This is a genomic window from Candidatus Skiveiella danica, assembly GCF_022705245.1.
Taxonomy (GTDB): domain Bacteria; phylum Pseudomonadota; class Gammaproteobacteria; order Burkholderiales; family Burkholderiaceae_C; genus Skiveiella; species Skiveiella danica.
Genome location: NZ_JAKJEW010000017.1, coordinates 1 through 94,191, shown reverse-complemented (window position 1 = coordinate 94,191; position 94,191 = coordinate 1). Strand labels below are relative to the sequence as shown.

Annotated in this window: 77 protein-coding genes and 4 pseudogenes; 34 read left to right on the top strand and 47 right to left on the bottom strand. The window is 66.0% G+C overall.

Annotation, left to right across the window (positions count from 1 at the left end; all coding sequences use genetic code 11):
* The 3 genes from ACMUOY_RS11415 to ACMUOY_RS11405 all read left to right on the top strand — a co-directional run.
* Window positions 1-580, top strand: a 580-nt coding sequence (locus ACMUOY_RS11415) for a fumarylacetoacetate hydrolase family protein (RefSeq protein WP_413892842.1), incomplete at its 5' end; no start/stop codon positions are given.
* Window positions 581-690: 110 nt separating this feature from the next.
* A complete protein-coding gene (locus ACMUOY_RS11410) occupies window positions 691-1,314 on the top strand; it encodes a c-type cytochrome (protein WP_413892841.1) in 624 nt (207 codons plus the stop codon).
* A gap of 55 nt (window positions 1,315-1,369) precedes the next feature.
* A complete protein-coding gene (locus ACMUOY_RS11405) occupies window positions 1,370-2,077 on the top strand; it encodes a nucleotide-binding protein (RefSeq protein ID WP_413892840.1) in 708 nt (235 codons plus the stop codon).
* 16 nt (window positions 2,078-2,093) lie between these two features.
* Here the strand turns inward: ACMUOY_RS11405 and ACMUOY_RS11400 are convergent, their stop codons facing one another.
* From ACMUOY_RS11400 to ACMUOY_RS11390, 3 genes are read right to left on the bottom strand one after another with little or no spacing between them, the layout of a single operon-like run.
* The gene (locus ACMUOY_RS11400; protein ID WP_413892839.1) at window positions 2,094-2,627 is read right to left on the bottom strand and encodes a VOC family protein; all 534 of its coding nucleotides are present in this window, start codon (window positions 2,625-2,627) and stop codon (window positions 2,094-2,096) included.
* A gap of 44 nt (window positions 2,628-2,671) precedes the next feature.
* Window positions 2,672-2,896: a DUF2783 domain-containing protein gene (locus ACMUOY_RS11395; RefSeq protein WP_413892838.1), complete on the bottom strand. Its 225-nt coding sequence runs from the start codon at window positions 2,894-2,896 to the stop codon at window positions 2,672-2,674.
* A gap of 17 nt (window positions 2,897-2,913) precedes the next feature.
* Window positions 2,914-4,575 (bottom strand): FAD-dependent oxidoreductase, encoded by a 1,662-nt coding sequence (locus tag ACMUOY_RS11390; RefSeq protein ID WP_413892837.1) that lies wholly within the window; start codon window positions 4,573-4,575, stop codon window positions 2,914-2,916.
* 205 nt (window positions 4,576-4,780) lie between these two features.
* Here ACMUOY_RS11390 and ACMUOY_RS11385 point away from each other — a divergent pair, with 205 nt between their 5' ends.
* The 5 genes from ACMUOY_RS11385 to ACMUOY_RS11365 all read left to right on the top strand — a co-directional run bounded on the left by ACMUOY_RS11385 (window position 4,781) and on the right by ACMUOY_RS11365 (window position 10,699).
* Entirely contained in the window at window positions 4,781-5,734 is a 954-nt protein-coding gene (locus ACMUOY_RS11385; RefSeq protein WP_413892836.1) for a prenyltransferase, read from the top strand.
* A 168-nt stretch (window positions 5,735-5,902) separates the two neighbouring features.
* On the top strand, window positions 5,903-6,886 hold the full coding sequence (locus ACMUOY_RS11380) for an HlyD family secretion protein (RefSeq protein WP_413892835.1): 984 nt from the start codon (window positions 5,903-5,905) through the stop codon (window positions 6,884-6,886).
* Window positions 6,887-6,890: 4 nt separating this feature from the next.
* On the top strand, window positions 6,891-7,820 hold the full coding sequence (locus ACMUOY_RS11375; RefSeq protein ID WP_413892834.1) for an ABC transporter ATP-binding protein: 930 nt from the start codon (window positions 6,891-6,893) through the stop codon (window positions 7,818-7,820).
* Window positions 7,821-7,824: 4 nt separating this feature from the next.
* Window positions 7,825-8,946 (top strand): ABC transporter permease, encoded by a 1,122-nt coding sequence (locus tag ACMUOY_RS11370; protein WP_413892833.1) that lies wholly within the window; start codon window positions 7,825-7,827, stop codon window positions 8,944-8,946.
* A 178-nt stretch (window positions 8,947-9,124) separates the two neighbouring features.
* A complete protein-coding gene (locus tag ACMUOY_RS11365; protein ID WP_413892832.1) occupies window positions 9,125-10,699 on the top strand; it encodes a class I adenylate-forming enzyme family protein in 1,575 nt (524 codons plus the stop codon).
* A 206-nt stretch (window positions 10,700-10,905) separates the two neighbouring features.
* On the opposite strand, the gene ACMUOY_RS11360 is transcribed toward ACMUOY_RS11365, so the two are convergent.
* Window positions 10,906-11,466 carry a YSC84-related protein gene (locus tag ACMUOY_RS11360; RefSeq protein WP_413892831.1) on the bottom strand — a complete coding sequence of 187 codons (561 nt, stop codon included), beginning with the start codon at window positions 11,464-11,466 and terminating at the stop codon, window positions 10,906-10,908.
* A gap of 317 nt (window positions 11,467-11,783) precedes the next feature.
* Between ACMUOY_RS11360 and ACMUOY_RS11355 the strand changes: the two genes are divergently transcribed.
* Window positions 11,784-13,058, top strand: a complete 1,275-nt coding sequence (locus tag ACMUOY_RS11355; protein WP_413892847.1) for a dicarboxylate/amino acid:cation symporter — start codon at window positions 11,784-11,786, stop codon at window positions 13,056-13,058.
* Window positions 13,055-13,969 (top strand): amino acid ABC transporter substrate-binding protein, encoded by a 915-nt coding sequence (locus ACMUOY_RS11350; RefSeq protein ID WP_413892830.1) that lies wholly within the window; start codon window positions 13,055-13,057, stop codon window positions 13,967-13,969. The genes ACMUOY_RS11355 and ACMUOY_RS11350 overlap by 4 nt, the downstream gene beginning before the upstream one ends.
* A gap of 36 nt (window positions 13,970-14,005) precedes the next feature.
* Here ACMUOY_RS11350 and ACMUOY_RS11345 read toward each other — a convergent pair whose 3' ends face one another.
* Together ACMUOY_RS11345 and ACMUOY_RS11340 are read right to left on the bottom strand one after the other, a co-directional pair.
* Entirely contained in the window at window positions 14,006-14,965 is a 960-nt protein-coding gene (locus ACMUOY_RS11345; RefSeq protein WP_413892829.1) for a cation diffusion facilitator family transporter, read from the bottom strand.
* Window positions 14,966-15,046: 81 nt separating this feature from the next.
* A complete protein-coding gene (locus ACMUOY_RS11340) occupies window positions 15,047-15,211 on the bottom strand; it encodes a hypothetical protein (RefSeq protein WP_413892828.1) in 165 nt (54 codons plus the stop codon).
* Window positions 15,212-15,376: 165 nt separating this feature from the next.
* On the opposite strand from ACMUOY_RS11340, the gene ACMUOY_RS11335 reads away from it, so the two are divergent.
* The 4 genes from ACMUOY_RS11335 to ACMUOY_RS11320 all read left to right on the top strand — a co-directional run bounded on the left by ACMUOY_RS11335 (window position 15,377) and on the right by ACMUOY_RS11320 (window position 20,042).
* Window positions 15,377-15,922: a hypothetical protein gene (locus tag ACMUOY_RS11335; RefSeq protein WP_413892827.1), complete on the top strand. Its 546-nt coding sequence runs from the start codon at window positions 15,377-15,379 to the stop codon at window positions 15,920-15,922.
* Between the two features lie 15 nt (window positions 15,923-15,937).
* Window positions 15,938-16,387, top strand: coding sequence for an acyl-CoA thioesterase (locus ACMUOY_RS11330; RefSeq protein ID WP_413892826.1), 450 nt, complete (start codon window positions 15,938-15,940; stop codon window positions 16,385-16,387).
* A gap of 216 nt (window positions 16,388-16,603) precedes the next feature.
* Window positions 16,604-18,082: a DUF3336 domain-containing protein gene (locus ACMUOY_RS11325; protein ID WP_413892825.1), complete on the top strand. Its 1,479-nt coding sequence runs from the start codon at window positions 16,604-16,606 to the stop codon at window positions 18,080-18,082.
* A gap of 85 nt (window positions 18,083-18,167) precedes the next feature.
* Window positions 18,168-20,042 carry a GNAT family N-acetyltransferase gene (locus ACMUOY_RS11320; RefSeq protein ID WP_413892824.1) on the top strand — a complete coding sequence of 625 codons (1,875 nt, stop codon included), beginning with the start codon at window positions 18,168-18,170 and terminating at the stop codon, window positions 20,040-20,042.
* A gap of 9 nt (window positions 20,043-20,051) precedes the next feature.
* Here ACMUOY_RS11320 and ACMUOY_RS11315 read toward each other — a convergent pair whose 3' ends face one another.
* The 6 genes from ACMUOY_RS11315 to ACMUOY_RS11290 all read right to left on the bottom strand — a co-directional run bounded on the left by ACMUOY_RS11315 (window position 20,052) and on the right by ACMUOY_RS11290 (window position 28,699).
* A complete protein-coding gene (locus ACMUOY_RS11315) occupies window positions 20,052-21,098 on the bottom strand; it encodes an isocitrate/isopropylmalate dehydrogenase family protein (protein ID WP_413892823.1) in 1,047 nt (348 codons plus the stop codon).
* Between the two features lie 93 nt (window positions 21,099-21,191).
* Entirely contained in the window at window positions 21,192-22,283 is a 1,092-nt protein-coding gene (locus ACMUOY_RS11310) for a hypothetical protein (RefSeq protein ID WP_413892846.1), read from the bottom strand.
* Between the two features lie 79 nt (window positions 22,284-22,362).
* On the bottom strand, window positions 22,363-23,427 hold the full coding sequence (locus tag ACMUOY_RS11305) for an alpha/beta hydrolase (protein WP_413892822.1): 1,065 nt from the start codon (window positions 23,425-23,427) through the stop codon (window positions 22,363-22,365).
* 159 nt (window positions 23,428-23,586) lie between these two features.
* Window positions 23,587-25,662 carry a glycosyltransferase family 39 protein gene (locus tag ACMUOY_RS11300; protein WP_413892821.1) on the bottom strand — a complete coding sequence of 692 codons (2,076 nt, stop codon included), beginning with the start codon at window positions 25,660-25,662 and terminating at the stop codon, window positions 23,587-23,589.
* Window positions 25,659-26,837: an SDR family NAD(P)-dependent oxidoreductase gene (locus ACMUOY_RS11295; RefSeq protein ID WP_413892820.1), complete on the bottom strand. Its 1,179-nt coding sequence runs from the start codon at window positions 26,835-26,837 to the stop codon at window positions 25,659-25,661. The genes ACMUOY_RS11300 and ACMUOY_RS11295 overlap by 4 nt, the downstream gene beginning before the upstream one ends.
* A 56-nt stretch (window positions 26,838-26,893) precedes the next feature.
* The gene (locus ACMUOY_RS11290) at window positions 26,894-28,699 is read right to left on the bottom strand and encodes a long-chain-acyl-CoA synthetase (protein WP_413892819.1); all 1,806 of its coding nucleotides are present in this window, start codon (window positions 28,697-28,699) and stop codon (window positions 26,894-26,896) included.
* Window positions 28,700-29,147: 448 nt separating this feature from the next.
* On the opposite strand from ACMUOY_RS11290, the gene ACMUOY_RS11285 reads away from it, so the two are divergent.
* Window positions 29,148-29,870 (top strand): pseudouridine synthase, encoded by a 723-nt coding sequence (locus tag ACMUOY_RS11285; protein ID WP_413892818.1) that lies wholly within the window; start codon window positions 29,148-29,150, stop codon window positions 29,868-29,870.
* Between the two features lie 15 nt (window positions 29,871-29,885).
* Here ACMUOY_RS11285 and ACMUOY_RS11280 read toward each other — a convergent pair whose 3' ends face one another.
* Window positions 29,886-30,128 carry a hypothetical protein gene (locus tag ACMUOY_RS11280; RefSeq protein WP_413892817.1) on the bottom strand — a complete coding sequence of 81 codons (243 nt, stop codon included), beginning with the start codon at window positions 30,126-30,128 and terminating at the stop codon, window positions 29,886-29,888.
* A 259-nt stretch (window positions 30,129-30,387) separates the two neighbouring features.
* On the bottom strand, window positions 30,388-31,347 hold the full coding sequence (locus tag ACMUOY_RS11275) for a LysR family transcriptional regulator (RefSeq protein ID WP_413892816.1): 960 nt from the start codon (window positions 31,345-31,347) through the stop codon (window positions 30,388-30,390).
* A 128-nt stretch (window positions 31,348-31,475) separates the two neighbouring features.
* Between ACMUOY_RS11275 and ACMUOY_RS11270 the strand changes: the two genes are divergently transcribed.
* Window positions 31,476-32,831 (top strand): aspartate aminotransferase family protein, encoded by a 1,356-nt coding sequence (locus ACMUOY_RS11270; RefSeq protein WP_413892815.1) that lies wholly within the window; start codon window positions 31,476-31,478, stop codon window positions 32,829-32,831.
* Window positions 32,832-32,929: 98 nt separating this feature from the next.
* On the opposite strand, the gene ACMUOY_RS11265 is transcribed toward ACMUOY_RS11270, so the two are convergent.
* On the bottom strand, window positions 32,930-34,402 hold the full coding sequence (locus ACMUOY_RS11265) for an RNB domain-containing ribonuclease (RefSeq protein ID WP_413892814.1): 1,473 nt from the start codon (window positions 34,400-34,402) through the stop codon (window positions 32,930-32,932).
* Between the two features lie 126 nt (window positions 34,403-34,528).
* Between ACMUOY_RS11265 and ACMUOY_RS11260 the strand changes: the two genes are divergently transcribed.
* The gene (locus ACMUOY_RS11260) at window positions 34,529-35,239 is read left to right on the top strand and encodes a rubrerythrin family protein (protein ID WP_413892813.1); all 711 of its coding nucleotides are present in this window, start codon (window positions 34,529-34,531) and stop codon (window positions 35,237-35,239) included.
* A 78-nt stretch (window positions 35,240-35,317) separates the two neighbouring features.
* Here the strand turns inward: ACMUOY_RS11260 and ACMUOY_RS11255 are convergent, their stop codons facing one another.
* From ACMUOY_RS11255 to ACMUOY_RS11240, 4 genes are all read right to left on the bottom strand, one after another.
* Complete coding sequence (locus tag ACMUOY_RS11255) at window positions 35,318-35,890, bottom strand: histidine phosphatase family protein (RefSeq protein WP_413892812.1); 573 nt, start codon at window positions 35,888-35,890, stop codon at window positions 35,318-35,320.
* Window positions 35,891-36,064: 174 nt separating this feature from the next.
* Entirely contained in the window at window positions 36,065-37,606 is a 1,542-nt protein-coding gene (locus tag ACMUOY_RS11250; protein ID WP_413892811.1) for a WS/DGAT/MGAT family O-acyltransferase, read from the bottom strand.
* Window positions 37,607-37,640: 34 nt separating this feature from the next.
* Entirely contained in the window at window positions 37,641-39,251 is a 1,611-nt protein-coding gene (locus tag ACMUOY_RS11245) for a GMC family oxidoreductase (protein ID WP_413892810.1), read from the bottom strand.
* 177 nt (window positions 39,252-39,428) lie between these two features.
* Window positions 39,429-40,106, bottom strand: coding sequence for a TetR/AcrR family transcriptional regulator (locus ACMUOY_RS11240; protein ID WP_413892809.1), 678 nt, complete (start codon window positions 40,104-40,106; stop codon window positions 39,429-39,431).
* A gap of 195 nt (window positions 40,107-40,301) precedes the next feature.
* Between ACMUOY_RS11240 and ACMUOY_RS11235 the strand changes: the two genes are divergently transcribed.
* Window positions 40,302-41,768 carry an arylsulfatase B gene (locus tag ACMUOY_RS11235; protein ID WP_413892808.1) on the top strand — a complete coding sequence of 489 codons (1,467 nt, stop codon included), beginning with the start codon at window positions 40,302-40,304 and terminating at the stop codon, window positions 41,766-41,768.
* A 102-nt stretch (window positions 41,769-41,870) separates the two neighbouring features.
* Window positions 41,871-42,260, top strand: coding sequence for a hypothetical protein (locus tag ACMUOY_RS11230; protein WP_413892807.1), 390 nt, complete (start codon window positions 41,871-41,873; stop codon window positions 42,258-42,260).
* Between the two features lie 25 nt (window positions 42,261-42,285).
* Here the strand turns inward: ACMUOY_RS11230 and ACMUOY_RS11225 are convergent, their stop codons facing one another.
* From ACMUOY_RS11225 to ACMUOY_RS11195, 7 genes are all read right to left on the bottom strand, one after another.
* On the bottom strand, window positions 42,286-42,558 hold the full coding sequence (locus ACMUOY_RS11225) for a KTSC domain-containing protein (protein WP_413892806.1): 273 nt from the start codon (window positions 42,556-42,558) through the stop codon (window positions 42,286-42,288).
* A 65-nt stretch (window positions 42,559-42,623) separates the two neighbouring features.
* Entirely contained in the window at window positions 42,624-44,825 is a 2,202-nt protein-coding gene (locus ACMUOY_RS11220; protein ID WP_413892805.1) for a TRAP transporter permease, read from the bottom strand.
* Between the two features lie 83 nt (window positions 44,826-44,908).
* Complete coding sequence (locus ACMUOY_RS11215) at window positions 44,909-45,862, bottom strand: TAXI family TRAP transporter solute-binding subunit (RefSeq protein WP_413892804.1); 954 nt, start codon at window positions 45,860-45,862, stop codon at window positions 44,909-44,911.
* Window positions 45,863-45,981: 119 nt separating this feature from the next.
* Window positions 45,982-46,863: a D-amino acid aminotransferase gene (locus ACMUOY_RS11210; protein WP_413892803.1), complete on the bottom strand. Its 882-nt coding sequence runs from the start codon at window positions 46,861-46,863 to the stop codon at window positions 45,982-45,984.
* A gap of 46 nt (window positions 46,864-46,909) precedes the next feature.
* Window positions 46,910-47,221 (bottom strand): hypothetical protein, encoded by a 312-nt coding sequence (locus ACMUOY_RS11205; protein ID WP_413892802.1) that lies wholly within the window; start codon window positions 47,219-47,221, stop codon window positions 46,910-46,912.
* A 98-nt stretch (window positions 47,222-47,319) separates the two neighbouring features.
* Window positions 47,320-49,683, bottom strand: a complete 2,364-nt coding sequence (locus ACMUOY_RS11200) for an ATP-dependent DNA helicase (RefSeq protein WP_413892845.1) — start codon at window positions 49,681-49,683, stop codon at window positions 47,320-47,322.
* A 40-nt stretch (window positions 49,684-49,723) separates the two neighbouring features.
* Window positions 49,724-50,470, bottom strand: coding sequence for a hypothetical protein (locus tag ACMUOY_RS11195; RefSeq protein WP_413892801.1), 747 nt, complete (start codon window positions 50,468-50,470; stop codon window positions 49,724-49,726).
* A gap of 291 nt (window positions 50,471-50,761) precedes the next feature.
* On the opposite strand from ACMUOY_RS11195, the gene ACMUOY_RS11190 reads away from it, so the two are divergent.
* Together ACMUOY_RS11190 and ACMUOY_RS11185 are read left to right on the top strand one after the other, a co-directional pair.
* Window positions 50,762-51,811, top strand: coding sequence for a hypothetical protein (locus ACMUOY_RS11190; RefSeq protein WP_413892800.1), 1,050 nt, complete (start codon window positions 50,762-50,764; stop codon window positions 51,809-51,811).
* A gap of 64 nt (window positions 51,812-51,875) precedes the next feature.
* On the top strand, window positions 51,876-53,231 hold the full coding sequence (locus ACMUOY_RS11185; protein WP_413892799.1) for an alpha/beta hydrolase family protein: 1,356 nt from the start codon (window positions 51,876-51,878) through the stop codon (window positions 53,229-53,231).
* Between the two features lie 44 nt (window positions 53,232-53,275).
* Here ACMUOY_RS11185 and ACMUOY_RS11180 read toward each other — a convergent pair whose 3' ends face one another.
* The 5 genes from ACMUOY_RS11180 to ACMUOY_RS11160 form a co-directional block, all read right to left on the bottom strand.
* Window positions 53,276-54,562 carry a hypothetical protein gene (locus tag ACMUOY_RS11180; protein ID WP_413892798.1) on the bottom strand — a complete coding sequence of 429 codons (1,287 nt, stop codon included), beginning with the start codon at window positions 54,560-54,562 and terminating at the stop codon, window positions 53,276-53,278.
* A gap of 17 nt (window positions 54,563-54,579) precedes the next feature.
* Window positions 54,580-55,323: a hypothetical protein gene (locus ACMUOY_RS11175; protein WP_413892797.1), complete on the bottom strand. Its 744-nt coding sequence runs from the start codon at window positions 55,321-55,323 to the stop codon at window positions 54,580-54,582.
* A gap of 37 nt (window positions 55,324-55,360) precedes the next feature.
* On the bottom strand, window positions 55,361-55,933 hold the full coding sequence (locus ACMUOY_RS11170) for a hypothetical protein (RefSeq protein WP_413892796.1): 573 nt from the start codon (window positions 55,931-55,933) through the stop codon (window positions 55,361-55,363).
* The gene (locus tag ACMUOY_RS11165; protein ID WP_413892795.1) at window positions 55,930-56,220 is read right to left on the bottom strand and encodes a J domain-containing protein; all 291 of its coding nucleotides are present in this window, start codon (window positions 56,218-56,220) and stop codon (window positions 55,930-55,932) included. Before ACMUOY_RS11165 ends, ACMUOY_RS11170 begins: the two co-directional genes overlap by 4 nt.
* 61 nt (window positions 56,221-56,281) lie before the next feature.
* The gene (locus ACMUOY_RS11160) at window positions 56,282-56,929 is read right to left on the bottom strand and encodes a DedA family protein (RefSeq protein ID WP_413892794.1); all 648 of its coding nucleotides are present in this window, start codon (window positions 56,927-56,929) and stop codon (window positions 56,282-56,284) included.
* Window positions 56,930-56,963: 34 nt separating this feature from the next.
* Here ACMUOY_RS11160 and mutL point away from each other — a divergent pair, with 34 nt between their 5' ends.
* Window positions 56,964-58,841 carry a DNA mismatch repair endonuclease MutL gene (mutL, locus tag ACMUOY_RS11155; protein ID WP_413892793.1) on the top strand — a complete coding sequence of 626 codons (1,878 nt, stop codon included), beginning with the start codon at window positions 56,964-56,966 and terminating at the stop codon, window positions 58,839-58,841.
* Between the two features lie 32 nt (window positions 58,842-58,873).
* Here mutL and trhA read toward each other — a convergent pair whose 3' ends face one another.
* The gene (gene trhA, locus ACMUOY_RS11150; protein WP_413892792.1) at window positions 58,874-59,539 is read right to left on the bottom strand and encodes a PAQR family membrane homeostasis protein TrhA; all 666 of its coding nucleotides are present in this window, start codon (window positions 59,537-59,539) and stop codon (window positions 58,874-58,876) included.
* 111 nt (window positions 59,540-59,650) lie between these two features.
* Between trhA and ACMUOY_RS11145 the strand changes: the two are divergent.
* From ACMUOY_RS11145 to ACMUOY_RS11130, 4 genes and pseudogenes are all read left to right on the top strand, one after another.
* Window positions 59,651-59,842 (top strand): annotated as a pseudogene (locus ACMUOY_RS11145) (Bcr/CflA family drug resistance efflux transporter); the annotation flags it as partial.
* A 240-nt stretch (window positions 59,843-60,082) separates the two neighbouring features.
* On the top strand, window positions 60,083-60,553 hold the full coding sequence (locus ACMUOY_RS11140) for an SRPBCC domain-containing protein (RefSeq protein ID WP_413892791.1): 471 nt from the start codon (window positions 60,083-60,085) through the stop codon (window positions 60,551-60,553).
* A gap of 14 nt (window positions 60,554-60,567) precedes the next feature.
* Complete coding sequence (locus tag ACMUOY_RS11135; RefSeq protein ID WP_413892790.1) at window positions 60,568-61,029, top strand: methyltransferase family protein; 462 nt, start codon at window positions 60,568-60,570, stop codon at window positions 61,027-61,029.
* Window positions 61,030-61,227: 198 nt separating this feature from the next.
* A complete protein-coding gene (locus tag ACMUOY_RS11130) occupies window positions 61,228-61,995 on the top strand; it encodes an NAD(P)-dependent oxidoreductase (protein ID WP_413892789.1) in 768 nt (255 codons plus the stop codon).
* Between the two features lie 11 nt (window positions 61,996-62,006).
* Here the strand turns inward: ACMUOY_RS11130 and ACMUOY_RS11125 are convergent, their stop codons facing one another.
* From ACMUOY_RS11125 to ACMUOY_RS11105, 5 genes are all read right to left on the bottom strand, one after another.
* Entirely contained in the window at window positions 62,007-64,316 is a 2,310-nt protein-coding gene (locus tag ACMUOY_RS11125; RefSeq protein WP_413892788.1) for a cytochrome P450/oxidoreductase, read from the bottom strand.
* 75 nt (window positions 64,317-64,391) lie between these two features.
* A complete protein-coding gene (gene rlmD / locus ACMUOY_RS11120) occupies window positions 64,392-65,870 on the bottom strand; it encodes a 23S rRNA (uracil(1939)-C(5))-methyltransferase RlmD (RefSeq protein ID WP_413892787.1) in 1,479 nt (492 codons plus the stop codon).
* 53 nt (window positions 65,871-65,923) lie between these two features.
* The gene (locus tag ACMUOY_RS11115; RefSeq protein WP_413892786.1) at window positions 65,924-66,883 is read right to left on the bottom strand and encodes an alpha-E domain-containing protein; all 960 of its coding nucleotides are present in this window, start codon (window positions 66,881-66,883) and stop codon (window positions 65,924-65,926) included.
* A 9-nt stretch (window positions 66,884-66,892) separates the two neighbouring features.
* On the bottom strand, window positions 66,893-68,389 hold the full coding sequence (locus ACMUOY_RS11110) for a circularly permuted type 2 ATP-grasp protein (protein ID WP_413892785.1): 1,497 nt from the start codon (window positions 68,387-68,389) through the stop codon (window positions 66,893-66,895).
* A gap of 133 nt (window positions 68,390-68,522) precedes the next feature.
* Entirely contained in the window at window positions 68,523-71,018 is a 2,496-nt protein-coding gene (locus ACMUOY_RS11105) for a DNA internalization-related competence protein ComEC/Rec2 (protein ID WP_413892784.1), read from the bottom strand.
* Between the two features lie 132 nt (window positions 71,019-71,150).
* On the opposite strand from ACMUOY_RS11105, the gene ACMUOY_RS11100 reads away from it, so the two are divergent.
* The 5 genes from ACMUOY_RS11100 (at window position 71,151) to ACMUOY_RS11080 (ending at window position 79,467) form a co-directional block, all read left to right on the top strand.
* Window positions 71,151-74,693, top strand: a complete 3,543-nt coding sequence (locus ACMUOY_RS11100) for a DUF2126 domain-containing protein (protein WP_413892783.1) — start codon at window positions 71,151-71,153, stop codon at window positions 74,691-74,693.
* Between the two features lie 253 nt (window positions 74,694-74,946).
* Complete coding sequence (locus ACMUOY_RS11095; protein WP_413892844.1) at window positions 74,947-77,502, top strand: circularly permuted type 2 ATP-grasp protein; 2,556 nt, start codon at window positions 74,947-74,949, stop codon at window positions 77,500-77,502.
* Window positions 77,502-78,560 (top strand): transglutaminase family protein, encoded by a 1,059-nt coding sequence (locus ACMUOY_RS11090; RefSeq protein ID WP_413892782.1) that lies wholly within the window; start codon window positions 77,502-77,504, stop codon window positions 78,558-78,560. Before ACMUOY_RS11095 ends, ACMUOY_RS11090 begins: the two co-directional genes overlap by 1 nt.
* Window positions 78,529-78,996: a RidA family protein gene (locus tag ACMUOY_RS11085; RefSeq protein ID WP_413892781.1), complete on the top strand. Its 468-nt coding sequence runs from the start codon at window positions 78,529-78,531 to the stop codon at window positions 78,994-78,996. Before ACMUOY_RS11090 ends, ACMUOY_RS11085 begins: the two co-directional genes overlap by 32 nt.
* A gap of 93 nt (window positions 78,997-79,089) precedes the next feature.
* On the top strand, window positions 79,090-79,467 hold the full coding sequence (locus ACMUOY_RS11080; protein ID WP_413892780.1) for a GNAT family N-acetyltransferase: 378 nt from the start codon (window positions 79,090-79,092) through the stop codon (window positions 79,465-79,467).
* A gap of 26 nt (window positions 79,468-79,493) precedes the next feature.
* On the opposite strand, the gene ACMUOY_RS11075 is transcribed toward ACMUOY_RS11080, so the two are convergent.
* The 5 genes and pseudogenes from ACMUOY_RS11075 to ACMUOY_RS11055 form a co-directional block, all read right to left on the bottom strand.
* Window positions 79,494-79,985, bottom strand: coding sequence for an FUSC family protein (locus ACMUOY_RS11075; protein ID WP_413892779.1), 492 nt, complete (start codon window positions 79,983-79,985; stop codon window positions 79,494-79,496).
* A gap of 97 nt (window positions 79,986-80,082) precedes the next feature.
* Window positions 80,083-82,470 carry a DNA topoisomerase IV subunit A gene (parC, locus tag ACMUOY_RS11070; RefSeq protein ID WP_413892778.1) on the bottom strand — a complete coding sequence of 796 codons (2,388 nt, stop codon included), beginning with the start codon at window positions 82,468-82,470 and terminating at the stop codon, window positions 80,083-80,085.
* Window positions 82,470-83,255, bottom strand: a complete 786-nt coding sequence (locus ACMUOY_RS11065) for a lytic transglycosylase domain-containing protein (protein ID WP_413892777.1) — start codon at window positions 83,253-83,255, stop codon at window positions 82,470-82,472. The genes parC and ACMUOY_RS11065 overlap by 1 nt, the downstream gene beginning before the upstream one ends.
* A gap of 86 nt (window positions 83,256-83,341) precedes the next feature.
* Window positions 83,342-85,324, bottom strand: a complete 1,983-nt coding sequence (locus tag ACMUOY_RS11060) for a DNA topoisomerase IV subunit B (protein WP_413892776.1) — start codon at window positions 85,322-85,324, stop codon at window positions 83,342-83,344.
* A 162-nt stretch (window positions 85,325-85,486) separates the two neighbouring features.
* Window positions 85,487-86,215 (bottom strand): annotated as a pseudogene (locus tag ACMUOY_RS11055) (IS5 family transposase); the annotation flags it as partial.
* A 158-nt stretch (window positions 86,216-86,373) separates the two neighbouring features.
* Between ACMUOY_RS11055 and ACMUOY_RS11050 the strand changes: the two are divergent.
* A pseudogene (locus tag ACMUOY_RS11050) lies at window positions 86,374-87,113 on the top strand (transposase); the annotation flags it as partial.
* A gap of 147 nt (window positions 87,114-87,260) precedes the next feature.
* On the opposite strand, the gene ACMUOY_RS11045 reads toward ACMUOY_RS11050, so the two are convergent.
* A complete protein-coding gene (locus ACMUOY_RS11045) occupies window positions 87,261-87,812 on the bottom strand; it encodes a lytic transglycosylase domain-containing protein (RefSeq protein ID WP_413892775.1) in 552 nt (183 codons plus the stop codon).
* Window positions 87,813-88,507: 695 nt separating this feature from the next.
* Here ACMUOY_RS11045 and ACMUOY_RS11040 point away from each other — a divergent pair.
* Window positions 88,508-88,726 carry a hypothetical protein gene (locus ACMUOY_RS11040; protein WP_413892774.1) on the top strand — a complete coding sequence of 73 codons (219 nt, stop codon included), beginning with the start codon at window positions 88,508-88,510 and terminating at the stop codon, window positions 88,724-88,726.
* An 889-nt stretch (window positions 88,727-89,615) separates the two neighbouring features.
* Here the strand turns inward: ACMUOY_RS11040 and ACMUOY_RS11035 are convergent.
* The 4 genes from ACMUOY_RS11035 to ACMUOY_RS11020 form a co-directional block, all read right to left on the bottom strand.
* Entirely contained in the window at window positions 89,616-90,158 is a 543-nt protein-coding gene (locus ACMUOY_RS11035) for a 2-hydroxychromene-2-carboxylate isomerase (protein WP_413892843.1), read from the bottom strand.
* The gene (locus ACMUOY_RS11030; protein ID WP_413892773.1) at window positions 90,148-90,804 is read right to left on the bottom strand and encodes an integrase arm-type DNA-binding domain-containing protein; all 657 of its coding nucleotides are present in this window, start codon (window positions 90,802-90,804) and stop codon (window positions 90,148-90,150) included. The genes ACMUOY_RS11035 and ACMUOY_RS11030 overlap by 11 nt, the downstream gene beginning before the upstream one ends.
* Before the next feature lie 370 nt (window positions 90,805-91,174).
* The gene (locus ACMUOY_RS11025) at window positions 91,175-92,137 is read right to left on the bottom strand and encodes an RES family NAD+ phosphorylase (RefSeq protein WP_413892772.1); all 963 of its coding nucleotides are present in this window, start codon (window positions 92,135-92,137) and stop codon (window positions 91,175-91,177) included.
* Between the two features lie 14 nt (window positions 92,138-92,151).
* Entirely contained in the window at window positions 92,152-92,577 is a 426-nt protein-coding gene (locus tag ACMUOY_RS11020; RefSeq protein WP_413892771.1) for a hypothetical protein, read from the bottom strand.
* A 696-nt stretch (window positions 92,578-93,273) separates the two neighbouring features.
* On the opposite strand from ACMUOY_RS11020, the pseudogene ACMUOY_RS11015 reads away from it, so the two are divergent.
* Window positions 93,274-94,116, top strand: a pseudogene (locus ACMUOY_RS11015) (recombinase family protein); the annotation flags it as partial.
* Window positions 94,117-94,191: the final 75 nt, after the last annotated feature.

The window sequence follows — 94,191 nt, the reverse complement described above, 5'->3', positions numbered from 1 at the left end:
GATCCCGGCCGAGCCCATTGTTTTCATGAAAGCAACCAGCTGCATCCAGGGACCGGACGATCCCGTCATGCTGCCCAAGGGCTCGAAAAAGTCGGACTGGGAAGTCGAGCTGGGGGTGGTGATCGGCGCACAGGCCCGCCATGTGCCGCAAAAGGATGGGCTGTCGCATGTGGCCGGCTACTGCGTGGTCAACGACGTCAGCGAACGAGCCTTCCAGATCGAGCGCGGCGGCACCTGGGACAAGGGAAAAGGCTGCGACACGTTTGGCCCCATCGGCCCCTGGCTGGTGACGCGGGATGAGATCGCGAATCCGCAACGGCTGGATCTCTGGCTGGACCTCAACGGCCGCCGCATGCAGACCGGCAACACCCGCACCATGATCTTCAGCGTCGCCAAGGTCGTCAGCTACGTCAGCCAGTTCATGACCCTGATGCCGGGCGACGTGATCACCACCGGCACCCCGCCGGGAGTGGGCATGGGCATGAAGCCACCCCTGTTCCTGAAAAAAGGGGATGTCCTGACGCTGGGTGTGCAAGGGCTCGGAACGCAACGGCAGCTGGTGGTGCCGTTCATGCTCTGAAGCCCGATCGAACAACGCGACGATCGGTCGCCTGCACGGAATAAAATATCCCTTTCCTCAATCGGGTTATGGCCATGGCAAACAAAGTCTCCGCCCTTCTGCTTACCGCCGTGTCTTCACTGTTTGCGACAGCACCGGCGCATGCGCAATCGGCCAAAACGACCGGCGACGTCGACCTGAGTGCCAGACTTCAGGCTGCCCAAAGCGACCCGAAACTCAACGAATCCCTCTTCAAGACTGGCCGCAAGGTGGCCGCCTTCTGCGCCAACTGCCATGGTGAAGGCGGAAACAGCCCCAAGGCCGACACGCCCAACCTGGCCGGACAGAACCCGGCCTACCTGCTGGAACAGCTGCGCCAGTTTGCGGACGGGCGCCGTCGCAACGAGTTCATGGAAGGCATGATCAAGGCCATGACCGCCGATGAGAAGGTCGGGATGGTGCTGTTCTATGCCGCCCAGCCCGTCACCCCGAAGCCTCCCACCAAGCCGGCGCTGGTGGCACGTGGCAAGGAGTACTACGGCAAGACCTGCTTCCGCTGCCATGGCGAAGACGGGCGTGGTGGCGAAAAATTCGCCCGCGTCGCCGGGCAGCAGCCCGAGTACCTGACGGTCACACTCAAACGCTACCGCGTGGGCCAGGGCGTGCGCACCGATCCGCTCATGGCCGCCAACACCAAGCTGATGACCGATGCCGACATTGATGCGGTCGTCGCCTACGTCACCTCCATGCCGTAGCCTAGGGGAGGCTTGCTGGTAAGCTCGCCTCACCCGTGACTCAAGGCTCCTATTCATGAAAATCCTGCTGGCGCTCTGCCTGTCTGTTGCCGTTTCCCTTCCGACTCTGGCGTGGGCGGCTGATGCCCCGACCCCCTCCGCCAAGGCGTCCAACGTCGTGAGCGGCGAGGTCCTTGAGGTCAAGGACGTCGACATCTACACCTACCTGCGCCTGAAGACCCGGGATGGCGAGACCTGGGCAGCTGTCAGCAAGGCACCGGTCAAGGTGGGCGCGAAAGTGACCATCGAGAATCCGTCGGTCATGAAGAATTTCGAGAGCAAGGTGCTGAAAAAGACCTTCCCGACCATCGTGTTCGGCACCCTGGCTGGAACCGGGGGCAAAGAGTTTGCCTCGGCGCATGCAAACGCACCCCAGGCGGTAACTGCCGCGACGGCGCCGATCAAGGTGCCCAAGGCGAGTGGCGCCAACGCGCGCACCGTGGCTGAAGTCCACACCAAATCTGCCGAACTGAAGGACAAGCCCGTGGTGGTTGCCGGCCAGGTCGTCAAGTTCAACCCGGCCATCATGGGCAAGAACTGGGTCCACCTGCGCGATGGCTCCGGCGATGCGGCCAAGGAAACGAATGACATCCTCGTCACGACGCAGGCGCAGGCCAAGGTCGGCGATGTGGTCACCGTCTCGGGCGTGGTGCGCACGAACAAGGATTTCGGTGCGGGCTACACCTACAAGGTGCTGATTGAGGACGCGACGCTCAAGCCCTGACCCCGGGCTTTCGAACTCAGCCGAATTCTTTTTCGTGCATCCAGGCGGCGTGCTTGGGTGCGCGCTTGGTCTTGCTCCATTCTTCGAGCATGTCCCATTTCACTTCGTCGAGCTTGCGGTACATGTCGGGCGTGCCCGTATTGGCGGCCAATTCGAGACGGTGGCCGTTCGGATCGAAGAAGTAGATTGACTTGAAGATGGTGTGGTCGGTGAGGCCGACCACCGGGATGCCCGACGCTTCGAGGCGCGCCTTGGTTTCCTCCAGCGTCTTCACGCTGTCCACCTCAAAGGCAATGTGCTGCACCCATTCCGGGGTGTTCTCGTCGCGACCCATCGGCGGCGAGTTCGGGATCTCGAAGAAGGCCAGCACGTTGCCCTGGCCGGCATCCATGAACAGGTGCATGTACGGGTCGGGTGCGTGCGTGGACGGCACCTGGTCTTCGGCGATGGCCAGCACGAACTTCATGTTCAGGTGCTTGACGTACCACTCCACGGTTTCCTTGGCGTCCTTGCAGCGGTAGGCGACGTGGTGGATCTTGGTGATTTGCATGTCTGTCTCCAGGATATTGGATGGATGGAACAGGAAGTTTCGGCCTAAACGTTTCGGCGCGCCAGGGCCAGGGCTTCGCGCAGCACGGCGATGTCGCCGATGTGGTTGGCCAGCAGCAGGATCAGGCGGGCGTTCAGGGCCTCGCTCTGCTCGTCGCTGAGGTCGCGATGGGTCTCGATCAGCGCTTCATAGAAGTCGTCGCCCGGCGAGAATTCGCGGAAATAGCGCTGACCGGGTTCCTTGAGGTTGGGCTGGAGTTGCAGGGGCATGGCAGGTTCCTTGGGGCTCAGGCGTTGCAGGTTGCGCGGGCGACGGCGGCGCGCACTCGGGGGGGATCAAAGGCGCGCCAGCGCGCGGCCACATGCTGGTCCGGGCGGACCAGGTAGGCGGTGCCGGGTTTGGCGTCGTAGCGGCGGGCCACCAGGCCCTGGGAGTCGGCCAGCACGGTGACACCGTCGATCTGGCCACCCGATGGCGTCACGACCACGGGCTCCACGGCGATGGCATCGCCGGCGAGCGACTTGAACTGCGCCAGCGTCGCCGCATCCACCGCACCCGCGCTGTCGGCAAACACCAGCAGCTGGAACCGGTTGCCGAGCTGGTCGAGCAGCCAGGCGTCCTGGCCGGCCCGCTGGATTGGGGCATCGTCCATCGGCGCGCCGGGCACCATGTCGCCGGCGAAGCTGTCGCTGTCGGGCGTGTTCAGGGCCGATTTCGTCAGGAAGGCCGGCACCGACAGCCGGCCGGAGTTCACCAGCCGGCGCGCAAACGGATGGTCCTGCGCCAGGTCCAGCACCGCATTGCGAAAGACCTTGCTGACGCGGCTTTTCGGTGTGATGAAATCCGTCGAGCGCGTGGAGTTCATGAGGTTTTCGTCGGCGGCGAAGGTGCGGTCGGCGCTGTAGGTGTCGAGCAGCGCCTCGGGCGCCTTGCCGTCCATCACGAGCTGCAGCTTCCAGATCAGTTCGTCGGTGTCCTGGAAGCCCGAGTTGGCGCCGCGAGCACCGAAGGGTGACACCTGGTGCGCCGCATCGCCCACGAACAGCGCGCGCCCGGCGCGGAAGTCCTTCATGCGCCGGCACTGGAAGGTGTAGATGCTGACCCATTCCAGATCGAATGGGCGCTCGTCGCCCAGCATGGCCTTGAGGCGGGGAATGACGTTCTCGGGCTTCTTTTCTTCCTCGGGGTCGGCATCCCAGCCGAGCTGGAAGTCGATGCGCCAGACGTTGTCACTCTGCTTGTGCAGCAGCACGCTCTGGTTGCGGTGGAACGGCGGGTCGAACCAGAACCAGCGCTCGGCGGGGAAGTCGGCCTTCATGATCACGTCGGCGATCAGGAAACGGTCCATGAAGATGCGGCCCTCGATCTCCAGGCCCAGCATGTTGCGGATCGGACTGCGCGCGCCGTCGGCCACGATCAGCCAGTCAGCCTCGATGTCGAAGGTGCCGTCAGGGGTGTCCACGCGCAGGCTGACGTGGTCCGGCTCGTTGCGCACACCCACCACCTTGTAACGCCAGCGGATGTCGGCGCCCAGTTCCAGGGCACGGGCCACCATCACTTCTTCCAGGTAGTACTGCTGCAGGTTGATCATGCCGGGGCGCTTGTGGCCGGCGTCGGGCACCAGGTCGAAGCGATACACCTCCTTCTCGCGGAAGAAGGTGCGCCCCACGTTCCAGCTCACGCCCTTTTCGCATAGCGGGTCACCCACGCCCAGGCGGTCGAGCACTTCGAGCGCCCGTTTGGCGTAGCAGACGGCGCGCGAGCCGATCGACACGGTGTCGTCGTCGTCGAACACCAGCACCGGCAGGCCCTTGAGCCGTGCGTCGATGGCCGCTGCCAGACCGACCGGCCCGGCGCCCACGATGATCAGCGGACGGCGCTGCGGGGCGCCGGCCAGCAGGTCGGCCGGGGCGGTGTAGGGAAATTTCGGGTACGTGTAGGTCCCCATGGGCCTGTCTCCTGGTGGTCAACCGCTTGGATCCCGGCCCTCGCAACGTCTGCTCCGGGGTCGGATCTGGCGATTTACTATTGGTAAATTGATTATCCTAAACGTAATTCTAATGTGATCGATTGCAGCGGGCAAGCGGAAAACGCCGGCGCCGGTTCCTGCGCCAGCGCAGAGCGCCTGTGGCCAGGCCGGTCCAGAATGACGCATGGCCCCCTTGACGCCGCCACCCCCCGGCACGCCGACGCCCCCACGCGACGGGCGCCTGTTGCTGCGCATGACCCGCCCGGCCTTTCTCACCGTGACAGCGGTGGCCTGCCTGCTCGGCCTGTCGACGGCGGCTGTCTGCACCGGTGGCCTGAAGGTGCCTCGCGCACTGGCCACCCTGCTGCTGGCCCTGGTGGCGCACGCCGGGGCCAACGTGCTCAACGACTACTTCGATGCCCGCAACGGCGCGGATGCGGCCAACGACCAGGGCCTGTTCCCGTTCACCGGCGGTTCGCGGCTGATCCAGAACGGGGCGGTCAGTGTGGCGGACACCGGCCGTTGGGCAGCCTTCCTGCTGCTGGCGCTGATTCCCCTCGGGCTGTGGCTGGCGGTTCTCTGCGGCCCCGGCCTGCTGGCCATCGGCGCGGCTGGCCTGTTCCTGGCCTGGGCGTATTCGGCGCCGCCGCTGGCCCTGATGTCGCGGTGCCTGGGCGAAGCGGCCGTGGCGCTGGCCTGGTGGCTGGTGGTGCTCGGCGCGGACTACACCCAGCGCGGGCATTTTTCGGTCATCACGGCCGCCACCGCGGTCAGCCTGGCCCTGTTGCTCGCCAACATCCTGCTGATCAACGGATTCCCCGACGCCGAGCCGGACGCACGGGTGGGCAAGCGCACGCTCGTGGTCCGTCTCGGGCCGATTCCGGCCGCCGGGTTCTACCTGGGACTGGCCTTGCTGGCGCACAGCTGGCTGGCGACGAGCGTCTGGCTGCTGATCACGCCGCGAGCTGCGATGTGGGGCCTGGTGTCGCTACCGCTGTCGCTGGCGGCAGCCGGGCTGCTGTGGCGCCACGCCGCCGCGCCGCAGCGCCTGCGACCGGCCATCGCCCTGACGATTGCGGCGGCCAGCCTGCACGGGCTGGCGATGGCGGCCGGGCTGGCCACGATGGCCTGGCCCTGACCGGCAAAAGTAGACTCCTGTTTTGATAGCTTTCCATGGCCATCCGGCGCTGGGAAAATGCCAAAATGACGCCAAAATGCCTCCCGAATGCTGTTTCTGGCCCCCGAAGCAGCCCGTGACACAATGTGCGATACGGGTTCGCCCCCACGGCGCCCGGCCGGCACGCTCATGACCCCGAACCTCACGCGAACCCTCTGCTTGCCGACGGTGGCCACCACCCTGCTGGCAGTCCTGCTCGCCGGCTGCAACCCGGCGCCCGACCGCAGCTACGCAGGCTACATCGAAGGCGAATGGATGTACCTGGCCGCGCCGCTGGGCGGCTATCTCGACACCTTGCCGGTGGCGCGCGGCAGCCGCGTGGCCGCCAGCGCGCCGGTTTTTTCGGTCGAGGCTGTGCCGGAGCAGCAGGGTCTGCGCGAAGCCGAAGCCCGTGCCGATTCGGCCCGCCAAAAAGTGCGAAACCTCAGTGAACCGCGCCGCCCGAGCGAAGTGGCGGCCATCGAAGCCCAGTTGCGGGTGGCACAGGCTGGGCTGGCCTTGTCCACGCGCCAGCTGGAACAGGCACAGGCGCTGGCCGCTTCGAAGTTTGTGTCAGACGCCCGCGTGGACGAAGTGCGTGCCGCGAAAGCCCGTGATGCCGCCCAGGTCGAATCCCTGCGCCAGGAGCTCGCCACCACCCGCATCACCGTGGGGCGCGAGCCCGAGGTGCGCGCCGCACAGGCCGAGGCCGAAGCCGCCGTGGCCCAGGTGGCCCAGCGCCAGTGGCAGGTGGACCGCAAGGTGGTTCGAGCGCCCTCGCACGGAGAGATCACAGAGACCTACTACCGCCCGGGGGAATGGGTGGCCGCAGGCGCGCCCGTGGCCAGCCTGCTTCCGGACGCGCGCCGGCGCGTGCGCTTCTTCGTCCCCGAGACTGCGGTCGCCACGCTCAAGCCGGGGCAGACGGTCGAGGCCCGCTGCGACGGCTGCGCCCAACCGATTCGCGCCACGATCGACTTCATCGCGCCGCAGGCCGAGTACACACCGCCGGTCATCTACAGCCGGGGCAGCCGGGAGAAGCTGGTGTTCCGGGTCGAGGCCGCCGCCGCGCCTGAACAGGCGCCCACGCTGCGCCCGGGCCTGCCGGTGGATGTGCGCCTGGTGGAGAACTGAGCCCGTGACGGCGCCGCTGGTCATCGATGTGCGGGGCATCAACAAGCGCTTCGGCACCAAGCACGTCGTGAAAGACCTGGCCCTGCAGGTGCATCAGGGCGAGATCTTCGGCTTCCTCGGCCCCAACGGCAGCGGCAAGACCACCTCGATCCGCCTGCTGTGCGGGCTGCTGACGCCCGACAGCGGCGAAGGCACCTGCCTGGGCCGCGACGTGCTGCGCGAGAGCGCCGCCATCAAGCGTGAGGTGGGCTACATGACGCAGCGTTTCTCGCTCTGGGAAGACCTCACGCTGGCCGAGAACCTGGACTTCATCGCGCGCATGTTCGGCATGAAACACCGGCGCGAAGCGGTGGAGCTGGCACTCGCCGAACTCGGCCTGACGGGACGGCGTGACCAGCTCGCCGGCACGCTCTCGGGCGGCTGGAAGCAGCGGCTGGCGCTCGCTGGCTGCCTGTTGCACAAGCCCCGGCTGCTGCTGCTCGACGAGCCCACCGCCGGCGTGGACCCCAAAGCCCGGCGCGACTTCTGGGAAGAGATTCACCGCCTGTCGGCCGCCGGCATCACCGTGCTGGTGTCCACCCACTACATGGACGAGGCCGAGCGCTGCCACCGCCTGGCCTATATCGCCTGGGGCACCCTGCTGGCCTCGGGCACGGCGGCCGAGATCGTGGCCGGCCAGCGGTTGCACACCTGGGAGATCAGCGGCAACGGACTCCATGGCCTGAGCCCGGCGCTGCGCGCGCTGCCCGGCGTGGACCTGGTGGCCACGTTCGGCGCCACGCTGCATGTCAGCGGCCGCGATGGCGAGCAGTTGCGGGCCAGCCTGCAGGATTTCCTGGCCGAAACCGAGCTGGCCATGGCGCCGATGGTGCCCTCGCTGGAGGACGCCTTCATCGACCTGATGCAGGGCTCCCAGGACCCCTTGCACGCCTGAGGCCATGAACGGTTTTTCGCTTTCCCGCTGGCTCGGCATCCTGATCAAGGAGTTCATCCAGCTCAAACGCGACCGGCTCACCTTCGGCATGATCATCGGCGTGCCGATCCTGCAGCTGCTGCTGTTCGGCTTCGCGATCAACTCCGACCCCAGGCACCTGCCCACCGCCGTGGTCATGGCCGACCCCGGGCCGTACGCACGCGCCTACGTGGCCGCCATGGCCAATAGCGACTACTTCAAGATCGTCGGCAGCGTGGACGAGCGCGAAGCCGGCCGCCTGCTGGACCAGGGCGCGGTGCAGTTCGTCGTGACGTTTCCGCCGGGATTTCACCGCGACCTGGTGCGCGGCAAGCCGCCCACGCTGCTGGTGGAGGCTGACGCCACCGACCCGATGGCCGCCAGCGGCGCGATCTCGGTGCTGAACCAGCTTGGCGCGCGCGTGTTCGCCCCCGACCTGCCGGGCCTGCAGCGCACGCCCATGCCGCCGGTGGACCTGCGCGTGCACCGGCGCTACAACCCCGAGGGCCTGACCGCCTACAACATCGTGCCGGGGCTGATGGGCGTGATCCTGACCATGACCATGGTGCTCATGACCGGCCTGGCCATGACGCGCGAGCGCGAGCGCGGCACCTTCGAGAACCTGCTCTCCACCCCGGCCACGGCCACCGAGGTGATGACCGGCAAGATCGTGCCTTACATCCTGATCGGCCTGATCCAGGTCACGCTGATCCTGCTGGCGGCGCGCTGGATCTTCGACGTGCCGATGCACGGCAGCCTGCTGCTGCTCTACGGCGCGGTGCTGCTCTTCATCTGCGCGAACCTCACACTGGGCATCACCTTCAGCTCGCTGGCGCGCAACCAGCTGCAGGCGATGCAGATGACCTTCTTTTTCTTCCTGCCGTCGATCCTGCTGTCGGGCTTCATGTTCCCCTTCCTGGGCATGCCCGGCTGGGCGCAGGTGGTGGGCAACGTGCTGCCGCTGACGCATTTCCTGGTGCTGGTGCGTGGCATCCTGCTCAAGGGCAACGGCGTGGAGATGTTGTGGCCGCACGTCTGGCCGATCCTGCTGTTCACCGCCGCCGTGCTGGCGCTGGGGCTGAAGACGTTCCGGCGCACGCTCGACTGAGCGCTGGAGGGCACGACCGGAAGCCGTGTCACCGGCCGCCGAAACACTCTCATATTAATAGCTAACTATGACCATTCGACGATGGGAAAGTGCCAAAAAAGCTTGCAAATCGCCTTCGGGACGCCTCAAACACCGTCCTCTTCCTTATGATTTGGCATTCCCATCTCCGCACGGCACCATGACGACATTTTCCCTGCCTCATCCAGTGACCAGCCCACCGGGATTCCGCGCCATTCCCGACCTGATCCGCGAGCACGCGCTGGCCGCTCCCACGCGCCGCGCGCTGGTCGAATGCACAGGCGACGACCACCGCACCATGAACTACGCCACGCTCGACGCCCTGATGGACCGGGTCGCTGCCACACTGCAGCGCGACGGCCTGCAGAGTGGGGATGCCATCGCGATCTGTTCGACCTCCTCCATCGACTACGCCGCTGTGTTCCTGGGCGCGCTGCGCGCGGGTATCGTCGTGGCGCCACTGGCCCCCGGCAGCACGCCCGACAGCCTGGCGCGCATGCTGGCCGACGCCGGCGCCCGGCTATTGTTCACCGATGCAGCCGCGGCTGAGACCGTCGGCGAGGCGGGCGCCGGGAAAGTTCCCCACATCGCGCTGGATGGTTCCGCCGCCGGCCAGCCGCTGGAATCCTGGCTCGCCGCGCCAGGTGCCCAGCCCACGCCCGTCGCCCTGCAGCCCGCGCAGGCATTCAATATCATCTATTCGTCCGGCACCACCGGCGCGCCCAAGGGCATCGTTCAGTCGCACGGCATGCGCTGGGCCCACGTCACGCGCGGCGCCACCTACGGCTACGGGCCGGACACCGTCACGCTGCTGTCCACGCCGCTGTACTCCAACACCACGCTGGTGGTGTTCTTTCCCACGCTGGCCTTCGGCGGCACTGTGCTGCTGATGCCGAAATTCGACGCTGCCGCCTACCTGCGCCTGGCCGAAATCCACCGTGTCACCCACACCATGCTCGTGCCGGTGCAGTACCAGCGGCTGATGGCCAGGCCCGACTTCGACGTGCACGACCTGTCCGGCTTCCGCATGAAGTTCAGCACCAGCGCGCCTTTCAATGCCGCGCTGAAGGCCGACGTGCTGAAACGCTGGCCCGGTGGCCTGGTGGAGTTCTATGGCCTGACCGAAGGCGGCGGCACCTTCATCCTGGAAGCCCACAACCACCCCGACAAGCTGCACACCGTCGGTCGCCCGGCCGAAGGCCATGACCTGCGCCTGATCGACGAGGCCGGCGTCGAAGTGCCCTCCGGCGAGGCGGGCGAGGTGGTAGGCCACTCCGGCGGGATGATGACCGGCTACCACGGCCAGCCCGAGAAGACGCGCGAGGCCGAATGGTTTGCGCCGGATGGCAAGCGCTTCATCCGCACCGGCGACGTCGGCCGTTTCGACGCGGACGGCTTTCTCACACTGTTCGACCGCAAGAAGGACCTGATCATCTCGGGCGGCTTCAACATTTACCCGAGCGACCTTGAGGCCCAGCTCGTCGAGCACCCGGCGGTGGGAGAGGCCGCGGTGGTCGGCGTGCCCTCGCCGGAGTGGGGCGAGACGCCCGTGGCCTTTGTCGTGGCCCGCGACGGCCACCCGGTCTCGGCCGAGGCCCTGAAAGACTGGCTGAACGCGCGCGTCGGCAAGACCCAGCGTCTGAGCGCGCTGCACCTCGTGCCTGAACTGCCGCGAAGCGCCATCGGCAAGGTGCTCAAAAGGGAGTTGCGCGACCGATACTCCGTGAGTTCTTGATCCCTTCGGCGGCCTTAACTACTACGCGGGGACGCCCAATATCCGCCACCGTCCGGCCCATGCCGCGCCCGCGCGAGGACGGCCCAAAAGGTGCAGGCGGTGGATTGGCAACCTTCGATATACGGCCTTTGGAAGGGGCACCGGTGCGCGTGGCCGATGACCGGAAACGATTCAGGCGCCGCAGAGGTGAGCCAATGCCGCCCTTCTCAATTCAGGTCACTGTCCTTGTAATACTTCGTTCCCTTGGCGGTCAGCTCCAGCGCCAGACCGTCTTCCGTGAGTTGGTAGAGCCAGACCCCGGGCGACACCGAGACCGCGCCTTGATAGGCACTGCCTTTGTCGCCACTTTTCGCAGCGGCCGTGGCCTGAGCACCGATTTCCCAGCCTGAATTCACGAATTGATTCAACGCCTGGGCGGACTCAAACACCCACACGAGCTTGAACTTCTTGACGCCAAATCCGATGCCCGCCTGAATCTCGGCCATCTTCATGTAGGTCGTCGCCTTGGTCTTGTTGTTGACGGCAATACCCTTCCCGGAGCCGCCTCCGGCAATCAGGATCTTCATGCCGAAATTGCTGAAGGCCGCGTAACCGGCAGCGGACTCAACGGCCTTGCGCGCCGAGGGCTGCGCCTTGTAGACCGCACTGAGCGCCTCTTGTGCGGCCTTGCGCGCCTCGGCCTGCGATTCCGCCTTGCTGGCTGAGGACGCAATGCCAGGCACTGCGAGGGTGCATGCGGATGCCCATATCAGGGTGCGACGTTTCATGATGCCTCCTGTCGGATAGATGCTCCGAAAACAGAGTCCATGGTACTCCCCAGTGGACCGGTCGAAAGTTGACTTGGAGCAAAATCGGTGCTCTCCGTATTCGCCGGCCGTGCAGGTGCCGGGCTCGATGGCACCATCCGAAAACGACGGTCCGGCACGCCACAAAGCCATGTGCGTGGGCTGCTGTGTTGCACGGGAACGGTGAAGTACAAATGTCCGCGCAAGGAGCCCGCGAGACCATTAGGATCCCCGCACCCCTATGGCAGAATGAAAACATCCAGCCCGGCATCGGTGCCGGTGCCAGCCAAGGGGATTTCATGCGCAACAAGCTCACGATCCTGATTGCCATTGCCGCTGTCGCCGGGGTACTGGCTGGCTATCTTGCCAACAACCTGGCCGCCGATGCGGCGGCGGCCGCCAGCATTGCCGGTTATTTCTCGATCCTCGCCGACATCTTTCTGCGGCTGATCAAGATGATCATTGCGCCGCTGGTGTTCGCCACCGTGGTTTCGGGGATCGCGGCCACGGGCGACACCAAAACCGTCGGCCGCATTGGCCTGAAGGCAGTGGGCTGGTTTGTCACCGCATCCCTCGTTTCGCTGACGCTGGGCATGACGCTGGCCAATTTCTTTCAGCCTGGCGCCAATCTGGGATTGCCGCTGCCCGACGCGGGCCTCTCGACCAACCTCAAGACCGGTGGCCTGAGCCTGAAGGAATTCATCGTTCATGTCTTCCCGCGCAGCATCTTCGAGGCGATGGCGACCAACGAGATCCTCCAGATTCTCGTGTTCTCGATCTTCTTCGGCGTCGCGCTCGCGTCGCTGACGGACAAGCCCGCGCTGACCGTGACGCGCTTCGTCGACGAGTTGGGGCACGCGATGCTCAAACTGACCGAATTCGTGATGATGTTTGCGCCGGTGGGCGTGTTCGGCGCCATTGCCGCCGCCATCACCACGCAAGGCATCGGCATCCTCGCGACCTACGGCAAGTTCATCGGCACCTTCTACGCAAGTCTGGCCGTTCTGTGGGTGGTCCTGATCGCTGCCGGCTTCGTCTTTCTGCGCGGGCGCGTCTTCACCTTGATCTCCATGGTGCGCGAGCCGATGCTGATCGCCTTCACCACCGCCAGCAGCGAGGCCGCCTATCCCAAGCTCATGGAACGGCTTGAACGCTTCGGCGCCAAAGAGCACGTGACAGCTCTCGTACTGCCGCTGGGCTATTCGTTCAACCTCGATGGCTCGATGGTCTACCAGGCCTTCGCGGCGCTGTTCATCGCCCAGGCCTACGGCATCGAGATGTCGATCGGCCAGCAGATGACCATGCTGCTGGTGATGATGCTCTCCAGCAAGGGCGTCGCGGGAGTGCCACGCGCCTCACTGGTGGTGGTCGCCGCAGTGCTGCCCACGTTCGGCCTGCCTGAGGCGGGTTTGCTGCTGATCATGGGCATCGACCAGTTCCTGGACATGGGGCGCACCGCAACCAACGTCATCGGCAACGGTATCGCAACCGCGGTCGTCGCCAAATGGGAAGGTGAGCTCGGGCCGACCACGGCCGAACCCGAGGCGGAGGCTCCTGGGGAGAAACCGGCATGAAGAACGGGCTCGCCGCGCTGCTGGCGCTGCTGCTCATGTTCGGCGAGGGGCCGGTTGCCGCCGCGGATGGCGCCGCGCACTGGCCCGAAGCACTGAGTGGGCGCCTGGCCCACATCAAGGAGACCCGGCGCGTGCAGGTCGGCTACCGGGCAGCAGCTGTTCCTTTTTCCTATGTGGGCGCCGGCGGCAGGCCGGTGGGCTACTCGCTGGACCTCTGTGCAGCGATCGTGGCGGCCATCAGCGATGAACTGGGCGGCAAACCGCTTGCCATCGACTACGTGCCTGTCACGCCGCAAGACCGCATTGAACGCGTCGAATCGGGTGCCGTCGACCTGGAGTGCGGCGCGACCACCAACACGGCGGAGCGCCGGCAGCGGGTCGCGTTCTCGCCGGTCATCTTCATCACCGGTACGCGGCTGGCCGTGCCCCGTGGCAGCACGATCCGGCGCTTCAACGATCTGCGCGGCCAGGCCGTTGCCGTCGTGCATGGCACGACCAACGAGACCGCGATGCGGGAGCTTGACCGACTGCACCGGCTGGGTGCGCGCTTCGTCGTCGCCCAGGACTATCGCGAGGCGCTGTCGTTGCTCGATTCCGGCACGGCGGTCGCATTGGCCGCCGACGACGTGCTGGTGCGCGGGTTGCTGGTGGAGATGCGTAAGTCGGCCAACGTGCGCCTGGTTGGTGACCTGTTTTCCTTCGAACCCTACGGCATCATGCTGGCGCGCGACGACCCGGCGTTCGAGGCCGTGGTCGAACGGGCGCTGCGCACCCTCGCCGAAAGCCGCGAGATCACTGCTGTGTACAACCGCTGGTTCCTGAGGCCGCTGCCCTCCGGTGGTCGGATGAACCTGCCGATGAGCACCCAACTGCGCCGCTCGTTCGAACTCATCGGCCTGCCGGCGGACTGACCGGGCCTCCCCGTCGGCGCACGATGCGCCATGGCATCAGCCTACCGTAGGGCCGGCGCGCGGTGCATGATCCAGATCGGGCCGGCGCCAGGGATCGACATGGGTCATCAGGTTCAGCACGCGGTGGCGCTGCAGCACGCGCTGGCGGGCCTCGACGGCGATGTCGTGCCCGGCCTCGACGCTGATGTCGGCATCCACCTCGATGTGGGCATCCACCACGATCATGTCGCCCATCTTGCGGGTGCGCACGTCGTGCACATTGCACACGCCGGGGGTCTCGGTCAGGGTGCGGCGAATGGCGGCGACTTCCTGCTCGTCCACCGCGCGGTCCATCAGGTCGTGCAGCGCATCCCAGCTGAAGCTCCATCCCATCCGGGTGACCATGAAGCCCACGATGGCCGCGGCGATCGGGTCCAGGATCGGGTAACCCGCCAGGTTGCCGATGATGCCGATGCCGACCACCAGCGAGGACGCCGCATCCGAACGCGCGTGCCAGGCGTTGGCCACCAGCATGCTCGACTTGACGCGTTTGGCCACCGCCAGCATGTAGCGAAACAGCAGCTCCTTGGCGACCAGCGCCCCGCCGGCCACCCAAAGCGCAATCACATGGACGGTCTGAACGGTTTCCGGCGACTCCAGCTTGCGTGCCGCAGACCACAGCATGCCCAGGCCCACGACGAGCAGCAAAGTGCCCAGGACCAGCGATGCGGCGTTCTCGAAACGCTGGTGACCGTAGGGATGGTCTTCGTCCGCATCTTTCTTGCTGTGGTGGCTGGCCAGCAACACCACGAAGTCGGCCACCAGGTCCGACAGCGAGTGGATGCCGTCGGCGATCAAGCCCTGGGACTTGGCCACGATGCCGATGGCAATCTGGGTGATCGTCAGGACCACATTGACGCCGACACTGACCCAGGTGCTGCGGGAGGCGGCGGCGATGCGCTCGGCGGGGCTGTGCTCGGCGTCTTCGGGGTCGTCGGCAAGTTCGGTGTATTTCATTCGTCAAGGCCTGTGGGTCATGTCGCGCTGGCGATGGGGTGACTGAGGGGAAGTCTAGGCCACAAGACGCCGGGGCTCGGCTCAGGTCATGTGCTGGCCGGCTGACACGTCCGCTGCACGTGCTTCGCCGGGATGTCCGCCCAGATTGAAGGGGATCGTCAGAAAGGCGGCCAGGGCCACCGGCACCAGAGCGGCGACAACAACGCTGAAGAACGGCAGGACGATGGCGCGCAAGGACGGTGTCATGAAGGAGCCTTTCGGGGTGAGGTGAATCGATGTCAATGCGGCCATCTTCGTCCCGCAAGCTGAAGCGCGCCTGAAGGGTTTTCGTCCACGGGCAAGTTTTCGGGCCCGATGCGCCTGTGCAAGAATCAACGCCATGCCGGAGGGACGACCCGGCCAGGAGATGAAATGAACCGTGCGGTTTCAATACGGCGACTCGGACTTGCAGGGATCAGCGCCCTGTTTCTGTCGGCCTGCGCGGGATACAGCAGCAGCGCGCTCACGCCCGGCGCATCGACACTGCCGGAGGTGGTGGCCACCATGGGCCAGCCCGCGATGACCTGGAAGAACGCCGACGGCAGCCAGCAGCTGGCCTTTGCGACCGGCCCGGGCGGCACCCAGACTTTCATGGTCTTTGTCGCACCCGACGGCAAGCTCCAGCGCATCGTCGGTGTGCTGAACGAAGGCTTCTTCGGCCTCATCCAGGCCGGCATGACCCAGGACCAGGTGCTGCGCCTGCTGGGTCCGTCCAGCGTGCCCTCAATGCCCTATCGGCGCACCGACACGCTGACCTGGTCCTGGCTGTACTGTCAGAGCCAGAACGTGCAGCAGTACTTCGATGTGAACTTCGATGCAGGCACCGGCCGGGTCCGCTCGATCGGGCAGCACCAGTGGACGCATGGATACATGCCCGGCACGCCGCCTTGCGTGATGCAGAACATCGACCTGCCCTGACGCGGCCCCTTTTTGATGAACTGGGACTACGCAAATCCCTTCACCCGGCCGGCCATGCCGCGGCCCGAAGACATCGACGGCCTGAACCACACCAACAATGCGGTGTATGTGCAGTGGTGCGAGAAAACCGGCTGGGCGCATTCCGAGGCCCTGGGCCTGAGCCTGCAGGACTACCAGCGGCTGGACCGTGCCATGGCTATCCGCCGCGGCGAATACGACTACCTGCTGCCCACGCAGCTCGGCGAGGCGCTGACCCTGGCCACCTGGCTCACCGCCAGCGATGGCAAGCTGACCATGGAGCGGCGCTTTCAGCTGATTCGCGACCATGACCAGGCCACCGTCCTGCGCGGGCGCTGGGAGCTGGTCTGTATCGAACTCTCCAGCGGACGGGCACGGCGCATGCCCTCCGAGTTCTGCCAGGTCTATCTCCCTGTAATGGCGACCGGGTCGGTATCAAGTCCATAGCACATAAGGACCACCCGACGCTGGGAAATGGCCGAAAAACATTGAAATCAGGGACCGCATGCCCGTCAGGACCGGCAAGGCGCCCCCGCTTCTTGCAAGAGCGGTTCCTCTAATAGTTCTCCAGGTGACAGCCCCCCCGGCCACACGGGTAGAGAATGTCTGGATCGCGCAAGGCGCCAGCGGGAGCGCAGCGCGCAGAACACAGGCAGGAGACCCATGAAATCCAGGAAAACCGTCGCACAGCAGAAACTGGTCGATCAGGCGACCGACTACAGCACCTGGCGTGCACAGTCGATGGTGCTGGACACGCTGGAAGGCCTGGACGGCTGGAAGAACAACCCGGTCTCTCGCAATTACCAGCACAAGCTGATCCAGCAGCGCCTGATCAATCTGCGCGCCTGGCGCAAGGCCGGCGACTGGCCGCAGCTGATCTTCAGCCTGCGCGAGGGCTTGCACCGCAACCTGGGCAACCTGGCCAATCCCGAGCTCTACAAGCACTCGCACGTCGGCACCAAGCTGCTGATCGACGACTACATCTCCGAGGTCACCTCGCTGCTGAACCACCTGTGCGACCACGACATCCCCGAACTGCCCTATGCCCAGAAGCTGATGTTTTTCCGCCATACCGGGCAGAGCTTTGGCCGCTCGGCGCTGATGCTCAGCGGCGGCGCGAACATGGGCATGTTCCACTTCGGCGTGGTCAAGGCCCTGCGCGAGCAGAACCTGCTGCCGCGCGTGATCTCGGGCTCCAGCGCCGGGTCGGTGGTCGCCGCGTTCCTGGGCACGCACAAGGACAGCGAACTCGACGCGCTGATCCGCGGCGAGGACATGGACCTGCACGTCTGGCGTCGCCTGAAGCCCAGCGAGATGCTGCGCCAGAAGTCGATCATGGACATCCGCGAGCTGGAGCGTTTCCTTCGCGAGAGCCTCGGTGAAACCACCTTCGAAGAAGCCTTCAAGCGCACCAAGCGCATCATCAACATCACCGTCTCGCCGGTGGACAAGAACCAGCATTCCCGGCTGTTGAACTACCTCACCACCCCGCACCTGCTGGTCTGGAGCGCGGTGCTGGCCTCGTGTTCGGTGCCGGGCCTGTTCCCGCCCGTGAAGCTGATGACCAAGGACCGCCTGGGGCACGAGAAGCCGTACATGGCATCGATCCGCTGGGTCGACGGCGCGATCGAGAGCGATCTGCCGGCGCAGCGACTGGGCGAGCTGTACAACGTGAACCACCGCATCGTCAGCCAGACCAACCCGCATGTGCTGCCCTTCATTTCCAACCAGACCCGCAAGGAGGGCTGGCGCCTGTTCCTCACCGACATGGTCAAGGGTGAGGTCAAGTACCGCAGCAAGCAGCTGATGCAGCTGGCCTCCTACGGCATCGACCGCGGCATCGTCAAGACGCTGCTCGAAGGCGCGATCGCGGTGGTCGAGCAGCAGTACTACGGCGACGTCACCATCCACCCGCCGGTGCGCCTGCGCGACTACCAGCGTGTGCTCGGCGACCTGTCGAAAGAAGAGTTCCAGCAATGGGTGCGCGCCGGCGAGCGCGCCACTTGGCCCAAGATCGCCATGATCCGCGACCAGACCATCATCGGGCAGACGCTGGAAGACTGCATCATCCGCCTGAAGAAGCAGCGCGGGCGCGCCATGGGCGCAAGCGACGCGCCGGCGCCGGTGCGCCGCGTGGCCTGAGCGCGCCGCAGCGCTTGCGCAAGTGCGCCTGCGTCGCCGATGATGCGGGTTCCGTGGAACCCACGACCCGGCGGCAACGCAAGCCATGTTTTCCAAGAGAACCCCGAAAAAATTCAAGGCCCTGGAGCCCTTTGCCGCCCAGGTCCGCAAGCCTGACGCCGCGCTGGCCGACATCCGCAACGGCGACCACGTCTTCGTCGGCACCGGTTGCGCCGCGCCGCAGACCCTGCTGAAGGCGCTGGACGCCTTGCCGGTGGTGCCGGCCGACCTGGAGCTGCTGCACTTCTTCACGATCAACGCCTTCGAGCGCAACGCGGAAGATCACATCACGACGCGCTTTCGGCACCGCGTCTTCTTTGTCGGCACCGACATGCGCGGCGCCGTGAAGCAGGGCCTGGTGGAGTACGTGCCGATGTCGGCCGCCCGCGTGCCAGAGATGATCGAGCGCGGGCGCATCCGGGTGGATGTGGCGCTGATCCAGGTCTCCCTGCCCGACGAATTCGGCTACGTGAGCCTGGGCGTTTCGGTGGACATCATCCCCGCCGCCGTGGCGCGGGCGCGGCTGGTGATCGCCGAGGTGAACCCGGCCATGCCGCGCAGCATGGGCGACTCCACGCTGCATGTCAGCCGCATTCACCACCTGGTGCCGGTGGACGTGCCGGTGACCGAGCTGGGCCGCGAACCGGCCCAGGAGGAGGCGGTGCAGCGCATCGCCCGCTACATCGCCGGCATCATCGAGGACGGCTCCACGCTGCAGGTCGGTCTCGGCAAGCTGGCGCACGAAGCGCTGCAGTACGTCACCGACCGCAAGGATCTGGGCATCCATTCCGAGGTGGTGTCCGACGCGATCCTGCCGCTGCTGGAGCACGGCTGCCTGACCGGCGCGCGCAAGACCAGCCAGCCGTTCAAGATCGTCACCAGCATGGCGCTGGGCTCGCGCGCGCTGTACGACCTGATCGACCGCAACCCGCTCTTCGTGTTCCAGCCGATCGACGTCGTCTGCAACCCGGCCACCATCGCCGCGCAGCACAAGATGGTGTCCATCGGCCAGGCCTTTGCCATCGACCTGACGGGCCAGGCCTGCGTGGACCAGTTCGACGGCGAGTTCTATGGCGGCATCGGCGTGCAGGAGGAGTTCCTGAGCGGCGCCTCGCGCTCGCGCGGGGGCAAGCCGATCCTGTGCATGACCTCGACCACGGATGACGGCGCGACCTCGCGCATCCGTGCGGCGCTGCTGGCGGGGGAAGCCGCCACCATTGCGCGCACCGACGTGCATTACGTGGTCACCGAGTACGGCATCGCCTACCTGTTCGGCAAGTCGATCCGACAGCGCGCCACGGCGCTGATCGAACTGGCGCACCCGAAGTTCCGCCCTGAGCTGTTCGCGCAGGCGCAGGCACTGGGCTACCTGCCGCCCGAGCAGACGCTGCAGAACCTGCGTGCCTACCCGGTCGAGGAGGAGCTGACCATCACGCTCAAGGACGGGCGTGTCGTGATGCTGCGCCCGGCGCAATCCAGCGACGCGCAGGGCATTCGCGAGCTGTTCCACCACCTGAGCGAGGCCGACGTGTACACGCGCTTTTTTCGCGGGGTGCGCGGGCTGTCCGACATCGAGGTGCAGCGCCTGTGCAACCTCAACTACGAGAACGAGGTGGCTTTCGTGGCCACCACGGGCAGCCGCGAGGAAGGGCAGATCGTGGGGCAGGCGTGCTACTTCATCAACCCGACGACCAACCTGGGCGAGACCGCCTTCATGGTGCACCCCGAGTGGCAGGGCTGCGGCCTGGGCAGTGCGCTGCAGGCGTGCATGACGAACCATGCCAAACGACGCGGGCTGCGCGGCTTCGTGGCCGACATCCTGCCCGGAAACGACCGCATGTTGCGCCTGGCTCGCAACGGCGGCACGCGGGTGCAGACGCAACGCGACCGCGACTCGGTGCAGATCACGACGCTGTTCTGACGCGCCGGCTCACCCGTTGCGGATGCGGCTCACCAGGGCCTGCGTGAACTGTGCCGTGCTGGCGCTGCCGCCCAGGTCGCCGGTGCGCACCTGGTCGATGTTGAGCGTCTGGTCGATCGCGGTGCGCAACCGGGTGGCCTGCTGCGTCAGCTTGCAGTGGTCCAGCATCATGGCGGCGGCCAGCATCAGCGCGATCGGGTTCGCGATGCCCTTGCCGGCGATGTCCGGCGCCGAGCCGTGCACGGCCTCGAAGATCGCCGCGTCGGCACCGATGTTGGCGCCCGGCGCCATGCCCAGCCCGCCCACCAGCCCGGCCACCAGGTCGGACAGGATGTCGCCGAACAGGTTGGTCGTGACCAGCATGTCGAACTGCCAGGGGTTGAGCACCAGCTTCATCGCGCAGGCGTCGATGATCACGGTGTCGAGCTCGAACTGGCCCTTGTACTTGCGCTCGTACAGCTCCAGCCCGGTCTCCAGAAAGATGCCGGTCAGCGCCTTCATGATGTTGGCCTTGTGCACGATCGTCACCTTCTTGCGCCCGGTCAGCACGGCGTGGTCGAAGGCGAACTCCAGCAGCCGGCGGCTGCCGGCGCGGGTGTTGATGCCGGTGGCCATGGCCACGGCATGCGGGTCGTCATCGATCTTCACGTAGTGCTCGTGGCCGATGTACAGGCCTTCGAGGTTCTCGCGCACCACGACCAGATCGACCTTGTCAAAGCGACCGCCGGGAATGATCGTGCGCGCCGGGCGCAGGTTGGCGTAGAGCTGGAACTCCTCGCGCAGGCGCACGTTGGACGAACGGTAGCCCCCGCCCGAGGGCGTCTCCAGCGGGCCCTTCAGCGCCAGGCGCGTGCGCCGGATGCTCTCCAGCGTGGCCGGCGGCAGCGGGTCGCCGGAGGCCTTGACGCCGCCGAGGCCGGCGATCTGGCGGTCCCAGTCGAACGGCGCCTGCAGCGCATCGAGCGCGGCCAGGGTGGCGTCGACGATCTCTTCGCCGATCCCGTCACCGGGGATGAGCGTGGCGGGAATGCGGGGGGTGGCAGCAGGCTGGGTCATGGCAGGATTCCCTGTTTGGGCGCCGTCAATCGGCGCCCTTCACTGCCATCATAGACCCCAGGATTGCCCGGACCTGACAGCCGGGCGGCCGTCTCAAAGAAGCGTCTGCAGATGGGTCTTCAGCGAGCCCAGACTGACGAAGGTGAGGTCGTACATGCTGTTGAGCCCGGCCGCCTGCGCATCGGTCAAATCGGTGGCACAGACGATGAAACGGCCCCGTTCGATGCCCAGCCGGCGCTTGAGCCGCAGGTACTTTTCGATGTCCCGACGGAACTCGCCCGATTTGCACTCGATGCAGATCGGCGGCTGGCCGTCCGGCAGGAAGACCACATCCAGCTCGTGGAGGTCTTCGTTGGGGAACGTCACCTGGACACCCCGCGCGCAGGAAAATCCCCGGCCGCGGCCCTGCACCAGCGTCAGCAGCTCGATGAAGGCATACCACTCCAGCCAGCCGCCTTCGAAAAACAGGCGTACGGCGGGCGCCTGCTGCAGGTTGAGACGCACGATCTTTTCCGGCTTCTGATAGACGTAACGCGAAAAGAACGTGTAGCTGTGGAGCTTGCGGCATAGGTTGTTCACCGCCTGAGCGTCCTTCTGGCTCAACCCCCCGAGCTCCAGGTTCAACGCGGAAAAACTCTTGCGGTAAGCCGAACGCACGCGCTCGATCAGCTCCGCGAACAGCTCGTACCCATCACCAATGGCCTTGGCCGCCTCGTCAAAAAAGCCGGTGGTATCGACGGCTCTGAAGTCAAAACTGGCCTGAATCTGGCGGGTCGCCAGCCAAGCTTGGAGCGGCTGGTGCTGGGCAGCCGTCGCCAGCGCATCGGTATTGAAGGCATCGCCGGTCAGTGGCCCCGGACTGGCTGCTGTGGTGGGTGTCGTTGCGGCATCGGTGGGCGTCTCCGCTTCTTTGAGGGCGGCCACCTCGCGCAGCGCCGCGAAATAGCGCTCCACCAGCTTCTCGACGTAAAACACTGTCCCGTAGACCGTGCTGGCGGTGCCGCACTTGCCACAGGGCACCCTGGCGCCCACCGCACTGACAGCATCTTCTGAAACGAAGCCGCACTGGTTACACCGGTAGATTCCCATCCCTGTCGTTCCCTGGTTTATTCTGGACGTTGCGCCGGGCCGAAGCACGAGCCGGCGCCGGGCGGGTTTTGCATCAAATTGTAGGGTCCGCGCCATGGTCACCCAAGCGCAAGATTTGCGGCCCAGCGCTTGAACGTCGACGCCGGGGCTGCGGACAGCTGAAGGGCCGGCGGAGCTACGGCCTCGCCCGCAAGAAGGCGCCAATCTCTCGGAGCGCTTCCTGCCCCTCGGGCAGATCGGGGTGAAACAGCTGCCAGACGTGGACCATGTGGGGCCAGGTCTGCAGGGTGGCGGGGGAGCCGGCGGCGACGGCCTTGTTGACGTAGCGGCGTGCGTCATCGAACAGCATCTCGGCCTCGCTGGCCTGCACCAGCACCGGCGGCAGGCCGGACAGGTCGCCAAAGACAGGGGACACCACCGGATGGCAGGGCCGCCGGCGGCTTTGGGCCCAGCCGCCCCACAGCAGCATCGTGCGGGGAATCCTGGCCAACGCCTTGAACAGGGGGCCCAGCATCGGATCGGTTTCGAGATTGCCCTTCAGGCTCGGGCTGCCCAGGGTGGCGTCGGTCGCCGGCGACAGCGCCACCGCCGCATCGGGGGCACGCAGGCCCTGGTCGCGCAACCAGGCGATCAGCGACAGCGTGAGGTTGCCGCCGGCCGAGTCGCCCGCCACAAACATCGCCCGGGCTGGCGCTGCGCCTTCGGGCCCGTGGTCCGTCATCCAGCGCCAGGCGGTGCGGCAATCTTCGATGCCGGCCATGCGCGGGTGCTCGGGCATCAGGCGGTAGTCGATCGCCAGCACGGCGGCGTCGGCCACCTCCGAAAACTTGGCGGTCAGGCGCCGGTGACTGGTCGGGCTGCCCATGGTCCAGGCGCCGCCGTGGATGTACAGCAAACGGCGCTCGGGGTCGGCATTCGGCGCCAGGACCCACTCGGCCGGTACGCCGCCGGCGTCGGCCGGGATGATCCGTACCGAGGGATCTTCCAGCGGAAACGCGGTGTCCATGTACCGGCGCAGCCAGGCCAGGTGCTGGCGGCGCGGCACACTTTTCAATGCCACGGAAATACCACCCAGCGAACTCACCAGCGCCCCATGCTCGGCACTGGGCGGCCGGTCCACGCCGTGCCGCTGGCCCACGGGCCCGTCAAAGGCGCGCAGGTCCGGCCCGCGCAGGAAAAAGATCTGGAACAACCCGAGCACCGCCAAGACGGCGACGGCCCCGATAAGGAATTCGGTCAATGTGTTCTCCGGTACGAAGTCCGCACGCCCCGATGGACGCGCCAGTGCATCTTAGCGAGCGGTGCCGTGGGTGTCTGCCACGCGCGGGACTGCGCCTGGATCGCTATAGACTTAATAGCTGAATATGACCATCCGGCGCTGGGATGATGTCGAAAATCATCAAAATCCGGAAGGAAAGGGGTCGGCGGGCTCCGAACGGGCTGCCGGGTTGCGGCCCGCGCGCCGATACGGCACGCCCTCGGGCGGGGGCCGCAGGTCGTAGAGCTGCGCTGCGGTGGGGCTGGCGCTGAGCGCCGGATCGTCGGAAAGCAGCACCCCCGCGCGTGAACGCCAGAGCTCCTGCGGCACCGGCACGCCCTGCGCGCGGACCCACTGAGCCAGCGCGCGTTCGGAGGCCGTGTTTTCCAGTGCCACCAGAGACGGGCCGCCCAGGACGACAAAGCGGACGTCGCCGGCCTTCACCCTTCGCTCCAGATCGGCAGGCGTGAGAATCGGATCCGTGCCCAGGTAGCCGCCCAACGTCATCACGGACTCGCCGGTGTGCACGATGATCGGCGCGGACTGCGTGGCGTTGGGCACCGCCACAAGAAAACGCTCGTCTGTGCGATTGGCCTTCAGGAAGCCGACCAGCCGCCGAAACTGCTCCCGCGCCGCACGGCGCGCCGGTTCGGCGTCGGGATCGACCGGCTTGCGATCGAAGAGCGCGCCGATGCTCGCAAAAGGCGCGGCCACATTGGGGCGAACCAGCACCGTGCTCAGCGCCCAGGCCGTGGGCAGCAGCAGGCTGGCGACAAGGCCCGTCGTGGCCAGCGCCGTGCCAAGCGGACCACCCCGCAAGCGCGGCGACAGCACCATGGTACCCACGGCGGCGGCCAGCAGCCCGATCATCGACAGGGCAAACAAGGCCGTGTGCCAGGTGGGCCCGCCATCCAGCGTGCCCCGCTCGATATAAAACAGCCAGGCGGCCGTCACCAGCAGTGTCACGGACAGGCCGTGGCGCCACCCGCCCTCGCGCGGGCGCCGCAGCGCCGCCCAGCCGATGCCGGCGAGCGCGCCCAGCGGCGGGCCCATGACATGCAAGTAGTAGGTGTGAAAGACGCCGCTGGCAAAGCTGAAGACGGCGCCATAGCTCAGCACCCAGCCGCCCCACACCAGGAGGCTGGATTGCGCTGGCGTCAGCGCAGCGCCCCGGCGCCAGCCCGCCGCGCCCAGCACGACGGCTGCAACGGCCCAGGGCAGCCACCACCCCATCTGCGCCGCATGAAAGGGGGAAACCAGCCGCAGCGGCCCGGTCGCTGACTGATCCCACAACGGGGCAGCACGCCGCTGCGGCTTCACTGCGGACACATCAGGCAGTCCGAGGTCGGCCGCCGTGATGAATCCGTCGTCGTTCAGGCCGGCTGGGCCGGCCAGGGGTTGGGGTGCCCGTGGCATGAAACGGCTCAGGCCGTTGTGCACCAGCATCAGCTCGGTCATCGAGTTGTGCTGGGTGCTCCCGGCATAGGGGCGCTGATCGACCGGCGTGAGGTCGTAGAAGGTCATCCACGACAGCGACACAGCCACCATCACCAGGCAGGATGTGGCCAGGTGAACCAGGCGGCAGCCCACGGTCAGGCCCGAAGCGCCCAGAAAATAGACCAGGAAGAAGGTCGGCGCCAGGATCAGGGCCGCGGCCATTTTGACGTTGAAGCCGACGCCGATCAGCGCCATCGCCAGCACCAGCAGGCGTCCGCTGGCCGCCTCGGTGGCCCGCAACAAGGCCCAGGCCGCCAGCAGCAGCACCAGGGTCAGGGCGCTTTCGGTGTTGTTCGACCGGTCCACGGCCACGCTGATCGGCGTGAGCGCCAGACACAGCGCCGCCACCAACGCCGCCGCCCGGCCGAACGGGCGGGCCACCAGCCGGTGAATCAGCCAGACCGACAGCACGCCCAGCACCACCTGGGTGAGCATCACGCTGAAGGCGCTGAAGCCAAGGAGCCGCGCGCTGAGCACCTGCATCCACAGCGCCACCGGCGGCTTGTCAATCGACAGGAAGGCCGCCGGATCGAACGCGTTGTAGAAAAAGGCGTGCGCGCTGTCCATCATGCTGCGCACACCGGCCGCGTAGTACTGGCGGCCGTAACCGTTCTGGTCCAGGTGCCACAGCCGCAGAAAGGCGGCCAGACCCAGGATGGCACCGAACGCGGCTCGTGCGAGCCACACGGTCTTGCCGTCGGCTTCGGGCCTCTCGATCACCAGTGGATGCCGCTGAACACCTGCGAGAACAGCTTGCGCGCCAGCTCCACCGGATTGCCGGCGAGGCCCTGCGCCTCGGCACCATCGCCATCACTGTCCACGCCCTGCGCCGCCAGGGAATCAGGGAACAGCCGGAACGCCTGGTTCAGCACGAATTCGCTGATGCCCGGCGTCAGGGCCTGCGCCACGGCGCCCACCAGGCCCAGGCCGGTGGCCACGCGCTTGGGCTTCTCGATGACGGCCTTCATCACCAGCTCGGCCGCCTCGTCCGGCGACAGCGCGGGGAAGGCGTCGTAGAGTTTGGTCGGCGCGATCATCGGCGTGCGCACCAGGGGCATGTTGACGGTGGTGAAGCGCACGTTGCTGTCGGCGAACTCGGAGGCAGCGCACCACGAGAACGCATCCAGCGCCGCCTTGGACGCCACATAGGCCGAAAAGCGCGGCGGGCTGGCCAGCACGCCGATGGACGAGATGTTGATGATGTGCCCCTGCTTGCGCGCCAGCATGGTGGGCGCAAAGCCGAAGATCAGCCGCAGCGCGCCAAAAAAATTGAGCTGCATGGTGCGCTCGAAGTCATGGAAGCGGTCGAAGGAATGTTTCACCGAGCGGCGGATCGAGCGCCCGGCGTTGTTGATGAGGATGTCGACGTGGCCATGGTTCTCCAGCACGGTCTGGCAGAACCGGTCGCAGTCGGCCAGGTCGGCGATGTCGCAGGCATAGGCAAAGGCGTGGCCACCTTGTGCTTCGATCCGGGCCACCGTCTCGGCCAGCTTCTGGGGGGTGCGCGCGGCCAGGATCACGGTCGCCCCGGCGGCAGCCAGCTTGAGCGCGCAGTCCTCGCCGATGCCGGAGCTGGCGCCGGTGACCACCACCACCTTGTCGCGCACTTCCTGCGCCAGGCGGCTGGACTTGCCGGCCCGGACCATCGCCTGGGCCGCGGTGCCGGCCTGGCCCACCGGGCTTTGGCGGATCAAGCGGGTGACCTGTTTCGCCGTCCTGGCGGCCTTGGCGACCGCCGCCGGCACCCCCTCGGGCGCCGGTCGGGCCCGTTTCGGCGCTGGGCCTTTGGCGCTTGCCGGTGCCGACTGGGTTGTCGGCTTCACCGGCGCCGGGGTGCTGGCCTTGCGGCGCGGGATCGGGGCCGTCGGGGCCGTCGCTTTTTTCGTCGTGACCATGTCGATTCCTGCAGTTGAAACAGAGGACGGATCGTAAAGGCTGCGCCCGGGCCCGGTCACCAGCGCACCGTGCCCGCCAGAATCCGGCGGTGGATAGCGCGGGTCAAGGGCTGGTAGCCGTGGTCCCGATCCAGCAGGACAAACAGCGGCTCATCGATGAACGCCGGGTCGAAACCCTGCTGCTTGAGCTCGACCTTGCGCAGCTTGAAGGTGCCAGTGGTCTCCTGGGCCTTGATGATGCGAACAAAAATCGGCACCGAGTAGACCGGCAGCGCCCGGCCCAGATGCTGCGCCATGGCCCGGCCGTCGAACGCGGCGCCGGGTTGCAGCACGACCGCCGCCATGCCGGCGCGGCCGTCGCTGTGCGCGACAGCAACGCCATACACGCTGGCCTGCGCCACCCCTTTGACGGCGCCGATGGCGCGCTCGACCTCGGTGGTGGCCACGTTCTCACCTTTCCAGCGGAACGTGTCGCCGACACGGTCCACAAAGGCGATGTGGCGCAGGCCCTGGGAACGCACCAGATCCCCGCTGTTGATCCACACATCGCCCTTTTTGAACACGTCGTGCAGCAGCTTGGCCTCGGTCGCCTCGGCATCGGTATACCCATCGAAGGGATGGCCGGCGTCGACTTCCGTGATCAGCAGCCCGGCCTCGCCGACGGCCACGCGGCGCATGAAGCCGCGGGCGTCACGCACGGGCCGCTCGTTGGCCGTGTCGAAGGCGACGATGGCGTAGGGCAAGGGCGTGAAGCCCGCCGTGCGCGGCAGCCCGAAGGCGTTGATGAAGACGAGGTTGCCTTCGCTGGAGCCGTAGAACTCGCAGATGTGTTCGATGCCAAACCGCTGCTGGAATGCGTCCCAGATCTCCGGGCGCAGGCCATTGCCGATCACCACGCGCACCCGGTGGTCGCGGTCATGCTGACCGGGCGGCTGGTTGAGCAGATAGCGGCACAGCTCGCCGATATAGACAAAGGCGGTGGCGCGATGGGCCCGGATGTCACGCCAGAATCCGGAGGCGCTGAACTTGCGCGCCATGGCCAGCGTCGCGCCGCTGGTGAGCACCGCGCTCCAGCACAGCGTCAGGGCGTTGTTGTGATGGAACGGCAGCGGGCAGTAGAAAACATCGTCGGCGCGCAGCCGCATCGCCGCCTGCCCCATGCCATAGCCGCTGCGCAGCCAGCGCAGGTGGGTCATGACGGAGGCCTTGGGCAGGCCCGTGGTGCCCGAGGTGAAGATGAAATAGCAGGGCGCTCCGGCACGAACGCCGCCGGTGGATGGCGGGTTTGCGGTGCTGGCGCCTGCGCAGGCGGCAGGCAGGTCGACCAGGCCCCGAGGCACCGGCCCCATGCCGGCCCACAGCCTGGGCACGCTGTCGGGCTGCGGCGGGCTCACCGAATGCAGCGCTGGCAGGCAACCGTCCCCGATCACCATCAGCCGCGGTTGGATGGTCCGCATGCTGTGGCTCAGCACCGCGCCGCGCTGCTTGGGGTTGAGCATGCCGGCGACCGCGCCGAGCTTGGCCACCGCCGCCACGCATGCCAGCAATTCCGGACAGTTCTCGAACAACAGCCCGACCGTGTCGCCCGGGCCCACCCCATGAGTCTTCAATACATGTGCAATGCGGTTGGCCCAGGCGTTGAAGTCGCGGTAGCTCCAGCGCTGGCCTTCGAACAGCAGGCAGTCCTTGTCGGGGACGTTCTCGGCCTGGTATTCCAGTATCGAACCGATCGACTGGTGGCTGTCCGGTGTCAGCGCGTAGACCTTCAGCGTCGCCCACAGCGAACTGATGGCCGAAGGCAGCAGCCCCAGCGCGGCGCGGCCGAAATCCAGCAGCCCGATCCGATCGTGATGGGTTTCCATGGCTGGATTTTGCGTTCAATCTGTCAGGCGTCTCGCTGGTGTTCCCCAACTTCCTTCCCTGCCGGGGTCACATCAATTGAGCCGGTACCAAGCACCTTGGCTCTCAGCCGTATCCACCATCGGGGATGCGCCGAACCTAAGTTTGCATGGATAACGGGCGATGGGCGACCCGTGAGATTGTTCAAAAGCTCAGGAGGCCAATCAGAAAGTGGGCGATCATTCACCAATCAACAAGAACCATCGGTTCTTTTTGGGGGGGTTCTTGTCCTGACCATGCTGTGCACCCGGCGTCGGGGGGATTCAAGGCGCGCCATGGATAATCGGAGTCATGCGCTGGGCTGAGTTAACCGTCAATCTCGAAGTTTGGACCTACCGGTTCGGCGGCTTCGTGGTGCAGCACGTGCTCGACGATCCGGCCTGGCTGGCTTTGATGTTCTGCTGAAACGCCGTGCAGCTGCAGGACATCCTTTACAGCCAGGGGTTTGGCACGCGGCGCGTCTGTGCCGGGCTGGTGCAGCAAGGATTCGTGACTGTGGGCGGTGAGGCCTGCGATGATTCCGCCGCGGAATTCGATCCCGAGGGCCTTCAGTTCACGGTGCAGGGCAAGCCTTGGCCGTACCACGACAAGGCCTACATCCTGCTGCACAAGCCGGCGGGCACCGAGTGTTCACAGAAGCCTTCCACCTGGCCGAGCATCTACACCCTGTTGCCCGCGCCGCTGCGCCAGCGACCCCAGAAGGGGCCGGTGCAGGGGGTGCAGGCGGTGGGCCGCCTGGACCAGGACACCACGGGCCTGCTGCTGCTGACCGACGACGGCAAGTTCATCCACCGCATGAGTTCACCGCGCCACCACGTGCCCAAGGTGTATGAGGTGATGACGAAGCACCCGCTCGACGATTCTCAGGTTCAACGCCTGCTGTCCGGCGTGGTGCTGGATGACGACCCCAGAGCCGTGAAGGTGGCGGCCTGCGAGGCCGTCGACACCCATCACCTGCGCCTGACGCTGACCGAAGGCAAGTACCACCAGGTCAAGCGCATGCTGGCCGCCGTGGGCAACCGGGTGGAGGGCTTGCACCGCTCCCGGATCGGCGGCCTCAAACTGCCCGATACGCTCGCGCCGGGCCAGTGGTGCTGGTTGGGGCCGGACGACCTCACCTTGATCCAGGGCTGAGGCCCATGGGCCCTTTCAGACGAAAAAACGCACGACTGTCCGGTGAATGCCGCACAACACCGGTGCAAACACAAGCTGGATGAGGGTTTGCGGAGGATTTGCGATTGGGATGATTTCAAGTGCGATTTTTTTTAGTTGCGTATCGCCGCCTCTTTTGGAGAGGTTTCCGTTATGCACACTATCCACACGCTTGTTGCACAACGGCTTGCAGTCGTGCACTTCATGCATTTCGTCACTGATTTGCGCGGATTGATTCATCACAGACTCAGGCTCGTCAGTACACCGACCTGCAAGCCGCCAAGGCGCGCAACTTGGCTTAGGGAAAACTGACACCGTTGCTGTGTCGCGAGTGGGCCTGAATCAGATCGACACCACTTGCAGAAATAAGGGGCCGGGCGGCGCACGTGCCGGACATAGCCGATTAAAAAAATATCGAAGCCAAGCAGCCCGAATGCACTGCCAACTCCCCAACACGTCGCGCAGACTTGAAAACGGCTACTCAATCCACTGTTCGAGATCAAACCTGAATTGGACAAGGCTCAGGCGCCGGATGGTTTATGTGCGCCAACACCAGACAGTCGCGCAGCAGCTGCGTCACCCGGGAGGGTGCGGGCGAGCGGCGGGTGATGCCGGAGAAGCGGCAGGCGTAGCGAAACAGCTCCGGCTGCACCGCGCGCATCTGCCCGGCGCGCACGAAGGCTTCGGCGTAGTGGTCGGGCAGGAAGCCGAGGAAACGGCCGCTGAGGATCAGCGTGGCGACCGACTCCTGGTCGAAGCCGGTGGCGTCGCGGCGCAGGCGCTCGCGGTGGGCGATCTCCATGTTGGGCGAGTGGTAGCCCAGCCCGGCGAAGTCGTGGCTGCGCAGGCGCTCCCAGGTCAGGTCGGTGGCGCCGGCCTCGAACAGCGGGTGTGCGGCGCCGCAGTACAGCAGCATGGTTTCACCGAACAGCTCGTCGTAGGCCAGGCTGTCGGAGCGGCGGTGCTCGGGGATGATGCCGAGCTGGAACTGCCCGTCCATCACGCCGCGCTCGATCAGGTTCAGCGAGCCCACGTGCAGGTTCAGCGCCACCTCGGGGGCCTGCGCGCGGAACAGCGCCACCGCCTGCGCGATGCGCGCCTCGGGGTTGCTGGCGGTCTTGTCGAACACGGCCAGGTGCAGCTCGCCACCCATGCGCTGGTGGATGTCGTCCACGCTGGCGCGAAAGCCGTCGGTGGCGGCCAGCAGGCGCAGCGTCTCGGCATGGATGCGCTCGCCCTCGGGCGTGAGCGCAAAGCCGCTGCGCCCGCGCCGGCACAGGGTCAGGCCCAGGCGGGTTTCCAGGTCCTTGATGTGGCGGCTGATGGTGCTGGTGGCAATGTTGAGCTCCAGCTCGGCGGCCGCCATGCCGCCGCACTCCACCACGCTGCGGAACACGCGCAGCAGGCGCAGGTCCATGTCGCTGATCTGGCCGAGCACGGCGCGCTTCTTTACTTGCATAGATTGTCAACTGAACATGGATAAATGAGTATCTACGGGAGTAATGCCGGCGTCAACAATGCACCTTCACACCCGGCCGCGCTGGCCGGGCATGGCTTGCTGCCGCAACCACCGATGACGAGGCCCCCATGGACATGACCGATGCACAACGCCTGAACACCCCCGCCCCGCGCACGGACGCCGACTGGCTGGCCGCGCACTGGATGCCCTTCACCGGCAACCGCGACTTCAAGGCGAACCCCAGGCTCATGACCAGTGCCAAGGGCTGCTACTACCGTGACGCCCACGGGCGCGAGATCTTTGACGGCCTCTCGGGCCTGTGGTGCTGCGGCTTGGGCCACGGCCGCACCGAGATCGCCGAGGCGGTGGGCCGCCAGGCGGCACAACTCGACTACTCACCGGCCTTTCAGTTCGGCCATCCGCTGTCGTTCGAGCTGGCCAACCGCATCGTCGGCTTCATGCCCGAGGGGCTGAACCGCGTGTTCTTCACCGGCTCCGGATCGGAAGCGGCCGACACCGCGCTGAAGATGGCGCGCGCCTACTGGCGCACCAAGGGACAGGCGAGCAAGACACGCCTGATCGGTCGCGAGAAGGGTTACCACGGCGTGAACTTCGGCGGCATCTCGGTCGGCGGCATGGTGGGCAACCGCAAGCACTTCGGCCAGTCGGTCGAGGCCGACCACCTGCCCCACACGCAGCTCAAGAAGAACGCCTTCTCGCGCGGCATGCCGACGCAGGGCGCGGAGCTGGCCGACGAGCTGCTGAACTTGATCGCGCTGCACGACGCCTCCAACATCGCTGCCGTGATCGTGGAGCCGTTCTCCGGCTCGGCCGGGGTGGTGATCCCGCCGGTGGGCTACCTGCAGCGCCTGCGCGAGATCTGCACCCAGAACAACATCCTGCTGATCTTCGACGAGGTCATCACCGGCTTTGGCCGCGCGGGTGCGTGGACCGGCTCGGAGGCTTTCGGCGTGACGCCCGACATCCTGAACATCGCCAAGCAGGTGACCAACGGCGTGCAGCCGCTGGGCGCAGTGATCGCCAAGCAGGAGATCTACGACACCTTCATGGCCGCCGGCGGCCCCGACTACATGCTTGAGTTTCCGCACGGCTATACCTACTCGGCGCACCCGGTGGCCTGCGCCGCCGGCCTGGCCACGCTGGACCTGCTGGAGAAGGAAGACGCCGTGGGCCGCGTGCGCGCCCTGGCGCCGCACTTCGAAGCAGCGGTGCACAGCCTGAAAGGTGCGAAGCACGTCACCGACATCCGCAACTACGGCCTGGCCGCAGGTTTTACCGTCGAGGCCCTGCCCGGCGAGCCAGCCAAGCGCCCCTACCTGATCGCCATGGACATGCTGAAGAAGGGCTTCTATGTGCGCTACGGCGGCGACACCATTCAGCTCGCGCCGCCCTTCGTCTGCGAGAAGGCCGACATCGACCGGCTCGTCAGCGCGCTGGGCGACAGCTTCAACGCTTGCGCGTGAGGCGCCAGGGACGCTCCTGATTGCATAGCTGACGACGACCCGCTGACGCTGGGAAAGGGCCGAAATGGCCCTTGTTTCCGATGCAGCGCGGCAAAAGCTCAGTCGAGCCGCACAAAATCGATGAAGCCGTGCTCCACATGGGTGGACACCAGCTTCACCCTCAGCGCATCGCCCACCCGCAGGCCGCTGTGCCCTCCCACCAGCTTGCCTTCGGCCGGGGGCGTGAGAATGCGCACCCAGGTGCCCTCGGGGCCGGCGCCGGTGACCAGCGCATCGAAGCGCTCGCCCACGCGCGACTCCAGCAGCAACGCGGCCTCGGACTTGCGCAGCTGGCGCTCCACCTTCTGTGCGGCATCTTCCTGGCGGGTGCAATGCTGGGCCAGCTCGCCCAGTTCGGCGTTCGAATAGGGCTGCGGCTCATCCGCCAGCGCGGCCTTGAGCAGGCGCAAGGTGATCAGGTCAGGGAAACGGCGATTGGGCGCGGTGGAGTGGGTGTAGTCGCGCACCGCCAGACCGAAATGGCCGATGGGCGCGCCGCCGGGCACCTCGACCACGTACTCGCCACGGCCCATGAGCTTGACGATGACCAGCGACAGGTCGGGAAAACGCAGCGGGTCGATCCGGTGCTGCTTCGCCAGAAAGGCCTCCAGCGCCTTCGAGTCCGGCTCGTCCGGCAGGACCTCGCCGTAGTCCTTGGCCACCCCCACGATGCGCAGCCAGCGCTCGGGCGAGCGCACCACCCGCCGCAGCGAGGCGCCGCCCTGTGAGGCCAGGTAGCGCGCGGTGCAGCCGTTGGTGGCAATCATCACCTCCTCGATCAGCTGGCGCGCGCGGTTCTGCACCTGCTGGCGGATGTCCACGACTTGCTCACCCTTGAACAGCGCCCGCGGCTGGAAGGTCTCCAGGTCCAGCGAGCCCAGGGCATGGCGGCGTGCGCGCAGCTGCTGGGCCAGGGCGTCCTGGGCGCGCAGCTGGGCCTCCATGCCGGGCACCGCGGCGGCGGCATCGGGCAGGTCAGCTTCGCCGTCGATCCAGGCACTCACCGCGTCGTAGGCCAGCTTGGCCCGGTTGTGCACCCGTGCGCGGTACACGGTGGAGCCCGCCAGCGAGGCGTCGGCGTTGAACACCATCTCGGTCACCAGGGCCAGCCGGTCCTGGGCGGGGTTCAGCGAGGTCAGGTCGGTGCACAGCCGATCGGGCAGCATCGGGAAAATGCGCGCCGAGGTGTAGACCGAGGTGGTGTTGAGCAGGGCGTGGGCATCGATCGGCGTGTCCTTCTTCACCAGCGCATCGACATCGGCGATGGCCACCCACAGGCGGATGGCGCCCGAGGGCAGCGGCTCGCAGACCGTGAGCTGGTCCAGGTCGAGCGAGTCGTCGTTGTCGATGGAGCACCACAGCAGGTGGGTCAGGTCGTGCACGTCCGGCCCGTCGTCGCGGCCGGGCCCGGTGATGGCGGCCAGTTGCTGCTCGACCCGGCGAGAGAACTCCGGCTCCAGGCCGCGCTCGGCCATGACGTGGGTGGCGATGCGCACGAGATCGGAACGTTGGTGCTGGCGTTGGGAATGCATGCAAGCACTATAGCGGTGCGAGATGCCACCTCTCCGCCGTGCACGGAATCAGACCTCTTGATCCAGATCACAACCCGCCGCCACAGCGAGGCGTTCAATGCAGGCATTGACGCGAAGGAGGTTCCCATGACGACCCGCCGACCGCTCTTTACCGCGCTGATTGGCGCACAAGATTCACCGCCCTTGCGCAGGCGCCGCCTGCTGCAGGCCACCGCCGGCTGGGCCGCCCTGCCCGCCTGGCTGTCCGCGGGTGCCGCGCCCTACCCGGCCACCATCGCGGCCATGCAGGCCGCACGCGAGACCGAAACCAGCGTCTATCTGCACTACAACGCCTTCAGTCAGCGCGCCGCGCAGGAAGGCTACAAGGGCATTGCCTACCTGTTCACCGCGTTTTCGGCATCCGAGCAGGTCCATGCGGCCAACTTCGGCAAGATCCTCACGCAGCTGAAAGGCGAGCTGGCACCCCTGCCCAAACCCACGATTCAGGCCGGCAGCACGCGCGACAACCTGTTGCGTGCGGCCGAGGGCGAGATGCACTCGATCGAATCGTTCTATCCGAAGCTGCTGGAGCAGCTCAAGCCCGAAGGCCAGGACGATGCGATGAACGCCGTGAAGTACGCCTGGTCATCGGAGCAGCAGCACCGTGACAAGATCAAGCAGATCCTGCGCTGGGCGCCCACGTTTTTCGAGAAGGTGGCTCGCACCATCGACGAGAAGACCGGGCGCTACTTCATCTGCCAGATCTGCGGCTCCACCGTGAATGTCATCCCTGCCGGCACCTGCCCGATCTGCAAGTTCCCGTCAGCGCAGTACCGCAGCATCGAGCCACCCGCGTAACGTTCTGAATATTCCTGATTCGATAGCAGGAAGTGACCATCCGGCGATGGGAAGAACCAATAAAAGATTTAATTTGGCCTAGATCGGCGCCGCCAGCCGCTCCAGCACGCGCGGCGCGCCGCTGGCATCGGCCTGCAGGATCAGGCCCTCGCCCGAGGCCGTGTTGACGCCGACCAGGTCGTTCAACACGAACATGTGCGTGACCCAGACCTCGAACACGCCGCGTCGCGCCGAGGCCTCGGTCAGTGCTTGGCGCAAGGTTTTCAGGTTCGCGGCGCCTGTGGTCTCCGAGACGCCGCGCGGCGATGCCAGCGCGTCCCACGCCTGCGCCCGCCCAAAGGCCAGAGTGGCGGTCTCCATGCATCGGCACCACGGACTCGAGCGCACCCGCGAAGCTTGCAGCGCGCGGGATGCAAACCATTCGCCCATCCGCCGCGCCTGGCCGCGTCCCTCGTCATTGAGGTTGCGCTGGGTGCCGCAGTCGCCCAGCCTGAACCCGGGCGGATCGAAGGTGCCCGGCGCCAGCGCGTGCCGGAATGCCGCCACCACCCCGCCCGTGCGCAAGACGGCTTCGGCCTGCGGCGTCGCGGCCCATGCCTGCAGTGCCGGCCAGGCCAAGGGGGCTGTGATCAGAGTGCGTCGTGTCAGCATGGCAAAGCTCTTGCGGGTAGCCGAAAGGAGTCGCCATGGTGCCGGGACCCGTGAAGCCCTGCCGGCGCAGCGGACATGGCCTGACCGGATGCGGGGGCATCGCGGCAGAACACGTCGACCTGACCGCGGCAATCAGGCCGGCGCCGTACCGCGGCATCGAGCCGCCGGCACGGGTCAGGACGTCTTGGCCTTGGCCGGGGCGGCCTTTGCCTTGCGCGCGACTGGGGCCTTGCCGGAGGCTTTTCCGGAGGTCTTGCTGGTGCCTTGGCTCGCAGGCTTGCGCTTTGCCGGCGCCGCGATGCGCTTGGGTGCGGGCAGGAAGGCGGCTTCCAGCTCCGCCAGCGCATCCGCCGTGTACACCGCCAGGCGTTGCAGGCGAGGCACCGAGGTGTGGCATCCGGTGTAGCCGAAATTCATCATGCCGGCGTAGCTCTGGCAGGTGATGTTCACCGCCTGCCCGTGGGTGACGATGGAGGCCGGGTAGGTGGCCAGCAATTCGGCGCCACGGAAATACAGCGGCTTCTCCGGGCCGGGCACATTGGAGATCGTGATGTTGAACATCGGCCGCGTGCGACCGCCTACGCCGGTCAGCAGCGTGATCAGGGTCGGCGCCATCAGCAGCATGGTGTACTGCTCCATCGCCTGGCGGGGCAGGCTTTGCACATGCTCCTTGGCATGGCGCACCGAACGCCGGATGGCCTGGAAACGCTCGGCCGGGTCGGCGATATCGGTGCCCAGCGTGGCGATGATGAAGGTGATGGCGTTGCCCGTGCCCTCGTCATCGGCGGGTCGCACCGACACCGGGATGCCCGCCGTCAGCGACGCCTCGGGCAAGGTGTCGCGCTCGGCCAGGAAGCGGCGCAGCGCGCCGCCGCAGATCGCCAGCACCACGTCGTTGAGCGTGCCCCCGGCGGCGGCGGCCAGCGTGCGCAGGCGCTCCATGGTGAAGTGCTGGGTGGCGAAGCGCCGCTTCTCGCGCACCCGCCCGTTGAGCACCGACAGCGGCGAATCCACGAAAGGCAGCACCATGCCGTCGCCATGGTCTCCCACGCGCTTGAGCATCTTGCCAAAGGCGGCGACCAGTTGCGGCAGCGAGCGCGCCTGTCCGCTGAGCGCCGCCACCGCCGCCTCGGCCGCGTTGGCCATGGTCGGCGCGGGGGCCGGCTCCTTGCCGGCTCGCGAAGCCGGCGCGGTGCCACTGGCCCAGAACGGCGGCAAGTCCAGACTGCGTTTGCGGTCGGTCGACATGGCGCGCTGCAGCAGCTTCATGCCGCTGATGCCGTCGATCAGGCTGTGGTGCATCTTGATGAACATCGCAAAGCGGTTCCCTTCCAGCCCCTCGATTAGGGTGCATTCCCAGGGCGGACGCATCAGGTCCAGCGGGGTGCTTTGCAGGCGCCCGACCAGTTCGCCCAGCTCGCGCTCGCCGCCCGGCCAGGGCAGCGCGGCGTGGCGCACGTGGTATTCGAGGTCGATGTCGTCGTCCTCGATCCAGACCGGCGCAGGGTTCTTGTTGAAGGCGTACTTCAGCCGCCGGTTCCAGGGAGGCGTGAACGTGCGGTGGTTGCGGAACTCCGCCATCATCTGGCGCATGAAGTCCTTCGGCGCGTCCGCAGGCAGCCGGAATTGCAGCAGGCCGCCGACATGGTTGGGCGTAGCGCGCGTCTCGGTAAAGATCCACGCGGTGTCGAGGGGGTTCAGTCGGATGGTGTTCATGGTGCAAGCCTACACGGTTCGGGGCGCCCGGCCTTCAAGCGCCAGATCGGATCAGGTCAGCGGCTTTTTCACCGATCACCATGGTTGGCGCGTTGGTGTTGCCAGTGGTCAGCGCCGGCATGATGGAGGCGTCGACCACGCGCAGGTTCTGCACGCCATTGACCCGCAACTGCGCATCCACCACCGCCATGGGGTCGGTGTCGGGCCCCATCTTGCAGGTACCCACGGGGTGGTACTCGGTGTCGCAGGTGGCGCGCAGGAAGGCCTCCATGGCCTTGTCGTCGTTCACATCAAAGGGGTGCAGGCGCTTGCCGCGATAGGGCGCCATGGCCTTGGCTTCGAGGATCTCGAATCCCATGCGCGCCCCCTTGATGGCGACGGCCATGTCGTCGGGGTGGGTGAAGAAGCCGGGGTCGATGGCGGGTGCCTGGTAGGGGTCTGCACTTTGCAGCGTGACGCTGCCGCGGCTCTTGGGCCGCATGAGCGTGGTGTGCAGCGTGTAGCCGTGGCCCAGGTGCGTCTTGCGGGTGTGGTCGTCGACGATGCTGGGCAGGAACGCCAGCTGGATGTCGGGATGGTCGGGGTTACCGTAAGTCGACACAAAGCCGTTGGATTCGGACACGCACGTGGTGATCCAGCCCTTGCGTTCCTTGCGCCATTGAAAGATCGCCTTGATGATTTCCCACGCGCCGCGCACGGATATACCCACCGTGTCTTTCCAGCGCGGGGTGCGATAGATGAGGTTGGAGGTGACGTGGTCCTGCAGGTTCTGGCCCACGCCGGGAAGGTCGTGCAGCACGGCAATGCCGTGTTGTTGCAGGTGTGCCTTCGGGCCGATGCCCGAGAGCATGAGCAACTGGGGCGAGCCGTAGGCCCCGGCACTCAGGATCACTTCTTTGCCGGCACGGATCTGTTGCACCTGGCCGTCGCGGCGCACCTCCACGCCGACGGCGGTCTTGCCTTCGAAAAGGACCTTGCGGGTGTGACAGCCGTTCAGCACAGTGAGGTTCTTGCGGTCGGCGTTGGCGTGCAGGTAGGCCCGCGCAGCGTTCCAGCGCTCGCCGTTGTATTGCGTGGCCTGGGTGGGCGAAATGCCAAACTGGCTGGCGCCGTTGTAGTCGGGGTTGAGCGGAATGCCCTTCTCGACGCAGGCGGCACGGAAGGCCTCGTTGGCCGGCGAGGGGCTGCGCAGGTAGCTCACATGCAGCGGGCCGTTGTTGCCGTGGTACTCGTTGTCGGTGAAGCAGTGGCTGTTTTCCGCGCGCTTGAACAGCGGCAGCAGGTCGGCGTAACTCCAGCCGGGGTTGCCCCCGGCCGCCCAACCATCGTAGTCGTTGCGGTTGCAACGGGTGTACACCATGGCGTTGATGGAGCTGGAGCCTCCCAGCACCTTGCCGCGCGGCTGAAAGCCCTTGCGCCCGCCGAATCCCTTTTGCGGCGTGGTGAAGTAGTGCCAGCTGTTCATCAGGCCCCATGGCACCATGACAATGATGCCGAGCGGTGCGCGCACGAACACCGAACTGTCGGCGCCACCGGCCTCCAGCACGCACACAGTGGTGCCGGGGTCTTCGCTCAGGCGCCCCGCCAAGGCACACCCGGCGGAGCCGCCGCCAACGATCACGTAGTCAAATTCCTGAGCTGCCATGGAAATCCTTCATCTCGGTTCAGTTCGGCACAGCGGGCCGGGCGCGAAAAAGTATGGCACGCAAGGCCCTCTACGGCACATAGGCCAAACCCGCGTTCGCCGCGGCGCAACCTTGCTGGCCTCCCGCAATCCGCTCTGCCCACCTGGGTGCAGCCTCTTCGCCGCCTTGCCCCGGCCTCAGGCGATGGTCCGCGCGGCGCGGCGCAAGCGCGGCAAGGGGCGGCCAAGGACTTCGTCGGCACTGCGCGCATCCAGCCCCAGGCCCAGCAGGATGAGCCGCGTGATGTCTCGCGGGTAGGTGGCGGATACCCGCGCCTCCGTCATGCGGAACATGGCTTCGCGCAAGGCGCCCACCACCAGGTCGCGCGCCGCCTCGGCACCGGAGAAGGTCAACACACCCGCCTCTCGCCCCGCCTTCAGGTCGGCGCCAAGCTGCTGTTCGACCAGGCCTCCATGGCGGCGCACCCGCACGCTGAATGCGCACCATGCGGCGTCGGTGCGTGCCTTGCGCAGCCACAACTGGATGCCCGAACTCAGGCGCTCGACCGGATCGTCAAGGCTGCCGATTTCCGCCTCGATGGAGACGATAAGGTCGTCCTGCAGCCACTTGGCCGTCGCCTCCAGCAATTCCTCCGTGCTCTGGTAGTAGTTGTAGAAGGTGCCGCGCGCCACCCCGGCTGCCTTGATGAAGTCGTCAATGATCGGCGCATCCGGCCCCTTTTCGGCGAAGACCCTCAGCGCCGCCTCGATGATGCGGGCCTGTGTGCGTTCACGACGCTCACGCCCGACACGGGTGCGGTGATCGGTGTCCTCTTCTGTGCGGGTTGCTGCTTGGCTGGCCAGGGTCGGCTTCATCGCGATGTCCGGTGGTGATGATGCGCGGTCCATTTTATGGATTGAACATCTGTCCAAGTTGACAAATGTCCAGGTTTCAACAGTTGCATCGATGCGGCTGTCCAGCCGGTGCGTGACCATCCTGGCACTGGGGTTTTCGCCGGCCTTGGCTCACCCCATAAAATGACGACTTTGTCAACTTGAACCGATCATCCCATGCGCGCCTCAACACACGATTTGGCGGCCCTCTCCGCCACCCATCGCCTGGTGTTACGACTGGTCTGGACCCTGCTCGCCCTGTTCGCAGGCATGTTTCAGCCGGCCATTGCGGCGGACCGTCCCCACATCGTCTACATCGTCGCTGACGACCTGGGCTGGAAGGACGTCGGCTTCCATGGCTCCGACATCCGCACCCCGAACATCGACCAGCTTGCAAAGACCGGCGCACAGCTGAACCAGTTCTACGCCCAGCCGATGTGCACGCCCACGCGTGCCGCCCTGATGACCGGGCGCTACCCCTTCCGCTACGGCCTGCAGACCGTGGTGATCCTGTCGGGCCAGACGCATGGTCTGGACACCGAGGAGTGGCTGCTGCCGCAAGCCCTCAAGGAAGCCGGCTACCAGACAGCCATCATCGGCAAGTGGCACCTGGGGCACGGCGACCGCAAGTTCTGGCCCCGCCAGCGCGGCTTCGACTTCCAGTACGGCCCGCTGATCGGTGAAATCGACTACTTCACCCACGAGCAGCACAAGGTGCTCGACTGGTATCTCAACAACAAGCCCCTGAAGGAAAAGGGCTACTCCACTACGCTGCTCGGCAATGCCGCGGTGCGCCTCATCGACACCCACGACAAGGCCAAACCCCTGTACCTTTACCTGACCTTCAATGCGCCCCACACGCCGTACCAGGCGCCCGAGGCCGACCTGAACCGCTACCGCCACATCGCCGACCCAGCGCGGCGGGCCTACGCCGCCAGCATCAGCGCCATGGACGACCAGATCGGCCGGGTCGTGGCCGCGCTGGAGCGCCGCGGCATGCGCGACAACACGCTGATCGTCTTCCAGAGCGACAACGGTGGCGTGCGCAACGCGATGTTCGCCGGCGAGGGCGATCTGTCGAAAACCAAGATTCCCAACGACAACGGCCCCTACCGGGACGGCAAGGGTTCCCTGTACGAAGGCGGCACGCGCGTGGCGGCGCTGGCGAACTGGCCCGGACGCATTGCCCCCGGCACCCAGGTGGACGGGATGATGCACGTGGTCGACATGTACCCCACCCTGGCCAGACTCGCGGGCGCATCAACCACCCGCAGCAAGCCGCTCGACGGCCTCGATGTCTGGGCCACCATTGCCCAGGGCCAGCCCTCGCCGCGCACCGAAGTGGTCTACAACATCGAGCCCTTCCGCGCCGGCATCCGCCAGGGCGACTGGAAGCTCGTCTGGCGCACGCCCCTGCCCGAGAGCGCCGAATTGTTCGACATCGCGAAAGACCCGGGCGAGAAGACCGACCTCGCTGCAGGCCAGCCCGACAAGGTCCTCGCCATGAAACGCCGCGCCAACGAGTTGGCCGCCCAGCAGGCCAAACCCCTGTTCCTGCAGGCGGAATTCGGCGCGATGCGCCAGCGCCTGCATCTGCCGCCCGCGCTGCCCGGCGAAGAGGCCTCGTTCAACGAGGAGAACTGAGGCGAGCCTGACGTTGGTGCCCGGCACGGCGCAGGCCGCTGTGAACAGCGGGAGCGGGAACTCCCAATCTGATAGCATGAAACCGCCATTTCACGCCGGGACATGCCAAGAAAGACTGAAAAAACCGCCGCCGAGCCGGACGAAGCCGCCCCCAAGCGCCGCACCACGCGAAAGCGCCGGCACTACCACGTCTACGTGGTCGAACTCTCGCCCGAGGTTCTTCGCCACCCCCGCTTCGTGCGCGCCAATCCCGGCTACATCGATGGCAAGCCCTGCGTCTACGTCGGCATGACCGGGCTGGACCCCGATGTGCGCTTCGACAAGCACAAGGCCGGCATCCAGGCGAATCGGTATGTCACGCAGTTCGGCCAGCGCCTGCTGCCCGAGCTCTATGAGCTGTACAACCCGCTGACCTATGACGAGGCCCGCAGCCTGGAAGTGGAACTGGGCATCGACCTGCGCGAGAGCGGCTACGGCGTCTGGCAGTCGTGAAGGGGCTGCGCACCGCCGCCCGTGCTCAATCGCCCGACCCGAACAAGTCGCCCAGCGTCTTCGGCCCAGCGGACCCCACTTCGGATTTCATCGGCGTGGCCTTCGGGTATTCGTCGGCAATACGGTCTTCCCAGTAGCTCGCCGGGTACGGGGCACTGCTGATCCGTCGAAAGACTTCTTCAGGCACCGGCTTGTAGGCGAGCACGGTCTTGTTGTCCCAGTGCAGGTCGAGCTGGCGAGTGGCGGGGTCGTAGTCGGCGCGCCGGATGCGGCCGCTGGTGAAGGTCTTGGTGGGCATGGCAAAGGCCTCGGGAAAGAATTCAGCGCAACCGGTCTTGGCTCAACGGGTGTCAAACCGCCTGATCAGTGCGCCACGGCCCTGTGCGTCAGCCGCCAGTCCTTGAGCTGTCGCAACAGCACCGGAATGACCATGGCCACGCCAACCAGGGTGGCGGTCAGGCTGGGGGCAACCATCAAGAGCGCGGCGGCAATGCAAAGGGCTTGTTCCCAGCGCTTCATCTCCACCAGGAAAAACTTGGAAAACGCCGTCGCCAGGAAGGTGATGCCCAGCACGCAGCCGACGAAAGTGACGGTGAAGTCATACCAGGTAAAGCCCTTGGCCACCAGGATCAGCGATGGAGAAAACACAAACACGAAGGGGACCAGCGCTTTCGCGATGCCCAGCCGGAATGCCGTGTTGCCGGTCTTGAACGGGTCGCTGCCCGCCATGCCGGCGGCGGCGTAGGCCGCCAGCGCCACCGGCGGCGTGATGTCGGCCAGCACCCCGTAATAAAAGACGAAAAAGTGCGCCACCAGCGGCTCCACCCCCAATTGCACGAGCGTGGGCGCGGCCACCGTGACCATGATGATGTAGTTGGCCGTGGTGGGAATGCCCGCGCCCATCAGGATGCAGACCGACGCCGTCATCACCAGCGCAGCCAGCAGGGTCAGCGACTGGAAGGCGATCAGATAGCTCGGCACGATCATGCTCAGGGCATTGGCGATGCTGGTGGCCGCCCCGGTGATGATGAAACTGATCTTGAAGCCCACGCCGGTGAGCGTGACCACCCCGATCACGATGCCCACTGTGGCGGCGGCGGCACCCACGGCCAGCGCGTATTTGGCACCCGTCTCGAACGCCTCCACCAGCACGGCGGGTTCGATGCGGCCGCGAATCCTCAGAACGCGCATCAGGACGACGGTGGCGACCACGGCGACGGAGAAGATGCTCAGCTTGATGCGCTCGTCGAAGTCCGTGAAGGCAATGCCCATCAGTGCCAGATGCAAGGCCACCATCAACGCCCAGTTGTGTGCGCGGTTGCCCCGCACCGAGGTGGTCAGACCCACTATGGCGCAGGAGGTGATGCCGACAAAGGCGGCCAGATACGGCGTGCGCCCGCTCACAAGGATGCCGATCAGCAGGAACAGCGGGATCAGCGTGGGCCAGCGCATTTTCAGGCTCTGGCGCAGCTTTGGCATTTCTTCCTCGGTCAGGCCGCGCAGGCCGTAACGCTTGGCCTCAAAATGCACTTGCATGAAGACGCCGAAGAAGTGCATGAAGGCCGGCACGATAGCCGCCGTGATGATGGTCTGGTAAGGCAAGCCCAGAAACTCGATCATCAGGAAGGCTGCGGCTCCCAGCACCGGCGGTGTGATCTGCCCACCCGTGGAAGCCGCTGCTTCGACAGCGCCGGCAAAGTGCCGCTGGTAGCCGACGCGGATCATGGCCGGAATGGTGAGAGAGCCTACGGTGACCGCATTGGCCACCGACGATCCCGACAGCATGCCAAACATGGCCGACCCGAAAACGCTGACCTTGGCCGGCCCCCCCGCATAGCGCCCGGCGATGCTGGATGCGATGTCGAGAAACAGCTGCCCCAGCCCGATTCGCGTGGCCATCACGCCAAACAGCACAAAGTGAAAGACGTAGGTGGCCACGACGCCCACCGCCACGCCATAGATGCCCTGGCTGGTGAGGTACTGGTGGTTGATGAACTGGCTCCAGCTCGATCCGGCATGTTGCAGCAAGCCCGGGAAATACGGGCCAAACAGTGCGTAGAAGCTGAAGCCCAACGCAATGATGGGCAGCGGCCAGCCCATGCTGCGCCGGGTGGCCTCCAGCAGCGCGACAAACAGCACGGTGCCAAAGGCCACGTCGGCGGCGTTGGGGTTACCGACCCGAAAGGCCAGGTCTTCAAACGTGTAAGGGATATACAGAACCGCCAGTGCGACGCCGATGGCCAGCAGCCAGTCGTACCAGGGGATTCCGCCCGGCGAGGCCAGGCCGTGGCGCACCACCCGGCTTTCGCCGGCCTTGCTGCCCGCGAACACCAGGAAGATCAGACCCAGCACGAAGGCCAGGTGCACGCCCCGGTGGGTGGTCTCGCGCAACAGGCCAAAACCGGCCGTGTAGTAGTGGAAGCAGCTCAACGCGATCAGCAGGACGCTGATCAGCAAGGTCCCCGGCGGCACCGAGGGGCGAAAGCGCATCTCGGGATCGAATTTTTCCTCAAGGGCCAGCAGTTGTTTGTCATCCGGCAGGACGGTGGCGTTGCGATGGCTCATGGCATGCTTCTCAGGGTGCGGCTACAAATGACAACGGGCGGAACCTGCTCCGCCCGTCCACAAGGTACATCAGGTGCGCAGGCTTACTTCAGCACACCGGCTTCCTTGTAGAACTTCTCGGCGCCGGGGTGGAACGGAATGCCCACGCCCTGCACGGCGTTCTGCAACGTGATGAATTTGCCCTTGGCGTGACCGGCTGACAGCGTCTTCTGGGCCGCGTCGCTGTAAAGCGCCTTGGTGATCTGGTAGACGGTTTCGGTGTCGGCCTTGTCACTGGTCACCCATTGCGCGCCCACCGCCAGCGTCTTGACAGCGCCCACACCCTTGTAGGTGTCGGCGGCGATGGTGTCGATCGCAAAGAAGCCGCTGGACTTGCGCAGGCTGTCGGCAGCGGCGCCGTCGATCGGCAACAACTCGATGCCCGAACCCGCCGAAGCCAGTTCGGCTATCGCGCCGGCTGGCGCACCACCGGTAAAGAAGAAGGCATCGAGCGCGCCGTCCTTCATCTTGTCGCCGGCCTGGTTGGGCTTGATGTATTCGGGCTTGATGTCGGACTCTTTCACGCCGTAGGCAGCCAACACCAGCCGGGCGTTGATCAGCGTGCCGGAGCCGGGCTCGTCCAGCGCCACACGCTTGCCTTTGAGGTCGGCAATGCTCTTGATGCCCGAGCCCTTCTTGACCACCACGTGGATGCTCTCGGGGTAGAGGTTGGCAATCATCCGCAGGCCCGCGATCTTGGGCTTGCCTTCAAAAATGCCGGTGCCGGTCTGCGCCCAGGTGGCCACGTCCGACTGGCTGAAGCCCGACTCCATGGCCCCGCCGGCAATGCCGTTGACATTGCCCAGCGAGCCATTGCTGGCCTGTGCCGTGACGATGATCTTGCCCGGCTGCGATACGGCGTTGGCAATCATGCCGCCCACCGGGTAATAGGTGCCGGCGGTGCCGCCGGTGCCGATGCGGAAGAACTGCTGCGCATTGGCCGCGCCAACCAGCGCGACAGAGGCCAGAACGGCGGTGGCAAAAACCTTGAATCTCATGAAAGCTCCTAGGAGAAAACGCGAACGTGAACAAGCAGACCGGAATTTCAGTGTAATCCCTGCGCGGGGCAGGTCGGGACAGTGAAAGCCCTCAGATGGTCAAAACACCCGCGGAGCCGTCAGGTGGCGGCCTTGGCCTGCTGGTAGCCCTCGTAGAGGCGGACATACACCGGCCCGGGCTGGCCCGTGCCCACCGGCAGGCCATCCAGCCGCGTGACCGCCAGCACCTCCTTGGTGGCCGAGGTCAGCAGCACCTCATCGGCGCCCAAGACCTCGGCGCGGCTGATGCGACGCAACTCGAACCCGATGCCTTGGGCTCGGCAGATTTCTTCGATTAGGCCGTAGCGAATGCCTTCCAGCACCAGGTTGTCCTTGGGGGTGCCGATGACCTTGCCGTCCTTGACGATCCAGACGTTGCAGGCGGCCGCCTCACTCAGCCAGCCGTCGCGGAACATCACCGTCTCCATGGCGCCGGCATCGAAGCTGATCTGGCGGGCGAACACCGCGCCGAGCAGGCTGGTGGACTTGATGTGGGCCTTTTCCCAGCGGAAATCGTCGGCCGTGACGCAGGCCACGCCCTGGCTGCGCTGCTCCGCAGGCACCGGCTTCATGGCGTTGGTCATGACGAACACCGTCGGCGTGATGTCGGCGGGCATGACGTGGTCACGCAGGGCCACGCCACGCGTGATCTGCAGGTAGATCAGTTGGTCGGATGCTTCGGCCTGGATGCCCTGCGATGCCGCGTAGCGGGTGACGAGGGAGCCGATGATCCCGGCCCACTCGGCACGGCTGTGGGGGTTGGGAATCCGGCACTCTTTCAGGCTGCGCTCCAGCCGGGCCATGTGGTGATCGAAGCGAAACAGGCGACCGGCGTACACCGGCACCACTTCGTATATGCCGTCGCCAAAGATGAAGCCCCGGTCCATCACGCTGATCTTCGCGTTCGGAAGGGTGGTGTATTCGCCATTCAGGTAACAAGGCAGATCGGGCAAGGTGTTCATGGGAAAAGATCAGGTTGCAAGTTCGCGCCAGTTTACGCCCGACGCCTCAGCCCAGGCCCCACCGCCCGAGCCAACGCCACACCGCCCCGCGCCAGCCCGGACGCAGGCGCGGCCAGACCTTGGCGATCTCGGTCTGGCAGGCATCGAGCAGGCGCGCCGCTTCGGGAGGCAGGCGCGAGCCGGTCTGTGCGCGAAAGGCGAGAATGGCCAGGCCGGTTTCGCCAGCGGCCTCGCTGCCGGTGGTGAACACCGCGAAGGCGCGCGATTCGAGTTCGTCGGCTGCGTCGCAGAGGCCCGCCTCGCGCGCCAGCGCGACGGCGCGGCGCAGCGTGGGGTAGTAGTCGTTCGGGGCAGTCATGATCGAATTTTGGCGGCAAAGAGCCAACCGGGAATACTGACTAAAGCTATCAAATGAATAGCGAATTATGACCATTTCACGCTGGGGAAAGACACATTTCATTCACGAAATTGCTCAGAACCAGTCTCCCGGGCCTCCCACCAGGCCGGCAACAGCGCGCGCACCTCGGCGCGGCTGAAACGGTCGTCCATCAGCACCAGCACGCCCTCGTCGACGGGGCTGCGGATCACCCGCCCTGCGGCCTGCACCACCTTCTGCAGGCCGGGGTAGAGGTAGGTGTAGTCGTAGCCGCGTCCGACAAACACAGCCTCCATGCGGGCCCTGATCTGCTCGTTGACCGGGTTCACCTGCGGCAGGCCCAGCGTGGCGATGAAGGCGCCGATCAGGCGCTCGCCCGGCAGATCGATGCCCTCGGCAAAGGCGCCGCCCAGCACGGCGAAACCGACGCCCTGCGCCCCCGGCATGAAGCGCGCCAGGAAAGCCTCCCGTGCCGCTTCGGGCATCTGGCGCTGCTGCTCCCAACAGGGCAGGTCCGGGTGCTGCTCGCGCAGGAGGGCGAAGACCTGGTCCAGGTAGTCGTAGCTGCTGAAGAAGGCCAGGTACAAGCCGGGCCGCGCCGCGAACTGGCCGGCAATGGCGTCCACGATGGGCGCCAGCGAGCGCGAGCGGTCTGCCCAGCGGGTGGAGATGTGGCGGGCCACGCCCACCGACAGCTGCCGCGCCGTAAAGGGCGATGGCACATCGATCCAGGCCGTGTTGGCTGGCAAACCCAACAGATCGGCGTGGTAGGCCTGTGGACTCAGCGTGGCGGAAAACAGCACCACCGCCTGCGCCGCGGCCAGGCGCGGCTGAAGGTGCGGCGCCGGCACGAGATTGCGAATGCACAACGTGGACGCCGCTGGGCGCTCGGGCAAGGGCGCGCGGCCAGGGCGCAGCGTGATGTCGAACAGCGAATGCGGGCCAAAGCTTTCGGCCAGGCGTGCGAAATGCAGCGCGTCGAAATAGAAGCGCTGAAGGTCGGCCCCGGATAGCGCCAGCTCGCCTGCCAGCGCGGGCTGGTCAGCCTGCAGGTCGGTCAAGGTGGCCAGGGTCCGGTTCAACGCCTCGACGAAGGCATCCGGAAGGGCCTGCGACGCGGCATAGGGCGTGCGCTGCTCGCGCTGCAGCGCGTTCCAATGGCGGTTCAGCCGGTCCAGCGCGCGCTTCAGCGGGGGCGACACGGGGGCGGCCGAGCGCCGCAGCGCCCGCAGTGCGCCCTGCTCCAGCTCGGCCGAGTACATGCTGCGCGCGCGCTCGACCAGGTTGTGCGCCTCGTCCACCAGCACGGCCACGCGCCAGCCATCCATCTGCGTGAGGGCAAACAGCAACGCGCTGGTGTCGAACCAGTAGTTGTAGTCGCCCACCACCGCGTCGGCCCAGCGCGCCAGCTCCTGCGCCAGGTAGTAGGGACAGACCTGGTGCTGCAGGGCCACGGCACGCACGCGCTCGCGCGCCAGCAGGCCCGCGCCGGCAGCGTCCACCGCCGCCTGGCGCGCAGCACTGAGGCGATCGTAGAAGCCCCGCGCCAGCGGGCAGGACTCGCCGTGGCAGGCCTTGTCGGGGTGTTCGCAGGCCTTGTCGCGCGCGACGAGTTCCAGCACGCGCAGCGGCGCCTTGGGCAGGCCCGCGCGCAGGCTTTGCAATGCGTCCAGCGCGAGCTGGCGCCCGGGCGTCTTGGCGGCCAGATAGAACACCTTGTCCAGCCCGCTGCCGGCGCGGCTGGCATCCGGCGGCATGGCGCGCAGCAGCGGGAACAGCGTGCCCACGGTCTTACCGATGCCGGTCGGCGCCTGCGCCATCAGGCAGCGACCCGCGCGGGCGGCGCGGTACACCGCCTCGGCCAGTTCGCGCTGGCCGGTGCGAAAGGCCGGCATCGGAAAGGCCAGCGCGCGCAGCGCCTCGTCCCGGGCCGCCCGGTGGGCGGTCTCCTGCGCCGACCAGGCGGCAAAGTGCCGGCACTGCTCCTCGAAAAAGGCCTGCAGCGTTGCGGCCTCGCCCGTCTCCGTGAAAACGGTCTCCTGGCGTGTGTCGATGTTGTAGTAGACCAGCGCCAACGCCACCTGTTGCAGGCCCAGCTGGTGGCAGATCAGCGCGCCGTAGACACGGGCCTGCGCCCAGTGCAGCTGGCGGTGGTTGTCCGGCACATGGGCCAGGTCGCCACGGTAGGTCTTGATTTCTTCCAGGCGCCGGGCCACGGGGTCCCAGCCGTCGGCGCGGCCCCGCACGCGCAGCGGCCCCCAGTCCCCCGACAGCGCCACCTCGGTCTGGTAGCCCACGCCACGCCGGGCGGTGACCACTCCGTGGCCTTCGACGCCTTCGGCCCCGGTGGGCGACGGGGTGAAGCGCAGGTCCAGGTCGCCACGCTTGGCGGTGAATTCGCACAGGGCGCGCACCGCCACGGTGTAGACGGACGCCGACGGCACCAGCGGCGCCTGGCCCTGTGCGCTCGGGGAATTCGGGGCCTCAGCCACCGGCTTCGGGCGGCGGGGGTTCGCCGGTCAGATCGGCCAGCGGCGCCTGATCGCCGCCGTCGACGGCGTGCGGCGTGCGCTTGGCCAGTTCCAGCCACACCGCAAACGGCAGGCGCTCCACCGCCCGGCGCGGCGCGGGGCGCGCCACACTGAGTTGCCCCTCCTGCAGCCACATCACGCCGCACTCGACCGGAATCTCGTCGGGCTGGCCGACAGGGCGGCCGCGCGCATCGTTGCCCAGTACGTACCAGCAGGCACCGCCGAGGTCGAGGTAGGCAGCGCGTTTGGCGGGCTTCTTCAGGTCGCCCAGCAGGTCGGCGCGACGCACCTTGATCTCGTGCACCACCGGCTCGACGTAGGCCTCCACCGTGGTGTTGCGGATGGAGAAGACGTCGGGCATGGCGATGCACCACTGCGGCGGATCTTGCGCCGTGGGGCCCGGCACCTGCGCGCGCAGGGACAGGCCGGTCCAGACCACGCGCCCGGCGCGTGCCATCTCACGAGCGACCTGCTGCACCAGCGCGTCGTGCTCAGAGCGCGCGGCACGGTTGCCCTGCAGCGTCTCGGCCAGCAGCCGGATGCCGGCGTCGGTCACGCGCAGGGTCTCGTGCCCGCTGGCCGCGCGCACACGCTCCAGCAGCCCGGCGGCGAGCAGCTCGATTTCCACCAGGTCCTGGCAGGGCCAGCCGGCCGAGCGGTAGATCTCCCGCAGGCGGCGGGCGTGGGGCTTGCCGATCATGATGGGGAGGAGCCCACAGCCGCGTCGGCGGGAAAATTCAGGCGGTGAAGCATGGCGCATTGTCCCGGATGGAAGCTGCGCATGCCGGGCGTGGCCCAGGAAAGGCGCTGCCCGATGTGCCTGGCGGCGCCCCATTCACAGCAAGCAATGACCATCCGGCGATAGGCTGATTCCCTTTGGAGAGATCACTCTGATCTCGTGCATGGGTCTCACCGAAAACCGGCTCAGAATATTCCGATAGACAGACCGCAAGTTGTAACGTAAGGTTTCAGCAAAGCCTCTCGCAAGCGCATGAACCCCTCCCCAGTCAGCACTCTTGAACAGCCCACCCTGGGCTTGGGCATGGTGGGGTTCTCTCCCGAACAACGTACCACGTTCGCATCGCTCATCGCACATCCGCGACCCGGACTGCCCTCGTGGCGCTTGGTCTCGTTCTGGGATGCCGATGCTTGGTGGGTCAACGGGTCCCGCGTCAGTGTCTTGCCCGACGGCAACCTCCGGGTCACCGCCGGCAGGCCGCAAGAGCGCACCCTGACGCTGCGGCTCGAAGAAGTCCACCGACCGGTGGCTTTTTCCACGCCACTGGGCTCCAGCGATTTCGAGGCGGTCTGCACCTTCGATCCGGGCTCTGAATCCGCCATCCACAGGGTGCTGCTCCAGTTCGACCGCTGGCTGCAACCCATGCTGTTCAAGGCTGCGCTGGGCGCCCTGATCATCGAGCGCGGCACGACCTTGCGCGGCAGCATCTACCATGTGATGCGACAGGCCACGCTGCTGGCGGTTCTGGACTTCCGGCATGGCCATGCGGCCGTCCTGCCGACGGCATCGCCGCTGGACCTGATTGGCGCCCACTGGGATCGGCGCCCTCCGGGTGCGCACGACCTGCCGGAAAGCTTCGCCCTGTGCACGCCGGCGCAACTGGTGTGGACCCATGCACGCCACACCACGCGCGACCTGCTGCCTGCGCGCTACCGCACGGAATTGATTTATTACCGCCATGAGCCGCGCGTGCCGATGGGCTGGCTGCGGGACTCCACCCTGCGGGTGCTGAGCACGCTGTTCACCGCGCCTGGCGATTTCAGGGGCCTGCATGAACGCACCGAAGTCCCGGAAAGAGCCCTCGCAGAGGACCTGGCCTGCCTCTACTATGCCGGCGCAGTGACCACCACGCCGTTCAAAGCGGCAGCGACGGTGCAGGCGCTCCCGTGTGAACCCGTGTCCGCACCGCCTGTCGATGAGGTGGACTCCACCATGGGCCGATCCACCCTGCCCCCCATCGATGCCGAGCGGACCGCGCCGGCGCGGCTGTACCAGAACCCACGCTCGGAAACCTTTTCCTAGCCGTGCTGGACCGCAATGGCCGGCAGTGGCTGGCGCCATGCCCCCACGGGGCTACCATTCCCCGATGCGCCTGCCAATCCCGACCTTTTTCGCCTTCGCCACCCTCATGCTCATGGGCAGCCTGTCGGCCATCGCCCAGACACCGTCCCTGGTCCCGACGCCGCCCCAGCCCCGCGCCTGTCCGGCCGAAGTGCCCGCCGAATCGCGCTGTTACACCGGCGAAGACGGCCAGGGAGCGTTCTACTGGATCGCCCTTCCCGCGCAATGGGACCGCGGCGTGCTGGTCATGCACGCCCACGGCGGACCGGCCGACACCGGGCCAGCGAAGCCGGAACGCGCCACCGAAGACCTGCAGCGCTGGGCCATCACCGTGAAAGCCGGCTACGCCTGGGCCGGCTCGACCTACCGGCGCGGCGGCTACGGCATCACGATGGCGGCCGAAGACACCGAGCGGCTGCGCACCATCTTCGTGCAGCATTTCGGTCCGGCGCGGCGCACGATCCTGCACGGGCAGAGCTACGGCGGCGGGGTCGCCTCAAAGGCGGCCGAACTGTACGCCACCGTGGACGGCCGGCCCGGCCCCTATGACGCCGTGCTGCTGACCAGCGGCGTGCTGGGCGGCGGCTCCGTGGCCTATGACTTCCGCCTCGACCTGCGCGTGGTCTACCAATGGGTCTGCCAGAACCACCCGAAGGCCGATGAACCCCCGTACCCGCTCTGGCGGGGCCTGCCCATGGACGCAAAGCTGACGCGTGCGGAGCTGGCCGAGCGCGTGGACGCCTGCACCGGCGTGCGCAAGCCCGCAGCGCAGCGCACCGAGCAGCAAAAGGCCAAGCTGGCCACGATCCTCAACGTGATCCGGATTCCCGAGGGCTCACTGATCGGCCATCTGAACTGGGCCACCTGGCTGTTCCGCGACCTGGTGCAGCTGCGCCTGGACGGGCGCAACCCGTTCGGCAATGTCGGCGCCCGCTACCAGGGCTCGGCCGACGATGCCGCGCTGAACGCCGGGGTGGCGCGTTATGCGGCCGATCCACAGGCCGTGGCCGCGCTCGCCCGCGACAGCACGCCCACCGGCCAGGTCCGTGTGCCGGTGCTGACGCTGCATGCGATCCACGACCCCACCGCCTTCGTGGAACTGGAGTCGGCGTACCGCGAGACGCTGGAGGCCGCCGGCCAGGGCGAACGGCTGGTGCAGACCTTCAGCGAGGAATCCGAGCACAGCTACCTCGGCGACGCACAGTACCCGGCGCTGTTCGCCGCGCTGCTGGACTGGATCGACCACGGCGTGAAGCCCACGCCGGAATCCGTGGCCGCGCGCTGCAACGCCTTCGAGGCGAGCTATGGCCCGGGCTGCCGCATCCGCCCCGGTTACCGGAGCCCGCCACTGGCCAGCCGTGTGACACCGCGCCAGCCCTGAGGCGCCAGGCGCCGGACCCGTTCAGCGTCCGGCGCCTGGCCCGCTCAGCCCGGCCCGCCCGATGACGGCTTGACGTTGCATTCACGGCGCAGCAGCGCCAGCGCGTCCTTGAGTTCGTAGTCGTGGTCGCTGCACAGCGTGGCCTGCGCTTCCTCGACGAACCCTTCCCAGAGGTCGGCGTAATCGTCCTGGTTCGCCAGCGGGGCGTGGTCGCGGATGAAGGCGCGGGCCAGGTCCGGCTGCAGGCCGGACTTGCGGATCTTGCGCACCAGCGAGGCCGCGCCTTTCTCCGTCAGCAAGGTCTTGGGCGCCGCACCGGCGGCCACGCCGAGCAACAGCGTCAGCAGCGAGCTGTCATCCGAATGCCCGCCAGTGAGCTGGTGCCAGGCCTCGGAGGCGGAGCGATCGTGGTGGTCGACCTCGCTCAGGCCGTCCTCGATCCAGAAGTAGCGCCCGATGAAGGCCGGCGTCTGGTCGAACAGCTTGCGCACCGGCACGCTCCCATCCAGGATGCGCGGCAGGTCGGCCAGGATCGACTGGCGCACCGCCTCCACGACCCCGACAAAAGCCTGCGGCAGCTGCGGCGGCAGCGCCATCGTGACACCCGCTGCGCGGGTGGCCAGGCTCTTCTTGCCCTTGGCCGGCGGATTGCCGCCGCCCGCCTGCCGGCGCAAGGCGGCGATGGTTTTCTCGAAACCCACCCAGTCGGGCATGCGGCTGCCGCCTGTGGCCAGGGTCAGCAGCACGGTGCGGATGACCGCCTCGGCGTCCGGCGCGGCGTCTTCCAGATCGTCGGCGTCCAGACCGAGTTCGTCGGCCAGCCAGACGGCGGCATCGATCACCTGCGCCGCCGCGGTGCGCTGCATCAGCTCGGCGCGGTACTCGGCGATGCTGCGCAAGGTCCATTCGCCAAGCAGCGGGATGTGCTTGTCGGTGAAGCCACCGCGCTCGTTCATGCCGAAATGGCTGTTCTGCGGCATCGCGATCAGCGCTTTCAGCAGGTCCGAACCATTCTTGGAGCGCGACAGCAGGGAGTGGTCCCGCAGGGCCTCGGCCGCCCGGCGCAGGTCGCCACCGCTGCTGTGCTCCAGCGACAGGCTCACCAGGTTGACCAGGCGCGCACGGGCCTTTTCCAGCTCCGGACGCAGGTATTCGCTACCGAAGTAGCGCGCGATCTGCACCATGCCCTTGGGCGCATCCGCGCGGATGGCGTCCAGCCTGGCGCTGTTGATCAGGCCGTGCTGCACGCCGTAATGCAGCGCCTTTTCGAAGAACGGCCGCGCATCGTGCAGCGCGACGGCGGAAGGGGCAACGGCTGATCGGTGCGGCATCGTCGGCGACAGGCTGCTCAGATGGCGGACTCTTCGTCCGGGTCCTGCGCCACCGGGGTGGCGCGTCCGCGGTCGGTGTCGGCCAGGTCGACCTTGCCGTCGTCCTCTTCCGCGTCCTCGTCGTCCAGGCCCAGGTCATGGGCACGGGCCTTGGCGCGCAGCACCAGCAGCATCTCGATGAACAGGTCGGGCAGCTCGTAGCGCAGGATCCAGGCCAGCTCCATCCAGTCCTGGTCGGCCACCTCGTCGCGCTCGATGCGGGCACGGGCGTAGGTGGCGCCGCGCAGCGTGGCCTCGGAGACGATCTCGCCATCGTCCTCGACGGTGTCGAACAGGCCCGTGCGGGCAAAGGCCTCGACGCGGCTCCACTTCTCGGAAAAATAGTCGGCCAGCGCCTCGCTGCCTCCTTCGAGGTCACCGATGGCCGTGAGGAACTCGATCGGGTCGGCGTCCTCGCGGAAGATCACCGCGTTCATCATGCCGCGCAGGTGGGTGCGGGTCAGGTCCTTGTACTGCTTCTCGATGACCACCGCGCGCGCAAACTGTGCGGGCGTGACCAGCAGGTTGATGACCGAATCCTTCGAGTTGTCGTACTCGCGGATCACGGCCAGGATGTCCTTGGGCTGCAGCTGCTCCAGCACCACCATCAGGGCGCCATCGCCTTCGGTGTCGGCCAGGTCGGCCAGTGCGGCCTCGGCGCCGGAGATGTCGCCGGCGGCAATCAGGCTTCGGGTCTTTTCGATCAGGGCTATCTGGTTCATGTCGGTCGGTCTGAATGTGAAGCGGGAGCCCGGCGGCTCATTCCTTGCGGTCGAAGCCCTGCTCGGCCAGCCATTCGGCGCCGGCCTCTTCGTTGATGCGGTCGGCCTCGGCATCGTCCGTGTCGCCGTCCCCGAACGGGTCCTCGCCTTCGGCGCGTGCAGGGCCCTCGCCATCAGCCTCGTCGATATCGGCGGCCTCGCCGGCCCCGGCCGGCAGCGCCACGCGGCGGCCCTGCAGGTATTCCAGTGCGGCCGCGACCGTCAGGAACCACTCGCCGGCGGGCTGCTCGCGCACGACGGCGGCCAGGTCCTGCGCCCACGGGTGAAGTTGCACGGAGGCGAGCACGTCGTCCCAGTCGGGAAACTCGTCGGCCTCCAGCGTCAGCAACTGCTCCATGACGGCCGGCTCGCGGAACTGGAAGCCACGGTGAAACACCACGGCCACCATCTCGGGGCTGAGCTCCATCATCTGCGCCAGAAAGCCGATTTCGCGGCGCTTTTCGCGCAGGCGCTGCTGCAGCACGTCGCGCCCTTCGGAGTCCGTGGCCAGGTCGTCCAGTTCCGACTGGTAGGCCGCGTGGAGCTCAAGGAAAAAGGGGGTCATGGTCATCGGGGGGTCTGCTCCAGCACGGTGTCGAAATAGGTCTGCCAGATGGCGCGCGCGGATTCGAGCGGGTCGTCCAGCAGGTTGCGGCGGCGGTTGTCGTCGTAGGCCTGGCGGCTGGCCTCGTCGGACAGCACGTCGTAGGCGGCCTGCACGGCCCGAAAGCGCGCCGGCGCATCCGGTGAGGTGTTGCGGTCGGGGTGGTAGCTGGAGGCCTTCTGGCGGAACGCCCGCTTGATATCGGCCAGCGTCGCATCCGCAGCCAGCCCGAGCATCGCATAGTGGTCGCTCACCGCAGCACCTCGTCCTGGCGGGCTGCGGTGAAGGCTTGCGTGGGGCCCAGCGGCGCTGCGCTCATGCCGCAGCGGCCTTGCGCCGCGCCTTCCAGGCGCCGAACAGGACCACCACACCGGGGATCAGGATCATGGCCCAGATGATCTTGCTGAGGTTCGCCTGCACCCAGGGCAGGTTGCCGAACCAGTACCCGGCAGCTGTCAGCCCCACCACCCAGATCAGCGCCCCGACGACGTTATAGGCGGTGAACTTGCTGCGCGTCATCTCGGCCACACCGGCCACAAAGGGGGCGAAAGTCCGGATGAAGGGCATGAAGCGCGCCAGGATGATGGTGATGCCGCCGTAGGTTTCGTAGAACTGGTGCGCCTGGTCGAAGGCCCGCCGGTTGAACCAGCGCGAATCCTCCCAATGGAACACCTTGTGCCCGAAATACCGCCCGATGCTGTAGTTGACCTGGTCGCCCAGGATGGCGGCCACCACCAGCAGCCCCATGGCCAGGCGAATGTCCATGAGTCCGGCCCCACACAGCGCCCCTACCACGAAGAGCAACGAATCCCCCGGCAGGAAAGGCATGACCACCAGGCCGGTCTCCACAAAGATGATCACGAACAGCAAGGCATAGACCCAGGCGCCGTAGGTCTGGACAAAAACCTCCAGGTGTTTGTCCACGTGAAGGATGAAATCGATCAGAAAAGTCACAAGCTCCATGGGGGGGATTATCCCTGCCCCCTAGAATTCCCCCGTGAACCCCGCCTTATCCCCTGCCGCGCGGCGCCCGATCCGCGAACTGCCCGACGAACTCATCAGCCAGATTGCCGCCGGCGAGGTGGTGGAGCGCCCGGCCTCCGTGGTGCGCGAGCTGCTGGACAACGCCCTGGACGCCGGTGCCACGCAGGTCACGCTGCGCCTGCTGGCCGGCGGCGTGCGGCTGATCGCGGTGGAAGACGATGGCGCGGGCATTGCGCGCGAGGAGCTGTCCACCGCGATCAAACGCCACGCAACCAGCAAGATCGCCAGCCTGCACGACCTCGAATCCGTGGGCACCATGGGCTTTCGCGGCGAAGCGCTGGCGGCCATCAATTCGGTGTCGGAACTGGCCCTGCTGTCGCGCATGGCCGGCGACGCCAGCGCGCACCTGCTGGACGGGCGCACCGGCGAGCTGCGCCCGGCCGCGCGCGGCACCGGCACCACGGTCGAGGTGAAGGAACTGTTCTATTCCACCCCAGCGCGCCGCAAGTTCCTCAAGACCGACGCCACCGAGCTGGCGCACTGCATCGAGGCGGTGCGCCGTCACGCGCTGGCGCGGCCCGACGTGGGTTTTGCCGTCTGGCACGAGGGCAAGCTGGTCGAGCAGTGGCGCGCCACCACGCTGGAACGGCGCCTGGCCGATGTGCTGGGCGAGGATTTTCTGGCGCAATCCATCGCCGTGAACTACAGCGTGGGCACAGTGCGCGTGAGCGGCCGCGCCGGCCTGCCTGACGTGGCCCGCGCCCGCGCCGACCAGCAGTTCGCCTACGTCAACGGGCGCTTCGTGCGCGACAAGGTGCTGACCCACGCGGCGCGCAGCGCCTACGAGGACGTGCTGCACGGCCAGCGCCAGCCGGTGTATGCGCTCTACGTCGAGATGGACCCGACGCGGGTCGACGTGAACGTGCATCCGACCAAGATCGAGGTGCGCTTTCGGGACAGCCGCGAGATCCACCAGGCGGTGCGCCATGCGGTTGAAAATGCGCTGGCCGTGCCGCGCGCCCAGGCCCTGGCCGCGCAGATGGCCCCTGGCGAGGTTCTGGTGGCGAGCCCGGCAGGATCCGAAGGCCCATTCAGCCCTGTTTTTGAATCGAATCGGCCTAACCCCAGCGTCAAATGGTCACAACCCGCTATCAATTTTGCAAACCCTTCAGGCAGCCGGGTGAGCGATCTGGAGGCCCTCTGGCCCGTGCGGCCCGCCGCAGGTGAGTCCCCGCCCGCCTTCAGCGCCCTCACGAGCGACCAGACAGCAGCGACATCCGGATCGGCCTCGCCTGGCGAGCCGACGGTCTGGCCCCTGGGGCGGGCCATCGCGCAGCTACACGGCGTCTACATCCTGGCGGAAAACGCCCAGGGCCTGATCGTGGTCGACATGCACGCGGCGCACGAACGCATCCTGTACGAGCGGCTCAAGCAGCAGATGGACGAGGCCCGGCTCAGCAGCCAGCCGTTGTTGATCCCGGCCACCTTTGCCGCCACGGCACAGGAAGTGGCCACCGCCGAGGCCAGCGCCGAGGTCCTGCACACCCTGGGGCTGGAGATCACCCCGTTCTCCCCCCGCACCCTGGCCGTGCGCGCGGTGCCGACCACGCTGGCCCAGGGCGATGCGGTGGAGCTTGCGCGCAGCGTGCTGGCCGAACTGGCGCAGCATGACGCCAGCACGGTGATCCAGCGCGCACAGAACGAATTGCTGGGCACCATGGCCTGCCACGGCGCCGTGCGTGCCAACCGGCGCCTCACGCTGGACGAAATGAATGCGCTGCTGCGCCAGATGGAAGCCACCGAGCGTTCCGACCAGTGCAACCACGGCCGCCCGACCTGGCGCCAGCTGACGATGCGCGAGCTCGACGGCTTGTTTCTGCGCGGGCGCTGAGGCCGCGCCACCCCTGGGGGCTTCGGCGGCCTTCAGGCGGCGTAGGCGTAGACCGCCACGAAATGGCAAGTGGTGCCGGCCATCACGAACAGGTGCCAGACAAAGTGTCCGAAGCGCCAGCGCGCATCGGCGGCAAAGAACACCACCCCCGCCGTGTAGGCCAGGCCGCCCGTCACCAGCCAGGCCAGCCCAGCGGCCGGCATGCTCGCAATGAGCGGCTTGATCGCGATCACCACCAGCCAGCCCATCAGCAGGTACAGGCCGGTGGACAGGTGCGGATGGGTGATCCGGTTCATCACCTTGAGCGTCACGCCAATCACGGCCAAGCCCCAGACCAAGCCGAACAACGTCCAGCCCCAGGCGCCGCGCAGCACGCCCAGCGTGAACGGTGTGTAGGTGCCTGCAATCAGCAGGAAGATGGCGCCATGGTCCAGCAGTTGTGCCACCTGCTTGGCACGGTTGCGCGGCAGCGCGTGGTAGACCATGGACGCGCCGTAAAGCGCCACCATCGACAGCGCGAACACGCAGGCCCCGGCGATGAAGGCCGCATCCCCGCGCGCCACCGCCGACGCGATCAGGAACGGCGTGGCCACCATTGCGGCCAGCAGGCCGACACCATGACTCACGCTGTTGGCGATTTCCTCGCCCAGCGACTGGTGGCGCGGGGCGGGTGACGGGTTCCGGGCAGCGATGGACATACCGGCCCATTCTGCGCCCTTTCGCGGCGCGGCGCCCCGCATCGATCTGGTACGCTCAGCTCGATGCCTCCCACCTCCCAAGCCCCGGCAAAGACGGCCACCGCATCGGCCATGTCGCCGGGACTGATCGTGCTGCTGCTGTCCCTGCTGCTGGGGTTGCAGGCGGTCACCACCGACCTTTACCTGCCGGCGCTGCCCGCGCTGACCGAAGGCTTCGGTGCCTCGATGGCGCAGGCCCAGCTCACCCTGACCGCGCTGCTGCTCTCGTTCGGCCTGTCCCAGTTGGTCTGGGGGCCGCTGTCTTGCGCTTCGAAGAGACCGTGCCCCCCGCCAACCGGCGGGGCATGCACCCGGTCTCACTCGCAAAGACCTGTTTATTGGGGTCCTTTTATTGGGGTCAGACACTGATTTCCCTCTGATTGACCTCGAGACCATCGTTGCAGCAGATCCAGCCGGCAGACCATATCCGATCAGCAGTGCCGCCGGGCACCCCCCGCCCACCCACCAGAACCCCGCTTCGCGCCGCCCCCGCCAAGGCAACCCATGCCCACCCAACCCAGCGCAGACGGCGTCTTCACAACCAGCCGCCTCTTCCCCTTCACGCCCGCGCAAGTCTTCGCGGCGTTTGCCCATCCCGAGCGGCTCGGGGCCTGGTGGGGGCCGGACGGCTTCAGCAATACCTTCGAGGTCTTCGAGTTCAAGCCGCAGGGTCGGTGGACGTTTGTCATGCGCGGGCCGGATGGCACCCACTACCCCAACGACTGCACCTTTCTTGAAGCGTCGCCACAGCGCATCGTCATCCGGCACGTCACCGCGCCGCACTTCACGTTGACCATCACCTTGACCGAGGCCGATGGGCAAACGCGTCTCGACTGGCGCCAGGCCTTCGATGACCCGCGCGTGGCGACCGCCGCGGCGCCCATCGTGGTGCCCGCCAACGAACAGAACCTGAACCGCCTGCAGGCGGTGCTGCTGGCTACGGGTGCGTCGTCAGCGTCCCAAGCCGAGCCTTGAACGGGACGGCAACCATGCACCGGCTTGAACTGCGCATTCCCCCGCTGGTGCTGGTGGCTATCTTTGCGGCGGCGATTGTGGCGGCGTCGGTCTGGATGCCGCTGGTCCGCGTCCCGGTGCCGGGGCATCGGGCCCTGGCCGTATTGCTGATTCTGGCGGGCCTCGGTGTGGCGCTGGCGGGGGTGCTGGCTTTTCGCCGCGCGCGCACCACGGTCAACCCGATGGCGCCGCAGCGCGCCACGACGGTGGTGCGCACCGGCCTCTACCGGCTGAGCCGCAACCCGATGTACCTGGGCATGGCGCTGGTCCTGCTCGGCCTGGCAGCCTGGGGCTCGGCGCTGACGGGCTACGCGCTGGTGGCCGCGTTCTGCGGATACCTGACCCGCTTCCAGATCAAGCCCGAGGAGCGCGCCCTGCTGCAGCGCTTCGGACCCGAATTTGCCGACTACATGGGCCAGGTGCGGCGCTGGATCTGAGTTCCGGGGCCGTCGCCGGACATTGGGAGGCATTCTTGATGGAAAAATGGCCTGATCCCAGCGTGAAATGGTCACCACCCGCTATTGTTTTTGCATGGACCCGATGCACGGCGAACGACCGCAAGGGCTATAGTGGTGCGCGTCGTGCCGGCGGCCCTGTCCACCGGCCTCTCGTCCATCCCTCTGACCACAGGTTCCATGAAACTCCTCATCCTCGGCGCCACCGGCAACATGGGCCAGCGGCTGCTCGCCCAGGCGCTGGCGCGCGGCCACGCCGTCACCGCGTTCGTGCGCAACCGCGCCAAGCTTCAGCAGCAACTGGGCACGGCCGTGCCGCCCGGCCTGACGGTCTTCGAGGGCGACGTCAACGACGCCACCGCACTGCGCGCCGCCATGACGGGGCAGGACGTGGTGATCAACTGCGCCGGTTACGTGGCCGACGGCGCGGCGTTCATCGAACTGGTGGACCGCGTGGTCACGCAGGCCGAAGCCGCGCTGGGGCCGGGCGGGCGCCTGTGGCTGTTCGGTGGCGCGGCCGCGCTGGATGTGCCGGGCACGGACATCATGGGTGCGGACCTGCCGGGAGTGCCGGCGCTCTACAAGGCGCACCAGACCAACTACCGGCGGGTGGCGGCCTCCAGGCTGGATTGGTCGCTGATGTGCCCGGGGCCGATGGTGCCCTCCAGCACCGGCCAGGCCCGCAGCGACCTGCGAATCTCCAAAGACGTCTGGCCCTTTCCCCGGCCGGGCTACACCCGCTGGCTGCCGCGCATCGCGACCTCGCTGGCGTTCAAGAGTCACGCGCCGGAGCTGATCGTGTCGTATGACGATGTGGCCGCGGTGCTGCTCGACCACCTGCCAGCCGGTGGCCGCTTCAGCCGCGCGCGCGTGGGCGTGGCGCTGCCCGAGGGGCAACGCGGCGAGAAGGTTTATGAGCAGGCGGGCAAGACGGTGAAGATCGGGTAACCGTCTCCCGCTCAGAGCGCCAGCGTGATCGTCTGCCCGCGCGCGCGGGAGCAGCAGCTCATCATGCGGGTGTTGGCGGCGCGCTCCGCCTTGCTCAGCACCTTGTCGCGATGGTCCGCGTCGCCGTCGAGCACTCCGACCTCGCAGGTGCCGCACAAACCCTCGCCGCAGTCGCAAGGCACGTCGATGCCGGCGGCCTGCAGGGCCTGCAGGAGGGTCTGGTCGGCGGCCACGGTCACCGTGGTGCCGGAGTCCTTCAGCACCGCCTCGAACGCGTGCTCCTTCGCCGGGTCCAGCAGCGAACCCTCAGTGCTGAAGTGCTCGACGTGCAGCGTGCCCTCGGGCCAGCCCTCGCCCAGCGCCTGCATTGCGTCAATCAGGCGCTCGGGCCCGCAGCAGTAAACCTGCGTGCCCTCACCCATATTGGCCAGCAGCGCTTCGAGCTGCATGCGGGAGCCTTCCTCGCTGACATGCAGCGACAGGCTGGCGCCATGGTCGCGCTGCACGAGGGCCAGCAGCGCCATGTGCGCACGCGAGCGGGCCGCGTAGTGCAGCGCGTAGGGCTTGCCCAGCGCCTTCAGCCGGTCGGCCATGGCCAGGATGGGCGTGATGCCGATGCCGCCGGCGATCAAGATGTGGTGCTGCGCCGACTCGTCGAGGCGGAACAGGTTCTTCGGGCCGGCCAGGTGGATCGTGTCGCCCACGCCCACGGCGTCGCAGAAATGCCGGGAGCCGCCGCGCCCCTGGGCCTCGCGCAGGATGACCACTTCGAGCACCGAGCGGTCATCGCGGATGCCACAGAGCGAATACTTGCGGCGGAAGCCTCCGGCCACCAGGTCCACATGCGAGCCGGCGGACCACGCCGGCAGCGGACGCCCGCGCGGATCCGCCAGCACCAGGCGCACCAGGCCCTCGCCTTCCTCATGGCGCTCGCGCACCACCACGGCGCGGGTGATGTCGTCCTTGACCGGCGCGCCGATCTTGAAGGACAGCGGCTTGTCCAGGATGGCCGGGTTGGCGCGCTCGGGGTTGCGGCGCGGGTCCCACTCCACCCACAGCTCGGCGGGGCCGCGAAACGAGGTGTTCAGCAAAAAATCGAAGCTTTGCCCCTCCACCAGCCGGATGTGCGGCAGGCGACGGGTGAATTCCTCCAGAAAAACCCGCATCTCCATGCGGCCGATGTTCTTGCCCATGCACTGGTGCGCGCCGTAGCCGAAGGTCAGGTGTTCCACCGAGTTGTCGCGATAGAGGTCCACTTCCTGCGGGTTCTCGAAATGCCGGGCGTCGAAATTGGCCGAGGCCTGCACGATCAGCAACTTGCCGCCCTTGGGGATCGCCACGCCGCCCACCGAGGTGTCGGCGGTGGCGATGCGCCGCCAGGCAATGATGGAGCCGGCCACGCGCAGGCATTCCTCGACCGCGTTGGGAATCAGCGCCGGGTTCTCGCAGATGGCCTCCCAGGCCTCGCGGTGCGTCAGCAGCGTCATGAAGGCGTTGGCCGTGGCATTCGACGTGGTCTCGTGCGCGGCCGCCATAATGGCCATCATCATGGAGCGCAGGTAGCTCTCGGTGACGATGGCCGGGTGCAGGTGGTGCTGGCGGATGGTCTCGTACATCCAGCCCTCGCCATCGGGCCAGGCCATCATGTCTTCGAGAATCTTCTGCGCCACCTGCCAGAAGCGGCCGACGTTCTCGGCCACCTTGAGCTGCTCCTCGGGCGTGGGCCGGCCCCAGGTGTTGAGCGTGTGAGCCACGGCGAACTGGCGCAGCTGCTCCGCGCCCTCGTCCGGCACGCCCAGGAAGTGCAACGCGATGGTCAGCGGGATCTCGTAGAACATCTCCGCCACCAGGTCGGCGCGGCCTTTGTCCAGAAAGCGGTCCATGTACTGGCGCGCCAGCGCGCGCACAGCGGGCTCGTGCCGGGCCAGCGCCTCGGGCAGGAAGGCGTCCATCAGCAGGCGGCGGCGCTCCATGTGGTCGGGCTCGTCCTCGTTGACCATGGTGCGGTTCATCGCGTAGCCGTAGCGCTGCAGGATGGCGGCGGCCTCAGGCGGCGCGGGGGTGATCTTCTCCAATGCGATCGAGGGCGAGAACAGGATGTTGTCGCGGAATACCGCCTTCACGTCGTCATAGCGGGTGACGACCCAGTAGCCCAGTTCGGGGCTGTAGAACACGGGCTCCTCCTCGCGCGCCCAGGCCAGGGTGCCGGCCGGGTCGCGCTGGTAAGCGAGGGAAAACGGGTCGAACGCGGCGGCGTTTCCGGAGATGGGGCAGCCGGTCGGCGAGAGGCGCTGGGCAGCGTGGTCCACGGGGCAGGACATGGGGCGGTCTCCTATCGTTCGGGTTGAATCGGGCCACAGTGCGCCGCTGCGCGGTTCGCGGGCATCGCCGCGCGGCTAGGGCGCATCGCGCTCGAACACCGCGATGCTCTCCACATGCGCGGTGTGCGGAAACATGTTGACCACGCCGGCCTGCACGCAGCGGTAGCCGCCCAGGTGCACCAGCAGGCCGGCGTCGCGGGCCAGTGTGGCCGGGTTGCAGCTGACGTAGACGATGCGCTTCGGGGGCGTCCAGTGCTCGGCGCCGGGCGGCAGCGGCGGCGCGTCTTCGGCGCCGATGCGCGCCTGGTGCAGGTCGGCGACGGCCTTGGCCAGGGCGAAGGCGCCTTCGCGCGGCGGGTCGACCAGCCACTTGTCGGCACTGCCATCGGCCACCAGCATGGCCGGCGTCATTTCGAAAAGATTACGCGCTACAAACCCGGTAGCACACAATGACCGTTTCGCGCTGGGACCGGCCTTGTTTTTCTCATAATTCTCCCGGGAGCGGGCCACCAGGGTCTCGCTGCCCTCGATGCCGAGCACTTCGCGCGCCTGCGTGGCCAGCGGCAGCGTGAAGTTGCCCAGGCCGCAGAACCAGTCGATGACCCGTTCGTGCTTTTCCACCGCCAGCAGGCGCAGCGCGCGCGACACCAGCACGCGGTTGATGTGCGGGTTGACCTGGGTGAAGTCGGTGGGCTTGAACGGCATGGTGATGCGGAAGTCGGGCAAGGCATACGCCAAAATGGTGCCCCCTTCATCGAGCAAATGCACCGTATCGGGGCCTTTTGGCTGCAGCCACCATTGCACGTCATATTGCACCGCAAAGGTGCGCAAGCGGGCCAGATCATCCTCGGACAAGGGCTCCAGATGCCGCAACACCAGCGCCGTAACCGCGTCACCGCCGGCCAGTTCGATCTGCGGGCAGGTCTCGCGCGCGTCCAGGCTGAAGATCAGCGCGCGCAGCGGCATCAGCATGGCGTCGACGTGAGGCGGCAGCACCGGGCATTCCCGGATGTCCGCCACGTAGCGGCTCTTGCGCTCGTGAAAGCCCACCAGCACCTCGCCTTTCTTGTGCACGTAGCGCACCGACAGACGCGCGCGGTAGCGGTAGCCCCAGGTCGGCCCTTCGATCGGGCGCAGCAGGGTTTCGGCGCGCACCTTGGCCAGGTGCCAAAGGTTGTCTTCCAGCACACGCTGCTTGACGGCCACCTGTGCGGCCGCGTGCAAGTGCTGCATCTTGCAGCCCCCGCAGGCGCCGGTGTGCAGGCCAAAATGCGGGCAGCCGGGGCGCACCCGCTGCGAGGACTCCTGGTGGATGGCCGTGACGGTGCCCGCCTCCCAGTTGTTCTTCTTGCGGTGCACGTTGACGCTGACCACCTCGAACGGCAGCGCGCCTTCGATGAACACCACCTTGCCATCGGGCTTGCGGGCAATGCCCTGGGCCTCGATGTCGAGGGAGTCGACCTTGAGCCACCCGGCGGGCAGGGCCGGCGATTCGGCGGGGGCGTCAGGGGCGTGGGGGGTCGGAACAGGCGCGCAAAGGGTTTCTTCGGTCATGCCCGGATTGTCTCAGGCCGGCGCGTCGCCGGCCCGGACACAGCCGCAGCGGATCAGCCCACCGCGGGCACGAGGAAGTCGCGGCTGATGCGACCGCCCAGCCCGTTCACACGGTCCAGGAACTGGGTCAGGAAGGCATGCAGGCCGGTGGCCAGGATCTCGTCGATGCGGGCAAACTGCAGGTCGGCGCGCAGGCGTCCGGCATGGCGCAGGGTGTCGCTATCTTCGTCGCTCGCCACCAGCCGCAGGTTGCTCACCACCTCGTTGAGGCTGGCGTGCAGCGAGCGCGGCATGTCGGGGCGCAGGATCAGCAGCTCAGCCACGCGCTCGGGCTTGATCACGTCGCGGTAGACCTTGCGGTAGATCTCGAAGCCGCTGACGCTGCGCAGGATGGCGCTCCAGTGGTAGAAATCGTATTCCTGTTCATGCTCGCCGACTGTGCCCATGAAGTCATTTTCGACGGCATGGAACTTCACATCGACCAGGCGCGCGGTGTTGTCGGCGCGCTCCAGGAACGTGCCCAGGCGCATGAAGTACAGGGCTTCGTCCATCAGCATCGTGCCCACGGTCACGCCGCGCGAGAGGTGCGAACGGAACTTCACCCATTCGAAGAATTTGCCCGGATCGCGCTCGAATTCGCCGGTCTTGAGCATGCGGTTGACCTCGAGCCAGGTCTGGTTCTGGGTCTCCCAGACCTCGGTGGTCAGCGTGCCCCGCACGGCGCGCGCGTTCTCGCGGGCGGCCCGCAGGCAGGAGATGATCGACGACGGATTGTCCTCGTCGCTGACCATGAACTCCATCACGCTGCGCGCATTGACGTCGCCATGCAGCGCGGTGTAGGCCGGCAGCAGCTCGCTGATGGACAGCAGCCCCTGCCAGCCCGCCTCGGCCGCGCTGGCCGACTGGGGCAGCAGCGAGGTCTCGTAGTTGACGTTGAGCATGCGGGCGGTGTTCTCGGCCCGCTCGGTGTAGCGGGACATCCAGAACAGGTGGTCGGCGGTACGTGACAGCATATTTATTCCTCAAACTTCCAAGATCCAGGTGTCCTTGGTGCCGCCGCCCTGCGACGAGTTCACCACCAGGGAGCCCTCCTTGAGCGCCACCCGCGTCAGCCCCCCCGGCACCATCTGCACATGGCGTCCCGACAGCACGAAGGGTCGCAGGTCGATGTGGCGCGGGGCGACGCCCGACTCCACGTAGGTGGGGCAGCTCGACAGGCTCAGCGTGGGCTGGGCGATGTAGCCCGCCGGATTGGCCAGCACGGCCTTGCCGAAGTCCTCGATCTCGGCCTTCGTCGCAGCCGGGCCGACCAGCATGCCGTAGCCACCCGCGCCATGCACCTCCTTGACCACCAGGTCCTTGAGGTTGGCCATCACGTACTTCAGGTCGTCCGGGTTGCGGCACATGTACGTGGGCACATTGTTCAGGATGGGTTTTTCGCCGAGGTAGAACTCGATCATCTTGGGCACGTAGGGGTAGATCGACTTGTCGTCGGCCACCCCGGTGCCCACAGCGTTGCAGATCGCCACATGGCCGGCGCGGTAAGCCTCCATCAGGCCGGCACAACCCAGGGTGGAGGTCGGGCGGAACACCTGGGGATCGAGGAAGTCGTCGTCCACGCGGCGGTAGATCACGTCCACGCGCTTGGGGCCGCGGGTGGTGCGCATGTAGACGAAACTGTCCTTGACGAACAGGTCCTGGCCCTCGACCAGTTCCACCCCCATCTGCTGCGCCAGGAAGGCGTGCTCAAAGTAGGCGCTGTTGTACATGCCGGGCGTGAGCACCACCACCGTGGGCTCGGCCGTGGTGCTGGGGGCGCTGGCGCGCAGGGTATCGAGCAGCAGGTCGGGGTAATGGGCGACCGGGGCCACGCGGTTCTGGCTGAACAGTTCGGGGAAGAGCCGCATCATCATCTTGCGGTTTTCCAGCATGTAGCTCACGCCGCTGGGTACGCGCAGGTTGTCTTCGAGCACGTAGTACTCGCCCTTGCCCTGGACATCCGGGGCGCGCACGATATCGATGCCGCTGATGTGCGAATAAATGCCGTTGGGCACGTCCACCCCCATCATTTCGGGGCGGAACTGGGCATTGCCCTCGATCTGCTCGCGCGGCACCACGCCAGCCTTGAGGATCTCCTGGTCGTGGTAGACGTCGTGGATGAAGCGGTTCAGCGCCGTGACCCGCTGCACCAGGCCTTTTTCCATGCTGCGCCACTCGTGCGCGGGAATGATGCGCGGGATCAGGTCAAAGGGGATCAGGCGCTCGGTGCCCGAGCCGTCCTCGTCCTTGGCGCCGTAGACGGCAAACGTGATGCCGACACGGCGGAAGATCATCTCGGCCTCGTCGCGGCGCGAGCGCATCACGGTGTCCGGCTGGCCGGCGAGCCACTTCGCATAGGCCTCGTAGTGGGGCCGCACGCCCTGCCCGGACCCCTGGCTCTGGCTCTGTCCGCCCTGGGACTGTGATTGACCCGTTCCCTGTGGGGTCAGTTGGGCATACATCTCGTCGAATTTCAGCATTGCATGTTCTCCTACGCACAGGATAGCAAGTTGCGCGCCAGCTTGGTGCACAAACGGCGCCACCTGATGCCGATCGTCCGGCTGGCCTCACCCCTTCTTGATCCGCATCAATCAGAGAAGCATCAGGCCGGGTTCAGCGCACAAAGTGATGCCAGTAGCGCCGCGCCACATCGCGCTGGCAGGCCACCGCGTCCGGGCTTGAGGACGTCCAGGTGGCCGCGCCACAGCGAGCCGACTCGACGACGCGGATCGCGCGCTCGCGGTAACGCTCCAGCACGCCCGGCGCCGGGTGACCGAAGCGGTTGCGGTACCCGGCCTGGACCAGCACGACGCCCGGCTGCACCGCATCCAGAAACGCGGGGGTGGACGAGGTCTTGCTGCCGTGGTGCGGCATGAGCAGCAGATCGGCGCGCAGGCTGTCGCCCGAAGCCACCAGCCGCGCTTCCTGCGCCGCCTCGATGTCGCCCGCCAGCAGCGCGGTGCGCCGGCCGTTGCCGATGCGCAGTACGCAACTCATGGCATTGGACCGGGCGCCGCTGTCGTAGTCCGCCGCTTGCGGGTGCAGGAAATCGAATGTCACGCCATCCCAGGTCCAGCGCTGGCCGGCCATGCAGCGCGTGGCAGCGCGCGGCGCCTGCAGCTCGTGGCTGTCTTCGATCGAACTCAGCAGTTCGGCCTGCGGCTGCATGGCCAGAACGGCGCGGGCGCCGCCGGTGTGGTCGGTATCGCGGTGGCTCAGCACCAGCGTGTCCACCCGCTCGTCCAGCGCGCGCAGCAGCGGCACCAGCACGCGGTGGCCGGCGTCGCTCTCGGCGGAGAAGCGCGGCCCGGCGTCGTAGACCAGGGCATGGCCGGCGGTGCGCACGAGCACCGCGTTGCCTTGCCCGACGTCGGCCGCCAGAAGTTCGAATTCACCCGGCGCAGGACGCGGCGCCTGCCACAACAGCACCGGCAACAAAAGCGGCAGACCCAGTGCCCGCACGCCCCAGGGCAACCGCGCGGCCAGCAGCACGCCGCCGGTCACCCCTGCTACGCCGGCCCACAGGGGCGCGGCGGCCATCGACACCGTGGCAAACGGCAGGCTGGCGAGCCATCCCAACAGCGCCGCCAGCGGGCCCAGTGTCCAGGCGGCGAAGTCCCACAGGGCCGGCAGGACCACGCCCGCCAGCGCCAGCGGCGTGACCACCAGTGTGATCCACGGAATCGCCAGCAGGTTGGCCACCAGGCCCACCACCGAGACCTGACCGAACAGCAGCAGGCTCAGCGGGGTCAGCGCCAGCGTCACCACCGCCTGCTCCCGCAGCAACTGGCGGGTTTTATGGAAAAAATAGCCCCATCCCAGCGTCGAAGGGTCGTCTTTAGCTCCTGAATCCGTAGCAAACAACACCCCGACGGCGACGAAACTCAGCCAGAAGCCGGCCTGCGTCAACGCCCAGGGATCCACCGCGACCACGACCGCGCAGGCCAGCAGCCAGACCGTCGGCCAGGGCCATTGCCGCCCCCTCAGGCGCAGCGCTGCCACCGTGGCCAGCATCACGATCGTGCGCTGGGCCGGCACCCCCCAGCCGCTGAACACCGCATAGGCGGCTGCCAGGGCCACGCCGCCGATCAGCGCCGCGGCCGGCGCGGGCAGCCACAGGCAGAGCCGCCATCCCCACAGCGCCGAGCGCCGCCACAGCGCGCCGATCAGCGCCGCAGCCACCCAGGCAAACAGGGTGATGTGCAGCCCGGAAATGCTCATCAGGTGGGCCACGCCGGTGGCGCGGAAGATGTCCCAGTCGGCGCGCTCGATGGCGGCCTGGTCGCCCGTGACCAGTGCGGCCAGAATGCCCGCGCTGCGCGCACGCTCCGGGCTCCCGTCGCCGACGCGCGCCAGGATGGCGTCGCGCACCGACTGGCGGGCCTGCTCCACCGGGTGTGCCCAGGTCGTGGCCAGGCGCTGCGGCGGCAGGTCTTTCAGGCTCGAGCGCACGTATCCGGTGGCCTGCAGCCCCTGTTCCCAGAGCCAGAGTTCATAGTCGAAGCCATGCGGATTGAGGTTGCCGTGCGGGGCTTTAAGGCGCGCCGTCATCTGCCAGCGCTCCCCGGGGCGCAGGTCGGCCGGCTGACGCTGCAACTCCAGCGTCGCGCCATCCGCCGCCACGGCGGCGCCGCCATACCAGCCCAGGAGCACCCGCCGCGGAACGGCCACGGCAGCGCCGTCCAGCGTGGCGGCCTCAATGTCGAAGCGGAAACGCACGCCGGCCTCGTTGCGTTGCGGCATGGCCCCCACCTGGCCGACCAGTGTCAGGTCACGCCCCTCCAGCGCCGGGCTCAGACCCTGCTGCGCATACACCGTGGCGCGCCAGCCGCACAAGCCGAAACCGATGGCCGCTGCTGCGAACGCCAACAGCAACCGGGCGACCCAGGCAGGGTTTTCCGATGGCCAGGGGCCCGCCCGGCGCGCCAGCACCGCCCACGCCCAGCCGCCAAGGGGTGCCGCGAACAGAGCCGCGTACACCCAAGCCGCCCACAACTGCGCCTGCTGCAATTGCAGCGCATGGCCCGCCACGAAACCGGTCATGACCACCGAACCGGCCCAGAGCCCGCCACTGGCGCGGGTTTCGTCCGGATTCAGGGGGTCGTGCATCACGCCATGCTAAACGGACATCGACACAGAGCGGTCGACTGGCTCGGGTCTTGCTAGGATCGGGTACCCGCCCCGGCGCATCCGTGCGCCCGGCTGCCTGACCGATTTGAACCGAACCCACCCGAGACGCGAATGTCCATCCACGCCGCCCTGAACCACGTCACCCACTACAAATACGACCGCCCGGTCACGCTGGGGCCCCAAGTGGTCCGCCTGCGCCCGGCGCCGCACTGCCGCAGCAACATCATTTCGTACTCTCTCAAGATCGAGCCGGTGGGCCATTTCGTCAACTGGCAGCAGGACCCGTTTGCCAACTACCAGGCGCGCCTGGTGTTTCCCGAAAAGGCCACCGAGTTCAAGGTGACGGTCGACCTGGTGGCCGAAATGGCGGTCTACAACCCGTTCGACTTCTTCCTGGAGCCCGACGCGGAGGAGTTCCCCTTCACCTACGCGCCCGAGCTCAAGCAGGAGCTGGCGCCCTACCTGATCACCGAGCCGGCCACGCCGCTGGTGCAGGCCTACCTGGACAAGATCGACCGCACCAAGCGGCGCAGCGTGATCTTCCTGGTCGATCTGAACCAGATGGTGCACAAGGACATCAACTACACCATCCGCATGGAGCCTGGCGTGCAGACGCCCGAGGAGACGCTGGAGCTGGGCTCCGGCTCCTGCCGCGACTCCGGCTGGCTGCTGGTGCAGCTGCTGCGCCACTGCGGCCTGGCGGCGCGCTTCGTCTCGGGCTACCTGATCCAGCTGGCGCCCGACGTGAAGAGCCTGGACGGCCCCAGCGGCACCGAGGTCGATTTCACCGACCTGCACGCCTGGTGCGAGGTCTACCTGCCTGGCGCCGGCTGGGTGGGGCTGGACGCCACCTCGGGCCTGCTGGCCGGTGAGGGCCACATCCCGCTGGCCTGCACCCCCACCCCGTCAAGCGCCGCGCCCATCGAAGGCGGGGTGGACGAGTGCGAGGTCGAGTTTGCCCACCACATGCAGGTCACGCGCATCTATGAATCCCCGCGCGTCACCCTGCCCTACACCGACGAACAATGGGCCGACGTGATGGCCCTCGGCGCCAAGGTCGACCAGGAACTGGTGGCCGGCGACGTGCGCCTGACCATGGGCGGCGAGCCCACCTTTGTGGCCGTGAACGACCGCGACGCGCCGGAATGGAACACCGACGCCCTGGGCCCGACCAAGCGCGGCCTGGCCAGCGAGCTGGTGCACAAGCTGCGCGACGAATACGGCCAGGGCGGCTTCCTGCACTTCGGCCAGGGCAAGTGGTACCCCGGCGAGCAGCTGCCGCGGTGGGCCCTGTCGATCTGCTGGCGCGCCGACGGCCAGCCGATCTGGAACGACCCCTCGCTGTTTGCCGACGAGCGCGAGGCCCACACCTACACCGCCGAAGATTCGCAGCGGTTCATCCAGGCCCTGTCGCGCAAACTCGGCCTGAGCGACCGCTTCATCGAGCCCGGCTACGAAGACACCTGGTACTACCTGTGGCGCGAGCGCCGCCTGCCGGTCAACGTGGACCCGTTCGAATCGAAACTGGAAGACGAGATGGAGCGCATCCGCCTGCGCCGCGTCTTCACCCAGGGGCTGGACACTGTCGTCGGCTACGTGCTGCCGCTGCAGTGCAACCCGCCGGTCGGCCCCGGCCTGGCCGGTCCGCTGTGGACCACCGGGCCGTGGTTCTTCCGTGACGAGCGCATGTACCTCTTTCCCGGCGATTCGCCGATGGGCTACCGCCTGCCGCTGGATTCCCTGCCCTGGGTCAGCAAGGCCGACTACCCCTACCTGATCGAGCAGGACCCCTACGCCGCCCGCGACGCCCTGCCCCAGGCCACGACGCTGCGTGCCCAGTACAACACCGTGCAGGCCGGCCCGGACGGCGCCGGTGGCTATGCGGCCCACACCACCGGCGGCGGCTTTGCCGAAGGCGGCGTGGTGGCGGTGCAAGGCCAGGGCCATGGCAGTGGCGCGGGCCCTATCAGCGCCGAGCAGGCCAACTGGCGCGGCGAGATCCAGCCGTCGCACGCCCAGCTCAGCACCGACGCCACGCGCGCACCGCAGCGCCAGGAGTCCGCCCACTGGATCACCCGCACCGCGCTGTGTGTCGAGGTGCGCGACCCGATGCGCGCCAACGGCCCGAAGGCCGAGGCCGAGCACGGTGGCAAGAGCGGCGTGCTGTACGTCTTCATGCCGCCGCTGGCGCGCCTGGAGGACTACCTGGACCTGGTCGCTGCGGTCGAAGCCACGGCAGCAGAGCTGCGCATGAAGATCGTGCTCGAAGGCTACCCGCCGCCGCGCGACCCGCGCCTGAAGCTGCTGCAGGTCACGCCCGACCCGGGTGTCATCGAGGTCAACATCCACCCGGCCCACAACTGGGGCGAGCTGGTGCAGCACACCGAGTTCCTGTACCAGGCGGCGTTCGAGACGCGCCTGTCGGCCGAGAAGTTCATGACCGACGGGCGCCACACCGGCACCGGCGGCGGCAACCACTTCGTGCTCGGCGGCGCCACGCCGTCCGACAGCCCCTTCCTGCGCAAGCCCGAGCTGCTGGCCAGCCTGATCCTGTACTGGCACAACCACCCGTCCCTGAGCTACCTGTTCAGCGGCATGTTCGTCGGCCCGACCAGCCAGGCCCCGCGCGTGGACGAAGCCCGCAACGACCAGCTGTACGAGCTGGAGATCGCGCTGCACGAGGTCTATGCCAACCGCGAGCGCTTCGGCACCGACATGCCTCCGTGGCTGGTGGACCGCACGCTGCGCAACATCCTGGTGGACGTCACCGGCAACACGCACCGCAGCGAGTTCTGCATCGACAAGCTCTACTCGCCCGACAGCTCGACCGGCCGCCTGGGTCTGCTGGAGCTGCGCGCCTTCGAGATGCCGCCGCACGCCCGCATGAGCGTGGCGCAACAGCTGCTGCTGCGCGCCCTGGTGGCGCGTTTCTGGAAGGAGCCCTACCGCGCGCCCGTCACCCGCTGGGGCACCGAACTGCACGACCGCTTCCTGCTGCCGACCTTCATCCAGATGGACTTCGCCGACATCATGGCCGAGATGCGCCAGGCGGGTTATGCCTTCGACGACGCCTGGTTCGCCCCGCACTTCGAGTTCCGCTTCCCGCTCGTCGGCGAAGTCAAGAGCATGGGCATCGAGCTCACGCTGCGCAACGCCCTGGAGCCCTGGCATGTGATGGGCGAGGAAGGCTCGTCCGGCGGCACCGTGCGCTACGTGGACTCGTCGCTGGAGCGCATCGAGGTGCGCGTGACCGGCCTGAATGAGAGCCGCTACGTCATCACCTGCAACGGCCGCCCGCTGCCCATGCAGTCCACCGGCACCACGGGTGAGTTCGTGGCCGGCGTTCGCTACAAGGCCTGGAACCCGCCGTCGAGCCTGCACCCGTCGATCGGCGTGCACGCGCCGCTGACGTTCGACATCGTGGACACCTGGATGAAACGCTCGCTGGGCGGTTGCCAGTACTTTGTCGCCCACCCGGGCGGGCTGAACTACGAGTCCTTCCCGGTCAACTCCTACGAGGCCGAGAGCCGCCGGCTGTCCCGCTTCACCCGCATGGGCCACACCCCGGGCCTCATGAGCGTGCCGCCGGCCAGCATCGACGTGCCGGGCAGCCGGGAATTTCCGTTCACGCTCGACCTGCGGCGCCAGTTGTGAATGCGCGTGCATCGATCGTCTGACGCATAAGCTGGTGTTTTCAGACCCTACCCATCGTCAGATGGACGTTATTTGCTACTCTTTTGATAGCTATGCAGGCGCGAGAGGAAGCGGTGCGTTCGCCCGCCGGCCGCGTCCCGATCACGGGCAATCCGGGTAAGCCCCAGCCCACCGGATGCGACAATCGACTGCTGTGGAACACCCTGCCCCGACCCCCTCGACCGATGCACCCGAAGACCTCTCGCCAGCGAGCATGGCCGCTGCATTGGCGTCGGCGGCGGAAGAAGGCCACTTCGACGAATTGCGCGGACGCGCCGCGCGGGACGACGAAACCTACACGCTGGAGCTGTCCGACAAATGGACCCAGTTCTTTGACGCACTGGGCACCGCGGGCTTCGCCGACCTGAACCGGCGCACGGAGACGCTGCAGCGCCAGATCCGCGACAACGGGGTCAGCTACAACGTCTACGCCGACGCCAGCGGTCCGCAGCGCCCCTGGGAGCTGGACCTGTTCCCGCTGATCGTGGCGCCCGAAAGCTGGCGGCAGATTGAGGCTGGCGTGCTGCAGCGCGTGCGCGTGCTTGACCGGGTGATGGCCGACGTGTACGGCCCTCGCGAGCTGCTCAAGGCCGGCCTGCTGCCGCCGGCGCTGGTGCGTGGCCACCCTGGCTACCTGCGCGCCATGCACGGTGTGGTGCCGGTGGGCGGCACCTACCTTCACATCGCGGCCTTCGACCTGGCCCGCGGTCCGGACGGCAACTGGTGGGTGGTGTCGCAGCGCACGCAGGCGCCCTCGGGCCTGGGTTACCTGCTGGAGAACCGGCTGTCGATCTCGCGCCTGTTCCCCAAGGCCTTCGAGGCCATGCACGTGCAGCGCCTGGCCGCCACCTACCGCGCGCTGATCGAGGGGCTGAAAGCCATGAGCCCGGCCGGCGCGGATTCGCACATTGCGCTGCTCACGCCCGGCCCCTACAACGAAACCTATTTCGAGCACGCCTACCTGGCGCGCTACCTGGGCCTGACGCTGGTCGAAGGCAGCGACCTGACGGTGCGCGACCAGCGCGTCTACCTCAAGACCCTGCGCGGGCTGGAGCCGGTGCACGGCCTGCTCAAGCGCCTGGACGACGAATTCCTCGACCCGCTGGAACTGCGCCCCGACTCCACGCTGGGCGTGCCCGGCCTGCTGCAGGCGATTCGCGCCGGCAACGTGCTGGTGGCCAATGCGCCCGGCTCGGCCTTTCTGGAGTCCAGCGCGCTGCTGGGCTTTCTGCCGGCCCTGTCGCGCCACCTGCTCGGCGAGGACCTGCAATTGCCCGCGCTGCCCACCTGGTGGTGCGGCGAACGCGCCTCGCTGGAAGCGGTGCTGCCGCAGCTCGACAAATGCGTGATCAAGCCCACCTACCCGGGCTCGGCGAGCCATGGCAGCTTCGAGGCCGCGCTGGGTCGATCGATGTCGCGCCGCGAACTCGATGAATGGGCGGGACGCATCCTGCGCGAGGGGGACATCCACACCACCCAGACCTGGCTGCCCTTGTCGCAGATGCCGACCTGGGAGCCGCGCACGGGCGGTGACCGGATCGAGCCCCGCTCCATGATGCTGCGCGTCTTTGCCGTGGCCGACGGCCCGCAATCGTGGCGGGTGCTGCCCGGTGGGCTGGCGCGCCTGGCCAGCGCCAGCGAAGGCATCGCCACCATGCAGCGCGGCGGCAGCAGCGCCGATGCCTGGGTCCTGACCGATGTCGAAAAAGGCGAGACGGTGGACCGCACCACGCTGCTGGCCCCTCACCAGACACCGGCCGCGGTCGTCCAGCGCAAGCGCCTGGTGACCAGCCGTGCCGCCGAGAACCTGTTCTGGATGGGCCGCTACACCGAGCGGGCCGAGAACAGCATCCGGCTGGCCCGCATCACGATCAACCGGCTGAACGGCGAGGACGCCGCGGCGCCGGCCCTGCTGGCCTGGCTGGGCGACATGGCCATGAAGAGCACCCTGGTGCTGCCCGGCGTGCCCAGCGCCGTGCAGGCGCGCCGGGTATTCGAGCGCTCGCTGATCGCCAGCCTGGACAGCCGCGACGGCGCCACCAGCGTGGGCTACAACCTGCGCGCGCTCAAGCTCAATGCCTCCAGCGTGCGCGAACGCCTGTCGCAGGAGCACTGGAGCATCATCACCCGCGCCGAGTCACAGTTCTCTCAGAGCTGCGCCGCGCACGCCGCACAGGGCGACTGGTCCGCCGCCGATGCCCTGCGCACGCTGGAGGCGGCCAGCAACGACATGGCGGCCATCACCGGAGCCCAGACCGACCGCATGACGCGCGACGACGGCTGGCGGCTGCTTTCGATCGGCCGCCTGATCGAGCGCCTGTGCGTGCTGGCGCCTGCGCTGGCCAGCGGCTTCCAGACCGGCGCGGTCCATGACAGCGGTGGCTTCGAAGCACTGGTGGCGCTGTTCGACAGCACCATCACCTTTCATGCGCAGTACCAGCAGAGCCGCGATGTCGCGGCCCTGGTGGACCTGCTGGTGCTGGACCGCGACAACCCGCGCTCGCTGGGCTGGGTGGTGCAGACGCTGCGCGGTCGCCTGGCCAAGCTGGCTGGCAGCGCGCCCGATGCACTGGATGCGCTGGCCCGCAAGATGCCCGACCCCGCCGACTGGAGGCTCGCCCCCCTGTGCACGCCGGACGCGGACGATCGCTACAGCGCTCTGGCCGCCTTGCTGTCGCAATGCCTGGGCGCGGCCTGGCAACTGTCGGAGGACATCAGTCTGCGCTACTTCACCCACACCTTCGAGACCGGCCAGAGCCTGGGGGCCTGATGGAATTGCGCATCACCCACGAGACGCGCTACGACTACAGCCCGGCGGTCGAGACAGCGCAGCACATGGCGCATCTGCACCCGCTGGACACGCCCTGCCAGCGCCTGCTGGACCATCGGCTCGACATCGCACCGACGCCCGCGCAGCGCAGCCAGACGCCCGACGTCTACGGCAATCTGCGCACGTTCTTTTCGCTGCAGTCCCCGCACACCGTGCTGCGCGTCGTGGCGGTCAGCGAAGTCGAGACCCGCGCGCCGAAGCCGGCGCGCAGCACCGTCGCCTGGGAAGCCGTACGCGAGCGCTTTCGCTTCCGCGCCGGCGCCGCCTGGGATGCCGCCGCCGAGTTCGTGTTTGCCTCGCACCATGCGCCGCGACACGATGCCTTTTCGGCCTATGCGCGCCCCAGCTTCCCCCCCGGTCGCGCGCTGATCGAGGCCGCACGCGACCTGATGGCGCGCATCCATGACGAATTCACTTATGAAACGTTCAGCACCGAGGTCAACACCCCGGCATTGGAGGCACTGGAACGGCGTACCGGTGTGTGCCAGGACTTTGCCCACATCATGATCGGCTGCCTGCGCGCCATGGGCGTACCGGCACGCTACGTCAGCGGCTACCTGCTGACGCACCCGCCGGCCGGGCAGCCGCGCCTGATCGGCAGCGACGCCTCGCATGCCTGGGTGGCCGTCTACCTGCCGGACCTGCCGGGCGCACAGGACGGCAATGGCTGGTATGACCTGGACCCCACCAACAACCGCAGCGGGTGGGGTTCGCCCGGGGAAGACTACGTGACGCTGGCGCTGGGGCGCGACTATTCAGATATTTCACCCATGCGCGGGGTGATCCACGGCGGCGCGCGGCATACACTCACGGTGGCTGTCACGGTACAGCCGCTGCAGGAACTGCTCAGCGGCACAACGCCGGCCCCACACGAAGAAGGCGAATCCGGGATACGGGATGCGGCTGCCGAGCCGCTGCCGCCCCTGCCGCCGCTACCCACCCTGACCCCTCTTTCGGAGCTGCCCGATGAACATCAACGACAAACTCAAGGCCTTTAACATCACCTTGCCGCCGGTGGCCGTGCCGGCCGCAGCCTATGTGCCCTTCGTACAGACCGGCAAGCTGGTCTTCCTCTCCGGTCACATTGCCAAGAAGGACGGCAAGCCCTGGGTGGGCCAGCTCGGCAAGAACGTGACTACCGCCGAAGGCCAGGCCGCCGCGCGTGCCGTGGCCATCGACCTCATGGGCACGCTGCAGGCGGCCTGCCAGGCCGCCGGCGGCGATCTCAACAGCGTCAAGCGCATCGTGAAGGTCATGAGCCTGGTCAACTCCACGTCCGACTTCACCGAACAGCACCTGGTGACCAACGGCTGCTCCGAGCTGCTGGCGCAGGTGTTCGGCAACAAGGGCGCGCATGCACGCAGCGCGTTCGGCGTGGCGCAGATCCCGCTGGGGGCCTGCGTGGAGATCGAACTGATCGCCGAACTGGCCTGATCCCGACCGCCGGGCCGATCCGACGCCTTGCGCCGACGGCGCACATGGCGGCACCGCCCCCTTGAGACACCCAGCAACCCGGAGCTCTTCAGCATGTGGCCCTTCAGCCGGCCGGATCTGGACAAGATCGACCTTCACCTGCAGTTCTGGACCGCCGAGCCGGACACCCCCTATACCCTTCGACTGACCGTCGACAAGCTCGACGTGGTCGAGGCCCTGGGCGTCGTGCGGGGTTCGGATTTCCGCCTCAGCAACATCGCCACGGTGCCTGTCTTCCGCGGCAAAGGCCTGGCCTCATTGGTGATCGGCACCCTCATCGGGGCGGCGCGGACCCGCCAGTGCAGCACCTTCACGATCGAAGACGTCTCACCCCGCAACCCGGCCGCGAACCGGCTGTACCAGCGCTTTGGCGCGCTCCCCCTGCCGCCGCGCGAAAGCGACGGCCATTCGGACTACCAGATCAGGCTCTGACGCCGGCTGCCCGCCTGGTCTTGGCCTCAGCCGGCACCCGGGCCGCGCCAGACGCGGACCGCCAGCACAGACACCGCCGTGCCGATGCAGGCCTCGGCGAAGCGCAGTGCCGCGCTATGGAGCGGGTGCAGGCCTGGATGCAGACTGGTCACGACCATCACCACCCCGACTGAAAGCGCCGCGTGGTTGGCCTCGGGCGGCAGGCGCAAGGCGTGGCAGGCAATGACAGCCAGAAAAACCGAAACCGCCAAGCCCAATGCGCTGAAGCCCAGGGTGCTGAGATAGGCGGCGCCGACCAGGGACCCGATGAACGTGGCCACAATCAGACGCCAGACCCGTGGCACGGATTCCCCGCGCAATTGCTGCAAGACGACGACCGCAGACATGACCGCCCACATGCCGCCCGTCTTGGCCGAGGCGCTGTGGAAGTAGCCCGTGACCGCCTCACCGCAGATGTAGGAGGCCAGGGACACCAACGCAATCTGGAGCGCCGTCTGGTAGCCGCCGGGCGTGATCATGGGGCAATCGCTCCCGGCCACAGGCCCGGATGCGCCTCCAGAAAACTCCTATCTTGATAGCAATCCATGACCATTCGACGCTGGGAAACGACCCAAACTATTCGATTCTCGTGACGCTGGCGGGCTTGAAGCCCAGATCCGCCGCCTTGCCCTTGCGCGCACGGGCCGCGCGTGCGTTGTTGAGGCTGCGGATCTCCAGCGTTTCCTCGCGCGGCTTGCCGCCGCGGCCCAGGCCTTCGATGCGGATGCTGCGGGTGTAGGCGGCGGCGCCGGCCAGGGTGTCCTTGCCATCCAGATCGATCAGCATCAGGCCGCGTCCGCCATTGGCCATGGCCCGCAGTTCGCCGATCTCGAAGGTCAGGATGCGCCCCAGCGTGGACGCACAGGCAACATGCGTGGCCGGGGCGACGGCCGAAGCACCGGCCCCGGGAACGGGCAGGCTGACCAGCGACGGCGCACAGACGGTTTCGCCCTCGCCCAGGCTGATGAAGGCCTTGCCCGCCTTCTGCCGCGACACCATGTTCTCCACTGTGGCGAGGAATCCGTAGCCGCCGGAGCTGGCCAGCAGCAAGGTGGCCGCCGCCGGGCCGGCGAAGAAATGCACCAACTGCGTGCCGGACTCCAGCTCGATCAGCGTCGTGACCGGCTGCCCGTCACCCCGCGCACCAGGAAGGGAGGCCACCGGCACCGAATACAGGCGGCCGTTGGAGCCAAAGGCCAGCAGGGTGTCGACCGAGCGGCACTCGAAGGCGCCGTACAGCGCATCGCCGGCCTTGAAGGTGTACTCCGGCGTGCCAGCCGTGGCGCCATTGCCGGCGCGGTCGCGCGCCCAGCCCTTCTGGGCGCGGGCCCAGCCCTTTTGCGACACCACCACCGTCACCGGCTCATCCACCACACGCACTTCGAGCACGGCCTTCTTCTCGGCCTGGATCAGCGTGCGCCGGGCGTCGGCGAAGGTCTTCGCATCGGCCTCGATCTCCTTGATCATCAGGCGGCGCAGGCTGGACGGGTTGCCCAGAATCTCTTCGAGCTTGCCGGCTTCCTCGCGCAGGTTCGACAACTCCTGCTCGATCTTGATGGCTTCGAGCCGCGCGAGCTGGCGCAGGCGGATTTCCAGGATGTCCTCGGCCTGGCGGTCGCTCAGGTGGAACCGCGCCATCAGCGCGGCCTTGGGCTCGTCGCTGGCGCGGATGATGGCGATCACTTCGTCGATGTTGAGCAACACGATCTGCCGCCCCTCGAGGATGTGGATGCGGTCGCGCACCTTGTCCAGGCGGTGCTGCGAGCGGCGGATGATCGTGCCCTGGCGGAACTCGATCCACTCCAGCAGCATCTGGCGCATCGACTTCAGCACCGGCCGGCCGTCCAGTCCGATCATCGTCAGGTTGATCGGCGACGAGGTCTCCAGGCTGGTGTGGGCCAGCAGCGTGGTGATGAGCTCCTGCTGCTCAATGCGGCTGGTCTTGGGTTCACAGACCAGGCGCACCGCCGCGTCCTTGCTGGACTCGTCGCGCACGCCGTCCAGCACGGCCAGCACGCTGGCCTTGAGCTGGTTCTGCTCCTGCGTGAGCGCCTTCTTGCCGGCCTTGACCTTGGGGTTGGTCAGCTCCTCGATTTCCTCCAGCACGCGCTGGGTGCTGACGCCCGGCGGCAGCTCGGTGACCACCAGCTGCCACTGGCCGCGCGCCAGGTCTTCAATCTTCCAGCGCGCGCGGCACTTCAGCGAGCCACGCCCGGTGCGGTACGCATCGGCGATGTCGCCCGCCGTGCTGATGATCTGGCCGCCGCCGGGGTAGTCGGGCCCGGGCACCAGGGCGAACAGCTCGTCGTCGGAAAGCTTCGGGTTGCGGATCAGCGCCACACAGGCATCGGCCACTTCGCGCAGGTTGTGGCTGGGGATCTCGGTGGCCAGGCCCACGGCGATGCCGCTGGCCCCGTTGAGCAGGGTGAACGGCAGCCGGGCCGGCAGCTGTTTCGGTTCTTCGGTGGAGCCGTCGTAGTTGGGCTGGAAATCGACCGTGCCTTCATCGATTTCGTCGAGCAGCAGGCTGGTGATCCTGGCCAGCCGCGCCTCGGTGTAGCGCATGGCGGCGGCGCCGTCGCCGTCACGGCTGCCGAAGTTGCCCTGGCCATCGATCAGCGGGTAGCGCTGGGAGAAGTCCTGCGCCATGCGCACCAGCGCGTCGTAGGCAGCCTGGTCGCCGTGCGGATGGAAGCGGCCCAGCACGTCGCCCACCACACGGGCGCACTTGACGGGCTTGGCACCCGTATTGCCGTTGGGCCCACCGAAGCCCAGGCCCATGCGCGACATGCTGTACAGGATGCGCCGCTGCACCGGCTTCTGGCCATCGCACACATCGGGCAAGGCGCGGCCCTTGACCACGCTCAGGGCGTATTCGAGGTAGGCGCGTTGGGCGTAGGTGGCGAGGTTGAGCGAGTCGTCGGACCCGGGCGGGGAGAGATCGAGCGTCGGTTGGTCGTTCATCAATAGAAGGTGTCACGCGGCACGATGGCGGCAGGCGCCACGACGGCCGGGAGGGAGGGAGGAATCATGTTGCCGCGCCCGACCGCGCCACCGGCCGGGGCAGGAAAGCTCATGTGCACCCGCCCCCCCGGTCGCGGCGACGGCGCCAGGGCGGCCGGTGGCTTGAGCAGGTTGTAAAGCTGCATGACGGTGCTGACGTAGTTCTGGGTTTCCCGGTAATTGGGCACACGATTGCCCGCCCGCTGCACCGCGCCTTCACCGGCGTTGTAGGCGGCCAGAGCCAGTTCCAGCTGGCCCGGAAAGAGCCGGATCAGGTAGCTCAGGTAGCTGGCACCGGCGCGGATGTTGATGGCGGGGTCGGCCAGCTTCTGCTCGATGCTGGCGCGCCGGTCGGCATTGACGCCATACCGTGCGGCGGTGGCCGGCATCACCTGCATCAGGCCGATCGCGCCTTTGGGCGACACGGCGCCGGCATCGAACCCGGATTCGGTGGCAATCAGGGCCTTGAGCAGTTCGTAATCGACATCATGGTGAGCCGAGGCTTCGCGCAGCAGGTGCTTGACATTGCGAAATCCGGGCGCCACTTCAAAGAACGCCACCAGCTTCGGCTGCGCCGTGGGCACCGCAACTGCGCGTGCCGTGCCGGTCGCAGTGTCCGCGGCCTGCGGGCTGCCACGGAAAAACAGCTGGTAGCGCGGATCGACCTGCTCGTTCGCAAAATGCGCCACGCCCGCTTCGTCGATGTGGGCCCAGACGTCGGCGCGGGCCGGGATACTCAAAAACAATAGCAGGACAAGACCCACCCATGCTGGGGTTCGACCGAACAATTCGAAAAATCGATGAAAAGGCAGGCGTGGCATGGTCAGTGGGCTCAGATGTCGATCTCCACCGCGTCACCGTGGAGTTCCATCAACTCGCGCCGGGCCGCGGCCTCGCCCTTGCCCATGAGTTTGGTGATCAGGTTTTCGGTTTGCATGAAATCCATCGTACCCAGTTGCACCGGCAACAGGCGGCGCGTATCCGGATTGAGCGTGGTGTCCCACAATTGTTCCGCGTTCATCTCGCCCAGTCCCTTGAACCGGCTGATGCTCCACGCGCCTTCGCGCACATTTTCCTTGCGCAACTTATCCAATATGGCGGTCAATTCGCCTTCATCAAGGGCATAGGCCTTGGAAGCCGGCTTTTTCCCGCGCGCCGGCGCGTCCACCCGGAACAGCGGCGGGCGGGCCACAAACACGTGGCCGGCCTCGATCAGCTTGGGGAAGTGGCGGAAAAAGAGCGTCAGCAGAAGCACCTGGATGTGCGAACCGTCCACATCGGCGTCGCTCAGGATGCAGACCTTGCCGTAGCGCAGGCCGGAGAGGTCGGGCGTGTCGTCGGGCCCGTGCGGGTCGACGCCGATGGCCACCGCGATGTCGTGAATCTCGTTGTTCTTGAACAGCAGGTCGCGGTCGACCTCCCAGGTGTTGAGCACCTTGCCGCGCAGCGGCAGGATGGCCTGGCTTTCCTTGTCGCGGCCCATCTTGGCACTGCCGCCGGCCGAGTCGCCCTCGACCAGAAAGACCTCGTTGTAGGCGATGTCGCGGCTTTCGCAGTCGGTCAGCTTGCCGGGCAGCACGGCCACGCCCGAACCCTTGCGCTTCTCGACCTTCTGTCCGGCCTTCTGGCGCGTCTGCGCGGCCTTGATGGCCAGCTCCGCCAGCTTCTTGCCGTGCTCGACGTGCTCGTTGAGCCAGAGTTCGAGCGCCGGGCGCACAAAGCTGGACACCAGGCGCACCGCATCGCGCGAGTTCAGCCGTTCCTTGATCTGGCCCTGGAACTGGGGATCGAGCACCTTGGCGCTGAGCACGTAGGAGGCCCGGGCAAACACGTCTTCCGGCATCAGCTTCACGCCCTTGGGCAGCAGCGAGTGCAGCTCGATGAAGCTCTTGACGGCGTTGAAGACCCCATCACGCAGGCCCAGCTCATGGGTGCCGCCGGCGCTGGTGGGAATCAGGTTGACATAGCTTTCACGCACCGCACCGCCGTCCTCGGTGAAGGCCAGGCACCAGGCTGCGCCCTCGCCTTCGGCAAAGCTGTCGTGCTGGCCGTCGGCGAAGCCGTCGCCTTCGAGTAGCGGAATCACCGGATCGCCATTGAGCGTCTGCATCAGGTAGTCGCGCAGGCCGCCCTTGTAAAGCCAGGTCTGGACTTCTTTCGTCTTCTCCAGGGTCAGCGTCACGCTCACGCCCGGCATCAGCACCGCCTTGCTGCGCAGCAGGTGGGTGAGCTCGCCCAGCGGCAGGATGGCCGATTCGAAGTACTTCGGGTCCGGCCAGACGCGCACTGCGGTCCCGCTGCGCCGCTCACCGGGACCGGCCTCGCTGATCACCAGCGGCTCGATCACGTCGCCGCCCGAGAACACCAGGCGCGCCACCTTGCCTTCGCGGTAGCTGGTGGCCTCCAGCCGGGTCGCCAGGGCGTTGGTGACGGAAACGCCCACGCCGTGCAGACCGCCCGAGAAGCTGTAGGCGCCGCCCTTGCCCTTGTCGAATTTGCCGCCGGCATGCAGGCGGGTGAAGACCAGTTCGATGACCGGCGCTTTTTCCTCGGGGTGCAGGCCGAACGGAATGCCGCGGCCGTCGTCTTCGACAGTGACGGACCCATCGGTGTGCAGGGTGACCTTGATCTTCTTGCCGTGCCCGGCCAGCGCTTCATCGGCTGCGTTGTCCAGCACTTCCTGGATCACGTGCAGCGGGTTGTCGGTGCGGGTGTACATGCCCGGGCGCTGCTTGACAGGCTCCAGGCCCTTGAGCACGCGGATCGAGCCTTCGGAGTAATCAGCGGATGTCTTGACTGCGGGATTCGTTGCCATGGGGCGGATTGTAGTGCCGCTGTTAGAAAACGCTGTATGCAATAACAGGTACACGGCAAAGAACGACCTGCCTCGTCAGGCATTCTGTTGTCGTGTTGCATTCTGTTTTGAACTTAAGCGGGCATTGACGCAAATGACCTTTAGCTGAATGACCCTTCACAGGTGCTCGACCTTGGCGCGGATGCAGGCCTTGATCTGCTCCAGTTGCTCCTTGAGTCCAATGATGGGTCGATTCTTGTCCATCACACGGCGCTGGCCCGGGATCATGGCAATGTGCCCGTTGACTTGTGGGTGTTGCGCCTGAACCTCCTCGCGTTTGTGAACGCCCCGGTAACGCGAGTCCGCAAAGACCTGTTGTTCTTGCCCGTGCAGCAGCGCAGCCGCCTGGGTGATGTCGTGTGCATGGGCTGATGTGGTCGTGACGGTGTGCACCAGGCCCGAATCGGCGTCCACGCCAATGTGAGCCTTCATGCCAAAGTGCCATTGATTGCCCTTCTTGGTTTGGTGCACCTCGAGGTCTCGTTGCCCTCTGTCGTTCTTGGTCGGGCTCGGTGCCGCAATCAACGTGGCATCGACCACTGTGCCGGCCTTGAGTGCGTGATGCCAGTATCGGGCCAGGCAAACTCACGGTACAGCGGGATGTCGTGCAGCGCTTCTTCCATGGCCGGATCGCAGTGATCGAAGAATTGTTGCAGCAGGTAATGCGCAGCACCACTTCGGTGGCAAACGGCGGGCGCCCCGTCCTGCCCAATGGGGCATGCGGCGCTATCAGGGTCAGCAGTTCGGACCACGGAATCACCAGGCTCATCTCGTCCGGAAATTCAGGGGTGCGTCACGCGTGCGCTTGGCGACCAACTTGAATCCGGCGCTGGCAAAGCTCATTTGTTCCATGGCTCAACTGTCTCAGTTTGGGCCGTCACCCGGCGGACTTTTACAGACCATGCTTAAGAATCAAACACCACACTTGAAGGCCGCTGAAAACCTCTCCGCCCAACACATGCGCGGAGCCGACACTTTCACCGAAAGGCTGTTCACGATGCGCGGTATGCAAGTACCGTGAACGTCTGATCAAGCACGACACCATGATTGAACTGTTCTACGAAGTGCGGGCCATTGCAAACATTAAAGGCTGGCTATCGGGCGAATATTTCAGTGTGGACGACACCCTCATCCAGGCCACGGCCGAACACAAAAGCTTAGAGCACCGTGACGGCAGCGACGATGACGGGGCCAACATCAAGGGCAAGACGCATTGCAACGGCAAACATGCCTCCACCACCGAACGCGATGCCCGGCTGTGCCGCAAGTACAACACCGCCAGCGACCTGCGCTTCATGGGGCACACCCTCAGTGACAACCGTCACGGCTTGATGGCCAGCGCGATGATTACCACCGCCGGCGACCATGCCGAACGCGAAGCGGCCAAGGCCATGATCAACGAGGCTCGCCAGGCATCGGGCGATTGGGCCACCACCCTCACGCTTGGTGCGGACAATGGCTATGACGCACAGGAGTTCATCGAAGCATTGCATGAGATGAACGTCACCCCTCATGTGGCGCCGCCACACCTAAGGGCGTAGCTCGGCGGTGCCTAAGGCCGTGGCCAAGATCCTGCAGCAGAAGCGCAAACTCATCGAACACGGCTTCGGTTGGACAAAGACAATGGGGCATCCACGAGGTGATGGTACGAGGCCTAAAGAATGTCGATCAGGTCTTTGTGTTGGCGATGGCCCGCTACAACCTTGCACATACGCGCTCGCTGGGGCAAATCCGTGTGCAGGAGCCGTAAGCGGCCAAAAGAACAGGGAAAGCGGCTCAAACGCGAGAGAACGGACTTGAAAACCGGTGAAATTTCAAAATGCGAAACTCCAAAATCTGAAAATCAAACAAATCGAGCAAGCGATCTCTCTCGGACGCGGGGTATTTCAACAGCCAGCTAACTGACGCTCTTGTAGCGTTTATACAATATATTAACTCGTTGAACGTAGGCTGCAGTCTCAGCATACGGCGGTATCCCTTTATGCTTTTCTACTGCCATAGGGCCTGCATTATAAGCCGCTACTGCCAAATCAATATCACCTCTAAACTTCATGAGCAAACCAGCCAAGTACCGAGTTCCGCCTCGTATATTATAAGAAGGAACTCTTGCATCCGTAACGCCTAATTCACGAGCAGTATCAGGCATCAACTGCATTAGTCCTACAGCACCCTTCTTGGATTTTGCAAGTGGCCTAAAACCAGATTCAGCATGTATTACAGCACGTACCAAAGATGATTCAAGCCTGTACATTTCAGATGCAGCATCTATTTCCCCAGAATAATCATTTAGATATAATTTTGTTGTATGCCAATCAATATTTGAATTCAAACCACATGCGAAGCAAGACTCATTTAGAATAGTATATGCACCTCTAGCCGGCGGAGTGTCAGAGAATGTTGTTACCCCGCCAGAAAGATGCTTATATATTTTTGGCTTTGATTCAGCCAAGTTGGAATTTCTTTCAAGGAAATCCGATCGTTCATACTCGGCATGTGCAACTACAGCAAAAAAATAAAGGCTCAACGAAATAATGAAGTACTTCGGTAGCATCTGTATAATACCAAACAAGCGATGGAGAGATGGGATCAGCGTCAAATGACGCGAAGTTTGCCTATTTCGTTGGGTTGAAAGGTCGATTTCTGTCCTTTTCCCAGTCCTTCGCCTCTGATTTTTCTTAGTTAGAATCACTTCCGGACCTCCCTCAGCAACGTTTGCCAGATCATATCCAAATTATGCAGCGGGAACGGAGCCGCAATATTCGCGTTGATACTAGGAAGACGTCCCTGACAAATTCATTTCAAGCTCCGACCAATGCGAGAGGTGCCAACCGGAGTTGTGGACCCGGGGCGTGAATCGCTAGCATGCGTGATCTGCCCCCAATTTTCATATCAATCATAATTCCGGAAGTCCGTGGTATGCAAGGTTAAGCATGGTCTGCAAAAGTCCGCCGGGTAACGGCTCAATCTGAGACAGTCGAGCTGTGGGTAACCTCCTTGGAGGTGGTGTAAGTTTTTCTGGTCTCCGCGGCGCGAAGCCCGAAGCGCCTGCAGAGCAGGCGTTGGAGTTCCCATGGGGGTGGCCATCGTGAGTCCGGATAAGGTTGAGGTGCGACCCACCAACCTTGATCCTTGAAAGACGTCACGATGACCGACGCCACTATCGCATTAACTTTGCTCGCCGAGAAGGGAGCAGACGTTGACATGCTGCGCCAGATGGTGCAGTTCACGGCCCAGCGCTTCATGAAACTCGACGTTGAGGCACGCCGCGGCGCCGGCTACGACGAGAAGAGCCCACAGCGCTTCAACAGCCACAACGGTGACGGGAACACGCCTGGGACACCCGCGCCGACATCCTGGCCCTAACGATCACCAAACTGCGCTCGGGCTATCGCTCCATGCACGCAAGTCTATGATTTACATAAGAAAAAAGCCGCGAGCAGTATACCCCTAGCGGCCTTTATCTTCACTATTGGTGGGCTGGGGTCAATTGAAAGATGCCTTAAAACCAGCATGAATTCTACGTTATCGCCCAAACAACACCGTCTTGTTCCCCGGTTCGCTCCCCGCTACCCACCGCTTGACTACCCACTAACTCGCCTATCTTACCTCTCATACCACCTGATGGAAGAGCCCCACATGGGGGGCAAGGGAAGAAATATTAACAACAGACCCCAGGGGGGGTGTTCCTGCATTTGGAGCGGTAACTGGGGGTACTGGAGGCGTACCCCGATGAAGAAAATCTCCAAAATCCGAATTCAAAGCGAAAAGAAATTTTTGAGGTTACCTTATCGGCTATGTATCGCTAGATATTAGCAATATGCGAGACTTACTATACCGTCTAAGAAGTACTCAATACTTCTATTAGAACTATGAGAAGTTCTAATCTGACAGCTCACAACGTTTCATTGAGTCTGCATTGGCCTCGATGGTTTAAATCAAAAAAAATGCAATATTAGTGAACCTATCGGGTGTATATCGGTTCGTATAAATTACGTACTTGGGGCGATTGTGGTTTTTCTCTGAACAACGTATGCCCGTTTTTGGAGTGGAATCTACTTCAGCAATGCAGCGATTGCCGTCGATGGCGGCGAAGAAATGGGTTTACGGTACCTGGCACGAAGCCGACATCGGCTCACCCGGCAGCGCGGTGGCATCAATGACCGGTATCGAGGTGGCTGCTGTCATCCAGCGTGCCAGGCCAGTGCCCGCCTCCGGGTCAACCAACGGGCGACTGGACGATTCGAGGCTTGGATCATGGTTTGGGGTCCTGCTTCTGTTGACGCATGATTTCCTCTTCGACCTCGCGTAGGCGGTCCTTGCCGAAGAACAGCTCGTCACCAATGAAAAAGCTGGGCGAACCGAAGGCGCCTCGGTCGTAGGATCGCTGGGTGTTTTCGAGTAACCGCGCCTTGACATCTGAGTCCTGCATTGCAGCGAGCAACCCCGTCGCGTCAAGGCCAGCCTTGTCCACTACCTCAAATATCACGCTGTCCTCGCCCATGTTGCGTTCCTGCTCCCACATCGCCACATAGATCGCTTCGACGTAGTGCTCGAAACAGCCCAGTTTTTGCGCGGCAATGGCCCCGCGCATCACCTTCAGGGTGTTCACCGGGAAATGGGGGTTGCGCCGGAACCGCGTGAGCCCGTGGCGTTCGATGAAGCGCCGCACCTCGAGCAAGTCGTAGGCCCGCTTTTTTGGAATGCCCGCGAATGCCTCGGCCGGAGACCGGTTGTTGGCGAGCTTGAAGAGGCCGCCGAGGAGGACAGGTACGTAACGGCGTGCGTCATGCGGCAGCCTCTTGCATGGCGCTCAGGCGCTCGATCCGGACTGGCACGTACTTGTGCCAAGGCGTTCCTGCGAATGGGTCGCGGCTTGTCGTATCGGTGAGCTCGTTGAGCGACACGCCCTTGTGCACTGGCGTCCCGTCAGCCGCCGTGTAGTCGAGTCCGTGGCCGTTCGGCAGCGACACATGGCCTGGCTGCAGGTCGTCGCCCAGTTCGACTGCTGCGCGGGCGTTGCCCCGGCGCGTCGTCATGCTGACCCAATCGCCTTCCTTGCAACCGATCTTCCCAGCGTCGCCTGGGTGCATGCGCAGTGTGCCGAAGGTGCCTCGGCGGTGCCATGGCCGCGCTGTCTGCGCTGTCTGCGCTATAGGGGGTGCATGAGTTGGCGTTTTGATTGGAGCTTGTGTGGGGGGGGGTATACCCTCGGACTTTTGCAGCTTTGCCGCGTCACGCGCTTTTCTTGCCGCTGTTAGGGAAACGTCCGGATAGCTACCAAAAGCCATGCGACCCTCTTTGCCGTCAAAGTAGGTTTTCCAAAACCACCGCTTCGAGCCTGCCGGGCTCACTTCCAGATACAGCCCCCCGGCATCGGTAAACCGCGCCCGCTTCTTGTCCGGGGAACAAACTGCATTTCGGCATTGGGCATCGGTCAGCATCGGGGTTTCTCCAGTGAAAGCGGGGAACGACTGCGAAAAATGACCATTTGCCCCGGTCTGTTCCCCGGCATGTTCCCCGCTTTTGGTTTGGCTGTCAATAGCCCCCGTTAGTCCTCAATGCTTCATAAGTAGTTGATTTTACAAATAAAAAGCCGCTAGGTGGTGATTCCTAGCGGCCCTTAAACAGAGTATTGGTGGTGTAGTGCGGACCCGGGTTCAAACTCGGTCTCCCAACAGGTGAGGAAGGTTTCGGGTGTTTGTCCCCTATTTGCGGAGATTGTCCTTTTCGGATTATGAAAAAGTTAATTGGCCGTGAATAGCACCGCGCCAGCCTCGCAAGAGGTACGGCCTGCCATCGGCTTTCATGCCTTCATCGCCTAAAGCTTGGTGGGAGGATGTGCCAGCCGGCCAAGTCGCCCGCGGAGTTATCGTCAAGACGCGTGTGCCTCACCTCCGGCGGAGCCTTGTCCACTAACTCAACATAGGCCTGTCCAGACAACTGGTCCGGGAAGACCGCAAGGCACTTGCCTGGGCCCATCGTGGATTTGTACAAAATCGCCTCAAACCCGGCGACCCGAATAAGCTCCGCCAAGATATGGCTACGGGCTGGCAACCCGAACTGTACGGGAAGAACTCGCCAGTTGTGCTTCAACACAGCGTCGTAGAGACCCCTGCCACTTTGGATCATTGAAAGATCACCCGGTTTCATACGGAGCTTCTTCTTTAAAGTTTTCGCCCGCTCCGGAAGTTTGATTTTCTTAAGCACCTTTGCTACGGCCTCAAGGTGCCGAGGCAAGGTCATATCAAAGACTCGCTCAATGCGCCCTTGCAGAAGCACAGTGGTATGGCTCCTTCCATGCTCAAGGGCCAACTCTTCAGGCTTCAACCCATCAATCGCCTGCGATGATTTGAGCTGAAATTTTTCCCGATAGGCAGTTTCGTAGTCCTCCGCAATGTACAGGGCTGGCCAAGGATTAAGTGTGCCCGGATCCAAATCCATCCCTGCATTGAATCGAGCACCATATCCCGTCAGGCTGCCAGCGCTCGACAGAGGCATATTCGTAAACTGGTAATCGACGATTCGCACCCACCCCTGAATTACAAGCGGATTTGTCTGGTGCTGCTGGAGCGCAGCGATCAACTCGGGACGCAAGCGGCGTCGTTCAGGCTCCAAGGCGAAGTACAAATTCGCCTCCAACTCATCCAAGTCGTTCGACAGAGCGGTCCAACGATCAATCGACTCGCTGCTGAAACGATCCAGTTCACGTATTCCGATCGGCTCTTGCGGGGCCGTTCGCGCCGCAGGAATGACGAGTTTTCTAGGCTTTGGCAACTCGACTAGTCCAATCAGGCCATTTCCGGCTCTTGAACATGGGTTCGATTTTTATCAAGCACCGCATTAATGATGAATTTTCGCAACCGCTCGAAGCGCCCCAAACGGATCATGTCTCTAGGGGACACATCACCCAACATCGGATTGCGAGCCCTAAACCAGGTCACCGTCTTATCGGTGTCCCCATCAAAGAATTTGGCCACCATGTTGATGGTGATGGCAATTTCCTCCAAACGCTCGCGCATCGGCTCTGGAATGGAATCGTCGTAGCGAACCGACTTCAGCGAGACTGAGGCCAGCTTCGAAACATCTTCGCGTTTAAGCCCCAGGACCTCAGGCACGACCTTTGGTTGAAAGGAATTGCCAACCCCGAAGTGAAAATAGTCTTCAGGAACACTGTCAAACAAACTGAAGCCTGCGGTCGACTGGGCACTCACCATAGGAACCATATAAGCCTCTTGCCACAAAAAAAAGTCGTCATAGAACCACAAAAGAGACACATTTTAACCAACTATTGCCCATCATCTTAACGGTCTGCCAAAGACCACGCAACAGACGCGCGCGCACCAGTCACACAACGACTCCCATACCCCTTTTTGTATGGAGAATTCTGATGACGACCAAGATCTGCGCCTGCTGCGGACAACCCTTTCAGCCCCGCCCACAGGTCCACAACCAAACCTATTGCTCGTCCCCGGCCTGCCAACGCGCTCGACGCCAAGCCTGGCAGCGCAAGAAGCTTCAAGACGACCCTTTCTACCGAGAGAACCTCCAGGATGCACAGCGTGCCTGGCGCGACCGAAACCCAGACTACTCGCGTCGGTACCGAGCAACGAATCCGGCGTATGCCGAGAGAAACCGACAACAACAGCGCTCAAAGCCAAATCCCGCGCATGAATTCGACCCTGCAACGGCGAACGTGTCAACGAGGCCTGATGGACTTCCCGCTGGAATCTATCGAATCAGACCCATTCAGGTGAAGGGCCCTGCAAAGATGGACGCGTGGATTGTGGAGATTTCCCCTGTGTGCGCCGAGTGCCCTTGCAAAACAGACGTTTGCAAAGATAGGACGTGATCGCCAATTGGCCCACGAGCATTTACCGTACGGCCCAACTGAACAGCATGCGATCCGGTCTATGTCTACCGATGTGCCAAAAGATGATGCGTTGGATCGGCCGGCCAACTTCCGGGCTGCCGAGTACGTCCGGATGTCGACCGAACACCAGCAGTACTCCACCGAAAACCAGGCCGACAAGATCCGTGAGTACGCTGCGCACCGCGGCGTTGAGATCGTACGCACCTATGCGGATGAGGGCAAAAGTGGCCTGAACATTGGCGGGCGCCTGGCCCTGCAGCAACTGATCAAGGACGTGGAAGCCGGTCCGGTCGATTTTCAAATGATCCTGGTGTACGACGTCAGCCGCTGGGGGCGCTTCCAGGATGCCGACGAAAGCGCCTATTACGAGTACATCTGTCGTCGCGCCGGCATCCAAGTGACCTACTGCGCCGAGCAGTTCGAAAACGATGGCTCCCCCGTCTCAACAATAGTCAAAGGCGTCAAGCGTGCCATGGCCGGTGAGTACAGCCGGGAACTGTCAGCCAAGGTCTTTGCAGGTCAATGCCGTCTGATTGAACTGGGCTACCGTCAAGGGGGCCCCGCTGGCTTTGGGCTGCGCCGGGTCTTGATCGACCAGACTGGGTCCGTCAAAAGTGAACTGGTACGCGGTGAGCACAAGAGCCTGCAAACGGATCGGGTCATTTTGATGCCAGGGCCGGAGCCGGAAGTCGAAACGGTCAATCAGATCTACCGTTGGTTCATTGATGAAGGCGTGCCTGAATTCCAAATCGCAGCCCGCCTCAATAACCAGGGGGTCCGCACCGACCTGGATCGTGACTGGACGCGTGCCACGGTGCGCGAAGTACTGAGCAATGAAAAATACGTCGGCAACAACGTCTACAACCGTATCTCCTTCAAACTATTGAGACTTACATAATTCATGACATCACCAGAGCGTAGCCTGCATCCAGCAAGCGGCAATGATGGACGGACGCTT

Coding starts and splice junctions, on each gene's coding strand:
- ACMUOY_RS11405 (WP_413892840.1), top strand. CDS start 1,370: ATGAAAATCCTGCTGGCGCTCTGCCTGTCTGTTGCCGTTTCCCTTCCG.
- ACMUOY_RS11400 (WP_413892839.1), bottom strand. CDS start 2,627: ATGCAAATCACCAAGATCCACCACGTCGCCTACCGCTGCAAGGACGCC.
- ACMUOY_RS11395 (WP_413892838.1), bottom strand. CDS start 2,896: ATGCCCCTGCAACTCCAGCCCAACCTCAAGGAACCCGGTCAGCGCTAT.
- ACMUOY_RS11390 (WP_413892837.1), bottom strand. CDS start 4,575: ATGGGGACCTACACGTACCCGAAATTTCCCTACACCGCCCCGGCCGAC.
- ACMUOY_RS11385 (WP_413892836.1), top strand. CDS start 4,781: ATGGCCCCCTTGACGCCGCCACCCCCCGGCACGCCGACGCCCCCACGC.
- ACMUOY_RS11380 (WP_413892835.1), top strand. CDS start 5,903: ATGACCCCGAACCTCACGCGAACCCTCTGCTTGCCGACGGTGGCCACC.
- ACMUOY_RS11370 (WP_413892833.1), top strand. CDS start 7,825: ATGAACGGTTTTTCGCTTTCCCGCTGGCTCGGCATCCTGATCAAGGAG.
- ACMUOY_RS11365 (WP_413892832.1), top strand. CDS start 9,125: ATGACGACATTTTCCCTGCCTCATCCAGTGACCAGCCCACCGGGATTC.
- ACMUOY_RS11360 (WP_413892831.1), bottom strand. CDS start 11,466: ATGAAACGTCGCACCCTGATATGGGCATCCGCATGCACCCTCGCAGTG.
- ACMUOY_RS11355 (WP_413892847.1), top strand. CDS start 11,784: ATGCGCAACAAGCTCACGATCCTGATTGCCATTGCCGCTGTCGCCGGG.
- ACMUOY_RS11350 (WP_413892830.1), top strand. CDS start 13,055: ATGAAGAACGGGCTCGCCGCGCTGCTGGCGCTGCTGCTCATGTTCGGC.
- ACMUOY_RS11345 (WP_413892829.1), bottom strand. CDS start 14,965: ATGAAATACACCGAACTTGCCGACGACCCCGAAGACGCCGAGCACAGC.
- ACMUOY_RS11340 (WP_413892828.1), bottom strand. CDS start 15,211: ATGACACCGTCCTTGCGCGCCATCGTCCTGCCGTTCTTCAGCGTTGTT.
- ACMUOY_RS11335 (WP_413892827.1), top strand. CDS start 15,377: ATGAACCGTGCGGTTTCAATACGGCGACTCGGACTTGCAGGGATCAGC.
- ACMUOY_RS11330 (WP_413892826.1), top strand. CDS start 15,938: ATGAACTGGGACTACGCAAATCCCTTCACCCGGCCGGCCATGCCGCGG.
- ACMUOY_RS11325 (WP_413892825.1), top strand. CDS start 16,604: ATGAAATCCAGGAAAACCGTCGCACAGCAGAAACTGGTCGATCAGGCG.
- ACMUOY_RS11320 (WP_413892824.1), top strand. CDS start 18,168: ATGTTTTCCAAGAGAACCCCGAAAAAATTCAAGGCCCTGGAGCCCTTT.
- ACMUOY_RS11315 (WP_413892823.1), bottom strand. CDS start 21,098: ATGACCCAGCCTGCTGCCACCCCCCGCATTCCCGCCACGCTCATCCCC.
- ACMUOY_RS11310 (WP_413892846.1), bottom strand. CDS start 22,283: ATGGCGCGGACCCTACAATTTGATGCAAAACCCGCCCGGCGCCGGCTC.
- ACMUOY_RS11295 (WP_413892820.1), bottom strand. CDS start 26,837: ATGGTCACGACGAAAAAAGCGACGGCCCCGACGGCCCCGATCCCGCGC.
- ACMUOY_RS11290 (WP_413892819.1), bottom strand. CDS start 28,699: ATGGAAACCCATCACGATCGGATCGGGCTGCTGGATTTCGGCCGCGCC.
- ACMUOY_RS11280 (WP_413892817.1), bottom strand. CDS start 30,128: ATGAATCAATCCGCGCAAATCAGTGACGAAATGCATGAAGTGCACGAC.
- ACMUOY_RS11275 (WP_413892816.1), bottom strand. CDS start 31,347: ATGCAAGTAAAGAAGCGCGCCGTGCTCGGCCAGATCAGCGACATGGAC.
- ACMUOY_RS11270 (WP_413892815.1), top strand. CDS start 31,476: ATGGACATGACCGATGCACAACGCCTGAACACCCCCGCCCCGCGCACG.
- ACMUOY_RS11265 (WP_413892814.1), bottom strand. CDS start 34,402: ATGCATTCCCAACGCCAGCACCAACGTTCCGATCTCGTGCGCATCGCC.
- ACMUOY_RS11260 (WP_413892813.1), top strand. CDS start 34,529: ATGACGACCCGCCGACCGCTCTTTACCGCGCTGATTGGCGCACAAGAT.
- ACMUOY_RS11255 (WP_413892812.1), bottom strand. CDS start 35,890: ATGCTGACACGACGCACTCTGATCACAGCCCCCTTGGCCTGGCCGGCA.
- ACMUOY_RS11250 (WP_413892811.1), bottom strand. CDS start 37,606: ATGAACACCATCCGACTGAACCCCCTCGACACCGCGTGGATCTTTACC.
- ACMUOY_RS11245 (WP_413892810.1), bottom strand. CDS start 39,251: ATGGCAGCTCAGGAATTTGACTACGTGATCGTTGGCGGCGGCTCCGCC.
- ACMUOY_RS11240 (WP_413892809.1), bottom strand. CDS start 40,106: ATGAAGCCGACCCTGGCCAGCCAAGCAGCAACCCGCACAGAAGAGGAC.
- ACMUOY_RS11235 (WP_413892808.1), top strand. CDS start 40,302: ATGCGCGCCTCAACACACGATTTGGCGGCCCTCTCCGCCACCCATCGC.
- ACMUOY_RS11230 (WP_413892807.1), top strand. CDS start 41,871: ATGCCAAGAAAGACTGAAAAAACCGCCGCCGAGCCGGACGAAGCCGCC.
- ACMUOY_RS11225 (WP_413892806.1), bottom strand. CDS start 42,558: ATGCCCACCAAGACCTTCACCAGCGGCCGCATCCGGCGCGCCGACTAC.
- ACMUOY_RS11220 (WP_413892805.1), bottom strand. CDS start 44,825: ATGAGCCATCGCAACGCCACCGTCCTGCCGGATGACAAACAACTGCTG.
- ACMUOY_RS11215 (WP_413892804.1), bottom strand. CDS start 45,862: ATGAGATTCAAGGTTTTTGCCACCGCCGTTCTGGCCTCTGTCGCGCTG.
- ACMUOY_RS11210 (WP_413892803.1), bottom strand. CDS start 46,863: ATGAACACCTTGCCCGATCTGCCTTGTTACCTGAATGGCGAATACACC.
- ACMUOY_RS11205 (WP_413892802.1), bottom strand. CDS start 47,221: ATGACTGCCCCGAACGACTACTACCCCACGCTGCGCCGCGCCGTCGCG.
- ACMUOY_RS11195 (WP_413892801.1), bottom strand. CDS start 50,470: ATGATCGGCAAGCCCCACGCCCGCCGCCTGCGGGAGATCTACCGCTCG.
- ACMUOY_RS11190 (WP_413892800.1), top strand. CDS start 50,762: ATGAACCCCTCCCCAGTCAGCACTCTTGAACAGCCCACCCTGGGCTTG.
- ACMUOY_RS11185 (WP_413892799.1), top strand. CDS start 51,876: ATGCGCCTGCCAATCCCGACCTTTTTCGCCTTCGCCACCCTCATGCTC.
- ACMUOY_RS11180 (WP_413892798.1), bottom strand. CDS start 54,562: ATGCCGCACCGATCAGCCGTTGCCCCTTCCGCCGTCGCGCTGCACGAT.
- ACMUOY_RS11175 (WP_413892797.1), bottom strand. CDS start 55,323: ATGAACCAGATAGCCCTGATCGAAAAGACCCGAAGCCTGATTGCCGCC.
- ACMUOY_RS11170 (WP_413892796.1), bottom strand. CDS start 55,933: ATGACCATGACCCCCTTTTTCCTTGAGCTCCACGCGGCCTACCAGTCG.
- ACMUOY_RS11160 (WP_413892794.1), bottom strand. CDS start 56,929: ATGGAGCTTGTGACTTTTCTGATCGATTTCATCCTTCACGTGGACAAA.
- trhA (WP_413892792.1), bottom strand. CDS start 59,539: ATGTCCATCGCTGCCCGGAACCCGTCACCCGCCCCGCGCCACCAGTCG.
- ACMUOY_RS11140 (WP_413892791.1), top strand. CDS start 60,083: ATGCCCACCCAACCCAGCGCAGACGGCGTCTTCACAACCAGCCGCCTC.
- ACMUOY_RS11135 (WP_413892790.1), top strand. CDS start 60,568: ATGCACCGGCTTGAACTGCGCATTCCCCCGCTGGTGCTGGTGGCTATC.
- ACMUOY_RS11130 (WP_413892789.1), top strand. CDS start 61,228: ATGAAACTCCTCATCCTCGGCGCCACCGGCAACATGGGCCAGCGGCTG.
- ACMUOY_RS11125 (WP_413892788.1), bottom strand. CDS start 64,316: ATGTCCTGCCCCGTGGACCACGCTGCCCAGCGCCTCTCGCCGACCGGC.
- rlmD (WP_413892787.1), bottom strand. CDS start 65,870: ATGACCGAAGAAACCCTTTGCGCGCCTGTTCCGACCCCCCACGCCCCT.
- ACMUOY_RS11115 (WP_413892786.1), bottom strand. CDS start 66,883: ATGCTGTCACGTACCGCCGACCACCTGTTCTGGATGTCCCGCTACACC.
- ACMUOY_RS11110 (WP_413892785.1), bottom strand. CDS start 68,389: ATGCTGAAATTCGACGAGATGTATGCCCAACTGACCCCACAGGGAACG.
- ACMUOY_RS11105 (WP_413892784.1), bottom strand. CDS start 71,018: ATGCACGACCCCCTGAATCCGGACGAAACCCGCGCCAGTGGCGGGCTC.
- ACMUOY_RS11100 (WP_413892783.1), top strand. CDS start 71,151: ATGTCCATCCACGCCGCCCTGAACCACGTCACCCACTACAAATACGAC.
- ACMUOY_RS11095 (WP_413892844.1), top strand. CDS start 74,947: ATGGCCGCTGCATTGGCGTCGGCGGCGGAAGAAGGCCACTTCGACGAA.
- ACMUOY_RS11090 (WP_413892782.1), top strand. CDS start 77,502: ATGGAATTGCGCATCACCCACGAGACGCGCTACGACTACAGCCCGGCG.
- ACMUOY_RS11085 (WP_413892781.1), top strand. CDS start 78,529: ATGAACATCAACGACAAACTCAAGGCCTTTAACATCACCTTGCCGCCG.
- ACMUOY_RS11080 (WP_413892780.1), top strand. CDS start 79,090: ATGTGGCCCTTCAGCCGGCCGGATCTGGACAAGATCGACCTTCACCTG.
- ACMUOY_RS11075 (WP_413892779.1), bottom strand. CDS start 79,985: ATGATCACGCCCGGCGGCTACCAGACGGCGCTCCAGATTGCGTTGGTG.
- parC (WP_413892778.1), bottom strand. CDS start 82,470: ATGAACGACCAACCGACGCTCGATCTCTCCCCGCCCGGGTCCGACGAC.
- ACMUOY_RS11060 (WP_413892776.1), bottom strand. CDS start 85,324: ATGGCAACGAATCCCGCAGTCAAGACATCCGCTGATTACTCCGAAGGC.
- ACMUOY_RS11040 (WP_413892774.1), top strand. CDS start 88,508: ATGACCGACGCCACTATCGCATTAACTTTGCTCGCCGAGAAGGGAGCA.
- ACMUOY_RS11030 (WP_413892773.1), bottom strand. CDS start 90,804: ATGCTGACCGATGCCCAATGCCGAAATGCAGTTTGTTCCCCGGACAAG.
- ACMUOY_RS11020 (WP_413892771.1), bottom strand. CDS start 92,577: ATGGTGAGTGCCCAGTCGACCGCAGGCTTCAGTTTGTTTGACAGTGTT.